Here is a 115,343-nt window from a genome sequence, read left to right as displayed (position 1 = left end):
TCAAATATGGCCATCTTCTCGATCTCAGCTTTCTTTTATTATAAATCATTATCTATAAACATATTAATCATCTTGTCCTATCTATATTCTAAGGCTCTTCTTATTTGTTTAAGCCCGGGGAGTTATAGCATACATTTTCCCATTGATATTTGAAATTTTTACTTTTAAAAAAGAATATATTCTAGTATAATGCCCTACTGTAAATGGAAAATCTGGTTGATCCTATGTCTTAGGCAACAACCTTAGCATTGCAGGGAAAGACCTCCAGCCCATTGCACTTATACTTTTTCTGCCTAAAAAAATGAGGGAGTGGTCAGTTTGTCAAATGACAATGCAGAAAACAAACAGCGTAAACGCCCTTATGTATTGTACATATCAGCTATTTTCATTTTTCTATTTGTATTGTGGGGAGCGATATTTCCAGGCCATTTAGGAGAGTCGGCAAATGCAGCATTGGACTGGGTAATTGATACCTTTGGCTGGTTTTACTTACTTATTGCCAGTGGATTTGTCCTTTTTGGAATTGTTATAGCCATTTCCCCTTTCGGTAAACTCCGGCTTGGAAAAGATAATGACCGGCCGGAACATTCCTATATATCCTGGATAGGTATGCTTTTTGCAGCAGGTTTGGGAGCAGGTTTCGTCTTCTTCGGAGTTGCGGAACCAGTTTTATATTACCTTGATACACCACCCGGGGTAACACCCGGCACAATTGAAGCGGCTGAAGTTGGCTTGCGATATGGTATTTTTCATTGGGGATTACACGCCTGGGGAGCTTTTTCTGTTGTCGGCCTCACCTTAGCTTACGTTCAATACCGAAAAAATCAGCCGGCATTAGTCAGCTCAGCGTTTTATCCATTGATTGGGGACAGAGCAAAAGGATGGATAGGCAATCTGATAGATATACTGGCTGTCATTTCAACAGCTGCCGGGGTTGCCACAACTTTTGGAATCAGTGCACTGCAAATGTCGGGAGGAATATCTTACCTCACGCCGCTTGAAAATAACATACCTTTGCAGCTTTCCATCATTGCCATTGTTACTGCTTTGTTTCTTTTTTCTGCAGTCAGAGGAATTAACAAAGGGATTAAAAGGTTAACCAATTTCAATTTGGTTTTGGCAGGTCTCTTAATGATGTTTGTTCTCTTTACAGGACCAACCTTATCCCTATTGGAAAGCATGGTGACTTCCATAGGCGGTTATGCTTCCAACATTATATCCATGTCTCTTACCATGAGCCCTTTTGAAGAAAATGAATGGCTGGGAGCAAATACAATATTTTTCTGGGCCTGGCACATGTCCTGGTCCCCGTTTGTTGGATTGTTTATAGCACGCATATCCAGAGGAAGAACGATCCGTGAGTTTATTTCGGGTGTTTTGCTCGTTCCTGCATTGTTGGCCGTATTATGGTTTTCTACTTTTGGCGGAACTGCGTTAAGTATTGAATTGGAAGGTATCTTTCCTCTTTCAGAACTAGCTGCCACTGAGGTAGAATTGACTTTATTTGCTATGCTGGAACAACTGCCCATAAGTCTGATAACAAGTATACTGGCTGTAGCTGTTATTGGCCTTTTCTTTATTACTTCTGCCGATTCGGCTGCATTTGTACTTGGATCCATGACATCCGGCGGTTCGCTTAATCCCAGCTTCCGCTCAAAAATACTTTGGGGTTTATTAATGGCAGGGACAGCTTCCGTACTGTTAATAAGCGGAGGCGGTGGTTTGGAAGCACTTCAAACTGCAGCACTTATTGCAGCATTGCCATTTGCATTTGTCCTCATTCTGATGATTATATCTGTCAGTATTATGATGAGCAGAGACTTGCGTTCAGCAGAAAAAAAGAAACAAAGGAAAAGAGATGACACGCTTAAACAATCTTTTCGGGAAGAAACATATGAGGATTTAAAGCAGGAATTGCAGGAGGAATGGCGCGAAGAATTAAGGAGAGAGCTGACGGCTATGGGAAAAAATAATGCAGAGATGATTCATTTTCAAACAACAGACCAGACTCCCATTGTAGGAAAACAGCTCCGGGATATCGACTTTCCCACCCATGTCAGCATCAGTGCGATCGAACGCGGGAATGATATTATTTCCCCTTCAGGAAGCACAGTAATAGAGCCTGGCGACTTTTTATATATTTTAACTGAATCAGCACAGAAAGAAGCATTACAGAATATTTTGCTTGATAACTGAATATGAATATGGAAAAGAAAGAGGAACAGGGTTTGTTTTACCTGTTCCTTTTATATTGTACTTTAATTGCTGTAATTGATTTGGGGCAACCTGATGATATAATAAAAATAACATGAACAATGAGGTGATCAAATTGCCATTTCCTGAAGAAAAACAGTCTTATACTTATGCAGATTATTTATCGTGGCCGGAGGATGTCAGGGCAGAAATTATAGAGGGTTCACTATATATGAAGGCTGCTCCTTCCAGAATTCATCAAAAAATATCAATTGAGTTAAGCCGGCAAATTGCAAATTATTTAGTCGGAAAAGATTGTGAAGTTTATCCTGCACCTTTTCATGTAGTTTTAAATCTTGATGATGAAAATAACCGGGAACAGGAAAGCAAAAATGTAGTTGAACCGGACATTTCGATTATTTGTGATAGTTCCCTGCTGGATGATACAGGCTGTAAAGGAACCCTGATATGATTATTGAAATCATTTCCCCTTCTGCAGGGAGAAAGGACAAATTAGAAAAATTCAACAAGTATGAACAGGCCGGGCTAAGAGAATATTGGATTGTGGAACCTCAGGAGAAAATGGTAAGTATATTCACCCTTCAGGAAAATATGAGATTTGGAAGACCTGACCTGTATTCCAGTGAAGACCGGGTAAAGGTGTCCATATTCAAGGATTTATTTATTGAGCTTGATAAAGTATTAGATTATTAACTCATAAAATTGCAAAGCAGGGGAGCCGCCCCCCGCCTCTGCTATTCTTCATAAATTTATTTGCTTTTCACTTCCTCTTTCAAACGCTTCAACGCCTCATCCAAATCCTTCATCATGATTTCCATCGCTTCTTTTTTCTTTACTTCTTCATTTAAATAAATAGGTTCCCCGTATATAAGCTTTGGCTTTACACGGGTGAATAAATCTTTGAAATTATTTGGTCCTACATAAGCTACAGGAAGAATTGGGGCTTTGGAATACCCTGCAATGGTAACAGCTCCCCTTTTTAATGGAACCTCTTCATCTGTTCTTGTACCGCTTGGAAAAATCCCGACCATTTTCCCTTCTCTCAGCAGCTTTCTTGGTATTTTAATCGTGCTGGGCCCAGGGTTTTCGCGGTCTACCGGGAAGGCATTCAATCCGTTCATTAACGTTTTTAAAAAAGCATTTTTAAATAACTCTTTTTTAGCCATATAATGAATTTGTTTTGGAAGCATCGCCACCCCCAGCCATAATATATCAACCCATCCGGTATGGGTACATGCAATAATATAGGAGCCTGATTCTGGTTTATTTTCTGTCTGATATTCTCTGACTCTGCCAAATATGCTTAAAATAATTTTGACAACATTTCCTGCAAAATTGTAAAACATGTTTTACTCTCTCCCATAACTATTAAATTCATTCTTTAGTTATTATTTTATCATAATGTGTTAATACCTGGTACTAGGGCGTCATGTGAATCATTGGATGATACCGAAATTATTTTACTACAGCGTGAACATAGAATCTACCGGAAATTAGAATAAGAAGCAGCATTTAATGTATAAATTTTTTCCTCTGATGCGGAAGCAATTTATTTTAAAGACGAGCAAATAAAACTTTTCCAAAAATACCAGTAACATTTTCTTTGTTAAGACAGACTAATTGATAAAGGAAGGTGAGAATAACTCATGAAAACCGTATTTATTTCCGTATTGAGCGTGCTGACGGCTTTCCTGTTGGCAAGCTGTGCAGGAGGGGAGGAAAAGGAAGAACCCGGCAGCTCCGTAAATGCCGATATACATGAAGGAGACTCTGAAGGGGTGGTCTCTGCCAACAATGAACTGGGCTTTCGTTTGTTTAACGAAATAGAAGAAGAGGAAAATGCCAACATCTTCATTTCCCCGACAAGTTTATCCATGGCCTTATCAATGATTTATAACGGAGCAGAAGGAAAGACAAAAGAGGAAATAGCAACCGTGCTGCAGGCTGAAAATATCGACTTGGAAACATGGAACGAGGAAAAGGCTGCATTATTTTCCGCACTTCAGCGTGAAACAGCTCAAACGCAGCTGCATATCGCCAATTCCATTTGGCTGCAGGATCAATATCGTTTTCAGCAGGAATTTGCACAAAATACGAGTGATTACTATGCAGCCCAACAGGAAGAAATTAATTTTCAAAGTGGCGATGCAGCAAGGAGAATTAATGATTGGGTTGCAGCTACAACGAATGAGAAAATCACGGATATGGTGGAAGAACCATTAAACCCTGATCTTGTTGCTATCCTTATTAATGCGATTTACTTTAAAGGGCAATGGAAACATGAATTTGATAACAAGCAGACAGAGGATGGACTATTCCACTTACATGACGGTACAACGAAAGATACCCCGCTCATGATGCTGCAGGCTGATTTGGAGTACTTCGAAAATAAAGATTTCCAGGCTGCAGTTCTTCCGTATGGCGATGAGGAATTTATGAGTATGCGTGTGTTCCTGCCAAAAGAAAATTCAAGCCTGGAGGCATTGAAACAAAAACTTACAAATGAAACATGGCGTGACTGGCAATCCCAATTCCAGGAAAGAAAAGGAACAATTTTATTACCTAAATTCGAACTGGAGTTTGAAGTGGTTTTAAATGATACTTTAAAAAAGCTCGGCATGGAATCTGCTTTCAGCCGCAGCGGTGCTGACTTTTCAACTATGATAGAAGAAGATGACCCACTCTGGATTGATCAGGTGAAGCAAAAAACATTTATAGAAGTAAATGAAGAAGGAACAGAAGCTGCAGCTGCCACATCGATAGAAATGGAAACCACTGCTGCTCCTGTGGATGAACCATTTCATATGGAAGTGAATCGCCCATTCTTCTTTACCATCACGGATGACGAAACTGGAACCATTTTATTTATGGGACAAATCACTGACCCATAAATCCAGCGGGACTGCTCCTGAAAATGGGAGTCAGTCCTTTTTTTCAATTTATCCTTCCATATCACGTCTGTTGTAACCAATAAACCCTGCAATAATTAATACCGCAGCAATGATGGATAGAATCACAATCGGCATCCATTCCATGTCTTCCACCGGCAGTTGTGGAATGTAACCGTATGGCGACATCCTTCCCAGCCATTCCGGCAAATCCAGCATTCCCCCAAGATATAAAACGATAAAAGAGTAAAAGAGATAGAGCCAAACAAAACTTGAAAACTTTGGCAGATACCCAATTAATAATACAGCTAACCCAATTAGCACAAGTGTGGCAGGATAATATACGATTCCCGCACCATATACCTTATCAAAGTAAAACGGTTCATCCATAACTGCTGTACCTGCAGCCCATAACCCAATTGCCGACAGCGAAACCATAATAAATCCATTTACGACTGCTATCAGAAAGTAACTTGCCAGCAATTTTGTACGTGAGACGGAAGAAGCCAGTATTTGTTCCAGCCGGTTCTTTTTTTCCTCTCCGTAAATCTTAAGCATTGCCATAACAGGAGGCACTGCACCAAGAATGCCCATCACCATCATCAGCATAGGGATAAATTGTTCTGTCAGCGTAAAGCCTTCCTCCTGCACGAGTATTTCTGCAATCATGTCGTTATCCGAGAAGAAAACTTCCAGATCCCCCATCACAGATCCATAGGAAAGACCCAGAACCAGCATCGCTATTGCCCAGGCGATGATGCCTCCTCTCTGTAATCTCAATGCATGGCCTAACGGGCTTTGCAAAAAAGCTGAGGCATTTGTTCTGCCCAGTCTTGCCGGAAAAAACCCAGCTCCCAGATCACGAATGGAATTTAAATAACCGGCAAATATAAATATAATGACAGACACACCAAGCATGAGTAAAACCGGCCACCAATTATTATTCCAGTAAGCTTCCGTTTTTGAGACCCATCCCAATGGGGAGATCATCGATAATGTTTCATTACTTACATCACCAACTGCCCGAATTAGATAAGCAATAAGAAGAACTGCAATAGAATAGCCTGCCGCCCCGCGGGAGCTTTCAGAAAGCTGGGCAAATACAGCTGTAATACCGGCAAATACTATTCCGGCACCTCCCAGTGCAGCACCGTATAATAAGGAGCCTTCCAGGTTCATGCTTTCTATCCCCAGTGCATATAAACCAAATCCGTTAATAAGTGCCAGCAGTATATTTGTTATTGCCAATATGAGCATTGTTGCATTTACATTGGCCATCCGGCCCACTGGCAAAGAACGAATTAACTCAATCCTCCCTTCTTCTTCATCCACTCTTGTATGACGGTTTACCAGAAGAATATTCATCAACCCGACAACTACTGCTGTCAAGAGCAGCATCTGGTGTGAAGTCATCGCACCAACCGTGTAGTTTTCCAGATTCCCCGGTCCAACCATTGCAGTCATTGCCGGATTTCCCATCGTCTCAGCCATTCCCTGCCTCTCCTGGTCAGAGCCATACATTTCTTCATAAGCAACAGGAACAATTAAAGTAAAAAAAGTAATTCCAATAAGCCATAAAGGGATGCGAATACGATCCCTTCTCATAATCAGCCTTGTCAGTTGCAGCGTATTTCTGGAAGTGGAGAGCAAACTCATCAGGATTCACCTCCTGCTCCTGTTTCTGCTTTATGTTCATAATGCCGCATAAATAAATCCTCCAGCGTCGGCGGAGCACTCTCCAGCTTTAAGATGCCGGATTCGCTAATATGCTTCATTACGGCATCCATTTCTTCGGTATCCACCTGCATGGAGATTCCCTGCTCTGTCCTTTCTACTTCGTGCACTCCCTGATAGTTTTCCAATGATGGAATAGAATTTTTTGTCTTCACCAGTATATGGGTACGTGTCAGGTGACGCATTGCTTCCAATGATCCGGATTCGATTATTTTTCCCTCCCGGATAATACCGACACTGTCGCACAGTTTTTCCACTTCGGACAAAATATGACTGGAAAGGAGTACACTTTTTCCTTCCTTTTTAACATCCTTAACCATTTCCTGAAAAACCTGCTCCATCAGCGGATCAAGCCCGGAAGTTGGTTCATCCAGTATATAAAGATCAGCATCTGAAGAAAATGCGGAAACAAGTGCAACCTTCTGCCTGTTCCCTTTTGAATAGGTCCTGCATTTCTTGGTCGGATCCAGCTTAAATTTTTCAATTAATTCTTCCCGTTTATTTTTATTATTACCGCCGCGTAACTTTGTAAATAAATCAATTACCTCTCCGCCTGTCAGATTGGGCCATAAATTAACATCCCCCGGCACATAAGCAATACGCTTGTGGAGCTCCACAGCCTGTTTCCACACATCTTCTCCAAATATTTCAGCACGCCCATCCGTTGCTTTTAAAATGCCAAGCAGAATTCGGATAGTAGTTGACTTCCCTGCGCCGTTAGGGCCGATAAAACCATAGACTTCGCCTGGCTTAACCTCAATATTAATGCCATCCAAGGCAGTAAACTTGCCAAACTTTTTTGTTAACCCCTCCGTTTTTAAAATGCTCATTTCGTAACCTCCTTTAAATAATTATGAAATATTTTAACCTATATAGTTCATAATATATGAGAATAAGTTATTTATCAATAGCTTATGAACTATTTATATTGTTTTATTACAAAACTTTTATTACACTTATAATGAGGTGAGTAAGAAATGAATGGCTTCGAACGTCGTAAAGAGTTAAAGAAAAATAACATTTTGGAAGCTTCCCTTGATTTGTTTTTGAAGTACGGTATACAGAAAGTTTCCGTTGCTGAAGTGGCCAAAGAAGCTCAGGTTTCCCAGGTCACCATTTATAATTATTTTGGGAGTAAAGACAAATTAATTCAGGAAGTCATTATCTATTATGTAGACAAAATATGGGAGGAATATGAGGAATTATTGGATAGCGATATTCCTTTCCCTGAAAAAATAAAACAGATTACATTTGAAAAAGGGGATGTAGCAGGTAAAATAAATGAAGACTTTTTCACTTATTTTATGAAGGAATATACGAACAGCAACAGCTATATTGAAAAATTTTATCAGGAAAAAGCTTTTCCCAGACTCATTGAGTTTTTTAATGAAGGCAGAGAAAAAGGTTATATTGACCCGAAAATTTCAAACGAAGCTATTTTAGTATTTATTCAGATGTTTACGGAATATATGCAGCAAGGGGGAGCTGCTCAGTCTATTCTTCCATTAACAGAGGATTTGACGAAATTGTTCTTTTACGGAATTGCAGGGAGAAGCAGAGACTAATTTTAAAATAACAGATGTAATTGCTTATTGGAAAGGGATAGGAAAATGAATTATTTTCTTGGGTTTGTTTTATCTATTGTTCTTACTTCTTCTGCTTATTTTTTTGGCAGCTTATTCATTGGACACGGCATTGCATTTGGGCAGGCTCTTATCATTGGTGCCACCGTGGTTTCGTTTGGTGCCACAGCTGAAGGATTGGGTGCACCCATTAGGTTAATTGTGTTAATTCCATTTCCGGTCGGGATGTTTTTGCTTTATTTATTTTTAAATGCGTCAATAATTATTTGGTTCTTTACTTATATTACTGTACTGGCTCTGTACACAGCCATTCACGTTATAATGAGTTACTTCTTTCATTTCCATTCTCTTATACCTGCGTGGAAATTATCCTCATGACATACAATAAATATATTTAGAGGGGTACCTCGTGTCCACCATTACATGATATAACAGACATAAATGAAAGGACATAACATACGAATTATGCTATGTCCTCTTCCTAACAATGACTTCCCCTGCATTTTTAATCAATATTTATTTTGACAGCTCTTGCAGCAATTAAACTTTTTATATATTTATCTAATGGCCTGCTTCCGCCAAAATCATCTTCAAAAAATCCATGCATCATAAATCCCGTGTCAAACTTTCCTTGAATCTGATCTTCTAACGTATGTCCAAATTCAATGGTTTGATTGGATTTAATATATTCTGCTATCCCCTCTTCTGTAAGATGATCAATGGATGAGCTGGGAATAGAATTTTTAACAAGCAAATTTCCCTTCCTGTCTTCTTCATCATCAAATATAAATAGAAGCGGATTTACAAAACCGGAAATAAGCACACCTTTATATTTTAAAACGCGGTATATTTCCTTCCATACAGGGCGAACATCTTGTACAAATAGATTGGAAACAGGATTTACGACCATATCAAATGCTTCATCTGCAAAGCGGGACAGATCAGCCATATCGCATTGTATCGTTTTTAAATCCAACTCATCCCGCTTAGCGACAAATTCATCCTGTTCCAATTGTTTTTTGGAAATATCAGTAACGGTAACCTCAGCTCCTGCTGCAGCTAATACCGGTCCTTGCTGTCCTCCGCCGGAAGCCAAACATAAGATTCTCAGCCCTTCCAACGAGGTTGGAAACCAACTTTCCGGTACTGGTTTTCCAGCCGTTACGGTAATCTTCCAATCTCCTGATTTAGCTTTTTCAATAACTTCTTTAGAAACTGACTTTGTATAGGTTACTTGTTCATCAACTTTTTTATCCCATGCAATTCTATTATAATTAACAATGTCCATGTAACCCCCCCTTTTTTTGATTTTAAAAACCACTTTGGATCCTGGACCGGCCCTGCTTCACAAAATAATGCAATTTATGTTCCACTTGAAACCCGACTGCCTTATACAACCCTAATGCATTATTATTATCCAATGCCACAGTTAATTTAAATTCTTTTATGGAATCAAAGGAAAAAAGCCAATGGACTGCCATGAACAGGAGTTTTTTTCCGTACCCCTTCCCTTGAAATAGGGGATCCACTGCAATAAATTCGATGGAGCCACTGCCAAAATCCGGTTCTGCTTCCACGTATACATAGCCTGCCAGCTGTTCCTGATCTTTTAGCACAAAAACCTTTTTCGTCTGATTGAGCCGCCCGATAATTTCCCGGCCGGAATAATACGTTCCGGAAAAGGCTTTATCATGTAAGCGAATAAATGCGGAATGGTCTGGCTGCTGTAATTCTTCCCCTTGGGGATTTGGCAGTGTTTTCAATTGGCTACGGGTAAATCTCAGCACAGCCTGATCCGTTTTTTGCTCAAATTGCAGTTTTCCCGCAAAATTTCTTACAAGTTTATTTTCTCTATTGGAAAATAATATGAAATTATTTACAGATGCCGGGAATTGATTCATTAGATTTTCCCACAGGTCAAATGCAATTTTAATGTCGTACCCGGCAGCAACAAATGGTCCCCACACTTCTGCTGTGTCATCCTCTGTATCGGCACCAATCCAGCCAATAAGTTTCCCATTTTCTATTGCAGCTGCCATTTCACTGACGTCTTCTAACAACGCCTTTTCAACTTCCTCTCTGTCCACCCCGCAAAACCCGATGTGATGTGATTTTTGCCGATTTAATTTGGAAACAAAGATGGCGATATCTTTTATTGGTATATTTCTTCCGTCTATTATTTCGACCATAGTAAATCCTCGCTCTCTATTTTTTAATTCACGTGGCAAGGGAGTCTCCCCTGCCCTCGCTGTTCAAGGTCTTTTCTCCCTTGCATACGTATAATTTCCTTCATACCTTGTCAAATTCCCATCAGCCAGCCAATACGTTATCGGAAAAATTTTATCCAGGAAGTAGCGGTCATGTGAGACGGCTATTACTGTTCCGTTATATTGCTTCAGAGCATCCTCCAGTACTTCCTTCGATTCAATATCCAGATGGTTTGTCGGCTCATCCAGTATTAGCAGATTATGATTCTGATGAACAAGCTGGGCCAGACGCAACCGCATCTTCTCCCCGCCGCTCATACTGCTCACTTTTTGAAAGACCGTTTTACCGTAAAAAAGAAATTTGGCTAAAATATGCCGTGCCTCTCCCACTGTCACAGGCACTTCCTCACGCAGTGCTTCGAGTATGGAGTATTCATCATTGATCTCTGCCATATGCTGTGTAAGAAACCCAACCGACAGGTTACTGCCAAGTTGGATTTCACCGCTATCCGCCTCCTCGGTTCCCAGCAGCATATTCAACAATGTTGACTTCCCGGTACCATTCTCCCCCACAATAGCTATCCGTTGCTGGAATTGAACATGCATGTCGAGTCCGGTAAATAATAGCCTGTCACCGAATGATTTGTTCACCGCTTCCATGATAACTACATCATTCCCGCTGCGTTTATTTACGTGGAAGTCCAAACCAATTCTTTTTTGATCCATGATTGGCCGTTTTTTCACTTCGATCCGCGCAAGTGCTTTTTCCATACTTTTGGCACGGCGGTGCAGCCCGTCATTTGGCGGGTTTGCCTGGTTTGCCCATTCTTTCAGACGTTTAATCGTTTCCTTCATTTTTTTAATTTTTTTCTGCTGATCCTCATATTGCTGAAATTCACGGAGCAGTCTTTCCTCACGTTCTTTTACATAACCCGTATAATTGGTGTGATATTTAATTAGCTCCCCCTGATCCATTTCCAAAATAGAGGTTGCTGTTTCATCCAAAAAGTAACGGTCATGCGAGACTATAATTACGGTTCCATCATATTGCCGAATAAAATTGGTCAGCCACTCAATTGCAGGCAAATCCAAGTGGTTTGTCGGCTCATCCAAAAGCAGTAAATCCGGTTTTGCGAGCAGCAGCTTTGCCAGCCCAATCTTTGTCCGTTCTCCGCCGCTCAACTGCTGCCATTCTTTTTTTGCCAGATTTTCAATGTGTAAACCACTTATAATCCGCTTTACCTGTGCGTCTATTTCATAGCCGCCCTCCCGCTGGAATTTTTCCTGCAGGATACCATATTTTTCTATAATACGTGTCAATTTATCAGAATCTGTTTCCTCGGTCATTTTCTTTTCAAGTTCAGACATTTTCATTCTTAATTTTTCAATAGAAGCAAATACTTCATAAAGAATGGATTCCACTCTTCTTCCAGCTTCCACACTGGGCTGCTGCGCCAGAAGTTCAACTCTTAATTCTTTTTTCCATGTAATCATCCCACTGGAGGGCGCTGTTTTTCCTGCGATCAGGTCAAGTAAGGTGGTTTTCCCTTCCCCGTTCCTGCCAATCAGCCCTGTTCTGTCACCCTGTTTTATTTCCGTTGTTATCCCGCTGAATATCGTATTTGCTCCCATAGTCTGTGTCACATTTTGTATACTGCATACGATCATTATTCTCTTCCTTTCCGTCAGAAGAGACATTTTACAAACAAAAAAAGACCGCAGAGAACCATTCTCCACCGCCTTTAATTAAAGATATGCCGTTTGTGGTCAGATGTCTCTTACTGGTTTTTTCCAATTAAGTTGTCTTAAAAAAGGACATACGTATACCCTGGAAAGAAACATTGGAAAAAAGCGCATAACAAATCCAAAGATATTCCGTGAATTTTGAAATGCCGCTGCCAGTAATATTCACCTGATCCACCTCCTTTTTCATTATGATCATAGTTTATGGGAAATATTGCGGAAAGTCAATAAGTGAGGTTAAAATTAATTTTAACAGCAATTACATTATTCCCCGGCTTCTACTGAAATCCTTTTGAGAAAATGATAAGCTTGACTTTTTCCGGCCCGATACCGTGGCTGAATTAATCTCGTGCATACTCTTTAGATCATTATAAGTCGTTGTGTGGATTCGTTAATTTTTCACCTTTCCACCCATTTTTCTCACAATTTATCAATCAGAGTATACCTTGATTATATACTACTTTCACTCATCCTTACTATATGAATTTCACATACGCACGTGAAAAGCACTTCTCCGAGAAAGAAAAATTGATGATAATCCCGTTTTCCAATATACTAAGAAGACGGAAGTGAAAGGAGTCGACAAAATGGGACATCTCAACCTTGAATCACATGTGTTTTCCGTGTTAAAAGATAAAATTCAATTAATCAAAAATAATGGAAGTGCAATATATTTGGTCGGGCCCATTCAATTGCCCGTTAATCTGTATGGAGAAACCGTCATATTTCAATGGTATTGCTGGCTGAATTATGATGAAGTAACCGAGGATTATGAGAAGATCATCGATAATCTGGCTTCGGAAAACCTTGCCGAATACCAGCAGTCCAGTGTGCTCGTATACGGAGATTTTGAAAATGAAGATGACGCATTGATCAGACTGCACTCTATCTGTCACACAGGGGATATTTTTGGCAGCAAGCGCTGTGACTGCGGCTTTCAGCTGAAGGAATCCATGAAAAAAATCAAAGAACACGGAACAGGTGCTTTATTTTACCTGGCCAATCATGAGGGACGGGGCATTGGTCTCTTTAGTAAAGCAATGGCCTATGTGCTCCAGGAAAATGGATATGATACAGTGGAAGCAAACGAAAGCCTCGGCTTTGAAAATGATTTACGGAAATACGACGATGCTATAACGGTTTTAAAAACACTGCGCAAAAAGCCTGTTACATTGATTACAAATAATCCGAATAAGCTGGAAGCTCTAAGGGATTCCGGTATGTCTGTTGCAGGCAGGACACCGCTCTGGGGTGATGTTTCCGAGTACAACAAAAAATATTTGGAGACGAAGATTACCAAATCCGGTCACATTGAATCAGAAAGGACATGCCCGAATGACTAGTCATGAATTTTATATGGAGTTGGCTTTAAAAAATGCACAGGCCATGAAAGGCCAGACAGATCCGAATCCGCTCGTTGGATCAGTCATTGTAAATGAAAAACGCATAGTTGGTGTAGGAACGCATTTAAAAGCCGGGGAACCCCATGCAGAAATTCATGCCCTGAGGATGGCAGGGGACTTGGCTCGCGGCGGCACCATTTATGTCACATTGGAACCGTGCTCACATCACGGGCGAACAGGTCCATGTGCTGAGGCCATTGTTCAGGCAGGAATTAAAAAAGCAGTAATTGCCACGCTGGATCCGAACCCGAAAGTTTCCGGAAACGGCGTGAAAATTTTGCAGGATGCCGGCATTGAAGTCATTACGGGTGTACTGGAAGAAGAATCACGAAAAATGAATGAAGTGTTCAACAAATACATTGTGGAACAAAAGCCATTTATTACGTTAAAATCAGGTATCACACTTGATGGCAAGGTAGCCAGCCATACATTCAACAGCAAATGGATTACTTCGGAAGATTCCAGACATGATGTCCATCAAATGCGCCATGAAAACATGGCCATTCTTGTGGGGATCAATACTGCATTAAAAGACAACCCTGCCCTGACTGCACGCATTCCTAACGGAAAAAATCCGCTCCGGGTTGTGCTTGACTCTTCCTTAAAAATTCCGCTCGATTTTCAGTTAATAACAGATAACCAGGCTGAAACATGGATTTTCACCAGTCAAAATTACGATACTGAAAAACGAAAAAAGCTGGAAAAACTGGACGTCAGGGTGTTTGAAACCTCTTCTGCAGAAAGTGTGAATATTCCGGATGCAGTAGAGCGATTAGGCAGAGAAGGCATCTCCTCCTTAATGATTGAAGGCGGGGGCAATATAAATGCGTCCTTTCTGGAAAATCAGCTCATTGATAAAGTAGTGCTGTATTTCGCCCCAAAACTGATCGGCGGAAAAGATGCGCCAACTTTTCTGGAAGGAACCGGCATCGAGCTGATGAAAAACGCAGTAGAACTGACAGATACAAATATTGAGAAAATCGGGAAGGATTTTAAATTTACTGGGTATCCAATGTACCTGAATGATAATTATTCGAGGGATAAAAAATGAAATTTGGTTTTGACATTGACGATACATTAATAAACTTGAGGGAACATGCTTTCCACATTTACAAAAAAAAACTGAACAAACAGGTTCCCATGGAGATTTTCCAGGGACTCAGCAGGGTGGAGATTCATGAACCATTCGGTTTGACCGATGAACAGGGACAGGATATGTGGGACAGTACGCTGGAGGAAATTTATTATACAGATTGCCCTCCCTTTCCCGGCGCAGTAGAAACACTGCAAAAGCTGGAAGAAGACGGGAATGAAATCTACTATATTACCGCCAGACCGGAAAAACACGGAGAGCGCACAAAAGAATGGATGAAAGAGCGCGGTTTTCCCATTCAGGATGATCGATTCTATTACGGAATGAAGGATGAGGAAAAAATATATATTATCAGGGAGTTGAGCCTTGATTACTATGTGGATGATAAACCGGCGGTACTGGAAACGCTGAAAGATAAGAACTTGCGTGTTTTTGTCAAGGATCAATCTTATAATAAGGATGCAGCATTTGACCGGATTATGGACTGGAAGGAATTTCATACATTTTTATAGGGTACGCTGACATATCATCATTTAATCCATTTTCCAACACTTACAGGAAAGTATCAGTATTCTTAAAAATATGAAGCGCTGGCAATTGGCCTTACACTAAAGTTTCCATTTAAATAAGCTGCTGGGACGAGGTACCTGTCCCCGCGTCCCATTATAATAAATTTTCTTCCAGTTTGCGCATCTCATAAAAGTAGCCTTTTTGCGCCATTAATTCTGCATAAGTGCCTGATTCCTTTATGCTTCCCTGTTCCATTACAATAATCTGATCCATTTTCTCCAGTCCGGCTAATTTATGACTGATTAAAATGATCGTATCCTCAGTATTCTCATCAAACAGCTGTTTAAAAATTTCACTTTCCGTTACTGCATCTACCGAAGATGTCGGTTCGTCCAATAACCAGAGACGCTTTCCTTTCAACATGGCGCGTGCCATAGCCAGCCGCTGCCGTTCCCCTCCGGAAAGGTTCTCGGCTTTTTCATAGACTGGATCATCCAGGGAAAAATGGCCGAGACGTACACGGGCAAGCACTTTTTCCATCGCTTCCGCTGTTGCAGCTGCGTCGCCCAACTGTAAATTGTCCCTTACCGTCCCATAGAAGAAATGATTTTCCTGAAGGACTGCATTAGCTGAACGCCAAATACTTTCCTGCTCTATCTTTTCCAGCGTCATCCCGTTCCACCTTATCTTTCCTTCATCTGGCTGGTACAAATTTAATAGAAGCTGAAGGACTGCAGATTTCCCTGAACCGCTCGGACCAACGATGGCAGTTCTGGAACCTGCAGGAATGGAGATGGAAACCTGATCCAGTGTTTTTCTCCATTCACCGGGGAAAGTAAAAGTCACATTTTCCATTTCCAAGGATGCAATTTGTTCATCCGCCAGTTCTATAAGATTTCCACCGGGTTCTTCTTCACCTTCTGTCTCACTTACTGAAAGCAGCCTCGTCATCGCTTGCTTCGTTTCATTTAAATATACCGGAACACCTGCCATAGCGGGCGTATCTTCAAATATCGTAATGGAAATCATCACCAGCATGGCAAGGAAAACCCCTTCCAATTGTCCGGCTGCAACCAGGTAGGCCCCCATGACAACGACCACCCATGTAATAAAAAATCCCGTCATCGTCATGATCGTTTCATTCCATTGCAGACTTTTTCCCTCCGCTTTCTGTCTGTTCAAATAAGATGCTGAAGCTGTTGTGAGCAGTTCTCTTTTTTCCTCAAGCTTTTGATATATTTTCAAATCACGGAATCCGGACAGAAACTCCGCCACTTCTGAAGAGAGATTTCCCCTCTCTTTTCTCACCTGATTGTCCAGCTTCCTCTGTTTCATTGTAAAAAGAACAGGAAAAACAAGTCCCGTTAAAATGAATCCTATCCATAACACCAAAGCCGTATAAAAAGAGAAAAATGTCGTGAACAAGATCGTACTTAAAAATACAATTGCCAAAACAATAGGCGGATAGAATACACGCAAAAAGTAGTCCTGCAGCCTTTCTACATCCCCCACCACTCTGGAAAGCAAATCACCACTTTGATATTTTTGAAAAATACCCGGCACGACACGCTCGAGCTTTTCAAAAAAAGTTACTCTCATATTACTCAGAATGGTAAAGGTGGCACGATGGGAAAAATATCTCTCTGCATAACGGGATATCGCCCTTGTGAAGCCAAGCAGCTTCACCATAGATATCACGAGAATCAGCGCGTATAAAGGGGTTTCCAATGCAGCTTTTGATATCAGATAGCCGCTGGCAGAAAACAAACCTACTGCAGCAAGCCCTCCCACGATACCAAGTACAATGGATAATAAAATATCCTTTTTTTCCATAAGCACCAGCCTGGTCACTGCTGCGACTTCTTTCATCAAACTCTCACTCCTTTTTGAACGGAAACCATCTTCCTGTACTCGGGAACAGATCGCAATAGTTCTTCATGTGTCCCTGCAGCCATTTGCTTTCCATCTTCCAGAAAGAGTATTTGGTCTGCATCCTTAATCGTATGCAGACGATGTGCCACCGTAATGACAGTGGCACCCTCCGATAATTTCTTGATGGATGCCTGTAAAACCTTTTCCGTTTTCAGATCCAGCCCTGTCGTTGGCTCATCAAACAGAATAATCGATGGCTTTTTTATAAAGGCTCTGGCCAGCGCCACCCGCTGTTTCTCCCCGCCTGACAATCCACGCCCAGCTTCTCCCACCAGTGTTTCATAGCCATTTTCAAGGGAGGCGATCATCTCCGTCAGGCCTGCCTTTTCTGCCGCTTCTTCCACTTCTTTTCGTGTCACTTCCCCAGTTTTGCCAATAGCGATATTTTCTGCTATCGTACCGGAAAACAAATAAGGGTTTTGCGAGATATAACTTAATTGATCAAACCATTCCTGCTCCCGGTAATCGGACAAATCCTTCCCATCCACTACCACACTGCCATCCCGGGGCGGCAGTAAACCGGCAAGCAAATGAAGCAGGGTCGATTTGCCGGAACCGCTTTTCCCCGCAATCGCCACTTTTGAAAATGGTTTAAGATGCGCATTGATTTTTGATAATGCAAACTGCGCTTCTCCATATTGAAAGGTCAGATTTACCAGTTTTATTTCCGGCGGCTGACCAGATGCGAGCTTTTCCTGCCCCCATGTAACAGGCTGGTCTTCCTTTTCCAATTCCTCTGTTATCTTGCTCACGGCTCCCATACTGCTTCGCCCATTATGGAAAGCAGTGCCAAGTTCTTTAAAAGAACTGTAAAATTCCGGCGCCAATAATAAAACAAAAAATGCGGTAAAGAAAGAGATGCCATCAAAAATGATAAGCTGAAGGGCTATCTCGAGCGCAACAATACCAATTGCCAGCATGGAGATTAACTCAAGCATGAAAGAAGAAGCAAAGGCAACCTTTAATATCTCCATCGTCGCATCGCGAAATTGCAGACTGCTATCCCTGATCGACTCTTTTTTCTTTTTTGCCTGTCCAAATAATTTCAGTGTCACAAGTCCTTGCACAACATCTAAAAATTGACCCGAGAAAGCAGACAGCTTATCCAGCTGCTCCTCCGATTTTTTCTTTGTTTGCATTCCGATAATAACCATGAAAAGAGGGATAAAAGGAGCGGTAATTAATATGATAATACCTGTATTAACATGCTGGGTGAAAATAACAATCAGCAAAGCGAGCGGAATGATGGATGATTGAATAATCTGGGGAATATACCCGCTGAAATAACTATCCACTTCATCTACTATATCCAGCAGAAGACTAGTCTTTTTTCCTGATTGGGAGTGCAGGGAGGCCTGAATGGGATTTTCGGAAAGCTTTTTTAAAAGGGTATGACGGAATTCTCTTTTTGCATTTACCCCCATTGCAACACCTGTTACACCAATGCCATAACCGCTGAGTGCTCTTATCAGAAACACAATAAGAAGGCCTGCCAGCAGGGGTATAAGTGCTTCAAACGATTTCCCCTGCAAAAACACACCATCAATCACAGCTGCCAGGAAGTACGCCTGAGCTGCAATCGCCGCCGCTGTCAGAACGGCAAACAATAACAGAAAGACGAGACTTTTTTTCTGCTTTTTTATCATCTGTTTTACATGACTCATCGAACGTACTCCCTTTCTTTATTTTTTACCTTTTACATAATCTGCATCAAACAAGAACAATTTCATCAGAAGGATCAGTGAAGGGATAAGCAGAAACAGCCCGGCAATAAAAGCAATGATCAGCGCAATTCCCATGGATTCATGGGTGGCATGCTCAAAAATGTTAATATAAGGATCCAATATATACGGCAAATGGCTTATTCCATACCCAAAAAAGGCAAAAAAGAATTGCAGCATTACACTGATAAATGCCAAACCATAGTGTTTGCCTATATACAGCAGCCACATGGCAATCATAAAGAATCCGACCGACAATCCAAACATCCACCATAAGTCCATCATATTTTCATAATGTCTTTCATTATGCTGTCCCAACGCAATAAATGTGGTTAATGCCATGACAATAGTCGGCATCCCCCAGAACAGCGCATATTTCCGGACTAATTTTAACGCCTCTGTGTCATTGGCTCTTGCCGCATAGAAAGTTAAAAAACTGGCACTGATAAACAGCACGGAAACAATTGCCAGAAATACGACACTCCAGGAGTACGGACTTGTCAATAGTTCCATATACTGGAGGGATACCTGCCCGTTCTCCTCAACAATAAATCCTCCCTCCGACATGGTTAGCGCTGTGGACAGTGAAGCAGGGATCAGCAGTCCGGTCGCTCCGTACAAGAACATATAAACATTGCTTTGTTTCGAACCGTAATTTTCAAATGCATAAAAAGAACCACGAATTGCCAGCAATATGATCGCAATACTCCCAGGAACGAGCAGAGCTGTTCCATAGTAATAAGCCGAATCAGGGAAAAATCCGACAATGCCTACGAAGAAGAAAACAAAAAATACATTCGTTACTTCCCAGACCGGCGATAAATATCTGGAAATTAATTGGTTAATAATATGATCCTTTTTCGTCACTTTGGCATAATAAGCGAAGAAGCCCGCTCCAAAATCGACAGAGGCCACAATTAAATAGCCATAAAGGAACAACCACAGTACGGTAATCCCAATTATTTCATAACCCATCACTTATCCCCCGTTTCTATTGTTGGATATTTCTTCTCCAACTCTTCCTCGGCAGGGTTATTGCGGAATAACTTTCGCAGGACAATAATGCAAATTGTACCCAGAACCGCATATAAAGCTAAAAACAGCAGGAACATCAGACCTACATGAGGCGAAGATGTAGCAGCTTCTTCCACGGTCATTACCCCGCGCAGTATCCACGGCTGTCTTCCTTCTTCCGCGTAAATCCAGCCAAATTCAATGGCCAGCATTGCCAGCGGACCACTCAATACAAGCAGCCACAACATCCATTTATTATGCTCATTAACGCTTTTTATTTTTATAAACAGCAAGTACAGTAATGAAACACCAACCAGGAACATTCCAATTGTCACCATTAAATCAAACATATAATGGACCCATAGCGGCGGTGTTACCTCTTCCGGGAATTCTTCCAGCCCAATTACTTCACTGTTAAAGTCCCCGTGGGCCAGAAAACTTAATAACCCGGGGAAACGCAGAACACCAACAGGCTCATTATCCGCATTCAGCCAGCCGAACAATATTAAATCTGCATTTTCTTCTGTTTCAAAATGCCATTCCGCTGCTGCCAATTTTTCCGGCTGATGTTCTGCAAGGAATTTTGCGGACACATCCCCTGCCAGGGCTGTCAGCAGAGAAAAAACAAACATGATGGATACCGTCAGCTTCAAACCCTTTTTATGATATACAGATGCACCTTCGGCAGATGTTTTTTTGCGTTTTTGCCTCAGTAAATGAAAAGCGGCAATCGCGGCAAGAATCGCCGCAACCGTCAAGTAAGAAGAAGCCAGCACATGGAATACCTTCGTCGGTGTTGCCGGGTTGAACATTGCCTCAATCGGATTGATTGCAGCAACCCCTTCTTCACCAAGGAAGAATCCTTCCGGTGTATTCATAAATGCATTCACTGTAGTAATGAAAAATGCAGATAGGGCTCCCCCTATTACGACAGGAATGGAAAGTGCCCAATGAACATAAGGATTTTTAAATCGATCCCACGTATATAAATAAATGCCAAGAAATATTGCTTCAAAGAAAAAAGCAAACACTTCCATAAATAATGGCAAACTAATCACATGTCCGGCTATTTGCATAAAATTAGGCCATAACAATGACAGCTGCAAACCAATGGCTGTCCCTGTCACCACACCAATAGCCACCGTTATAACAAACCCGCGCGCCCATCTTCTTGCAAGCAAGAGATAGTGCGGGTCATTTTTTCTAATACCAATAAATTCGGCTATACAAATCATTAAAGGAACACCGACACCCAGCGTAGCAAAAATAATATGAAAACCAAGCGTCAGTGCAGTCAACAACCTGCTCATTAAAACCGGATCCATCTCCAGCACTAGCCAAACTCCTCTCCCGGGACATAGGGACAGGTTACGTGTCCCACTATTCAAGGACCAAGAAATCTATCCCTATCCCCTTTTAGTTTTCACTATACCCAAGGACCAAGAAATCTATCCCTATCCCCTTTTAGTTTTCACTATACCCATAGTATAAATGATATTAATCACTTATAACGGAGCTTGCGATGACAATTGGGTGGCGTTCCTATAACAATTTGATGAACATTGGTGTTCCCAATCCAAAAAGCAGCAGAGAAACCAATATATGGTTGACCCTGCTGCTGCCTTTTACCATTCAAAGCTGGAACGTGTCTTTGGAAAGTTTGTTTAAAAGGGAGGACTGGTAAAACTAAATCGGGAGGATAGGTGGAGCCTTCTTTCGGATTATCCTCTTCTCTAGCAGCAGGAATAAAATGATAGTTCCATGTTAAATCTAAAAAACGAGGTGAAAATAATGACTAAAAAACAAAAGAAGAAATTCCCCCTTCCAACTGAAGCAAACCAGGGCGGAAAATTAAGTGTAAATCACGGACTGGAATTTAACCACCCGTTTCAGGCTGAGGACGTACAAGCCGGCGATTCAGTTGATGAACATAAAAAGCTGGAATCCGCCAACGAAGAAATTGCTGAAAAAGAGATTTCCCAAGTTTATAATAACTCATAATAAACCAGGCCGCACTTGCCTAAAACAAATGCGGCCCTTTCACCTTACATCCTATGTGGTATTCCATTTTGTCCGTCCGGGACAATGAAGCAAATTAATCGTTTCCCTATCCGCAGTATTTCAAAATCGCCGGATGCTGAAACAAGGAAGTGATTCTCTATACCTCATATTTATCCTCCGCAGCCTCTCCAATAAATCTGCAAGGTTCACCGGCGCTAAGCATGACCAATTGATGCATAGCTCTTGTACAAGCAGTATAGAAAAGTGTTCTGTCCGTCTCTTTTTCATAGCTTTGTTCTGAAGCATCAGGTATAATTACCGCATCAAATTCAATTCCTTTCGCCAAATATACAGGAAGAACCACCAAACCCTTTTCAAATTCAAATGTTTCTTCATCCAATTTTTTCACAGCGGTTTCATCATTTATCAGTTCAAAAAGCATATTGCTTTCCTGATTCGTTTTACAAATAATCGCGACACTTTCATACCCGCTTTCCCGCAGGGCTTCCACATTTTTAAGCAGCACTTCTTTGTAATCTGATTTTCCAATCGGCAACAGCTTTGGTTTTTTTCCTTCCCGGTTAAATGGTTCAATCGGCTCCTCACCAGGGGCAAAGCTTTTTGTAAACTCCACGATTTGCTTTGTGGATCGGTAGCTTTTTGTCAGAGTAATTCGTTCCTGATGGCCTGCAGCAGAAGATGGGTTCAGCGGATTTTGCCCGGCTGCATAGGAATAGATTCCCTGATTAACATCTCCAAGCAGTGTCATGCGTGTGTATGGAAATACTTCTTTTATATAAGCAAATTGAAATGCGGAATAGTCCTGTGCTTCGTCAATCACTAATTGCCGGACAGCCCGGTCCGCCTTATGTCCCAATAATCGTCCTTTAAAATAAGCATATGGTGCAGCATCTTCCCACAACACATGCTTTCCTGATAAATGAGAAGCCGTAATTGCACTGATTTCCTTCCAATCTGCCGGCGGATTTTCCGGATCCCATGAAGTAAACATTGTTCGGTACGTTGCCGCCACATTTACAAACTGAAAATCCTCGATGCGCTTCTTTATTTTTTCGTATACATTTTTTACTACTGCCGTTCTTAAGAAATTTTCCTCGGTCTCCGCATCATTCACTTCATCCTTATCCTGTGTCCGGTAATATGCTTTTAAATAGGCTTCCTTATCGAGCAGTTCCACCTTTTCTATTACCCAATCGTCATCCTTTTCCTTCATCACCTTTTTATAAAGTTCCTTTAGCAGCCATCCGGAAAGCAGCTCTATTTTATTCGGAATCTCTATATGATTCTCCAGTTGATAAAAATAGTCATACTGTTCTTCCTTGGAAATCAGCACCCGGTTCCGGAAAGTAATATTCTTAAATTGCATGCCCTCATGTTTCAAATGAGAAACAAAAGCCTCAATTAACTGTTTAAATTCCAAACCTGATTTAAAATTAATGTTTTTCATCCGGGTCCTATATTCCCCGCTTTCTTCCTCCGTCAACACATATTCCATTTGTTCAAATGGAGATTCCACAGTAAGTTCGCTGCCAATACTCTCTCTCAGAAAGTCAAGGAAGGTTATTTGTTTAATATTTTCCTCTCCCAATTCCGGAAGTACATTTGCAATATAACTTGTAAATAAGGGGTTTGGAGAAAAAAGCACCATATTCTCGGCATTTAACGTATCTCTGTACCTGTACATTAAATAGGCAATACGCTGCAGCGCAGCAGAGGTCTTTCCGCTTCCCGCTGCTCCCTGGACAATTAAAAGACGGCTTTTTTCATTTCGGATAATTTTATTCTGTTCGGCTTGAATAGTGGCAACAATACTTTTCATCACAGTACTGGCATTGCTTCCAAGCACCTCCTGCAGCAGACGGTCACCAATGGTAACCCCGGTGTCAAACATCCCCTTGAGCTTGCCCTGCCTTATTATAAATTGCCGTTTTAACGTCATTTCACCCTCAATCGTTCCTTCCACCGTTTCATACTTCGCTTTGCCCGGGGAGAAATCATAATAAATACTGCTGATGGGTGCACGCCAGTCAAAAACCAAAAAGTTTTCTTCTTTATGATCCATCAGCGATGCAGTGCCTATATAAATTTGATCTGCTTCTTTTTCGTTTGCTTCCCTGAAATCCACACGGCCAAAGTAAGGAGAGTCCTTTAAACGTTTCAGGATTTTGAGTTCTTTCGCAAATTGGCCATGGGTTCTTTCTCTTTCAGAAAGAAATTCTGCCTGCTGTTTCATGCTGGCATGTGTTTCAATTACATCATCCGGTTCATCCAAATTAACAGTAACATCCTCCCAAAAGTTCCTGCGGAGCTCAATTACACTCTCTTTCAAACCGGCAGATTTACCATGTATTTCTTCTTCCTTTTTGCTGATTTCATGTATTACATCTCTGATCCTTTGCTGTTCCGCGGCACGGCTTTTCTTTTCATCGCCCATCCCATTTCACCCCGTTTAAAAATTTTTTGCTATTATGTTGACTGCAAAACAAATCAATGATATAATTATAATGGATAAATATATGAATTAATAATATTAAACGCTCACTAAATTAGTATATCATTTTTCCTGTACTCCATCAATGCATTTGCAGGCTTATTTTTCGCCTGAATACTCCCTTTATATTATATGGAAAATCCCTATTATAAGCAGCAGAAACAGCTGTGAAATAATAGGGATTTTTTCTTTTTCTTACAAACCGCCGGAACGCTTTCCAAATAGCGGCTTTGCAGCACTTGTCTGCACTATTTCGATATTAATGCCTCTTTCTATCCTGCGTGCACTGAACACTGCAAACAAATAGGCAATACCAAAGGATCCGATCAGCGCAAACAGCGTACCAGCTATTATCACCATTGTTGCGCTGGCTTGTTTCCAAACAAGGGCTGTATAAATGAAACCGGCCGCAGTTCCAATAAAACCGTCCATATTGCCAACCTCACCGACTAATTCCGCCGCATCTGCGGGGATCAGCGATATAGCAAATGGTATTAAAACGGCAAAAAAATAGACAAACGATGCGATCATCATGAGGAGGGCCGGGGCGAACCGCAGACGATTCTGCGGATTTTCCGGATTATATTTTGCCCCAATTGCCCCGAACCACATTCCTATTCCGCTCATTCCGACTGAGAGTATTGCTTTCATTACAATGCCCCCAATAAACTGAACCGGTGTCCAGCCGAGGTAAACACCTGCAGCTAATTCAATGACTGTAAAAAGAACAAAAGGAACGAGCCAGCTGATCCATAGCTTTCCAAAAACAATCTCTTTTCCGGTCAAAGGCAGTATTTCCAAAATCCAAGTGGACTTTGCTTCCCGGGCAACCGAAAAACTTGCGAATTGCGCGTTGGTTATTGCATACACAAATAATAAAATAACTTGTGCGATTGGCCAAGTTATTTCAGGAAATCCCCGCAGATCATTAACATTTCCATCTCCTGAAAAAAATGCCGAGAAGACAAACACAAACATAAAAATAAAAATAGGAATAAATGAAAGCCATTCCCGCATATCACGCTTCAAGGAAAACCATTCTTTTTTCCCCACAGCAATAATAGGATGATTCAGTTTGGAACGCGATTTTTTTGCTGTGCGTTTTTTTCTCTTTTTTCCGCTCCCTTCATTCAGCTTCACCCAGCCAGTCCGGAATCCCCTGTCTACAAGCATGGAAGTTACCAAAACAAAAACAGAAGCCAAAACAAACATCAAAAGAAAAGGCATAATAAAGCTGAGCGAACCTGTACTGGCTGCTGTAATGGCATTACTGGCCCAGGTTAAGGGGAACCAATCCGGAAACAAAGGCAATCCGGACAAAATCACTTCCGGCAGCGGCGCCTCATTCGTTCTCCCCGGAAACAAAAAGATAACATACACAAGCAGTCCCGCCAGCGCCCCCATGACAGACATAAATTCATTTGCTCTTGATGCCGGGATGATTTGTACCAGGATCAGGTTCAATAAATAGGCAATCGATAATCCAATGAGGATGACAAACAGCAGCGTGAACAGTACGACAGGGTAATACAATATATGCGCACCGGCAAATAATCCGTAAACAAACAGCGGTACTATGTACAGCACAAACATGATTAATGGCACCCCAACAAAACTCTGTATATATTTAATCCAAAATATATAGTTTGTCGGGATTGGCATCGTAAACAGCAGGTTCAAATCGGTCGCTGAATACAAATGCTTAAACACCTGAGGCAGGCCAAGCAAAATGATAAAACCGATCATCATTAAAAAAGAATAGGACAATAGACCGGCCAATACAGCTTCTGTGATGGCGTCCCCCATAAACCAGATCCCGCGGATCACCCAATTTAACAGGATTAAAAAAACAATAAAGAGTACAAGATAGCTTATGTAATTCACCTTGGGCTGGGTTCTTGCCGTGTTCCAAAAAATTTTCCATTGGTTCTTCAAGAGAGCTTTCATCATTTGGAATCACCATTTTCGGACATGCCAGCGATGATATCCTGCTGTTCTTCCCCGCCTGTCAGTTCCAGAAAAATATCCTCCAGACTTTTATCTGCATTCCCGCCTTGTGTTTTTAGCTCTTCCATTGTTCCAAGTGCAATAATATCCCCGGAAAAAATAATGCCAATCCGATCACACATTTGTTCGGCAATTTCCAATATGTGTGTGGACATAAACACTGTCATCCCTTTGTCACACTCTTCCCGCAAAAGGTTTTTCAGACTGCGTGCGCTTTTGGGATCCAAACCAACAGTCGGCTCATCCAGAAAAAATACATCCGGGCCGGAAACAAGCGCACCGCATATGGCTATCTTTTGCTTCATTCCATGGGAATAGCTTTCAATTAAATCATCCGCATCTTGTGTTAAACTAAATGTCTCCAGCAGTTCTGCTGCCTTTGTTCGAAACTGCTTCCTGGGAATGCGAAAAACAGAAGCAATAAATTCCAAATAATCCCACCCGGTGAGTTTCGGATAAAGATTCGGCTGATCCGGAACGTAAGCAATTTTCTTTTTCGCTTCCAGCGGATTTTTCCAGATATCAATTCCGTCAATTTCCGCTGAACCTTCCGTGGGCTTCAATAATCCGGTCATCATTTTAATTGTTGTAGTTTTTCCTGCACCGTTTGGACCAAGAAAACCAAATAGTTCCCCTTTTTCCACTTCCAGTGACACACGCTTCACTGCAGCAGTTTTCCTGTATGATTTTGTAAGACCTGATAACTTTATCGCTGTCTCTCCCATAGTACCACCTTTATTTAATACTTCTTTATCAATTAAGAAGGGTCAATCCCTTCCGCATATTTCAATAAAACCTCTTCACATTTAAGTACAGCTTTTTCAAGATCATCATTTACTACGATCTCATCGAATAAAGGTTTCTTCGATAATTCATAATCCACCCGTTTCAGCCTTCTGATAATATCATCAGAATTATCGCCGCGGGTTAACAGGCGATGTTTTAACGCTTCGATGCTTGGGGGCTCGATATAGACAAGTACAGTATGATCCCCAAACTCTTCCTTCATGGCTACGGCCCCGTTTACATCAATATCCTTCACGACAACAAAATTATTTTCAATTGCTTCATAATATTTATCCTTTGGCGTTCCGTACCAGTTGCCGTGCACTTCCTCATACTCAATAAAATAATCATTCGCAATGCGGCTTTTAAATTCATCCCTGTCCACAAAAAAATAAGGAGAGCCTTCCGTTTCCCCCACCCGCATTTTCCTTGTCGTCATGGACGGTATGTATAATAGTGATGGATATTTTGTTTTTAACTCATTAATAATCGTATTTTTTCCTACACCGCTAAATCCGGAAAAAACGATGATTTTTCCATTCATGCAGTCTTCTCTCCTCCTAAAACAATATACCCAAAGTATAGACACCATCATGACTCAAGTCAATAAAGCGGACAGGGTATTGCCATTAAAGTTGTTATTTAACTGTACTGAGAAAAGCCCGCCCTGACGTCCTTTCGTATAAATTGACAAACCTTTCATTGTATGAGATTATATAATACTGAAGTAGCAAATAAGTCATTCTGGCATTCTACGCAATGTTTTTGCAGATGCTTATTCACACTGGCGCAACTAAAGGGTTGCAAGGACGCAAGAGCAGGTTAGGGCTTGCGTTGCTTAAGTTAGAGAACTTGAAGTGGAACATGTACCGCGGTTTAATTGAAATAAAACAGATTTCCAGGCACGATGTGTATGGTAAATAAAAATAAATCTTATGTGTTACTTTAGAAATCAAAGGGATACTCTTTTAATACAAGGGTGTCCCTTTTCCATTTCATGCATTAAAAGTAAAATTAACATAACTACTTCAATAAATTTGCTCAAAAGCCTCGGAGCCATAACTCTTTAAGCCTTCTAAAAATACAAAAGGAATCCACTTGATAACTTTTCAAAATGGATTCCCTGCTTTTTTAATGTGAAGCAAGCTGAAACGCTTCTGCCAGTAATTCGTACGAACGGTGGCGGGCACTTTTTTCAGTCAGCATATCAACAATCATAATCTCATCTGCCTTGGCTTCCTCTGCCAGTTCCCTCAGGCGTTTTTCTACAGTTTCTGCACTGCCTATAACGAATTTATCCTTATTTTCTTCCCTTACCGCTTCTTCTTCCTTTGTATAAACATAATTGTTGGCCTCTTCCAGTGTTGGAGGCGCTAAATGCAGCTCACCTGTCGTCCATCTTACCCACTGAAGCTCAGCAGGTTCTGCAAGATACTGCGCTTCTTCATCTGTTTCCGCTGCAACAACAATCACCGACATAATACTTTTTGGCACAGATAAAAAGGAAGAGGGCTTAAAGTTCTCCCGATACGTGCGTAATACCGGAGCAGCAAGATCAGGAGAAATATGTTTTGCGAATACAAAACCAAGACCATGCTCTGCAGCGTATTTCATCCCCCCATCACTGGACCCAAGCATATAAATATCCGGCACCAGGCTTTTATCCGGGGAAGCTATCACGGAGCGATATGGATGGTCTTCCGAAAAATCACGGTTAAAGAAAGACAGAAGATCTTCCAGCTGCTCCGAAAAAGACTCATCACTATTTCTTCTTAGGGCAGAGGCAGTAAGGACATCCGTGCCGGGAGCCCGTCCGATCCCCAAGTCGATGCGGCCGGGATACAGGGCTTCCAGAAAGGAAAAGTTCTCTGCCACTTTTAGTGAACTATGATTGGGCAGCATGGTTCCTCCCGTACCAATACGGATATTTTTGGATAAGGCAGCTGTATGGGCGCTCATGATATCCGGCGAGGTGCTCATCAGGTGCTTTTGATTATGGTGTTCGGCAAACCAATAGCGTGTATAGCCTAGCCGGTCAGCTAATTGTACCAGCTCAGCCGAATTCTGAAGTGATTCCCTCGCTGACTCTCCATTGTACATCGTAACAATATCTAAAATGGATAACTTCAAGTTCTCTGCCATAATAACACCTATCCTTTTATCTTGTATATATTTACTCTCTTTTTCGTCCATTTAGTATTTGAGTATTACCCAAAAATATTTTACTTACATATAGGGATACTTCTGCTAAAAACTCCATAATATATTGATAAATTAATTATAACATAGGAGCAGGGGACTTTATTAATTAAAACATGCTGGTCCGTTTTCAAAGGCAAACGAAAAAAAGCTCTTCTGTGACAGAAGAGCTTTTTTACTGTGAATTATTTATTTAACAACGTTAGTTGCCTGTGGTCCGCGGTTGCCTTCTTCGATATCAAAAGTAACTTGCTGACCTTCTTCCAACGTTTTAAAACCTTCGCCTTGAATTGCTGAGAAGTGTACAAATACATCGTCTCCGCCTTCAACCTCGATAAACCCAAAACCTTTGTCTGCGTTAAACCATTTTACTGAACCTGTGTTCATTGAAAAATTCCTCCATTGTGCATAGTGCACGTTTATTACTTTGGTTGTTCTGATAATAATTCAAGACGATGATATACATTGAAAAGTAATGACATTGATCTTGTATTGCTAGCACGAACAATTAAGTTATTTTAAGTATACCACGTACCTGTCAAAAAAGATACCCTCTTCTTTCATCTTCTTTTATTAACAAATACAGCACGGTAACTATACTGTTAAACAATACAACATTATTACGTCCGAACAAGCTTTACTCCCATCATTTCAAAGTGGTAATCAAAAGCAAAGATTTTTTGAACTCCTTGTTCCTTCATTATTGCCACATTTAACGCATCACAATATGATATTTTGTGATCACTATATTTATTTAAAAGCCGCAAAGTAGTTTCTCTGACTGCAGGTGTAACTTCAGCTATTATAAATTCATCTTCTTTCATTACCGATTCCAAAAAATGACGGGCAACAGGAAACCCAGAGCGATATCTGAGAAGCGTATAAGTTTCGGTTATCACTGAGTCGGAAAGTATTAGATCGTTGCCTTTCAGCACGGATGCAATTTCACGGGCCTTTTTATGGTACTGGTCTTTCACATGATATAATGCAATGAATGCACTTGTGTCCAGAAAACATTTAGCCTTTCCCATTTTCAAATATCCCCATTAAATAATCATCATGATTAACGGACAAATCCCGCGCAGAATCAACATCGTACTTTTCCGCACTATCTGCCATTTTGAGCAGTGGGTTAGTTTTTTGGCGCTCTTTTGAAGCATACTCCCTGATCGCTTCCCGGACAACTTCAGCTTCTGACCATCCTTTACTGGAAGCAAGATACTTTAAGGTTTCATCGTCTTTATCTGTTATATGAAATTGTTTTCGTTTCATTGGATCCTCCATCTAAAACTCCCCCTACACACTAATTATAATTTAAGTGTGTAGGTTAGTCAATGGTTACTCAGGCGGATTAAGTTTTGAAGGATTTTCTGTATGAATAGAAATTCATTATGAATTTTACGGGCGCATGATCTTCAGTAACCAGACGTTCATCCCTGACTTATTACATAATGCTGGAGGGGGTGTAATATACCAATTTTTCATTTTTATTTTCTTATGTCCAATGAATACCTTATAATACATGTAATCTACATTCTTTCATCCACTAACACTGGCATTATAAAATGTAAGCCGAAACTTCCCCTATTCAAACCCGCCAGTCAACCGGAGAGCGCCCTTCTTTTTCCAGAAATTTATTCGTCCTTGAAAATGGCTTACTGCCAAAAAACCCTCTGTTTGCAGAAAATGGACTTGGATGCGGTGACTTTATAATGAAGTGATGGTTCGCTGTGATCAATTCCTCTTTTGACTGCGCATGCCTGCCCCAAAGTATAAAAACAACAGGGTCTTTTTTTGCATTAATCTGCCTGATGACTTCATTTGTAAATTGCTCCCAACCCTTGCCTTTATGGGAATTCGGTTGTTTCCTCCTTACGGTCAGTACTGTATTCAGCAACAGGACTCCCTGCTTTGCCCAATTGACCAGAGAACCATGATTGGGAATAGAAATACCGAGGTCTTCCTGCAGTTCCTTATAAATATTCATTAATGATGGCGGTATGCTGACTTCCGGTTTTACAGAAAAACTTAAACCATGCGCCTGATTCGGGCCATGATAGGGATCCTGGCCAAGAATGACTACCCTGGTATTTTTATAGCTTGTATAATGGAGCGCATTAAAAATATCATACATATCCGGGTAAACAGTGTAATTACTATACTCCTGCTTCAAAAAGTCACGCAGCTGTATGTAGTAATCCTTTTTAAATTCGTTCTCCATGATTGGTGACCAATCATTTGTTAAAACGGCCATGTTTTCAGCTCCTCGAAAAAATAGTATGATATGAATTATCATATCACGCCATTTCATTCATGTAATTAAATTTAATTCTCCGGTTAAACCTCTGCAAACATTTACATTAAAATATCCTTCTGTTCCCAACAAAGAACCAAAATGGGAAGCACTTTGTTATATTATGTGTTTAATAAGAAGGTTAAAAAAGGAACGATTGGCTAAAGCAGATACATCCTACCGCAATATTGACACTGCACATACTGTATGTCGAAAATGCCTCCACAATTTTGAGCACTAGAGTTACTTCTCTATATTTATGTCAAAAGTACAAAAAGTCCCTTATAATTAATAAAAGAATGGACGTTATAGGTAACAGATAATACTAAGAAAAAATATGAATACCATTCTCGGGATTCTGGCTTCAGCAATGGAAGACAGCATATCCGAACAAATCGTTGCGCTTATTAATAAGCTGAAACAATAGAACCGGTTTTCGAAGCATGCGTCCGCATTCTCCGGAATAATATTATTCTGGAAGCAGAAGGGGAAAGGAAAACATGACTACAAATCAAACAGATTTATTACATACTGAGCCGGTCGGCCGCATTTTTATGAAATATTTGGTCCCCTCCCTGATCGGGATGATGATTATGGCATTGAATATCGTCATAGACGGGGTGATGGTAGGCAATCGACTTGGATCCACAGCGTTGGCAGGTGTAGGAATTGCATCACCGGTCTATACGATCTTCGTCGCTATGTCACTTTGGATTGGCATGGGAGGGGCTACCCTGTTCTCTCAAGCTATGGGGGCGAGGGATGTAAAAAGAGCGCAGTTTATTTTTACACATTCCATTGTTTTAATCGCCGGTTTTACTATTGTTATTGGAATAACAGCTTTGATTTTTAACGAGCCTCTTACCTATATGCTTGGGGCAAATGAAGAAACCTTTCCTTTTGCCAATGATTATTTACGAATAATGCTGCTTTTTGGATTTATCCTTACAGCAGAAAATGCTATAAGCACCTTTATACGGAATGACCAAAATCCAACTTTAGCGATGATTGCTCTAGTTGTTACAGCAGTTTTCAATATCGCCATTAACTATTATATTTTATATGTATTAAACCTGGGTGTAGCTGAGGTAGCCATCGGAACAATTATTGCCGCTTTCATTGGTGTATTTGTAATGGGTGCCCACTTTTTTAAGAAATCAAACCATTTACGCTTCGTTCCCTTTCATTTTCATCGTGCCTTGTTTAAAAATACAATGACGGTTGGCTTTCCAAGTTTCTTATCCGAAATAGGTATTTCCGTTTTCACTGTCGCTTATAATGTTACTTTGGCACGTTTGGCAGGTACAATCGGTGTTGCCGCATTTTCTGTACTGAATTATGTGCATAGTGTGATGCTCATGTTATTTCTTGGAATGGGCGCAGCTGTGCAGCCTCTTGTAAGTTATTTTCATGGGGCGAAGATGCCGGACAGAATAAGGCAGACAATGAAATTAGCTATAGGTACAGCCATTTTTTCAGGTATCGCAGCTTTTCTGATTGGTCAGTTTGGAGCCAAACAGATTGTTGCTGTTTTTGGTGATTTCGAGGCAGAAGTAGTCGATATGGCAACCACTGGAATACGACTGTTTTTCATTGCTTATCTCTTTATGGGTATCAACTTTGTGATGATGAGTTATTTTCAGTCCATTGCCCAAATTCGGATGGCAACCTGGATTACTGCAGGAAGGGAGATTATTTTCATGATGATCTTCATTCTTGTACTCCCGCTATTTATTGGTGTACATGGCGTATGGCTGTCCATACCGCTTGCAGAACTTGTTGTTATGGCTACAGTTATTCTTTATGTATGGAGAAATCAGGAATTTGCTCGACCGGGGAATTGATGCCGCCTATTCTTATCTGGATAGGTGAAGCATACAATTGCCCGTGTTCGAGCTGCAGAAAATATTTCAGTGAGCCTGATAAGCTTTATATGATTGAAAACCATACCCGCTGCCGGCAATCGCTCCCCCGTTGGATAAAGAGCAATAAACCCACCCAGGATTTAATTGTTCGTGTTTTACTTGTATTTCCACACTATAATTGAATGTATGATAGATTACAAAGAAATAAATTGAATGTTAATAGATTATATGTTAATATTGTTCGTGTATTAGTAAATATAAGCCTCGTATAATCCCGATAATATGGATCGGGAGTCTCTACAGAGTAACCGTAAATTACTCTACTATGGACGGTGCTTCTTTTAAAAAGCCGTTCTGATGAATGGCTTTTTTTGTTTTTTTAAGCACTTTTCATTTTTCGGGGGAAAAGGGAGCAGTCAGATGGAGATCATAAAAGACTTACTTGCAGCAATTAGCGGTGTGCTCAATGGTTTGCCGCAGGGACTGCTGGCCATGACATTCGGTTTTGCCTCTGTTCCTACCGCACTTGCCTTTATCATCGGAGCATTCGGGAATACCCTGACAAGCAATGTGGCTGTCATTTCATACCAGGCAGAAACCATTACCGTTGCCGGAACCATGGGAAAAAATCTTCGCGAACGATTATCCATGATTTTCTTCGGTGCGCTAATTATGCTTGTTATCGGATTATTTGGTTTAATGGAAGGGATTATTGCATGGATCGGGCCGGTAATTACCAACGGAATGATGGCGGGCGTTGGTATTATGCTGGCAAAAGTGGCTTGGGACATGTCAAAAAATGACCGTGTTGTTGGAATATCTTCTTTCATCAGTGCACTGATTGTTTACATGGCAACAAGCGATCTCGTTTACACGATCACCATTTCAGTTATTTTCTCCAGTATTATTTACGCTTTTATGAAAAAAGACAAAACAGGTGTTGCCGAAAATGTAAAAGAGGATAAATTCAAACTGCAAAAATTAACGTTAACCCCCATGGTTATTCGAGGCGCATTGGCTTTGGCGTGTTTAAATATTGGAGCCAATATAGCTTTTGGCAAAATCAATGCAGATATTGCCAAAGCGGATGTAAATGTGGACACCATTACGATTATTAGCAGTTTGGCTGATATGGCTTCTGCTTTGTTCGGAGGGGGACCGGTAGAGGTAGTTATCTCCGCCACCGCCAGTGCTCCACATGCTGTATTGTCCGGTGTCATCATGATGGTGATCATGGCAGTCATTTTATTTCTGAAACTTTTGCCCAAAATTGGCAAATACGTGCCCAGTGCTTCTATCGTCGGTTTTCTGTTTGTTTTGGGGGCTATTGTGACATTGCCGGGAAATGCAGAAGCTGCACTGACAGGAGACACGCCGGGTTCCAGTCTGGTAGGCGGTATAACAATGGTTGTAACAGCGATAGCCGATCCATTTTTAGGAATGCTTGCTGGTGTCATGATGCAATTTTTACTGGGGATATTTGGTGTTTAAAGATATCGGAGGTATGTTGAATGGAAAACTATGAACTGAAGGTTGCAGGCGTTACACGGCAATTACCGGTGATACCTGTAAATAAAGATATAAACATAGCAAGTTTTGTTCTCCTGGGTGACACGGAACTGGTTACTGCTGCGGCCCCGCTGTTAAGCGAAAAGCTGCCTGAAGCGGATATCCTTGTTACAGCTGAGGCAAAAGGAATTCCTTTTGTCCATGAGCTTTCCAAAATATTAAATATGCAACGCTATATCGTTGCCAGAAAAAGTGTAAAGCCTTATATGAAGAACCCTTTAACATATGAGGTTCATTCCATTACAACACAGTCATCACAAATTCTCTGCCTGGATGAGGCAGATGTGGAACGCATACAGGGTAAACGGGTAGCATTAATTGATGACGTTATCAGCACAGGAGAATCCATCAGGGCATTGGAGGAATTGGTCCAAAAAGCCGGAGGGAACGTTGTTGCAAAAGCAGCTATACTGGCTGAAGGAGATGCAGCTGAAAGAGAGGATATTATATTTCTGGAAAAACTGCCGATATTTAATCGAAGCTGATTAATGCTATACAAAGAAAGCGCATCAGATCAAGACTTATTAACTTATGGAATATGTGTAAATCACTTACTGCGATGAGTGGAACACCAAATCGCGATAATTCTTCCGTTTGGTTTTTGGGTTTGTAACAGTATAGGATATTAACCCTTTTCCCTTTACAAACAGGAACATTCATGTTTATACTGAAGTCAAATAACTGCATATCTGAATTTGGCACTAGGGGAGCTGCATCGAGCGGCTGAGAAGATGGAAAATCTGACCCTTATAACCCGAACTGGATAATACCAGCGTGGGGAAGTGCGGTCTGCTGTATGAATAAATATACATGGAAATATTACAGGCAAACTGCATTCCCTAAAGCGGAGTGCAGTTTTTTATTTTAATAATAATCAACAGGAGGAGTTTATGTATGGAAAACTATTGTGGAACTAGCAGAATTGCAGGTTGCCAGTTCAGCTTGCATCCTATGAGCAGGGACTTTGAAAATATTATTCTATCATCTTTGGAGAAAACGGATACTTCTAAAGTATGGAAGGAAACAGATGATGTAACCACCTTAATCCGCGGGAAGATGATCCATGTCTTTGATATTACAAAAGCCATCTTTCTGCATGCTGCTTCAACAGGGGAGCATGTTGCCATGAACGGAACCTTCTCGATTGGATGTCCGGGTGACACCGACGCAGATGCCTATATGGACGAGTCAGACACCACTTTAAATAAAGAAATGGTCAGCTCCATAAGCCAGAAAGCGGGATGCAAGTTTTCTCTCTACCCATTGGGAGAGAAAGATTATATGGATAAGATCTATGAACAGATTGACCTGTCAAAATCACGGGGTGTCCAGGTCAGCTCCACTCATTATGCAACCAGGCTGGATGGGGATGTAAAAGATATCTTCCGGACACTGGAGGAATCTTTTTATCTCGTGCAGGAGAAGGTATCCCATGTCACCATGACATTCAGCATATCAGCCAACAGTCCTTCCAATAAAGCTTAAGGAGTTGTGTGCAGATGACAAACCAATGGAAATTAAAGGAAATCGTGCTCATGGCAGTTTTAGGGGTAGTATTCGGTATAATCTACCTCGGTTTTTTCCTGATTGGCCAGGGGTTCAGAAATGTGCTTGCCCCTTTTGGCCTCGGCCAGTTTGGATATGAGATTATCTTCGGCATATGGTTTATCGTATCCATTATTGCTGCCTATATTATCCGAAAACCCGGCGTCGCCTTTACTTCTGAATTAATAGCAGGGGTAGTGCAAGTGCTTCTCGGAACGACTGCAGGTCCTCAATTGATCCTCAGTGCAGCTATACAGGGAGCAGGAGCAGAACTTGCTTTTGCTTTAACCAGGTGGAAGGATTACCGGCTGCGGATCCTTGTTTTTGCCGGAATGGGAGCTGCTATATTCAGCTTTGTCTGGAACCTGTACTCTGCCGGGAATATCGCATTGGCACCATGGTTACTTACATCCATGCTAGTTGTCAGACTGATCAGTGGTGCATTGCTGGCCGGTGTGCTAGGAAAGTGGATGAGTGACCAACTGGCAAAAACAGGCGTGCTCCGCGGGTATGCTTTAGGAAAGGAGCGGCGTAAACAACGTGAAAAAGGAGCCATTTAATCGCATCCTTGACGTAAATAACTTCTCTTTCAGCTATGAAAATCCGGAAGCTCCTTTATTAAATAATCTGCTTTTTTCCCTGTATGAAAATGAAACGGTGCTTCTAATTGGTGCCAGCGGATCAGGGAAAAGCAGTCTTGCCCTATGTTTAAATGGGTTATACCCGGAAGCAGTGGAAGGAGTTTCTTCCGGCAACATTTATTATCGCGGAAAAAACATCCGGGAATTTCAAAAGGGGGAATTGAACCAGCGAATCGGTATTGTCTTTCAGGATCCGGAAAGCCAATTTTGCATGATTAAAGTGGAAGATGAGCTTGCATTTACATTGGAAAACCGTAAAATCCCTTCCTTGGAAATGCCGCAGCGTATATCTCAAGTGCTGCATGATGTCGGGATGGAAGGAGTTGAAAAAAAGAAAATCCACGAGCTTTCGGGAGGGCAAAAACAGAAAGTTGCATTGGCATCCGTGCTTTTGCTGGAACCGGAACTTTTAATTCTTGATGAACCAACTGCCAATCTGGACCCTTTGTCCCGGGTCGAGTTTATTGACCTGTTAAACTCGCTTCGGCAAAAAAGGGATTTAGCGCTCCTCATTATCGAACATGAGCCTGATGATTGGCTGGATATGACAGACAGGGTGCTTGCTTTAGGAAGCAGCGGGAAACTTATTGCACAAGGACCTGCTAACACCATCTTTACAAAACATGCAGCACGGTTAAAAAAGGAAGGGGTTTTTTTTCCTAAGTGCTATATGCCCGAAAATAAAAATTTTGGGGTTCGTGCTCCCCTTCCGTCATCTGAAGAAATTATATCCGTAAAAGACCTTACGTTTAAAAGGAAAAGACACACAGTTCTCCAAAACGTCAATTTGAATATACACTGCGGCGAATTCGTATCGATTGCAGGAGAAAACGGCGCTGGAAAATCTACACTCCTGCAACTGATGGCAGGATTGCTGCCTTATAAGAAAGGCAAAATTTTATTTTTTGACAGAGAGCTGCAGCAGTGGAACCAGAAAGAACTGAGAAAGCAAATAGGGTATGTTTTTCAAAATCCGGAACATCAGTTTATTACTGATACCGTTATCGATGAACTGACATATGGAATGAAACTGAACGGATATACAGAGGAAAAACAGGAAGATGCTGCGACAAGACTGATGAAACAATTTCACCTGATGCATCACCGTTTCAGCAATCCCTTTTCTTTAAGCGGCGGTCAAAAAAGGCGGCTGAGTGTAGCTGCAATGCTGGATCAAACGCCGGATATTTTATTTTTTGATGAACCAACTTTTGGGCAAGACGCCTCCACGACGGGGGAACTCATGCATATCGTAAGACAATTACAGGCCGAATATGATGTAACAATTGTTTTTGTTACCCATGATATGGATATTGTGGACAGCACGGACCGGGCCATCGTACTGCATGACAGGAATATTATTTTTAATGGAAATCCGGAAGATTTATGGGAACGGGAGGATGTTATCAATCAGGCAAGGCTGCGCCTGCCTTATCGCATCAGAGGGATTCAACAGGAAGGTGTTATCCATGATCTCATCCATTAACCCGGCAATGAAGGCCGTTACAATAATGGTGCCCGGCCTGCTGCTCAGCTTTACATTTGATGTGTTTACCCCACTGGTCTATTTTATCTTTATTTTGATTATAACGTTTACGTTAGCGGATATCCGCCCGATGACATGGCTGAAAATTTTCAGTCCATTTGTATTGGTGGCACTGACATCTGCCTGGATGGCGACACTTTATGCCAATCAGACCTTTTCATATGGCAACGTCCTTTTTACCATTTGGGGAGTGGATATAACAGAAGGCAGTCTGATGACAGGAATCAGTCTGGGGCTCCGTTCTTTATGCTTTGTCGCCTTATCTCTTTTATTTGCTCTGACAACTGATTCAACAAAATTCATGCTGAGTCTCATGCAGCAGTTCAAGCTCCCGCCCAAAATTACCTTTGGCATCCTGGCAGGCTATCGTTTTCTGCCGGTTTTCCGTTCCGAGTACCAGATATTGAAACAGGCTCATCGTATTCGCGGCGCGGATAGAGAGCCCGGCATAAAAGGAAGAATAAAACAATTCCGGAGATATGCCATCCCGCTGTTGGCAAATGGTCTCCGCAAATCAGAACGTGTTGCTATTGCGATGGAATCCAAAGGGTTCACAGGAGACAAAGAGCGTACCCACTACCACCAAATGAGCATTCAGACAAAAGACTGGCTCTTTTTCATCTTATTTGCAGGTATGCTCGCAATTACCATAGCTGTTTCTTATTCCCTTGGCTACCTGAATATATTTGGAAGACAATTTTAATCAGCATAATCAAAGAGAGCCATTTGAAAAATCAAATGGCTCTCTTATCTTATAAAAACCTTAACTTGCAAATTGCAGTATAAAGGTCAGTAAAAACAGACCGGCTATAATATATAGTGTCAACGAAACGGTTCTTTCTTTTCCCGTGGTCAGCTTCAGCAGCGCATACAATATAAATCCCATCGCAATGCCGTCAGCGATACTGTACGTGAAAGGAATCATAATAATGATAAAAATAGCGGGAAATGATTCCGTTAAATCCTGAAAGTTCAAATTCCGGATGTTTTGCACCATCAGCGCCCCTATAATAATCAATATGGGAGCAATCGCGTTGGAAGGAATGATATTTATATACGGGATAAGAAAAACAGTTCCGAGGAACAGCGTACCTGCAGTGATTGCCGTAAGTCCCGTTCTTCCTCCGGCAGCAATAGCAGCCGCGCTTTCTGCAGTAGATACCGTTGGACTCGATCCAAAAACACCGGAAAGCATAGAAGAAATGCCATTTGCCTGATAAGCCTTCTTAAACTTTTCAGGTCTATTTGTCATATTCAGCTGTCCGGAAATCAAGCCGATACTTTCAAAAACGATCACCATCGTAATGGAGAATACAGCAATGATAAAAGGGAGTGATGTCCAATTTTCTAATGTAAAAGCACCGAACACCTCACTATAACCCCGCAGGGAAAAAGTATCGTTCGTACGTGCAGGCAAAATATTTAACATAAAAGCAATGCCTATACCAATAAGAATGGTCCATAGAAAATGCCCTTTCACATTGCGGATATACAAAATCAAAGCAATGGCGAGCGTCAGGATTGTTGCCAGTACGTGCGGATCACTCAAATCCCCCAACGCAATAATGGACTGATCTCCCCGCTCCACGAGACGTCCGTTTTCCAGACCAATCAGCATGAGAAAAAGCCCGATTCCGATAGTAATGGCTTCTTTCAGTGAACCCGGTATCGCACTATTGATGATTGTTGTTAACCTGGTAAAAGCAATAATGGTAAATATCAAACCGGATATGACCGTGACACCAAGCGCTTCCTGCCAGGAAAGCCCCATGGACTGCACCAATGTATAGGTAAACATCGCATTGATTCCCATACCCGGTACGACAAGAATCGGCGCATTGGCCCAAAAACCCATCAGGAGGCATCCGGCAAATGAAGTTATAATCGTAGCCATGATGGCACCTTCCAGCGGTATACCAGCCTCCGATAAAATCAGCGAATTCACAGCAATAATATAGACAATCGTAAAAAAGCCGATGAATCCTGCTGACACTTCCTGTTTTACTGTGGTGTTGTGCTGTTGTAATTGAAACAGGTTTTTTTTCATTCCTATTCCTTCTATTCAGTTATCCCTCTCCCAACCCGCTCTAAAAAAGAGCCACATTTTATTGTAATGGTTTAACGCAATTTGTCAATCAAATGGATGAACTTGCCGTCAGCGAAGACTTTTTCTTTTCCCGCACAGATATTACTGACGTTTTCTCACCATATGCTTTGCGGATCGTTTTTCTGACTTCTGCCGGTGTTCTTGCATTCACGGCCTTGGTCAGTTTTTTTCCATCCAGTTCCGCTTCCACATAAAAACATTTTGCACCGCATCTCATGCTTTTCACCTCTATCTGTTATTTTAATTAGCCCCATGGTAAGAATGGATACAGTGTAATTCAAATAAATATATTTCCATCCATCTTATAATAGCAAATATCTCTTTGAAAGCCTCTGTGTTTCCCTGCAGGCAAAAATCGCACATAAAAATAACGTAATGTGATACTTTATAATGTTTTACCGATACATGCAAGAAGCAATTTGTAAACTTTCGGTAAAAGGGTACAGATGGGAAAGATAGCAGTCCGTACACTGCAATATTATAATATATTTGGCTATTAAAACGTATATAAAAAATAAAGACCAGCTAAACACGAATCTATATATCCTTCTATATTAGATACTGTTTCCCCCATTTTATAATACTATGTCCCGAATGAAATTTTTCCTACAATTTCCATCGTCGCTTTTTGCGTCCTGCAATTGGCGTAACAAAATATGTTAGATCGTTCGTAGATAGAATCATTAAACGAATCAGGTATATTATTTAGATCTTATTGCCACTGCAATTTCATTTTTCCAAATCCATTATACATGATAAACATAAAATGCCAGCAATGGAGAGTTTTAAATATATGATTAATGTTTTTCCAGCTTTTACAGGCTGTATTTTATAAACTAAAGAGTGCTTCATGTTTCTATTAAATCAAACGTTTAACTTATTTTTAAAGCACCAATGGCTTGCATTGGGGTTATCCTCAATCAAATTTAAACCGTCTTTTTCTCCGTGTAGAAGAATTGAAACTTGGGTAATCAGAAATAGTGTGAAATTGTTTTCGATCAGATAATTTCAAGCCCAATTGCTTAACGGCATTTCACTTTATAATCAATTTTTATAAGTCAAATAACGCATATATTTTTCTAAAGGCCCTTCTATTTGCCGAATTTCCATGAAGTATGCGAATGATAAAGTCACAATCCACATCAAGATGCCGAGCAGTACGGAAGATGTGACAGTTAATATTGCACCCAAATTGAAAGCGATTGGAGAAAGCAGTATAACAATCAAAACTTCGTGTATGACGAAAAATGTTAACGAACGTTTTCCCATTGCTGTGATTGCTTTAACAATTACGCCACGGTATTTAATGCCGACTCCCAATAATCCAAATAACGCTGCATAACTTGCACCGGCTGCAAAGCCTGTAATAACATGAATACCATATGCAGTTCCTGCGGTAAAGAAACCAGGAAACCAAATATCATTAATCAATACTAGTGGTATGGCACCCGCCAATGAAATTGTTAAACAACCAATTGTTATTTTTTTCAGCTGTTTTATATGATTATACGGTTTAGTTAAGACATTTAACTTACCTAACCAAATCCCCATTAGTACTGTAGGGATGACAGGCATGAGGATATGAGTAAACAATGGATTAACAGGGACTGCAATCAGTCGGTCAACTATTGTACTGAAGTATGTTTCCTGACCAGTTAAAGCATTTGAGAAGCCATAGGACTGGATCGTAAAAAAGAAACCTCCCCAAAGGGCTGGTACATATATAAGACAAATGATTGTAGAAATAATTACATATTTTTTAATCCTATTGCTGTCCTTTTTCAAGCTGGAAACTAATAGGAGTCCGGCTATACCATATGTCATTAGTATGTCCTGTCCTCCTGCGACACCAGCAAGGATCGAACCAAACAATATTAAATACCAGCAACGTCTTTTAATTATGCGTTTTGCCTCTTCAGCACCCTGTCTTTCCAATTGCTTTCGGTAAATCATAACAAGGCCATATCCAAAGAGTATTGCGAATAAAGGACGCGCCCGATTATCTACTAACATTTCCATTAAAAAATTCAAAAATTGGTCTAAAGGTGTACTGCTGCCAACTTTTGTTGCTACACCTGGTTCTGTCATATATAAGAGCAACGGAAAATGTGAAAGTATAATTAATAAGAGCATGGAACCCCGTGCGATATCTAAGGATATTGCACGGTTCTTTTGGGCTACTTTATCAGTATATAAATCATTCATTATAATTTTCCTCTCTTACACAATCTTTATCTTAAAGATTCATATTCTCCATACCATGCACATAAGGCAGTACTGAAACAATAATTAAATAATGCCTTTTTCCGAAAAGGTACTCAACTTTTCAAATAAGGTTCTCACTATTATTGCGGGATAATTATTTGTTTCTCAAATATTCATTTTGAAGAATTCCCATATGAATGATGTCATGCCATTCACCATTTCTAAAGAGACTCTGTCTGCTACTTCCTTCCTCCTGAAAACCGATTTTCGTGTACAACCGAATAGCTCTTTCATTAAATGAATACACTCTCAGGAAAACCCGATGCAGGTTCATTTCGTAAAAAGCATAATTCAATAGCAATTTCAAACCCTCCAAACCATAGCCTTTTCCCCAATAATTCTTTTCCCCGATATCAATAATACACTCCGCATTTCTATTCTTATAATCTAAGTTAATTAATCCTACAATGCCAATTGGTATCTCCTTACTCTTTTTAACCATAATATAGTTTTTTGCTGCAGATGATCCCAAAATAACTTGGCTGACAAATTCTTTAGTATCTTCCATAGAGTAGAGTAAACATCCAAAGATAGGTTGGTGGAATGCATAACTTCCGGATCATTTCTCCACTTGTTATAAACTTCAGTATCTTCCATTGTCATCTTTCTTAGTCTCACTCTTGATGATTCAAACAACATAGCAATTACTCCTCGTATAAGCGGTTCGTAGTGCGTATATAGGAAAATGGCTGTTCGGAAGTTTCACAGTACAGCACGTTTTTTAAAGAAACGATTACTTTTCGGCCGAGATGATTAAAAACATAGGCCTTCGATGTTCATCTATCATTCCGGAATCACGCTTTGCTATTTTTTCAGTCGGCATAGGCTCTTTAACCGCACTTATGGTAAAACCGGCATGAATCAGATCATTGATATACGTTGAAAATGTACGATGATATTTAATTACATTTTCTGCTAAAAAAGATGTGTTTCTCACTCCATTTTTTTATATTCAGAAAAAAATATCTCTTCATCATATATATTTTGTTTCATTACTTTCACATCTCCAATCCATTAAAGTTAAGTTATTCAAGCAGCATTTTCATTTCTAACCTATAGCTACCAAAATATTTATTACGTTCTCATGCTTACGCGGGACAAAAGAGAATAGGGCAACAATCGGTTTATTATCACGAAACATCAAAATTTCCTGCTTTAGTTTGAACCTGAAGGTATTTGGATGCCTAGGGCTGGCGGAGGTCAAGCTGATCAGCAAATTCCCCTACTGAGAAAGAGACTATTCCTCAAAAGCTCAACTATGTTTAAACGGATCGATTCAGCTAGCGTGTTACAACGTTAAATTCATGGTTATTTGTTTTTTCCTCCCGGATGCTAAATTCCTCCATGTTTTTGCTACCCTTATTTGTCTTTTTTCCAGGACACCACATTAAGATGATGGAAGATGATTCACTATTAGATCAAACGTTTATTTAACTTCAAAAAATACTGCAGGGACTTCGTTCGCTTCTGCTTTTATATTCAATCCTTCCTTCTCTCCACCAAATTCACACCAACTCCCATGGAGATCACACCAATCAGCAGCATTAATACAAGAGGCAGCGTAATCTCACTCCATCCTGCATCAAATAGTGCTATATCCATCAAGGCCTCCATCGCATGAGCCAGCGGGAATAAGTCTGCGACAAACAAAAGAATTGGATTACTAATCAGACCGGGAGGCATATAAACACCGCTGATGATCGGTATAATCGGTATAACAGACGTGTATATCATATTGAACTGCTCCGGCGTTTTCACAAATCCGGTAATCAACATGGATACACTTACCATGCTGATTGCAAAAACAGCTGCAACTGTCAGTATCATGCCAAAATGATACCCGAGATCGTAATCCAGCACATAATGAAATAACACCAGCACAATAAAAATTTGCGTAAACCCTATAAAAAAGCTGTAAAACAAGTGACCGGTATACATACCGGTTTTACTCGTAGGAGAGAGAATCATTCTATCCCATACACCACTTACTTTATCCGAAGTTACCCCGTTTACTTTAAAACCAATCGTAAACATGGATAAGAATAAAGTAATACCAAACAGCAATTGAAGGATCATATTATGTTCGGGCACTTCTCCACCCTCGATGGATTCAATTTGCATTTGTAAAGGAGCATTTTCCAAATAGACGTCCACTTCATTCCTGGTAGCTTCCACATTCTCTGAACCAGCAGCCGCCCTTAACTGTGCCTCTTGTGTAAACACAGTATGAACATAGTCTTCCAATAATTGGACAGCCCGTGAATCGGCAGCTGCAATTACTTGGTAATCATTATCAAACAGCTGAAGGGCAGCCTCACTATCTCCTTCTTCTACCTCCGCCCTCGCCTCTTTTTCATCAGTAACAACAAACGAATAACCCTGATTATTATTCAGCAGTAACTCCCATTTTTCTTCTACTTCTTCCTTATTTGACTCACTGCTAAAAATAGGTACATCTATTTTTGATTGTTGATCAGTATCCGCAAAAATAAACGTTAAAAGCATACTTCCAACAATCATTAAAATCACAGTCCAAGGGCTTCTTATGTCCTTTTTTAATTGTGCTTTAAATACTGGCAGCATTATGCTCTCCTCCTTTCGGGAAACAAGAGAACCCCGAAGAGAAGAAACCCTATAAAAAATCCGGCTAGTTTCATTAACGGAGCAGCAAAAGAAACAATATCATCTGTTTGGAGAAATTCCGTAAATAAAGATATCGTTATCCCGGTCGGTGTCCATCCACTAAGTGCTTCCAGCCATTCCGGAAGCTGTTCCATCGGAAAAAAGTTCCCGCCTAAAGCAGCCATGACCATAATTACAATCGTAAACAGTCCATTAGCTGCATTGAGATTTTTCATTCTTAACATCAATGACGTAAAACTTGCAGATAACCCAGCAACAACGAATGAAAAAAATGTGACAATCACAATAATACCCAGCCAATAATTCACTGACTTTTCGGGAAAAATACCCAGCAGAAGGTCACTTACAAAAAATACAAGCATTAACTGTATCCAGGTCATAGCAAAAGTGGAAAAAGTTTTACCCATTAAATAAGAAACTGGGCGGCTGTTCGTTAATAAAATCCGATTGAAAACACGTTCCCTTTTTTCCGTTTCCGTCTTTACAGCAACCGTAGCGGCAATAAATAATGCAAAGAGCGTACTCATCGCAACTGCGTAATATTGGGCAAGGTCCCATTCAACTGCACTTTCGTTAATAACCTCTCTTCCTCCCTCCGGCAATACCGCATCTCCGGCTTCTCCTTCTGCGACTGCACCAAGTGCAAATTGATAGTTGAAAGTCTTCAAATAATTATCGATGATATCTGTTAAAATATCTGTCTCAATGGAATGTTCTTCGATCTGCAAGTGAAGGGACGTATCTGCAGTCTCACCAAGCACCATCTGTCCTACAACATCAAACGTAAAGTCATTTGGGATCTTTATGACGGCATCCAAATCGCCATTTTCAACCTGTTCTATCGCTTCTTCTTCATTCATCTCCTCTGTATGAATCCAGGAACTTAATTCGGGGTCATCAAAAAGCGATACAATTAAACCAATAGGTGACAAATCCTGAGCCTGTTCCATCATTACCTCTATTTTCCTCTCAGGTAAATCGATGTTCTGCAGTCTTTTTTCAAATTGCTGAAGACCTGCTGCTTCATCATCTTCTACTACAAGCCCTGCATGTATATCCATGTCACCAGCATCATCAAACGTTATACCGGAGAAGACAAAATTTACTACAATGATGATGAAGATAGGCGCCAGCAAAGAAATCAATACTTCTTTACGGTCCCGCCAAAATACGAGTAAATCTTTTTTTATGAATGCAATCATATATTATCCCCCCTAGTCTCTTAATGTCCGGCCGGTTAAATGCAGGAAAACATCTTCAAGACTCGGCGTTTCCATCTGAAAATTGGTTAAATGAATACCTTCACTTTCTACTGCGTGTACCAAATCACTTAAAATATTACTTCCTTTTTTGGAAATAATCCGTATGCCATTTTTAGTTTCATCCACACGGCGTATGTTTTTAATAGACTTTATTTTCTCAACTACTTCATCATTTGTATCACTCAAATTTATCTGGATCGTGTCCTCGCTGGATAAAATACTTAACAGTTCTTCTTTGCTGCCCGCAGCTACTACTCTTCCGTGATCCATAATATAGACGCGTTCGCATAATTGCTCTACTTCCTCCATATAATGACTCGTATAAAGCACTGTTGTTCCATTTTCTCGATTCAGCTTTTTGACGGTTTCCAGGATATGACTCCTTGATTGGGGGTCGATTCCAACAGTCGGTTCATCCAGGATAAGGATTTCAGGATTATGCAATAGGGCAGCAGCAATATTAACCCGGCGCTTCATCCCGCCGGAAAAGGTCTTTACCAGCTCTTTTTGGCGTTTTTTCAACCCGACCATGTCAAGCACATTCTGAATACGCTGTTCCAGCACATTTCTTTTGACTCCGTAAATTTCACCAAAGAACTTTAGATTTTCGTGAGCCGACAATTCTTCATATAGCGCAATTTCCTGCGGCACGACGCCAAGAATTCTTCTAATTTCAGCCGGATTTTTTATCGTGCTTTTTCCATTTAATTTCACATCCCCGGAAGTGGGCTTTAATAAAGAAGAAATCATGGAAATTGTAGTGGATTTACCCGCTCCGTTTGGACCAAGCAAACCGATCGATTCGCCTTCATCCATATAGATATCAACGTCCTCCACCACTTTTTTTCCTTTAAATGACTTCGTTAATTTGTTTATTTCTATCATATTTACACACACTCCTGTATGAGGCTCAGGTTTAGAGAAAAACAGGTCTTCGTAATGTTATCTTTAATTGGTTTATACTCACCTGACTGTGTAAAATATACATGAAAAAAGACAGTGTCACCACTGTCTTTAGTCATTCTCAAGGTTAACTGGAATTACTTTAGTCATTTTATTTTTAGTCATATCATTTCCTGTGTCCCTGTCCATCAGACAAGGTTATGGCATATAGAGTGTAAATCGCCAATTGGACCAGTCTCTCAGATCCAATTTCTGCAGGATCTTACCCGTATTATTTTTCAACGTGCGCGTGCCATTTCCAAACAGCACAGGATCCTCATGCCTCATACAGATACCTCGGAAGCAAGGCACCTTTTGATCAGAAGAACCGTTCCGCTAATAACTTCCTTAAACGGTCTTCAGAATAAAGCGGATATATTTTCTCGTCATCAGTGACATAGTACATCAGCCTAATCCCTTATGTATTCGCATCTGCTTCAACAGTCTGCCAGTCACTTTCCGTTTTCCTCCATTTGGACAACATTCTCAGTTGTATAAGCCTCGGTATTCCTCATAACACTTTCTCCATTAAATTGACCTTTTTCATCAATGACAATAGTATTCATCTCAGCTTTTCCGTCCAATGAGCCGGTATCATATATATGAATTTTATTCGCGACTTTGACATCGCCTTGTATTTTGCCTGCCAAAAATAAATTTCTGGCTGTCACGGTTTTTTCAACATAGCCTTCCTGCCCAATGGTGACGTCACCCGAGCAATTCAGCTCTCCATAGATATTCCCATCAATTCTAATACTGGAATGAACCTCAAGTGAACCGGTAAATGTTGTTTCTTCACCAACAATTGTTGACGTCTCATCCAGCTTCTTTTTATTTTTTTTACTGGAAAACACGTTTCTTCTCACCTCCACAGCTAATTATTCTTCTTCATCCCGATCATGAAAAGTCATATATAAATACGGATTAACATGTTCGCCATTTCGTATAATTTCATAATGTAAATGAACACCAGTACTCCTACCAGTCGTACCCATACCTCCGATTTCTTCCCCTTTTTCCACCCGATCACCGACAGATACATCTATCGAATTTAAATGCGCATACAATGTTTCGTAAGTTTCACCGTGATCAATGACAACGGTTTCACCATAACCGCCATTTCTTCCGGCAAGAATTACTTCCCCTTCTGCTGCAGCATAAATAGGTGTTTCAAGCGGGGCTGCAATATCTGCTCCTGAATGAAAGCGACTCTGTCCAGTAAATGGGTCACTTCTATTTCCGAACTCGGATGATATCCGTCCTTCCTCAGCAGGAAAATATGTTGGTATAAATTTTAACTGTTCTTCATACTCCGCAAGTGCACTGACTGTCTGTTCAAAGTTATCTACCATTTCCGGCAGCTGCTTTTTCATTTCAGACAAGTTATTAGATACTTCTTCCGTGTGTTCGAGATAACTCTCATTGCTCGGAAGCTCCAGTCCTCCACTTCCATCCGTATCCTGCAAGTCTTCAGGCAAATCCAATTCCAGTTCACTCAATCGAGCCTCAAAGTCTTTAAACTCTTCAATTGTTTGTTGAACTTCCAACGCTTCTTCGTATAAAGCAGTATTTGCACTTTGAACCTGCACCAGCTCAGCTTCCTGTTCCTCTATTTGGCCATATAATTGTGATTGTTTGTTATTTAAATCAAGGATAATATATGTAAGACTGCCAACCACCATGATTAAGGCAAATACAAAAACAAAACTGCTGTAAAAAAGTTTTTTGGACAGATTAAATTTCTTTACTGGTTTTTGGGGTCCCGACGATAGAAAAATAGTCCATGTTTTTGATTTCTCTTTCTTAGTTTGCAAGATAATCCCCTTACTGCTTTTCGCTCAGGGCCCTCCCCCTTTCCTGAATTTTATTTACGTCAAGCTGCTGCGATGCTACGATATTTCTCTCTGCCAAGCAATATTCTACCACTTTTTTGCTATTTGCAAAACAAAAGTCTGCAAATTTCTTTATTTTCTACTATTTTTCTGTGCAGTTGAGGTAATTTTGGGTTTAGGGGAGTGACCTTGAAATATAGTGGTGACCAAAATATTGTTTAGCGATGAACTAAAGTAGGGAAAAGAGATAACTTTATAACTATAAGTGGGTCCATTTATTTATTTTCGCCATATCATTTCCTCTATCTTTGTACCTCACACAAGGTTATGGCGTATAGCGTAAATCGCCAATTGTGTCCTGTCTCTCAGATCCAGTTTCTGCAGAATCTGACTCGTATTATTTTTCACTGTCCCTACGGATAAACCAAGCCGGTCTGCAATTTCGTGATTACTGAGCCCTTCCCCGATACATGTTAAAATAGCCCGTTCCCGCGGAGTCAGCGATGGATCAGGTTTCTCACCCCCCTGCCGGTTAAGAAGCAATGGCATCACCTTGGCAGCAACCTGATCTTCCACAGTCAGACCTCCTTTTAATGCACTGCGAATGGATCGGATCAGCAAACCGGTATCCCCATCTTTTAAAATATATCCGCTAACCCCTATTTTTAGTGCATCCATCACGTATTCACTATCATCAAATGTAGTTAAAATGAGTATTTTTAATTCCTTAAAGCGGGATTGTAGCACCTTTGCAGCTTCAATACCATTCATCACAGGCATCCGAATATCTAAAATCACCACATCAAATAACTGCTTTTCACAGAGGGAAATTGCTTCCTTTCCGTTGCTTGCTTCCCCGGTAACCTTCATTTCCTCATCTGTTTCTATCATCATCTTTAACCCCTGCCGCACCATCATCTGATCTTCAGCGAGTAGTATCCGGATCATTATGTTCCCCCTGCTCTCCAATTTTTATAAAACCCCTGACAATAAATTGCTCTTCTGTTTTGAGTATTTCCAGCTCTCCGCCGATTTTCTCAAGCCTTTCCCGCATGGAAGTAAGTCCGAATCCTTCTTTTAATCTATGATTATTCTTTACGGGGTTGCTGATCTCAAAACGAAACACACTGCCCCCCGGCGTTTCAAACGAGACCTCAGCCTCTCTGGCATGGCTGTGTTTCATAATATTCGTTAGCGCTTCCTGTACAGAACGAAAAATGACAAAAGATTGCTCACCGGTCAACGGCACTGTGAAAGCTCCATGCTTAACGGAAAAATGAATGCGGATAAAGCTCTCTGTTTCCAGTTTTCTGATTAACCTTATAACGCCCTGAAGCCCTCCAACATCATGCTGTTTTAGCATTTTTACTGCACTTCTTGTTTCCTCAAGACTCTCATTGGCAAGTGTCTTCAGAGATTGAATCTGCGTTTTGTCTTTTTCATCTGCTTTCAATCTGAATACTTCCATTTGCATGAGGAGTGCAGTAAGCTTGTGGCCGACAGAATCATGAATTTCATGCCCAATCAGTACCCTTTCCTCCTGCCTTGCTGTTTCTTCCTCCGAGGCAAGCCGTCTTTTTAACCCCTTGTATTCGCTAAGGAGCGCATCATATCTTGCATGTAGATCATCATGTTTATTTTTAGTCTGTTTATATAGAATTAATGCAGAAAAGTAAAGCAGAAAGTATATTGAAATAAAACTAATGAGAGGTAAAGAAAGGTCCGTATTCAAAATAGTAATCAATATTCCCGCAGCGGCAACCGCAGTAACAATGGCAGCCAGAGCGTCGGACAGCCGATAATATGCTTCCCCGATCAACAAGGATAAAATCAGCAGCAGAAACGGATTAAAGCCTTGCTCCTGTTGTGGGTATAAAGTAATTACGGAAATAACAGCATTAGCTGCCAGCAAAATCATGGCAGTAATCTGATGGTGTTTAACAAGCGGCATGATAAAGAACAGAATAAAGAACACCGATAAACCCAGCAGTCTCCAGGTTATTCCAGACATGTCCCCTGCAAAGTAAAGAAAAGCAAACACCCAGGGTACAACATTAAACAAGAGCCATATCCAATATAATTTCATGCGCCATTTCCCTTTCCTATTTCTGAATATATCGTACCAAATAGGGTTTTAGTTAACAATATGGAAAATGTATGCACAAACCCGCTCACCAAATCGATTTATTTAATGCGCTTGATGCAAGGATGCCCTGGGTGCTTTTGACCGGTACCAATGCAAACAGATAATATAAATTATAATGACATCAACAATATTTCCGCCATAATACATGAGCATACCGCCAGCCTCAGCCTGTTCACGCGCTACTCCCAAAGGAGGGTATGCATAAATGCGCTTGGAGAGAATCTGGTGTGCTGCCAGCGCCAGGATAAAGACCACTGATCTATAAAAATAACTATACCGACGGGGAACAGGATCTATGTATATCATCGCAGCAGTAAAAACATACCCGGCAAGAAAAACATGAAAATGGACTAGAAAGTACAGCCAGGTGTATTTGTGCATTAGCTGAAATAAAGTGGTCGTGTATAGCATCCACAAACCACCGATGTTTAAAATGGAAGCTGTCACAGGGTGGGTAACAAACTGCACATACCCGCTTCTCATTACACTTGTGAATTGACGCGCCCTCCTCACAGGCAGCGCTCTGAGAATCAGCCGTATTGGTGATGATAAAACAAGCAGCAAGGGGGATAACATACCCAGCAGTAAATGACCAAGCATATGCAAGGTGAAGTCCATATGAACAGCTTTTGCAAGCGGGCCGCCCATCACGACAAATGCTGAAAGAATTCCCGCAATCCACAGAACGGTGCGGTACCGTGGCCATTTACTGAGATGATCTTTTTTATTGGAGACAATTACTGCTGCGATATAACCACCGACAGCAATTACAGACAGGACAATAAAAAAGGCATTCCAAAAGGGCGCAATAGTTAAGGCGTGATGCATATTTTCCAAAAAATCACCCCTTCATCCTGCGGCGTGCCTGACGAATTATGATTAACCCGGTAATCAAAAGCAGTACGGCTGCAGTGTTCCATACCAAATCATAAACCCAGAGATTTTCTATATATCTTACTTGATGCACCCGCAGGACTTTATGCTGGATTATTCCATCATATAACTGAAAAAGCCCCGCTCCAGTCAGCACCGAGCCCCACCAGTATAACCAATTCAAAGATTGGCGTCTTTTTAGATCTGCAAGCATAAATAATCCGCCAATAGTCGCAAACCAGCTAAAAGCATGAAATAAGCCGTCCGAAATTAATCCTAATTCAGTAGTTGACCTATCATAAAAGTGGTGCCACTGCAATAATTGATGGAAAACAGTTTCATCTATAAAGGTAACCATTCCAAGCCCGAATAAAAATCCCGACCACCAATTATGTTTTATGTAGGAATAATGATTTTTCGTAGATGTTTTAACAATCCTGCTATTATCAGCCATTTTTTTACCGCCGCATCCATAGATGATATTTTAAGTTACCCATTAGATTACCCATATAAACAGTAAGTATTAGAAATTATGTATAACTAGGGATAGTCTGTCCGGTGACATTGATCTAAACATGATAACAAAGAAGCTGTCCATTAGCGGAACAGCTTCTTTGTTATTTATCATTAATGGGAAGTGCCATAGCGCCTGTGGCCTACGGGGCCATTACGCATAATATAATGGTGGAAAAAATACTCTCCAACTGCAAGGATCACAGCGGAAATAAGTGCTGCTCCAGCCATCGTCACCATATCTATACCGGACAGTATTATTCCCATGATCCAAACAACGACCAACACGAGACCAAGTTCCGAAATAGTAGCTATCATGTTCCCATTTTTAGGAAGCACCCCAAGGTCTCCAACAAAGTAGGAAATAACACCAAGCACCAAAGTGGTGATTAGTACGTTTACAAAAGACATTCCGAATCCAAGGCCAAGGACTAAATAAAGGACGATAAAAGTAAACAAACCTTTCATCAACAATGCTTTTCCGTGCTGCATTTTAGTCTCCCTCCTGTTGTTTTGTCAGAAAAACATTTGACTGATGTGTATTTAAACACCTGAATTGCCTTTACTTAACCAAATGTCCTTTAGCTATAAACCCAAAATCCCACTTTGTACCGGGAATAATATAAAACAACCTTCAGTAAATTACTGTGCCTGCATGCACATTTTCTGACCCAAATGCCGATTGTATTTATCAGCGCCTTTGTAACCGGCCGCTTAATTAATGTCTCCAGGCATATCTTGCCTTCTTCCTTTTCCAACCGGCTCACTGCATAACCTGAAACACTCAAAGATGATCCCATCAGCAGTACCTGGAACACTAAAAACACTCGTGATCAGATCATATTTTAAGGATGGTGCACATATTTATAAATGATTTGACTTTATCTGGAATTCACATAGAAATTCATAGGGTTATCACCCAATCTCATTAATTGTGTTTATATTATGAAGAGAGAACAGATTTGACATGGATGTAAAACCTCTTGATCCATAAACACTTATGAGATCGTCCAAGACTGGCCTTTCGTTCAATTTATTGACTTTGGCTCATATAATAAAGGCGGTGAAAAGATGAATAATTTTAAGAAATTTATTGGGAAAGCAAGCGGCAGATACGGGATTTTATACAACCGTTTTACATCGAAGGAATTCTAAATTGAAGAGTGATGGAACATGAGGGTTGAGTAACAAAACGTCTAGCAGTGTTTGGCAGCATCTTATTCCAATTCTAAAATTAGGAAGTGATTAAATGGCGAGGTTTTATAAACCTATGGTTGTAGCTGTACTTCTTTTGTTTCTGACTACGGAAATGACTTCTCCTGTTCAAGCAAAGTCCGATAATGAGGGCGGAGGTTATTGGATTCCGGAGGGGAAGATTGAAAAGGCAACTGAACTGATGCAGGAAGGGATGTCCCTTAAAGAACTTGGAATTAAGCAAGATCAAACCGAGAAAAGAGCAGGTCTCCAGACACTGGATGATTTGATAAAAGAAGACCAGGAAAGTAATGCAACATATAGAGCTGACATGGAGCCCCCGATCAAAACAGCGGACGGATGGGCACCGCCTGAATTTGACTATGATCATATTCTGACTACGGAAGAATGCCAGGTACATCCTGACAGCGATTCAGAAACAGGATATATTAAGAACCGGTATTCCTTCTGCTGGTCCCACTTGGCAGCATATCAAGTACCCATAAGATGTATAGGCGGTTTTTGCTTTAATGCCGGTATTCAATTTCAATTTACCCAAATAGGCTATGGTTCCAATCAAAGCCGGAATACGAGGGTCTATTATACAATTGAAGATATCATGGTTACCCACCCATCTTTGAATGGAGCTAAGCTGGAAGTCGATATGGAATGTGAATCATTGCTTAATGAAAGAGACTGTCAAAACCATCCCGACTATCCAGAAGCTACCGAACGAACCATCGCCCAATGGAAAAACAGTAACTATGGCAATGAAGCATTCACCTCAGAGGCACCGCCAGCAACTGACGCCAACCCTGACCGATTAGGATACATGGAATTTTGGCCAAAACTTACCCTTACACATGCAGCAAATAATTTTGAAGAAAGCATTGATGGAATTAAACAGACCGTTCGTACAGATTCTGCAGGATATATGTTTGCTTTCCCTGATCAATATTTCCGGCAAGGTGCTGTATTCAGTAATGCCACACCGATTTTCAATGTTCCGATTACTCAACCGGATTTTTCTATGTTGGAAGAAGCCGGACAGCATTGGAAGTTTGCGATGGAAAATCCTGAACAGACAAGGCCTGAAATGAACGGAAAATATATACCTGGTGAAGCAGGGGACAGTACGTTGACACGGATGTATACGAGACGCCACCAGGAAGAATACGATAGAAACAGATCAAAAACAAGAAGTACTTGTAACCGGGAATTCGCGGATGAAGATAGGACCGGAAAAGATTGCGATGAGTATCCGTTCGCTTCCACCTGGGAAGGCTCCTCGACGAATGGATTAGACAATTTTTCCGTGAGGCTTATTTCATCAGACTCTAACCAGGCGGCAGGGAGATGGCTGGGTGCCTGGTACGCATATGACCGCATATTAGACGGTGATCAATTCCACGTCGAGGTAGAAGCTCCCGAGAAGATTGCAGAGATTCGTTCTGAGGGCCAGCCGCAAGACGGTCAGCAAAACCGTTCCAGCGATAACTTCTCTATTCAGAACATACCACCATATGCAACAAAATTAGAATGGAGAATCGTAGATGGTCCAACTGATGCCACGTTCGATGTTATGAGAGACATCAGTTTCGGCATCGATGAAACTATTTTCACCGCTCTCCAGGACGGATCAAAAACAGATATCGAAACCGGGAATGATGATCTGTATATCGCCAGACCGGAAAATACGAATGGAGAGAGCTTTACTGTAGAAGTTTATGCAATTCCATAATATAACTTTAGAGGCTGTCCTTTAGTATTCAACTCTTAAAGGACAGCCTCTTTATTGAAAGTGAAGCTGGTCTATTTCTATTTTGCAAATTACTAGCGCAAATTTTGGAAATTTCGTATTTCTTTTCGCTAAAATTATTTGACTCAGCCACACTTGAATTTAGATTTCTATTATTCTGTAAAAGATTTAGCTCCAAGATAATGATCTTGCCAATAGCCGGTGCTGATATCTGCTGCACTTACACCATCATTTCCTGCATGAATCATTTGATTATCCCCAATATAGATGCCGCTATGGGATGCACCTTTCGTTTCATAAGTACCCTCGAAAAATACGACATCCCCAATGCTAGGAGAATCTACATGGACACCATCATTTACCCACATTTCACTATGTGTACGGGAAACGTCAATACCTGCTTGGTCAAACACATAATTAATCAATCCACTGCTGTCCATTCCTTCTGCGGTTGTTCCACCCCATACATAAGGTGTTCCTACGACACTTTCTGCAGCAGAAACGATATCAGATTGAACAGTAGATACATCCCCGGACTCAGTTATTGTTAAATCACCTTCAGAAGAATCACTTGTTATTAGCGCCAGCTCTTCAGAAGTATTTGGACCTACTATACCATCAACATGTAAATTTTGGTCTGATTGAAAATCTCTTACCGCCTGTTCCGTTATTGGACCAAAAATACCGTCAATTGAATATGTATAATAACCTCGTTCCTGAAGTTCCTGTTGAATACTCTCTACCTCTGCACTCACTTCTCCATGCTGAATGAGTGCCGTATCTGATGAGACTTCCCCTTGATCCAGTTCATTAGAAAGATTGCTCTCACTAATGGATATATCTCCTTCTGAACCGCCATCTCCAGCATTGGCAGATACACTCTCGCTAAAAACAGGAGTAAAAGCCAAGGAAGCTGCAAATGCTGTAGAAAGTATATACTTTCTCACTCGTTGATTAGACTGCGTCAACGTCATTCCTCCTTTTATTTGTTTTAGCAGTTAAAAATCGGAATATCATTCGACTTATTTCGACATAATTTTAACTGCCTTTTGTAAGGTATCATATGAAAATATCAATGAGATAACATAGCAATTAAGAGAGATTAACAAATTATTTCATGAATGACATCTTATTCAAGTTCAAAAACAAGAATATATTCATGGAGAATCAGAGTTTGACGCAACTAAAGTAATGCTGAATGAGCGACTAACTGAGATTAAAGGGGGGACTGACTTCGATAGATTTTAAAGGAGCACAATAAGAAGACCTTCCTTTCAGCGTTGCTGCTTACAAAGAAGGTTCCTAGAAAAAAACTTAACATCATCCCGGTTCTGGAAACCGCACGCATACTATAAACTTTAGTATCCGTTTCGCCTTGCCCTCAAGACTTCATTATACTTATGCTTATGAGAAAGTATTATTTTTTCTTACCTGCCAGAAAAACACAATATCCTGATTCAGGTATTGTGCTCTGTTGATTTCAAAATCAAACTTGTACGGTTATCGATTTCTTTCTATTTAACTAATAAACTCCTCATTAAAAAAACTCAACATTCATCGCTGCTTCTGCAGGTTTCGTTTCAACCATCACTTTCCGTTTCGAATGGAATAGAGAACTGGTGCCTTTGTGCATATTGACTCGTATTCCGACTCAGAATCAAAAACAATCAAGTTTGCCCTATTTCCTTCTTTGATGCCATAGCCTTCTCCTATCCCTAATGCCTTGTCTCCGTTTGTTATTATCAATCCAATGCTTTTACAATATGATCATAGTCTGTCATATGGCAGGCATGCAGTCCTGTATCAACAACAGAAATTAGGTCGCCATTGCCAAGAGGATAACAGGGGTCCATGATAGAATCGAGACATCCGGCTTCGTGTAAAGCCCTTCTTGAGGCAGCGCTACAATTTGCAGATCCATCCAGGGTTTTACTTCCTCTTTTACAATAGAAACATGAACACCAAAATGTGCAGCTCCTTGTGCCAGCGATTCGCTAAACCCTTCTAAAGCAAATTTACTCGCACTATAAATTCCAGTCATCGGGCCTGTAATTAACCCTCCAATGCTAGATATTTGTATAAATGTGACTTGACTCTTGTGATCTCAATTGTGCATTACTGTCTGACTCACCCATAGGGCACCGTAAAAGTTTGTTTCAATTTGACGCTGACTTCATATTCATTAAACTCTTCAATTATTCCCATTACCATATTTCCAGCACTGTTAATGACAATATCAAGTGTTCCAAAATGAGTAATTGCTTTATTACTACTTTAAAAACAGAATCTCTATCCGTAACATCCAGTTTCTTTATATTGATGGTTAAAATCATTTAGTGTTTCAGGATTTCTGGCAACACCAACTACTTTATCTCTGAATCTAAAGCTTTTTTTGTAAATTCATATCCCAGTCGGCTGCTCGCACCCGTTATAAACCATACTTTTGGCTTTTTAATAGTGTTTGTCAAAATATACTTCCTCCTTTTAAATTGTATTCATTAACGATTTTTACAAAGAAGAACAATGACTCCTAAATGATCAAAGAAAAAGGGGAGATTTTATAAAAATGCATAAAAAAAGAAAGGCAGATAAAATCCACCTTTCCCTTATTATAAATTGCCGTAAAGAGATATATTGGATAAACTTATCCCGTTTAACTCTGATACTTTCAGAGCCACTGAACTATTCATTTAGCAGTTCAATGAACGGGTAATTACCAACATTATATATCCCTCCTTAATTTATTTTAAACGTATAGTATAAGAATTGAAGTTAGTCAAATGCTAATATTTAATTGATTCAAATAAAAACAATTGGGTTTTTCTGGAAACTTATTTTAAATTGCTTTTTAAGTATATCTAGTTCTTCTCAAAAACGTACATTGGAATTACTGTTTCATACCCAAGTTTCTTATATAAATGGAGTCCCATTTCACTTGAACCTAATATATTTCTTGTTACCCCGTGATCTTGACAGCTATCCAGCATGAAGGAGCATAGAGATGCCGCTAACCCAAGACCCCGATAGTTTTCATCCGTGTGGATTCGATCCAGGCAGGAGCTTCCCTCTATTGTAGAAATCACTCCTGTACAAACGGGTTTATTATCAGCACGAATAAAATAATAGTGAATATTGGGATCATCGATTCGATCTGGGTTAAACTTTTCAAATCCAAGATAATTATTTATCTCCTCTGATTGTTTCTTCGTATGCACTTTCTCTACAACATGATTCTTATATTGCCCCATATTCTTTATTGGGCATACCTTCATTAAATACTCATTTGCACGTAAGTTATAACCCAAACTTTTCATGTTTTCAACAACTTTCTCGGTATGTGCAAAAAGTGTTACCCAATGAGGTCCATCTATGTTAATAAATTCTAATGGCAAAGTATTTTCTTTATAATAATGAAAATATTCAAGTTCACGCCCATAGACAGAAGCTCCAAATTTCACTTTTTTTACAAGTCCTTTTGTATTTATTTCTGTATCAGGCAGCTTTCTGCAATACCCCCACCCTTTAATAAATCCGATTATATCATTTTCGATTTCTGCCTCATTTCGTACCAACACAAAGACCGTCTCCTTTATTGTTCGAATTTATCATATGTGGCACAACCGCCAATAACGCCACTTTCGTTCAATTTAAACTTCATACGATACTACTTTTTTATTAGAGTTGTTGACAACAATACCCACAAAATAAAAAAAGGCTGAATAAGTATTACTCGTATCCAATGATAATATGGCACATACTGTTCTACACCACCAGGAATATCTCCCGCATTTATTGCATTGTATATATTCGCCGGCCATATTAAAATGAAATATACCATAAGGATTTTGCCAGTCATTTTATATGTCTTGTCGAACAATAATAATATGCCAAATAATAATTCTAAAATACCCGTGATATAAACAATGGGAAGCGTAAATGGAAATGCCGGAGGGATCATTTCCATTAAGTTTTCTGGTATAAAAAAATGGCTAAACCCTATAAATACAAGCATTGCACTCATGGAAATGCGACCTATTTTTTGATATGAAACAGGCACTTTTAATTGTTTTAAAACACACAATACCAAAAAACATAATAATAAAACCAATGTTGCCATATTCTTACCCACCTTGTGTTGAATACTTATTGGCACATACCTATTTATTCTTGTTCAAGTAATCTTTTATGAACCCTGATAAAACATCCGTTTTGGTATTTCCTGAAATCATACTTCTCACTCGCCCATAAGTAAGCAGTAAACAATTCTGCTGTGAAATCAGCAATTATATCCTTTGAAATCACATAATTTTCTTGTCCCTCTTTAATCCAAGTCTTAGACATACCGTATGATTGTTCGTATAATTGCTTGAGAACCTCAGCGACTTCAGAATCATAAATCTGATTTAATAAAGAAAATTTGATTCGAAACTTCATCAGGGTCACTGAGCGAAGGAATATTAGCTGCTAATGCTGGTGGACGCCGTTTCTTCCATGCCAAATATCATAATTTATGAATGATAATGTTTCATTTAAACTTCCGGATATTTGTTCATGATCCTCACCTGTGAATTTTTCCTAAAGCTAATCTTTATCCCTTGGGTTGGCTGATAAATAGGCAGCATCTTCACTAATATACATTTCGAAAGTGATGTTTTCACCAAGCATTTCCGCCTCCACATTTACATGGCCTTCAAGGAGGCCAATTTTTAAAGCATTTGAAACATCGAGCCGGGATTCTAAATTGAATTCATCCCCTGTCATTTTCTGAGAGGCTGTTGTACTTGTCTATATACTATTAAATTCTTCCTCGGAAGCTTGAACTTTTTTCAGTAAATCCCTCCCTCCATCAGCATCCTCAATGACCGTATAATTAGCGTCCTGAGATTCATCTGCTTCAGGTTCTGGTGAACACGAAACAACAATGATAGAAAATAATATGTAAAAGATGGGTGGAAGTTTAATAATAATACCACCTATACTTAAAATTTTTTCCTTGTGGGACACAAATATAAGTCTCAATTTAAGTGATCTTTTTTCTACAATACTTCATCATTATGCAACGTCTCTTTTGTTTCTATAATTCAGTATTCAGATGATCATTTAAATAGTTATGCAGATTGGGTCCATTGGCGTTATTTAAAACGTTATAAATCCAAGAATCTTTTTCAAAATTTATGACCTGTAATTCCCATACACAACTTGCTGGGCCCGACGAAGAAATATTCGATATTTTATTAGGTGTTTCGGACGCAGATTTTAAGACACGCAGGTAGAGTTCATTCTCGTTCTCCCACCATCCCAAAAAGAAAAAATTGGACCCGTGACCTTCATGAATGCCTAGGAATCCTGCCCCGAATCTTCCATGATGAAAGGCCTCGCCTGGCAAGTATTCCTTTACCGCATTTTTTCCTATATTAATTAGAGTCAGGGGAGGGAATTCATTTTTATTAGAAATACCATAAACTTTTAAAGTCCAATCCTCACATTCCCACAACTCTATAAAGCGAATTGAACGCTTTTTATAAAGATGTTTCAAGTTATGATTTGAAATCTTGTTCATACTCTTATCCCTCGCTTTTCATTCTATATACGGAGATCGTTGACATTTTTTGCAGTTTCATTGTATTTTTTTCTGGATTATTATTAGTGAATAACCCATTTATTCATAATAAATTATAATAAAAGTGCTCTGAGTCCTTCTTATATCCAATTAATTCATATAATTGCTGTGCTTGATGATTGTCCTTAGCTGTTTCAAGTGTTAATTCTTTTGCACCTGTTTCTAAGGCGAACTCCTTAGCTTTTTGCATTAAACGTGTAGCTACTCCCCTCCGCCTCGCAGACTGTTCAACATACAAGTCATTCAGAATCCATATTTTTGCTAAATTAACTGATGAATAGGAAGGATAAAGCTGAACAAACCCTAATGGTCTTACTAAGTTTTCTTGTTTTTCGATTGCTAAAAATATCACAGATTGTTGATTTTCCATTCTTTCCCGAATAAACTTTTTTCCTTCCTCTACGTTTGAAGATTGTTTGTAAAAGACACGATACTTGTCGAAAAGGTCGGCAACTAATTCAATTTGATCCAGGTCTGCTTTCTGAAGAATAATATTTTCATTATTCATCATATTTCACCTCCAAAATTTTAAATATCTGATAATTCTTTCTATTAACATACTCCTTTTGAACTGCTTTATACACCGCCATCCACTGTCACATCTAAAAATTTATATATCTCTTCAAGAACCGCTTCCAGGTTATCTATCAGTAAAGCGTGACCCGCGTTTACAGGAGAATAACTGAAATTTACACCGGCGTTTTCCATATCTTCTATTATTTCCAAAGTCATTTCTTCAGTGGTTAATAAATCATTTTTCCCCCAGATGATAAGTACAGGCGCCTTGATATTCTTTATTTCTCCAGTACCTTCAGCAGCATCATTAGATACAGTGCTTATATTGAAAATATTAGCTGCATATGCTGCATCTATCATATTCCTTTGCTGCACTGCACTAACCAAATATTGTCGATAACGCTCTTCATCCGGCTGATTATTTGAATAAAGCAATTGATCCATCGCTGATTTGAAAAATTCCTGATTTTTCGATTTCTGTGCGTCCAGCATCGCACTAATGCCGGGTGTCGCAATTATTTGATCTCTTGAAAATATTCTTTTGCCATCTGTATTTAAAACTGGGAATCCGCGAGTAGACATAGAGGAAAGCAAAATTATATTTAACACATATTCCGGATAATCAGCCGCAAACTGCATGGCTACACCACCGCCATTTGACCAGCCGGCTAAATAAAACTTGTCCAGATTTAATTGATCCGCAAATTGCTTTATATCCTCAGAAAAATCCCTTATAGAATTTACTGGACTATAATAAGTTGAATTTCCATAACCACGCAAATCAACGGCATAAATGGTAAAAGCCGAATCCATTTTTTCAACTAACAAGTCCCATTGCACTGAAGACGCCATATTTCCATGAATCAGCAGTAAAGTTTGTTCTCCCCCTTGTCTTTTCACATAAGAAAGGGTTTCTTCATTATTTAAATTAATTTTCATAAGTAACCTCCGTTTTTGAATTTTTTCCTTAGTAACATAAGTGTCTGTAATACTATTACTCTATTAACTAGTAAGCGTAATATCGTGACGCTTATTCTAAATCAGAATATTAAGACTATAATTAATGTCTTGCCTTTTATAGAAATCAATATCCGCAGTGTGAAATATAAGCTAAATTCACAGTTCTCAATGTAAAGGAACTTCGTTTAATAATCTGCCAATTCCTCCATATTATAAATGGTAAGCATACCCTTACACATAGTCTGAGGAAGGATTTTTAATCAGCCTGGAGACTGAGGCCCCTGAATGGCATTGAATGGATAAGTCGGCCGGTTAGAAAACGAAAGGTTGTCGTTTGATGAAATACTATCATTTCCTGTGCACTTTCTTATAAAAGAACCAGTCAATGATTACCTTTAAAAAAATTAATCAGTTTAGGAGTAGTTAAGGAAACAACATAAAACGTTAGCGCTCCAAAAGCACTATGAAGCAAAACTGAATTAGAAACCTCTCCAATCAGTCCAAAAGTGTATAACGACCCGGCAAGTAAACCAGCAAGAATATAAAGGGTTACATGAAGGACATACTTGTATACCCTCCACGAGAAATTCATCTTTTCTATAATTTTATCAATCATGATTGAAATTGGAACTCCTCCAATAACAAAAATTACGATGGAGAATAAGAAAAACAGCAAAAATATATCAGAAATCGAGAAATATAGCACGTTATCTTTTTGTTGACTTATCGGTGTGTGATGAAAAAGAGCCATTGCTAAGCTATAGGCAGAACAGGACAAGATGGTCAATGCCAACTTTTTCAATAAGATCATCGATTCACTCCACTCATTTTAAAGTTTTATTTTTTCTTAACACTTTAAATAATATGCTGTATCATATAGGATCCCATTTTTAGCGTAACTTGAATTTATTCAAATGATATCAATGTTTCAGAGAATCTGTTTTACTTCCCTTGACCATTTCCCTTCCACGGCAAAAAATAAGTGTTTTTCAAAAGCCTCTTTTCTCCACAGTTCATTTGTGAAAAAATGAAACTTCCAATAAAAGTGATATATATTTTTGCTGGAAAAATCCGTCCTTAGGTTAATCAAGTCTGGGATGTTTATCTATAGGGTGGGGTGGTAAATCTAACTAGATGTATAGTTTCCTATGAAGAAGATATTTTGAATAACAATGATGTCATTTGTCGATTCAGGAGATGGGCATCGATATAATTTATCGTTCAGAAAGTTCAGGTGACATCCAATTTGATTGTTAATTCCTAATTAATTAGACTTAGCTTTCTTGCGCTTCTCAATAGCAATATAAAAAACACGAATTAAGTATAACTCATGAAACAAAGCTTTAAAATAGCTTTTTATAAATGAAATGGTTTTGTAAAGTTTGTGATTTAATTGTAACTAAACAAGATGTTCACAGTTCAATTACAGGATAATACCTATTAACAGAGTTCACATTTTTGGAAGCCTCGAGCCATACACCTTTGGACTTAATTTGAGCAATAGTATGCCCTTATCAATAATATTATGGAAGATTAATGGGATTTAAAATTTACTCTGATTCATGTAACACACAGACGGTTTATCAAAAATTTTTACAGTTTACTAACGCCGGTCTATTCATGGTTCACAACCATACTTCCATCGTAGAAGATTTTCAATGTCCTCAGCGGAATTGCCTTCAATTACAAGAAGTTCAGATGCTTTTCCAGGTGCAATAGTACCTCTATTGTCTTCTATTAAGACACTGACAAATTCACTTCTTGCAGCCGTAAAGTTTCTCTCGGATTGAGACCGTTCTCAACGGTGAACCCACCTTGTTATGTTCACTCATCCCCATGAAAAATACCCTGGATGCCTGCGTCAGCTTCCAATACTACTTGCTTCATGCAGTTCTCTTGCATGCCTGCGTGCCCGTCTTCTGACCCGAAAAAGCTGATCGGAAGTGTCTGCGTCACCGTAACTTCCGCCCAATGATCGCTTCAAGCATTTCTTGCCTTCGTTCTTCTCCATCCGAATCACTCCCTGTCCTTAAATAACCAAAGAAGTTTCCAGCAGCTCGTCTTGAATCAGTACCTGTAACCTAAATACACGCTCAATAAGATCATATTTCAAGCATGGTGCACATATTTATAAAAGATTTGACCTTTACCCTGAATTTATACAGAAATTCAGAGGATAAATAACCCAATTCCATAAGTTGTGTTAATATTATGAAGGGTAAACCGATTTGACACGGATGAACCCCCTTGTATCCATACGTAATCATGTGATCGTGCACAAATCGGCTTTCTTTCAATATATTGACTGTGTCAGTCTAAAAAACAACATATCCATTTGGGGAGGTATTTATTTATCTTGAAAAGAGTATGTTTCATTTTGTTATTTGTTGTTATTGCTGCATCCTGTTCTGAAAAAGAAGAAACTGAAGACCATAACACAGTATCTATAGAGGACCCTGATGAAAAACAAGCCATTATAGAAAAAGCTCAGGCAGCCGAGAAGGAAATACAAAGCATGTGGACAATAACGAATTTACATCAACACTATACAGGCGATTCAATCAATCAGGAAATCACTATGCAAATTCACAATAAGCTAATGCTTGACCCGCTTTCATCTAGTACACACAGCTCAATGCCCGCATTAGACTATGAATTTGCCATGTATTCTAATGAAGATGCTACATATTTTACAGAAAATCCAAACACTGAAAATGAGGATTGGCAAAAGCTTCCCAACGCTGATCACAAAGAAATTATCGCAGATTATAAAAATACTTCTTTCATCAATTATCCTGTATTACTTGAACATATAGACGAATTAATTGTAAACGATATTGAAGACGAAATAAATGACAAACCGTATTATGAATTGATTTTAAAAGGGGACGCTGACACGATCTATCATAAATTACTTCCTCAAAATGATATGGGTGGCCTGGCCCAGACCGATATGGATGATGACCCGGGCGAAACTTCTGTCGATGAGTTTTCACTTTCGGTAAAGCTTGAGAAGGATACGGGTCATCTCATCGAATTCGAGACAAAGATGAATGGTACAGCAATTTTTGAGGGGGAAGATATAAGCATTTCCGAAGATATGACTTTTTATGTCGAAGGTATTAACATATATGAAGGTGAAGATGATTACTATCTAGTTCCAAGCGAACTTCAACGTTATATGGATGGGAAAGATTAGTTTTGTTTAGTTCGATGGTTTTAGCTCCAGCCGGTTATCTTCATCGAAAAGATAACCGGCTACTGTTTGTTTGCAATTAAATTACTTACCGACTTATGTTCGTTAACATGCATACCGTGTTACATTATTTCTTCCTTTGGATTAACCCTCAGAATCGTTCCACAGGGATCCGAAATCCAATAACCAGCTGAATTTTCGTGCAATTCGATTTCATCTCTTCTATTAATATAATTATCATCCAGATACACGGCCGCATTCTTTACATTATCTGCCTGGATCTCCAGCCATACATCAGATTGAGAATAATTGTCCATACAATCCAGCCACAATGTTATATCACCAAACTGAAAGGCATGGGATTCTGAGATGAACCCTAAATAGGGCAGCTTTAATACTTCCTGATAAAAATGCACAGTCTCCCTGTACTTGAATTTAGGAATCTTTAAAGCTATGTTTTTTCCCCCTTTAAATTCTCTATTTGCCTTTTCCATACAGCGTACCTCCCTCTTATTATTTTTACAGTGCCAAAGCCTCTCTTGCATATATATTTTGTAAAAAACGAAATCCATTTGGAAAAGGATCAAAATAACATATTCTTATGATAGTACCTTTTAACCGAAAGATCACTTTTCTCAGACTCTGATACTCCTTACACTGGTTGGTATGTATGAAGAACAGCTCCTTTTTTAAATACCTTCGTACTTAATAGCTTAAGACTTAACGGAGCAGATAAGTCTTTAAATAATGGTACCCCCCTCCCAAACGCAATAGGATTGACAATTAATCGATATTCATCGATAAGGCCAAGTCTGGAAAGTGACTGTGCAAACCTCATACCTCCATGTGCCAGGATATCCTTGCCGGGTTGTTGTTTCAAACGGTAAATCTCTTCCTCAATATCACCATTCACCACCTGTGAATTATTCCATTCTGTTTTCTTCAGTGTTTTAGAGAAGATGATTTTCGGAATTTCATTCATAGGTGGAGCTAATTTAGCGGTCGAGGATGGCCAATGTGCTGCCATCTCGTGGTAAGTGACACTTCCCATAATGTGCACCCCAACTTGCCAAAACTGATCGGCCGTATACTTTTCCAACTCATCGTTAAAGCTGCGGAACACCCAGTCATGGTCTCCACTTGGTGGAGCGACAAATCCATCAAGAGAGACGTTCATTCTTAGAATGACTTTTCTCATACATTATTTCCTCCTTTATAATTGGCCAAATGGCTGAAAATACTATGGTGTAAAACTTAGATTTTCAGATTTTTTTCATTTAGGTTTTGGCAATATTATAATATCAGCTTTATGCATGCTGCATTTCTTATATTTTGCTATTTTCGTATCTTTAGTAAAAATTAATTTAAACAGTCTGACTTTGTTACCGGCTCCTATTTCCAGAAGAAACGGTTTTGAGAAAATGGATCAAAATCCGGTTATTTCTCAAGGGAATCATAATGCAATTTTTATAAAGGCTCTGCTCAAACTAATTTTCCGTTCTTTTTCCTAAGAACAATCGCTGTCCAATACAGTATTTCCTGCAAAAGACCAAAGAGATCGAGAATGGAGTAAAGACATCAATATCAAGGCATTTGTAATAATTAATTCACAAATGAAGATGCAAATCGACAGCTTCGGGTTTTCCAAAGACCAATCAAGATTAAAATAGGGATTTTAACAATCATCTCTGGAATAGAAGGAACGGCATGCCAAAGAAAATTCCCTTCGGCAGAGAAAATACCGGAAATTGTGTAACTAAGACCAAAGATGCTAAGGAAAATTGTATCAATTCTGATTTTTCGGCCAAAATAGATGCTGCACGTTTATTAAATTTTTCACGGTCTGGTTAATGGTTTAATAAAATCGGGAACTTTCTTATCCAAAAAAAGCCCCCGATTTTAATATTTGTCAATCTGGATTGATTAGTGGCAGCAAGATCCCGAGCCAAAAGTGTGTTCATATTCATCATGACGACGCAGCCATATGCTGCCATTACCATCACGAAGAAAGGCACTTACGCCAGGCACTTCCATTGACTGTTCTGAATCAACAGGTACGCCTTTCTGAATCAGTTCCTCCTTGGTCAAATAGTTATATTCAATTGGAGCAACGGATTCGTCCAGCGTAACATGAAAATCATAGTTAAAAACACTATCGTATGATGAGTACCAGGGAATCTCCCACCCCATGCGTTCTTTATACTTTTTAAGCTTGGAAAACGGAGCGCGGGATACCAGAGCAAGCGACGTGTTACGTGCGTGCAAATGAGCAAGTTGGCCAATATTGTCCGCAGCAAGCGAGCAAGCCGGACAGCCTGCTTCCTAATCCGGATCAAACATAAAGTGGTGCACAATAAGTTGAGGACGTCCTTCAAACAAATCAAGCAAAGGCACCTTGCCATGCGGACCCTCAAAGACATAATCCTTGTCAACTTCCACCATTGGAAGTCGGCGGCGTTCGGCATTCAGCGAATCCCGCGCCTTAGTAAATTCCTTTTCTTTGGTCAGCAGCTCCTTACGAGCGATAAGCCATTCATCACGTGACACGACATTTGGCAATTGCAGACGATTTTGCTTTTTTTTCATAAGTCTACTCCTTTATTTCTAAAACTTACAAGTGATGAGTATCAATTGCTGAAGTATTTTTCTTTATTTACTTAGCACCACTTTGCAGTTTTGGAATATGATTAATTGAACAGTTTCATATTTTATAAATACTATTTAGTTATTATTTTAAAACAAACCCTTATTCCCCAAAAAACCATGACACCATGTTGAAAAGTACCCCTCAGGGATTAATCATACATTATCGCTTTTCCTTGTTCACGTAACTTTTTTAATGATGTCTGCATCTGATTTATTTCTTCATCGGAATGTCTATTCCATGAACCTAATTCAGCTATTATTTTCAAAGGGGATTTAGACCTGTACGAACGGGTTGGATTTCCGGGAAATCTTTGATCAGTTACGTTCGGATCATTTTCAAAATCACCCAAAGGTTCAATAATATAAATTCTTTCCTTTAATTTAGATGCTGCCAACTCAGCCCCCCATTTAGCAGCATCTAATGTTGCAGTAAAGTATATATGGTTCGATTTTTTATCTTGGTAATTTGATACGTGTTGCGGTTCCAATAAATCTCCAATTTTCAGTTCTGCTTTTGTACCATGGAAAAAAGGACCGTCATCTAAGATATCTTTTTTGTCAATCATACTGATACACTCCTTATATTTATTTTGGTATATACCCTTCTGTTCCCATTTATCCTGAGCCATTGTCCATCCTTAGTCATCGTGAGCACGAAACACAAGCACATATTGTTTCATTTCTACCCCTCCCATTTATCACTCCATATCAAGACAGAATTAATAATACCAATTTTAGTAAATTAAAAAAAGACTAAATTTTTTTGTTTTATTATGATATAATTAAGTTGAGAAAAGGAACAGTTACTGATTATACTGTTTCTTTTTGTAGCAAATTAGGCTTCTTTACCGAAGCAGCATTAAATCAGCCGGGTTATTGAGAGGCTTCAAAAATGTGGTTATTTCGCTAGTGCAATAACACAAGAGGTAAGTGAATAAACTTCTTGTAAAATCGAAATTCAAAATTCCTAATTAACTGAGCAGCCTTCTATAGGATTAGTCAAAAGGGATGAATTTTCTTAGGATAAACGGGCTTCGCTGCTCACTTTGCCTTATGCTGCTAAACATCGTCCGTTCAAACAGAGCTTCTTCCCTCCTCGTTCTAAATGTGCACAATCGATCCAATTAAATTATACATAGTGTATATTGTTAAAAAAGAAAAAAGACTGAATCATAATGAACCAGTCCAGGAATTTTATTGCTTTGGAATTGATTTTCTAATGAAAAAATATTGGATTACAGTTTTACTTCAATTTTCATCTAAAAAACCAACTGCAACCGAACATTATCAGGGTGCCTCATCCATAAATAATTTTTATTGTTTGTCTTCGGTAAAAATAGCAAGATTCTCAAGAGTAGACATTAATCCTTCGTCGTGATCCTCCTTTTGTATTCCCCAAGGCACGTTTTCACAAATAATAGTGACTTTTGTTCCTTCTGAAGTGGGTTCCAAAAGCCATTTCTGTACCATCTCACCCGAGAATGCCGGATCCTCGGAATCAAATTCAATTGATTGTACAATACGCTTGTCTGGAACCAGTTCCAAAAACTTTCCCCGGGCTACATCAGTGTTTTCGGAAGTCTTCCCAGGGTGATCCACTTCGTACGTGAGGGTAATCCTGTACGTTCCTCCCTCACAAGGTTCGAACTTATCTATGCATCCCGACATTCCTTTTGGCGGAAGCCATGAAACCAATGCTTCCGGGTTTATGAACGACTGATAAATGGTTTGAGGTGATGCCTTAATCATTTTTGAAGCAGTATCCGTTCTCCTATTATTTGGCGCATTTGCCATAATAAAATCCCACCTTTTTGACGTTTCGGTTTTCCACTAAGAGTTTAGCATATTAAAATGCTGGAAATTTCTTTTCGATTGCTCTTATTCACAGCTTTATTTAAGAATTGCACCTATGGACTAGCAACTCTATATTGATCTTTTCCACAGTAATAATACTTACTTTAATTGGTTAAGGCATCTTCCAAAGCATTAGTCCACTTATTAGAAGCGTCGAAATACGATAGATGATGACCCGGGAAAAAAGCCAACTCTGTCTGAAAATATCTTAATAGGATCAAGGATATGCGTGCAATGTATTTTTCTTTGTGGAGTGATAATTCGCCTGCCGCAAAAATTAAATTCACTTTATTGTTTTTTAGTTTTTGAATATCAGGCTGATATTGAATGAATTTTGAATAGGATTGGTATTTGAATATTTTATATGGCATGGATTCTCCATTGGGAGATAAAAATTAACAATGGTAACGTGAGACAGTGTGATAGCCCATCGAATAGCATGATAAGAAGGTTTGAATTCATTCTTTATTTATATGCGCCAATCTTTTTTTCTCTTGATCGAACAGTACTTCCACAAAGTTAAGCGCATGCTCTAATTATTTTTATCATGGCATTAAAAGCCGCACTATGTCCAAAACCGCTGCTTTGATTAACAGTACCTGTAAAGTATACGTCACGCTCAGGATTATAAAAGGCGAACGCACCGGACTGACCCCAAAAACCCAGTATTTCTTTAATCGGATTGGACGGTGAGAGAATTCGCGGCACCCACAGTTTTTCCAAACCGATGCCATAATAAAATTGTCCGGGAAAATAGATTCTATTCCATTGCTTCAGTTCTTCCAGTTGCTCTGTCGGAAAAAAATAGCCGTTGAAAAAAGCTTTTAAGAAAGTCATCGTATCTTTGGCGGTCGACACAATACCCCCTTCCGGAGCAATGGAAGACATATACAGCGGGACATGCACAGCATTGGATTTATAATATAATGGCACAGGCTTGGTATCATTTACATCTTCATATACATATGTTTTTGAAAGATTCAGCTTATCAAATATAAATGTCTGAAATATTTCTGTCATGCTCAGTCCTGTAACGTTTTCCATAATTCTTCCTAAAAGCTGATAGTTTGTATCCGAATAATTGACTTTCCCCTTTTGTCCCGGTTTAAATTTCGGTTTATTCCCTTTTATCAGATCTAATGTTTTTTCCAGTGGCCACTCCTCATCATTGCCTTGGAAAAGCTGTGATGCCACCGTTTTGCCATCAGAATGCTTACAGGCAAAATAATCCGGTATTCCTGATGTATTGGAAATCAAATGTTTAATTGTAATGTCATGGGAATAGTCAACTCCATCCAGAACATGAATGCCACGGACAATATCTTTGGATAAATAATTTGCTATGCAATCTTCCAATTGCAGCAAATTTTCCGATCTTAACTTCAAAGCAACAGCTGTAACATATAATTTCGTGACACTGGCAATAAAGTATTGGTCATCTGCTTCCATGTTGCCTGCTGCACCAGCCCAGGAAAAGGCATCGTCTCCTTGCTCCACACAGAGGACAGCTCCAAAATTGTTTCTTTTTTTTATCATTTGCCGGACAGTCTGATCGAGAAATGCTTCGTCCATTTTTTTGACCATTATGGCACCTCCTGAATTATGTAATTAATTTGATACGCACTTTATTGTTTTTAATCCTTTTCCTTGCGTAGGCGTGCAGCAATCACGACATCTTCCGCAACACTGTCCAGTATTTGTTTCATTTGTTCTATATCCAGTTCTTCAGGCAGCAATCCATTGGCCGCCATAATGGATAGCCCCATTTGAAATGCTCTCATTTTAAATAATATTGTTTTGAGTTCCTCATCCGTGAAACCTTCAAGCTCCGGATCCTTTTTCATTTTGACAAGAAGGTCATCACCCATTTCTTGATCATAATCCTGTAAATAATCGTTTTGTTTCATCACAAAATCTCTGAAAAGAACAGGGTGCTCCGTGGCAAACTGCAGACTGGCAGATCCTATATCGCCGAATGGGGTTCCGGTATTTTGTTCGTTTAACATACGCTGACTTACATTAACGACCTTTTTAACTACGGCACGTTTCAGTTCATCCACATTATTGAAATTTACGTAAATAGGGGCAATTGAACTTCCCAATTGATCTGCTACTCTTCTTATGGTCATACCGTCGATGCCTTCCGTATTGGCTATGTTAAAAGCTGCATCAACAATCTGTTCCCTGGAAAATTTTTTTTGGGGTGCCATGACAGTCACTCCTTCTTAAATTATAATTTCTCAAACATATATGTAGCGGACTATATATAACATTTGTTATATATCAGTTATTATACATCGTAATTTAAATTTGTAAAGCCCGATAATAGGAAACTTGTTACACAGTTCATGTTATTATCAATATTTTATAATACTTCACTTAATGGTCTTTTAATATTTATATAGATCATGTTAGTAAGAGGAAAGCCAGAAGAACAAAATCACTTAATCGAAGCCGTCATAATGCTAATTTCACTGCAACTGATAATTACATGTAAAACTACAGAGGGCCTATTATGGAAGCGACATTGGAAGATACTAAATATATTCTCTTGGGCAGGGAAAGGAGGGCAAACAAGTGTACTTTGGCAGGTTGGAGAAGAAAATTAAATCTAAAATTTTACAGGCCATATAATAAAAAAACAAATTAAAATAAGGTATTCCCTTGCATCTTAAAATACAGCGCAACACTTTTCATCATCTCCTGGAGTAAATTATCAGATGAAGCATGTAGAATTAGTGAAGATATAGAGTTCACAAAGCAGCAGCTTATAAAATCAAATATTTTTGTGCCGGCAGGGAAAATGTTCGAAGCGCATATGGATGACGAAGAAATTATTACTTATTAAGAATCGGTATTTCCCAGAGACTATTAATACAAAGTGATCTTTATTTTACTGCCTTCCATACAGTCCAGCGATCTTTCTCTGTGACAGCTTCCTCATCGCTTAACTTCCTGTCAATATATGACACCAGTTGTTGTAGTTCTGCATCAGTGAGCTCAAAAAGAATAGAACGGCCCTTCCTGAATGCAATATCTTTAAGCAAATCAGTTTTAGATCTGTATTTTTTTCTTGTTTCCCAAAATTTGATTGCTTTCACATCTTTAAATCCGGCAATTTCCAGATGCTTTTTTACTTTACGGCTCGAATGCCGTCTATTCAGTTCTATATTTTTAAGACGCGGAAATAATTCAAATATATATCCTCTAATATGATTTTTATTCCCCTCTAAAAAACAGTCACTTGCCGTTCTGTCTTGAATAATCAGCATCCCATTTTCATTTAAGATTCTATATGCTTCTTTCAAGCAAGCATGTAAATCATCTAAATGGTGAATGAGTGCCCTTTCCAGTACCAAATCAAAGCAGGCATCGGGCTGGCCGGTTTTATATGCATCCCCTTTTTTAAAGGAAATACCTCCATCGTATTTTGCCAGGTTTTGATTAGCCCCTCTTAACATTGGCACTGAAAAATCTACGCCAATTACATAGGGTATTCCCATATCTGATAACGCTTTGGTATAGATCCCTCCACCGCATCCAATGTCGGCAGCCTTATTTATGACCGTACCTTTTGTCAAACTTTTTATTGTTTCTTTCCAGCCTTTATCAGCATTTCTTGAATTATAGCTGTTTTCATTGTGCTCATCATGAAAATTAATTGGCATTTCATCACCCCATATCATTTAAATTTCTTCCTGATTTAATTGTATGAAAAGTAATGTAATAAATAAAATACCAATGTTTAATTATATGTGATAAGTAAAAGTTATATTTAAAAAGAAAAAAATACTCCCTTTAAAAAGCAAGATGGAGTAATTTAATAAATACCCGGATGTAATGGCAATCCGGAATCGTTTTTATATTTATTCACCATGCACCTCTGGATGCTCCAACTTAATAGAACCAGACTTATTATCTGAATGTTTAATTTTATTTAGACTTAATAATTCTGCTTATACTTTTAATCGTTCCCAAATGGTAACATTCATGACCAATTAAAAAACAAAATAATTCTTCGATTGTTCTTTCAAGAGGCAACGGCTGGGGTAAATCCTCCTGCAGCCTGTCTTCAAATTTTTTATGTATTTCATCCGGCTGTGCTTCCAATTTTTGAATAATAGCTTCTGCCCGCGGAAGATCCTCTGTCCAATCAACAGGGCTTGTTCCAGTGGAAAAGCTATGAAAATATTTTTTTTCCAGCTGTTTACTGCCATCATTCAGTGAACTGAGATATTCATCATAGGTAACAAGTACATGACCTGCATTCCACAACATATTGTTTGAAAAACCATCCGGAATAAGAAGAAGAGATTCCTCATCAGACTCCTTTAAAAACCCGATCATAAAATTACGCCAGAACTTCATTTGTCCAAATAAATTTTTCTCATTCATTTATTTCACCTCCTGTCATTACCCGGTTATATTTAAGCAGAATGCATGTTCCATTTTAACTTTATTCTAATTTTGTCTAAAAGTCACACCTTTTTCTTGAAACTAATATTCATTTCCTCCCAAGGTTGAATATCTTAATAAAGCTCAACCTAACTAGTGTGGTGAATACTAATATACCAAATGTTTTATTCCACCGTAATTTAAACCATTCTGGTTTTAACTGATTACGCATGTTCTTCACCTCCAACAAGCCTCGAGAGTAACTTTCGAGACTATCCCCATTTTGAGAGAGGTGTTCAATCACAAGGCCATTATCTGTTAAACAAAAGATACCTTTCTTACAGACCAGTATCACATTTCGGCCGTGGTAAAATGAACAGGAACGCGTACTTTATCTGCTTCCTTATTATGATAGAACATTAACTTCCCTTCATACACCAGCTGGATGCCATTAATATTGTAAATAAGCTTAAAAAATCTTGATGTCAGACTGCATTTTATGTGGAGGCCTCCATGTGTTGTTGTTACATCAAGTAAATAATAGTATATACATCCGTGTAGTATGAAAGATTCTTTAGTTACCATTTCGTGTGAAAATCAGCCTAGATTTAATGTCCCGCAATATCACGCTGCTTAAACACTCCCCAGGATGCTGCTAAAAACAAAACAAAATAAACAAGCAATACTGTTATGGAAAAGGATAATGACATCCCCTCAATTAATGGTTCGTTTCCATTTGTATATTGGCTTAAATCTGTATTCGCAAATAAAATATATTTAGCCCAGGCACGGTCAGAGAAAAAAGCAACAATAGATTTTCCTGCCATCATAAGAAAAATGGAGGTTCCAACGGCAAGTGCACTGTTGCGGAATACACTCGAAACCATGAATGCGAAGGTAGCCATCATGATTAAATTGACAAGCTGATACCCATAATCGGAAATAATCTCGCTTATAATAGATACATATTCCACACCGCTGCTCTTATTTAGTACCGTATATGGATTCCATCCTTCGATCCCAAAGAAAATGGCACCAATAATCCAGGACCAGATTAGCACAAATAACAATGTAAACAGGGCAAATAGAAGGACGGATATATATTTGGAAGCTAAAATCCTGGTTCTTGAAATAGGCCGGATCAGCAACAGCTTAATCGTTCCCCACCTGAATTCATTTGCCACAATTCCTGCTGCAACAATGATGGTAAACAGACTAACAAGGGATAAAAGCATACTGTTTTCCATTACAAAATTCCATGCCCCGTATCCTGCAGGCTGGATGTCATTTTCCAAGTAGTAATTATTTCTTTCAATTAATGGCGAGTTTATAGACTCCAGAAATTCCTCTCCTTCCATTTCTGTTGTCAGTTGTTCGTTTTCTTCCTGTAATTCAGCACGCCATGTATCTTCACCATAGGAAACTTTAATATCATCTGCTGTGTTAACGATAATTCCAGCACCGATAATAACCACTGCTAAAATGGTATACATCACCCAAGTTGCTTTTTGGATATAAATTTTGGTTAGTTCATTATGAATCAGGTTAAAAAAGTTACCCAATCGTATTCTCTCCAATCAAATCAAAGAATTTATCTTCTAATGAGCCTTTCGCTGCCCCAACCTGGTATATTGAAATACCATTGGCTGCCAGGGTTTGAATAAGTGCAGGGATGTTCTCTTTCTTGCTTTGAAAACGGAGAAACGCCTCTGTTTGAACAGCATCAATATGGTAATGAGTTTTTAATAGTTTTATAGCCTGATTGACAGGTGAAACCTCCATTTGCACTTGTTTTAGGTTCTTTTGGCCTGCCCTTTCATTTACTTGCTGGACCGTAACGAGTTCGCCATTTTTAATGACGCCAATTCGATCACACATTAATTCGATTTCCGATAAAAGGTGACTAGAGATAATAACAGCGACATTTTTCTCTGTTGCCAATTTGCGAATGTACATGCGAATTTCTCTTATCCCGGCCGGGTCCAGGCCATTCGTTGGTTCGTCAAGGATCAATACAGAAGGATTATGTAATAATGCTTGGGCTATCCCCAGACGCTGCCGCATCCCGAGGGAATATTTGCCGACTTTTTCTTTCATTGCCTTTTCAAGCCCAACAACGGAAATAACCTCTTGAATCCGCTCCTTTGTTATTCCTGGTATCATGCGGGCATAATGGGACAAGTTTTGCAGCCCGGTCATAAATGGGTACATTTCCGGGTTTTCCACAATGGCTCCTACTTCGCGAATTGCTTCTTTATAATCGGATTTAATACTTTTTTCTAAAATACGGACATCCCCGTCAGATAACTTCATCAGCCCTGCCATCATTCGAATGGTGGTCGTTTTACCGGCACCATTTGGTCCTATGAAACCAAATACTTCTCCTTTGTGAATGGCAAAAGATAATCCTTTTATAACTTCTTTGCTGCCAATTGTCTTTTTCACATTAATTAATTCCATTGCTGTTTCAGCCATGTTAGAATCCTCCCTGTATCAACTGTTTCTATTATATCGGTTATAAAAATTACGGTAAGGAGCCCGGGATATATATTGAACTAGGGCTGCAGACTTAATCACCGGCAAATTTTTTGCCGGAATATGAGGCAGTTTCAAGAAACCATACTTCTCACTCCACTTCCTCTTCTATATATTCCAGTAAATCCCCGGGCTGACAGTCTAGTGCCTTGCATAATGCATCCAAGGTGGTGAAGCGGATTGCTTTGCCTTTTTCATTTTTTAGAATGGACAGATTGGCTGGTGTAATATCAACTAATTCGGAAAGTTTATTTAACGACATTTTTCGTTTAGCCATCATAACATCCAGATTTATTCTAATCATTTTAATTCCCCTACTTCATCATATAGTTTTCTTATTTTCCTCTACAGCAAGAACCGCCTTTTTAAGGGCATAAGCAATAATTATCATCACGATTCCGCCAAAGATGAAATCAATATAAGCTATGTTGGAAAAGGCAATGGAAGCATTGGAAATTTCTAACTCCCTTATTGCTTTGGAAAGCAACAGACCATCCGTATACGTTGTGGCTGATCCCAGTACGGCAAAAGTGATGCCCATCCAAAAAAGAATGGAAACATTTTCATACATAAACAGACTGTCTTTATAAATGTTTTTCAGTAATTTGTAAAGCAGCCATAAAAACAAAAGTACAAACAGAAACAAGGTAATATCAGAAAATAAAGATAAAACCATAAAAGATGAGTCGGTATAAAGATCCGGCTGTCCATAAAACGCAAAAGTCATATAGGCGTATATTGGTTCAAATTCCCCCAAAGACTTTGTAAAGGAGCTATCAGGCCACCAAATATATGAAAAACCTGCCGCGATGGTAAATAAACCTGTCAAAAGGACAATAAAGAATAATATGAAACACAGAATGGATGAAATTTTAAATATAATATTAGCTCTCATTGGTATTCTCCTTAGAAGTGATATAAAAGTGGTTGTAATTTACTTCCCATGAATAAATATTACCATATGAACTTTACTTTAATCAATCTATTTTTATCGATTATCAATAAATTATTATTGAAAAAGGTTGTCCTCTCTGTTATATTAAATATAATTCAAACAGCAGAGGATATGAAAGGTGATTTATATTGATAAGAGAAGTTCCTTTACCAAAACAGCGATTATCCAAAGACAGTATGAAGGCTTGGCTGATCAATGAAATAATTTTAAATGTAATTGGGTTTCTTATTCTTGGTGTCTTACTCTATCTTGATTATTACTTCCTTTGGAAAGAATGGATAGGCTGGATACTCATTATACTGACAGCTTTAACGATTATTGATATGATATTTTCTCCTTTAAAAATGCGATTACATTATAAGCATTGGCGTTTTGACATTAGTGAGGAGTTTTTACAGCTAAAATCAGGTGCAATTAATGAAAAACAACAGCTTATCCCTATGACCAGAATTCAATCTGTTACCATTCATCAGGGGCCGGTTTTGCGCAGGTATAAGCTATATAACATAAAAGTGAACACGATCACCACGGAACATACAATCCCCGCTTTATATGAAACGGAAGCCATGGAACTGCGTAATCAAATTGCACATTATGCGAATGTAAAGGAGCCGGAAGCATGAATCAGGAAAAACGCTATCATCCGCTGATTATACTCCATGATATTTGGCGCCTGGTCAGTAATTCTATTTTCTTTTTTATTTTTTTATTTATAATTCAGGCAAATTCCGAGTTCTGGCTGTATAAATATGGCCGTTATGCATTTGTTTTACTATTTATTATTATCCTTCTGGATATTCCGGTTAAATGGTTTACAAGCAGGTATAAGATTGACGATAAAAGTCTGCAGCTGCAGCGACGCCTATTCGCAAACAGCAGCCGAACCATTCCCTATGAAAATATTCAACATGTACGGAGGAAAACAACATTATTTCACCGTATATTTAACATGACTTCACTTACGCTCGAAACAAACGTCACGGGGGATCATAGTTCAGTTACCTTTCAGGTGCTGACACCGGAGGAATCTATGGATATAGAAAAACAGATCCGCAGAAAGGGAAATATTACCGATAGAGAGGTTATATTTGAGGAAAATCAGGCCAAACCTGCAATCGAAATTAAATATGGAAATAATGCCGGGTATACAGTCCATTTCACACCGGCCAAGCGTGATATTTTTAAGGCTGCGCTTACCTCGTTTAGTTTTATAGCAGTTATTCCTATTGCCTGGTCACTTATATCCAATCTGGAACAGTTATTTCATATGGAAGGAAAAATAGAAGGAATGTTCTCTAATATGCTGCATTCCTGGTCCTGGTGGATGTTGCTGATTTTCCTGACCTTGCTAATGCTGGCGGCTGTCTTTGGCGGCGGTATTTTAACAGCGTTAAGGTATGGGAAATATGAAATTGCCTCAGATGTGGATCATATTTATATTTCCAAGGGAATTTTGGAGATGACCTCCTTTATGATTACCAAAGCAAATGTTCAAGCAGTCAGTGTACACCAATCATGGATGAAAAGAATACTCGGACTTGCTGAAGTCAAATTGATTTGCGCGGGCGGTACCAGCACTGAGGAACTGGAAGTGAATACACTTTATCCTTTTCTCCCGGTCCAGCGTGCATATTCGATGATCCGTGAAATATTGCCGGACTATCAGGTGGCTGCAAATATGGAACGCCTGCCCAAAAAGGCATTGTCACTCCGCATGTTAAGGCCAAGCTGGTTTTGGATGATAGCGACTGTTTTTCTATTTTATTTCAGGCCGGATTTTTTCGGAATAGAATTGGCATGGTGGGTGCCTTCGATTGTTATTCTGCTATTGGTAATTATGTCCAGAGTGCTTAGTTTCTTCCAAACCGGTTTTACGATGAGTGGTGAGTTTGTGCAGTTTAAAACCGGCGGATTTACCAATAAACTTTTCCTTTCAAAAAGAACTAAAATAGCCGAGTTACAATTGACACGCAATATCATCCAGCAAAAGTTAGGATTGGTTTCCATTATGATGAGTCATCGTGCCAGACCGGTGAAGCATACAAGAATAAATGATGTTCCGATTGAATGGTGTAAGGTATTTCGCAATTGGTATATTTCAAAGGAACAAGCGCCTGTTCAGCAACGTACAAACTGGAGCACTTCGCGATAAGATAAAGGAAACACGACGGAGTACGAGCCGATGTTGACTTACCGCAGTCGAGGAGTGTGAAGTTTGATAGTTGCTGGGCGCTGGATTCGAACGAGGCTATAGAACTTTGCTGCTTTATCCAAAGCCCAAAAATTTTATAATTCCCTGGACAATAAGAAGCACAAGTAAACCTTGATATGCTCAGCTCTCGTTGCAAAATTCACGAATCATTTGGGCTTTAATTTCCTCAATCGGGAATTGCTGGGGGTAGGTGGATATCATTAACATGATTCCCTGAAGAGCAGAAGAAAAATATAATGATCGTTTCCTCGGCTCATTTACCCCCATTTTTTCAAATATTTCACATTGCAATTCAAATTGCCTGGCATTTTCTTCAATAATGCGCTGACTGTATTTGATTAACTCTTTATCAGCTTCCGGCTGCGTCTGCAGGTGCAGATAAAAACGGTGAACTTCCGGCCGCTGATAAATATGATCAATGGCATTATTCACTATAAATGCAATCTGTTCACTGGGTGTATCCAAATTGATTGCCGATTCCATAACTACAAGCACTTCCCTGATTCTAGCTTCAACCATTTCAGCAATCAGTTCTTCTTTTCCCTTGTAATAGTTATAAAGTAATCCTTTCGAAATTCCTGCTTGTTTAGCTATATCACTGATAGAAGTGCTGTAATAACCTTGTTTCATAAATAGGTCCATCGCTGCAGCACGAATGTTTTCTTTGGATGCTTGGCGGATACGATCATTTTCTTCAGGTGTACGCGGCATGTTAATTTCATTCCTCCATAAAAGCAGTGATTTCCTGATTTAACGCTTCAGCATGTGTCAGCGTAAGCATATGATCAGCATTGGGTATTTTGGAAAACTTGATCTTAGGAACTTTTCTAAAATGTTCGGCAGCAACAAAATTTTCATTTAAATCTTTTTCTCCAATAATAAATAATGTTTTGATACTTAGTTCATTTAATCGGGCGATGGCTGGCGGATCCGGCCATACCATTTTAAATAAAGGTTCCTCAAGCCCTCGCTGGAATTGATCTCGAAGCATTTGGACAGCAAGATCTTTTTGCGGCCTGTCAATAACAACTTGATATAATGGAGAATGCAGCATTACCTCCATCATCTTATCCACTTCCGGGGCCGCTCCCATCACCTTTTCCATTATGTGCTCAAATTCCGTATAACCTTTAAATCCTGACAGAGCAGGAGCAATTAAAACAAGGTTTGCGACTCTTTCGGGATGAGCTAATGAGAATTCAGTTGCAACCTGGCCGCCGAGAGAATGACCAATAATGGTTGCCATATCAAATTTTAGCTCATCTATAAAGTAAAGTACATCTTCAACATAATTAACCTCATTTTTCGGAGTTGGTGATTGGCCGATCCCGCGGGCATCAACAGCCACTACTTTATAATGTTTAGCCAGAAGTGGAGCCAGAAAATTCCATTCCCGTAAATCAGCTCCTCCGCCATGAATCAAAACGACGGGATGACCCTTTCCTTGCATTTCGTAATGTAAATCCAATATAACCCCTCCATTTTATAATAAATTTTCATCGAACGAACATTTAGTCAATAGAAAATATTAATAAGCAACGCTGTGAAGGCCATTGGATTCTCTTCAGCTGCTGACGGTTATTCCTCCCTCAGGGCTTTATACGAATATCATTCCTCTATAAAGCTGGTAATATGGTGGCATATAGTATCAGGATGAGTAAGCGTTACCATATGATCCGAACCAGCGATCTCTATAACTTTGGCATTTGCGTGCTGATGGAAATATTCTGCAACTCGGAGGTTATCGGGGAACTCTTCGGTACCGATGATGATTAATGTTTTGGCAGTCAATTCTTCCAATCTTTCCGCAGCAGGCGGATCCGGCCAAATCATATTAAAAGCCGGCCATTTAAAAGCCCGGTTGATATGGTGGCGCAGCATCGTTTCAGTCAATTTCTTATGCGGACTGGATTGGACAACTTGATATAAAGGGGCACTTTGTGAAATCTCAATCATTTTGTCAATATCCGGTGCTGCTTCATTAATCTTATTCATATATGTTAAAAATTCCGTTGAATAGTTAAAGCCCGACAGAGACGGAGCTATCAAAATCAGTCCCGAAATACTTTCGGGATACTCCAATGCAAAATCTGCAGCAATCTGACCACCCATGGAGTGACCAACTATAGTTGGTTTGGAGATTTTCAAGTGATCCAGCAGGGCTTTCAGGTCTTCTACACAGTTGACATCCTCTGTGGGAGTAGGAGATTTCCCCGCACCACGCCCATCATAAGCAATGACCTTATAGTCATTGGCTAAAACCGGGAATACATATGTCCAGTCTCTGAGATCAGCACCGCCACTGTGAATAAGCACAACGGGGTGCCCCTCGCCCTTAACTTCATAGTATAAGTCCAATAATATCCCTCCAAAAAATTGAGTTATTTTATGTTATTTTACTATTGGTTGAACGGTTAGTCAATATAAAAATAAAAAAATAAGCCACATGATACCCTGGCAAAATGCAGCTGCTCAAACGTTTGCAGATTTATAGAAAGATTCTTTTTCAAAGTTTATTTGAATTGTTTCAAAAGCATTAGGAGTAGTAGTGGTTATTAACATTGCAGTTACCTTTTGCCAGATTTTTCATAAACATAATTCCAAGCTTTGCCGGCAACAATTCAATCAGGGCATAAGTCAAGCCCGAATTCGGCCATTTTCGGGAAGTGTTTTTGCCAAAATACGGGGCGGGTCATACGGCTGCATATCAGGTCCTTGATCCTGCAGGTGTAAAGTTACGCTTTCATTTTAATTACACGCATTATAATCCGTAGTATCGCTCGATTATGAATGCATATTCCTCTGCCACTATCGCAGCACCATTACTATTTAAATGAATACCGTCCAGGGTCAAATGGAGGCCACGTTTTTTTGATAATTTGTCGATTTGAATCGAATTCTTGCAGAAAAAGACATCTTTCATAACTTTTATAACACTTTTGCTAATATAGTCAGAACTATCAAGTTTACTCAATCTTTTTTGGAACACAGATTGCATATCCAGAAATCCTGCATTAGGGTATTTACTAATTATATTTTGAATGATTGAAGACAATTCCTTCAGCTCTTTATTCGAAGCATTCATTAAATTTTCCCCTACTAATCCTGGTGAGACTGCAATAACTTGGTTAGAAGAAGAAATTATATTTTCTAAAACGCCGGTGTAAATTTCCCGAAACTCCTCATGGTCTTTTGCAACAGGCTGAGCTTGAACTCTAAGCAATTTAGAATACATATCGTTGACCCCTATCCAAAGAAAGGTGAGATCATAATCTGCATCTAATTTCATTTTTTGTAAACGGGTGTGCAAACTTTTCACGGACTCTCCCGGTTTTCCCAAGTTGTCCAAAGTAAAGTTTGGATATTTATTCTTTAAAATATTTACAAAAGACACCCCAGGCCGGCCTTCAGTTAAACTATCCCCTATTAAGCCAATTTTCATTTTTATCTTCCCCTAAATATGCATCGATTTGATGGAGCACACGTCTTGCTGTGAAATAGATTTTGTAATTGTTAAACTGCCCCCTATACTACAATAAATTCGAAATAAAGAGCGATAATCCTTCTTGACTTATCGCACCAAACACTAAATTTTCCTCATAAACACTCCTGGATAATTAACTACAAGTCCATTTGCATCTACACATATAATAGTTTCATAGTCATAACAACGGTAATGAAAATACTTCAAGCCATTTTCACTGCGAATAAACCTGTAGGATTGAAGAACTTTTTTCAATTCTAAAGATGGCACTAAAATATAAACCATTTCAAAATGCTCTAGTTGATTTTCTTCCCAATTAACTCTATTAATGGGGAGGGAGTTAGAAAAGGGTGTTGCAGATATATCTATATCTATAGCCCCTTTTAGTTTGTCTACCGGCTCCCCGTCGGTATTAAACCAGTTCCCTTCCCCATCGGATATTAACTCCAAACTGGAAAAGTAATCGACTACTATATTTAGCCTTTTAGTAATCCAATGTTCATCAAATTCAACGGTATAGTTTATGTTATGAGCATCAGATTTCTCTCCATCTATAAAAATAATTGTTCCTTGTGCGGTGGTTAAATTACCATTTTTGGAAACAAGCTTCAGGTATTCACATCCAAACTGTTCTTCATTTGACCATACTACTTTCAACTCCACATTAAGACCTCTCTTTTGCAGTTTTTCCATGTAATACTTCCTAATGTTGCTGGCCCCTTTTTCTGGGGGCAGCCTATATTTCACTTATAACAGTGGCACACCATATTTAAAGGGTATTGTCTTCAAGATGCGTTTCGTATTTGTGTATCTCTGCCGAAGTTCACTTATATAATTTCAGTCGTAAGTTTTTACCAACAACTTTAATGATCTTCCACGCCCCCTCCCCTGAAATTGGGATACACATTCATGTACTTTGCAAAGGGAGGTTTTTCAAGTTGTTTCGCATCTCTGTCAAAGCCTGTCCCTGATTGGAATACGTAAATCCTTTCAGACGTTACTTTGGTTAGCAAATCATATTCTGCATAAATTGGAGCATTCCTAGCTCCGTCTAAAGTCAGTTGAATGGCAATCATCCCTTATTAAGCCGTATATATAATGGTCCACGTATTTATCATATAACCATTCAGCACCCCTGATGCAGCCTTCTTTTTGAAAGCTAAGCTTTTCGGGAATAGCTATACTCTTCATGTTTTCAGTTGCAACATGAATTTCTATTCTATATAAATTCAACTCATTAAAACAATAATCAATCACTGCTTTACAAGACTCAGTCATTAACCCTTTACCTTGATATCTTTCCCCTAACCAATAGCCAATTGATGTAGATTTATTTGACCAGTCTATTTTATGCAAACCAACAACTCCGGCAAGTTCCCCTTTATACCAAATTCCTGCCTGAAAACCATCATTATTACTGAATTGTTTTAAAGTGCTATTTATAAAGTCTTCTGAATTACTCACAGTTTGAGTAAAGTCAACCCATGAAAGCCATTCACGAAGTTTTTCCCTCGACTGTTCAGTCAGCAAAAAAAGTCTTTCAGCATGTCTTGGTTCTAGCAGTTTCAATTCGCAATCTTTATTAATAGTATATGTAAACATGATATAGCCCTCCTTAGATGGTAAAACTGTTAATTTTATGATTGTTAAATGAAACTATCCTATGGTAGTACAAATTTCATAACTTCCTCCATCAATGATTACTGTTACATGCTGCATGAATTTTTCATCCCCTTCATTTCGAGCGAATAAATGTCTTTGCCTCATTTTTTATCTGTCGGACTACAACCGGATCCTCATGATATCCAACCCTGTCCATAAGGTCCGACAGTTCAATCCAGCGCATTAAGTCGTTTGGATATCGCATCTCTACAGCAGCCACATTAAAAATTCTGTCCGTCAAGTTGATAAATTTGTTTATGGTCATCCGTTTCCAGGATTTTTGCCGCCAAAAAAGCAATGTAGGCTCTCGCCGTCTCTTCAAAGGCCGGCTGTTTGATCGCCAATTCCCTTACCTCCCGATTAAAGTAAGATTCTATTTCAAAGATATTGTCATGAGGGGAACAGGAGGAAAGGATATTCACAGAAGGTGATGAAATATCCTTGCTTAATAAGCCACGTGACCAATCGATATAGTCTTTGACGGTGACATTGCCTTTATGAATTTTATAGAATAGGTGATTTGTTTCCATAACTGTGTACGGTCTCCTTTTCCTCACACTTGGTAATATATAAAATAACTTGGGATAAGATTACAGTGGCTTTGGCTGCGAATGAATAAAGACGATAATACGCGGGATCGTCCAATTTGTTATTCAGGAAACAAGAAAGTATTTGGTGAACCAGCTAAAAAGACATAGCAGAAAAGCAAACTATCTTAAGGTAGTCAGGTGTTAAAATTGGTGCATTTCATTCACTGAAATCACTTGATTATACCACTTAACGCCAATGCATTTACTAATGGATAAGCTCCGAAATAGCACCATCTGCTAAGCCTAATTTTTGCATTTTCAACGAGTAGGAATAAGGCTTTCTGTTACCTCCAACTGCTGTGCCTGCTTTTGGAAGATTTATTTTTATATTGGTGTAAACCTTGAAGACGTTGTCACTGCTACTATACTATCATTTTCTTCTACTAATTGATCTCTCCTAATATGTTTAATTGCAGCAATTGCGGTGGCTGACGATAACTCTAAATGTATCCCTTTTCTGCTCATCACTGCTTGAGAATCTATGGCTTCTTCCTCCGTTACATTAATAGCATGTCCGTTACTCTCAATAACCGCCTGTAAAGCCTGCCATGTAACCGTTTCGCCAGCTATTGATTTCAAATTTGTATATTGGTCAAAGTGACTTGTATATTCTTCACCTTCTAAAACTTTCGTCATCCTTTCAAACGGTTCCACCGCAAATAATTTGGGGATTTTTCCTATGAGTTTTACTTGCTTTAGTTCAGAAAATCCTTCATATATTCCCCAGATTAAATCACCCCGGGACACAGGAACAGCCATTGCATTGGGAGTAAAACCCAACTGACGATAACATTCCCTGGCAATTAATTTATATGCCTGAACACCAATAGGCTGACTTCCTGCTGGAGGATTAATATAGTTTGTGGCAGAAAGAAATCCTTCTTCAACATACTTCTCGGTTAATTCCCACCTTTCCATAGAGGTTTTTGTTAATATTAACTCAGCACCCGTGCTCTTAATGTACGACGCTAACTGTTTATTCAGGTTTTCGGTAGATATAATAACACAAGGAATGTTTGCATAACTCGCATACGAAGCAATGGATAAACCTGCATTCCCGCTTGAAGCAGCTACAACACCCTGATATCCGTTTGCGATTGCCATTGATATTGTGAATGAACTCATCCGATCCTTATGAGAACCTGTAGGATTTAAGGCTTCATTTTTAATGTAGAATTTTCCATGTTTTGTTGTTACATCAAGTAATGGTGTTCCACCCTCGCCAAGAGTGACTGGCCTTTCAAATGGCAGCCAATTCTCACCGCTGAAGAGACTTTGGTAAATGGGCTTCACACTGGATGGCTTGCCGTCAGACTTACATCGGGGACACCCTTCGTACATATCTTCAAAAGGATATTCCCTTTTACATTTTATACATTGATAACCAATGATCTCATTACAAAACTTAGATTGATTCATGAGAAAACCTCGCTTTTATCCATATAAATTGGTCCAAAATGTTATACGTAACTTTGGATGGTCATCTATTCCTCATATCATGGTATTAACATCACATTCCCAACACTCCGCAAAAAGTCCAGGCCGGGATTTTAATAATCTACTCTATTTCTGGCTGATGCTTTTCTGCCTCAATAAAAAATTACTTCTTTATAGCTATACAAAACATCTCAGCAAAATCATTTACAATCGTTTTATCTGGATACTTATTTATATCGGACCGCATTCTTTCTAGTCCTTCTTCATATTCATCATCTGTAATTAGGGTAAGGACAGAAATATCTCTATTTTCGGCGTGATCCATGTAGTCCATTACACTTATGTTTTCCACCCTGTACTCCACCTTTATTTTACTTCTAGATCTCTTAAGGTAAGCTCTTTAAAAATAACATCATTATTCCAATATCTTTTTACATCTTCATAATAAGCGGATGGAAAGTAATGATAAACCCACCATTTAGGCATATCGTGCATTGCTATATTATGCATTTTATAAACGCCGCCCTTTATTAATACACGATAAATCTCATTTAACGCTTGTGCCTTGTCACTATAATGATGGAAGGCGTAGTTATTAGCAATAAAATCAAATTTCCCGGAGTCATACGGCATATTCACTACATCAGCTCTGACTAAATTTACATTTTTGACCTTTTGGTTTGCCCTGCTCAGCATTTTATCCGATAGGTCCAGTCCATGCCATCTTATGTTGTGCCCGTTAAAATAATTTATTTGTTTTTCCAGATACAGACCCGTTCCGCAAGATAAATCCAATACCTGATATTTAGATTTTTTATTGTTATGGATGTATTCTTTTAGATCGTTATCAAATCTAATCTCTCTAATTCTATATGGGTTGTTATCGTATTTATCAGCTATATTGGAGTAATCGGTTGTCTTCATAACCTTTGTCCTTTCCTTCAAATAAATGCAGCACCACTTGAATAACTATTCAGGAGCGACAAGTTCCACTTTTATTCTATCCGGATCTTCAAAATAAACGGCATAATGATCATCTCCCCCGGCAAAAGGATGCTTTTTCGGATAAAGAATATTTATTCCTTTTTCTCTTAACTTGTTTGTTATATCATCCACGTGCTGACGTGAACTTGCATGAAACGCCAAATGATTAAGACCTACGCGGCATCTATGGTACTTAATATCCAAAAACCTCTCTTCTGCTTGTACAAAAACAATGTACGCGCCACCTATTTTCCAGCTTCGTTCATTTCTCCAATCCTGAAAAGGGGTATACCCCAATTCTTCAAGAAACCAACCCCAAAAGTCTATTGTCCTTTTTATATCTGATACATATATTTCAATATGATGGAGTAACCCCTTTGACAAAAAAATCCCCCTATTAGGTTAATGCACCTTTACTTTAGATACCTTTTTCACAATCCCATACTCACTAAATGAATTAACTTTCACAAGATATTGACCAATTAAAACCTAATAAACCTATATCCTGTTCAGTAATTGTTCCATTGTTGGTCACACAAGCATTTTTGGCTTCTACAAAACCGTTAAAACTGAAAACAATACCAATATTAATCATAGCTAGTATGATTAGCCCTATTATCCAATTTATTCTTTTTCTAGTTTTCATTTGCACTCATACCTCCTCTGTATGTCTAATAATCTTTATTAAACTATTATCTTTATTTCAATAACCTGCCTTTATACTTCAATAAAAGGGTAAAATTGAAGAAAATTACGTGTTAATTCAATAGTTTTACCTCCCATGCCTCTAAGCCTGGAGGGTCTCTATGTAGTAAGGTTGATTTAAATTCAGCTTTGATTTTATTGCCTAATACCAAATCTCTATAATCTATTTGCTCACCATTTGCATTTATTATTCTGGCATTTTCTAAATCTAATGATGCTCGTTTATAAGTTGGATTTAATAATTTATTGCTTTCAATCCAAATAAACGTATCTGTATCCTTCTCAATAATAGTAAATGTCTCTTCCTTTATTAAATCCACAAATACAAATAAGATTCCTAGTACTAATATTATCGCTAACAAATGTTTCATGACCTTCTTCTTCATATCATTCTATCCTCCATTTGCGGAAAAAGAACGGCAGCAGCTTCTTTTGCTATGCACCAGTAACTTGAAGATTATTATTTATGACTATTTCACTAATTATGAAAATATATATCTAAAACAACTGCCATCCCAATTAACGCAAAGGTTATTTCCTCTTTATGATTACTATTTTCAATGTGATAAACATCATTATTAAAAAGATTTTCTTTAACGGTTTCATAAAATATCGAACGTTTTCTAATAGTGGAAATTTGTTTGTCTGTTCTACTGTTAAACAATGAAAAATCTGTTGCACCGTACCAGCTTTTGCCTTTATTAGATTATTTCCCTCTGGTCCGATAGCCGTCAATATAGGTGAGTTTAGTTTTCCTGTTGATTTAATCGTAGCAAGATGCTCCCCTTCTTCAGTGTATAAAATCAAATCGTTATGCCTTTTTCGGTGATCCCTGTCACATTGACGATCTCCTTGTTAAAGTGACTGACCCTTTAGCTCACAGCACTGACTCACTTATTTTGTAACTGTTAAAATTAACTCATCAATCGTTCCAATACATTTCTCCACTTGAGGCAAATGGTAAAATGTACTCGTCGTGTCAAAATTATCCACTTCTTCATTTTGTGAGTAAATATAAATTCTTTTTCCTTGTCCAAGTGCAATACCAAATTCAATATGACTGCCTTTTCCTGCCGGTAATAAAATAATAATAAAGTCTGCTTCCATTACAGCATTTCTTTCCAGGATTCCAATCTCTATTAACTCATTTAAAGTTGAAGCTCTTCCATTTTTTGTCCAATCATATGTATGTATAAAACCCTTGCTTATTAACTCATTAGCAACGTAACGAACCTTTTCTATATTATGAAAACTTGATGCAACATAAAACTTTTTCATATTTATATATCTCCTTTTTAAAACTAACCCTATAGTATAAACTCAACAAAAAAGGAGCTTCTCTTTCTTTAAGGATTATATCAGATAGTATATAAAATATTAATCTTTATTCTTTTTATAAACGGCTCCAAGCGAAACTAGAATAATAACTTCAATAAACATAATCCACCAAAAAACAGGCTGAATTTGTTCAATCGGAGAACCACCAACTCCCCCATTAGTAAACCTATACAGCCAAACATATTCTCCCCACATAATTAAAGCAATAATTTGTGTAGATACTGCGATAACTGATAATGTAATATACTTTGGTATTCTATTTGTTCTTCAAAATAACGGATTGAAAATGATGTTTTCCGAAAACTTTTGGTACCAGTTCAAAGTATTCTATTAAGAAGAACTCTGATAATAATTCTTTCAGGGATTCATCTTCATAAAAAGAAAAGAATCTTTTAGGTGTATAATGATCACCTTCCCAAACCCCCTCAGAATTTTCGCCACCATAAACTCCTAAGTAAAATAATCCAGACGGTTTTAATACTCTTTTTATTTCATTTAAAACTCTTTTAATGTCTTTTTTGGGAACGTGTAGTAGACAATTAAGGGCATAAATAGAGTCAAAGTGATTGTTGGGAAAATGAAGATTATAAAAGCTCATTACATCTGAATTTAACCCTTTTTCCTTGCACAGTTTAATCATTTCAGGTGAAAGGTCGATACTGAAGGTATTTAAGCCTTGTTCTTTAAAATAAAGACTGTCTTTCCCTGGTCCTGCTCCAATTTCCAGTAAGCTGCTAAAACTTTCACTATGTATGTAATTCAAAAAGTTTTCTCTTTCGTTAATCTTCCAATCCTGTATAACAGATGAATTTCTTTCAATTGCTTTTTTGTTATAGGACTCAATGATATTCTTTTCAAATAATTTTTCCATTATATATTCCCCTTTTTAATTTTTCACCTCTCTACTGAACTGCCCATTTAATATAGAACTCCACCGTCCCGACAAATCCTTGTTCCACTATTGTATCCGTTAGCATTTAAGAGTAAATTGAATCTATCTGAGGGAGTTTAAGTATAATGTTTCACATTAACTTGTTAAGAAACAATTACTTCAAATAAATTTGCATAGAAACATTATTATTGGCATAAGACCACACAGTATTTTCTATTTTTAAGTTACTATTAAATTTTTCAATCCAAACCTGTTTTGAATTTAATAATGCTGTTAATTGTGCTGGATTAAGTGTTACTTCTTCAACTTGTTCATTTTTTTGAAAAACAAATACTACTTTTACTGAATCTCCTTGATTGGTTATAACGCTCATTAGTTTCACTCCCTTTTATTTATTAGGATAATATACGATTCTCCTTCGAAAAATGTTTCAATCTTTCACTAATTTGCCCTTTAGTAAAAAAAGGCCGCCGTATTGACGATCTCCTTACTGTGTTAAAGCACCCGTTTGTTTAAATACATTTATTCACAATACCTAAACACTAATCAGTTTTTTGTACTTTTTATTTATTTCTTAACTCGTTTAAATCTGGAATACGTTTATAAATATTTGATACCTTATGCACAACCTCTAATTTTACTTTATCTCCACCATTACTCGTTATAGCAGTATTGACAAATCCATAGATTAATCTTAACAATGATTTTGCATCATCTTCTGTAAGACGATTAACAGCATCAATCGTATTCTCAAAATCTTTATTGTCAGTAGTTTCTTTCAACATAATCCCTCCCGCTAAATTTATTCCCACTTTCTTATTCAATGAAATAGGCGACTGCCACTTATTCACCAATCGAACCCTTTAGTTGAAGAATATATGTTCCAAATAAACCATTCCCATAAATGATAACCAAACAATACAAGGTATTGCTAAACTTTTTACTGATTGTAACCAATTAATTTTATCGTTACTTTTTTGTAGTAATCTATCTGTAATAAAAAATAAAATTGCTGCACCCAAACTATAAGGGAGCAAGACAAGACCAAAAAGAATGTGTAAAATACCTGAGATAATTACTTCAAATTTTCCATTATTAGTTTTTCTCGATATTAAATTGTTTGTTTTATCACTAATAATGGAGGTTAAAACACCGTAGATTAAAATGGCTGGGAAGCTGTACATCAAATAAACAGGTGTGGCTATTATAAAAGCGAATAAGTAATCTGTTATTGAACTTATATTTTCTCCAAACGGATTTGGAACAATTAAACCGAGAAATATAGCAAACAGTGCTCCAGAAACTGATGCAGAAATAATTTTCCTAAATATAACTGCACGCACTGGAAAGCCCCCCTTTCCATCTATACTTTACAAACCAAACCTACCCGTCAGCTTAAGTGGAACATTTCACAAACTACGTATATCATAAATTACTCTTATAAATTCAGTCTACACTGGACCATATAATTAAGTAAGTTTTTACAACGAAATACCCCTTTAGATAAGTATCTAAAGAGGTAAAAAAGTACAACTTTATTATAAAGGAGTGAATTTTTTACAAACAGTATTTTTTTATTTTACAAATTTAACATTTAATTTAACCACCTACTCCACCGTAACCGACTTTGCCAAATTTCTCGGCTTATCCACATCACATCCGCGATGCAATGCAGCATAATATGACAGCAATTGCAATGGAACTACACTAACAAGCGGTGTCAGAAATTCATGAACTGCCGGTATAACAAAAGCATCTGTATCCCGCTCCAGCCCCTGCATACTGATGATCAAATCATTCGCACCTCTTGCCACAACCTCCTGGACATTACCGCGAATAGCATAATTTACTTTTTCCTGTGTTGCCAGTGCGATGACCGGTGTGTCCTCTTCAATTAAAGCGATCGTTCCATGCTTTAATTCACCGCCGGCAAAGCCTTCTGCCTGGATGTAGGAGATTTCCTTTAACTTCAATGCACCTTCCAGGCATACATGATAATCTGTGCCCCGGCCGATAAAAAATGCATTACGCGAGGCTGATAAATAGTCTTTCGCTAATTCTTCCATAGTGTTCTTCTGGTCTGTTAATACTTCCATTGCATTTGCTGCGATCGCCAATTCCTGCATTGGGGCAAAATCCAGCTCCATCCCTTTTGCTTTCGCTGTATCCACTGCCAGAATAGCCAGCACGGCAATTTGTGCTGTATAAGCTTTCGTTGATGCTACCGCGATTTCCGGTCCTGCATATAAATTCAATGTGAAATCTGCTTCACGGGAAAGGGTGGATCCCGGCACATTGGTAATCGTCAGCGCCGGATATCCCATTTCCTTTATTTTTACTAAGACAGCACGGCTGTCTGCTGTTTCCCCGCTTTGGGAGATAAATATAAATAATGGTCTTTCGGACAATAATGGCATATGGTAGGAAAACTCACTGGCAATATGCACTTCTGTCGGGATGTTTGCCATTTTTTCCAGGAATCCTTTACCGATCAGGCCTGCATGATAACTGGTTCCGGCCGCAATAATATATATCCTGTCTGCATCCTTTATTGCATTTTGAATATCAGCTTCCAGCTTCAGTCCATTGTTTTCCGGCTGATACTCTTTGATAATCTTACGCATGACTAAAGGCTGCTCATCAATTTCCTTTAACATAAAATGAGGATAGGTCCCTTTTTCTGTATCTGCCCAATCAATCTGTGCAGTGAAAGGTTTACGATCTACTAAAGTACCATTAAGCTGCTGCACCTCAACAAAATTGCGGCTTACAGTCACGATTTCCCCATCATATATTTCAAGATACTGATCCGTCACTTTTAATGTTGCCATCGCATCGCTTGTGACAACATTAAAACCCTCTCCCAGTCCAACCAATAGCGGACTTTTATTTTTTGCCGCATATATATTATCCCGGTCTTCCCGATCTATTAAAGCAATCGCATAAGAACCCTGCAGTAAACGCATTGTTTGTCGAAAGGCCTCCACTGTATCCTGCGTTTTTTCTGCAAGTTTCTCCATAAGCTGCACAATTACTTCTGTATCTGTTTTACTTTTTAAATTCACATCATAAAGATATTCCCGGCATAATTCCTGATAATTTTCAATAACGCCATTATGGACCAAGGTGAATCTGCCTGATGCACTTTGATGCGGGTGTGCATTTTCTTCACTCGGTACACCATGTGTTGCCCAGCGGGTATGGCCGATTCCCACCGTCGATTGAACAGAATGATCAACGTGTTTCCTGAGTGCTGCGATCCGGCCTTTTACTTTGGAAAGATGCAGACCTTGATCATTCAGCACCGCGATTCCCGCTGAGTCATATCCTCGATATTCGAGCTTTTCCAGTCCATTTAATAATATATCCCTCGCATCATTTTGTCCGATAAACCCTACAATTCCACACATAACGTTGTGGCCTCCTTTTTCAAAAGGGGCAGCAAACGTCATCCTCATTTATTTAAGACAGGTTAAAAACACTGTCCGGGGCGTTGTACTGCCCCTTTCCCGTGATTTGTCTGCATTCTGCTCTAATCCTTTGTCCAACAAGTTACCTCATTGTTTTAAGAATGAGCGTCACGATTGGAATGTACAACCGGAAGGCATCCGCCGAAACCTCGATAACCTTCACCTCGTCAACTATTTCCCATACCGTCCGGAAAATAGTTCTGGCGCTTTTATTGCTGCTTCTGCTATGCTCCTTTCTATTTTTGAATGAAAAAGCACACTAATCTTAAACGATAACAGCCGCGCTGGTCAATCAATATCTTGTGTGCCAGTAATTATTGTATGTGAAATTACTGTAAAAGTTGCTTGGAGCATGTTTCAGATAATACACCCAATTACTTCTCATTATCAAAATTTAAAAGCAACCTGGTGAATCACCAGAATTGCTTATTTGTTTGATACAACTTTACAACAGCATATGGAGCAAGCAGCCAGATCATGAAGGCAGCCAGAAAAATGCCGAACCAGAAAATATTGCTGTCAAACGATAAGGTTCCCCCGGAAATAAATATAGTAACCCCGCTGAGAGTGAGAAAAAGCAGTGTCGTGAGTATGATATACACAGTCATTGCTGCAAATATATATAACATTATGCGATTGCGCTTTATAATGCCGTCCCGCACGGGAAACCTGAGAATATCAGCTGTTTTGTTTACATTGTAAATGACATGCCAGCGTGTCCCTTGATAAGCAGGCATCCATCCGGATTTTACCAGGTTCATTGGTAAAGAACTGCACGGTTCTTTATTATATTCAACATGAAATTGGATTTCCTTTTTATTTTCCATTTCTTCAAAATAAAACAACCTTGTCCCCGCATCCAGCTTTACAAATAAAAAACCTTCCAAAGCCATCTTATGCAGCCAGTCTTCCGTTTTCCTGATGTCAAAGCTCCAGAAAGGCCTGAATACTTTTTTCAAAGCAACCCTCTCCCTTCTGTTAAAATTCTACGTGCTGCTGCTTAACTCTATGACAAAATAAAAAGAAGCATACGGATTTTTTCCATACACTTCATTTTCCTGCTGGTGTTATCCAGCACAATATGTTTTTAATCCTGCACCTTGGGCAGGTGTCTATTCCTTCATTCCTAAAATACTTTCAATAATTTTAACTACACGATCCGCATATGTTTCGCAGTCTTCCTTTGTAGGTGCTTCCACCATTACACGAACAAGCGGTTCAGTACCCGACGGGCGGACAAGCACGCGCCCCCTATCCCCAAGTTCTTTTTCCACTTCGTTAATTTCATCTTGAATTTGTTGATTATTTAAAACGTTATGCTTATCAATCACTTTCACATTTTTTAATACTTGCGGGAAAATGGTCATTTCTCCTGCGAGTTCGGATAGCGGCTTTCCTGTTTCCTTCATAACATTTACAAGCTGTAATGCAGACAGCATGCCATCCCCTGTTGTATTGTAATCAAGGAAAATGATATGGCCCGATTGCTCTCCCCCAAGGTTAAAGCCATTTTTCAGCATTTCTTCCAGGACATAGCGGTCGCCTACCGCTGTTTTATTGCTGGTCATTCCGTTTTCCTCCAGCGCTTTATAAAAACCAATATTGCTCATGATCGTCGAAACGACCGTATTGTTACGGAGATAGCCTTTTTCATTCATGTATTTTGCACATATATACATGATCTGGTCACCATCCACAATTTTGCCTGTTTCATCTACTGCAATTAACCTGTCTCCATCTCCGTCAAAAGCCAGGCCAATATCCGCGTTATTTTCTTTCACAAGCGCCTGCAATTTTTCCGGATGTGTCGAGCCGACTCCATCATTGATATTCAAACCATCCGGAGAAGATCCGATAGAAACGATATCTGCCTCCAGGTCAGCAAATAAATGGGTGGCCAGACTGGAAGTAGAGCCATTAGCACAATCCAGGGCAATTTGCATTCCTTCAAAATCATTGTCGATGGAGTCCTTCAGGAAAGAAAGATATTTCTGCCCGCCTTCAAAATAATCATTGACAATGCCTATCTTTCCGCCGGTAGGACGAGGAAGCGTATCCTCCCCTTCCATTAAAGCTTCTATTTCCTTTTCCTGTTCATCGGTCAATTTAAAACCGTCAGTGCCAAAAAACTTAATTCCGTTATCTTCGACTGGGTTATGGGAGGCTGAAATCATCACGCCTGCCTGGGAACTCGTCGCTTTTGTTAAATAAGCAACCCCGGGAGTGGTAATAATGCCGCTGCGCATCACTTCTGCTCCGATAGACAAGAGTCCGGCTATTAATGCCCCTTCCAGCATATAACCGGAAATTCGGGGATCTCTTCCGATAATTACTTTTGGATTTTCTGTATCTTTTGTTAAAACATATCCTCCAAAACGGCCTAATCTAAAAGCCAGTTCCGGTGTCAGCTCTTCGTTTGCTACGCCTCTTACACCGTCAGTGCCAAAATATTTCCCCATTCATATCACTCCTTGATATACCAATTTTTGCTTCGAAGACTTGACCTATTGCAAAAGGGATTCTTAAAAGCTCTTATGCTGCGAAGTGCGTGTCTTGATGGTCAAAGCCTTCATATCCTAAAGGTAAGGTATAGGCTGCTTCATCTAAGCAGGGTAAGATGGTTTGGCTGCTTACCTGCCATAATAAGATGACTTTACTCATCACTTATTTCCACTGTCGCCTCTTCATATTCTCCATCAATCGTAATATCCTCTGGTCCTTCAATCGTAATTGGCACGGTATGCTCTCCTGCTTCCACATCCTCCAGGTTAATGAACAAGCGGATATCTTCTTCATCAAACTCGCTCATACTGGCTTGTTCCCCGATAGCCGTAATTCCCATCTCCGGCTCGTCCGGTTCAATAAAGGATAACTCTTGTCCATTACCTAAAGCCTCCACGTCGATTGGTATGTCGTCCATTGTTCTCGTTTCTTCCAATTCAATCGTCACTTCTACTGTTTCCATTTCAGGCGCCAGGACACCCTCAGGCAAGGCAAGCGGCACGTCCACTATGCCTGACTCGGTAATTTCCGATAAATCTATTTCCTCAGTCGCGATGCTTTCAATGCCTCCCAGCAATTCACTTGTTGCAAAAATTTCAACCTCGTCTACATTAGCAGAAATGGAGGTTAATGAAAAGCCATCCGGCAATTCTCCGGTTGTCTCCACTTCCAGAGGCACTGTTGCACTAGGATTATTTACATTCAGGGATACTGCAACGTTTTCCGGTTCAATATTTACACTTAGTTCATTTCCCTGGTTATCATACACATTTACCGGAACTTCCCTGTCTTCAATCGGCCGGTCCAGATTGGCCACATTCACATAAACTTTTACTATACCTATCTGATCAATAACACTCCGGGAACTGGTAATAGAGACTGAAGATGGATTCACTTCATAGTCACCAATCTCAAAACCATCCGGGAGATCATTTTCATTCATAAAATCTACATCCACAGTAAATTCAGCTGTAGCCCTTTCTTCTATCGTTACCTCAATGGCAGGAGGCTCTATATCTACGGATAAGTCAGGTGTTATGTCATGCTCCAGCTCAACTCGATGCTCCCCTTCCCCCAATCCTTCCAAATCCACAAATACATCAAAATTCCGCTGTCTGACAGTCGGGGTAAGCACACCGACAGATCCCTCCATCGTGACAGTAACATGCTCAGGTACTCCGCTGACAACATAATTTTCATCATCCATTCGTATATCTACAGGTACGTCATTTAATGTTTGGGTATCAGATGGACTTCCGGGTAAAAAGGTTAAATCCGTATTTTCAGTGTCATTTGATTCCACTGATACGAATACATACAGTAATACAGCAAATACCAATGACAAGGCACGTACAAACCATTTACTTTTAAACCAATTGTCCATTATTTCTCACCCCTCCATCTTCTCGGCTTTTTATCAGGGGTTTTCGCATTTAATGACAGGTTTTCCTGAAGTAATTCTTTTAAACTGTCTTCATTTAACTCTCTATGCAGCTCACCATTTTTAGCACATGAGATCCCTCCTGTTTCTTCTGACACCACAATCGTCAATGAATCGGTAACTTCACTTATTCCAACAGCAGCACGGTGTCTCGTACCAAGTTCTTTTGAAATAAATGGGCTCTCTGACAACGGAAGATAACAGGCTGCCGCAATTACTTTGTCTCTTTTTAATATAACTGCACCATCATGCAATGGTGTATTTGGCGTGAAGATGTTCGTCAGCAGCTGATGGGTTAGCTTTCCATTAATCTCGGTTCCGGTTTCTGCGTAATCTCCCAGCCCTGTTTCCCGTTCGATGGATATAAGTGCACCAATTCGCCGCTTCGCCATATACTTACAGGATTGAATAATAGCTTCTATATTCTGCCTTATGATTTCCTCCTCGGAACGGGCACTCCTTCCGAAGATGTTCCCTCTTCCCAATTGTTCCAAAGCTCTTCTTAATTCAGGCTGAAATAAAATAATAATAACTATAAGACCCCAGTCAATTGCCTGACTTGTAATCCATTGGATAGTTTGTAGATTAAAGGCAATGCTTAACAGCCAAACAGCCAGCACTACCGCGATTCCTTTAAGCAGCTGAATCGCCTTCGTGCCCCTGATCAACATAATTAATTTATATAAGACGTACCAGACAATGCCTATATCAATGAAGACCCGAAGGATTTGTAAAAGGTCAAAATCCCACCCCATCATGCTGCTTACACATCCTTTTAGACAAAAAATTTATGTCAATTAATTTTATCAATAGTCGTGCATTTCATTATAACATATTTTAGTACCATTCAAGCAGTGTAAACATCGTTTATAAACGTTTTTTATTATGTTTATTGTGGCTGGTTTTTGGAATATTTATGAGAGTTGGCACATATCCTTTCCGAGGTTATTTGCTTGGAGCATCCAAAATGGGATTTTTGAAAATTGCGAGGAAGGTTTTTTCAATTTATATTAGGATAATCCGCATTGGGTATTAGCTGGAATGACTGAACTTGGCGGATTTGTTGAGCTATCTTTGATGGGGACTAAATGCTGTTAGAGAAAGTTACACCTTCTGGGAACAGTGATGGGGAGTTATTGCCGTAAATATTTAAAATGGATTACCATAGCTGCTATGGGGGCTTTCCGGAAAAAATTAAAATGACATACCAGACAGAATTGCTCCGGTATGTCATTGCATTAGGGAATGGTTAAAATGTGAATAAGCTTCTGAAAAAGTTTTTTATCTGATACCACATCCATTCAAAAGCCCGGTCCACCTGTTTTATTTCCCCATTTATTTCTCCGACGGACGCCATTAAGGTTTCATTTTCAAGTGGATCATCAATAAGTTCTCCATTGATAATGGTTACATTTCCTTCTACGGTTCCACTAATGATTAAATCTCCATTCCTGACGACCAGATCGCCCTCGACGACCACATCCGGCGGGACGATGACCGTGTCTCCATCAATGACGAGATCTTCCTCCTTGGATACAACCAGTTCTGTATTCTGGTTCCACATTGAAAGCATGCCGCCCACCATTAAAATAAAAAAGATGGCAGCTGCGGTAATGACTGGATGTGCTTTAAACCAGCGCATGTACTTCATCCGCTTTTTCTCCGCCGGCAGGTTATTCATGACGTTTGCCGTAAAACCTTCCGGAGCCGTGACAGATTCTGCACTTTGAATTAAAGTTATCGTTCGTTTTAATTCATGAAAGTGCTGCTGGCAGGCTTCACAGTCTTCCAGATGAAGGCGCAGTTTATTTTCTTCCTCTGTTGGCAGCCCGCCATCCAAATATTGATGCATAAGCTCTCTAGCTTCCTTATTGTTACAACTCATATGTCACACTCCTTTACACGTGGCGCAGCTTTTTCCGTAAAGCTTCTCTTCCCCTGTGTATCCGGGTCTTTACGGTGCCTAATGGGATGTCCAGGATGTCGCTGATTTCCTTTAGTGAAAAATCCTCCAAATACCGTAATATGATAATGCTCCGATATTTTGGCGGGAGTTCTGAAATCTCTTGATGTATATAGCGCTGCAATTCCATATTTTCCACTTCTTCCCCAGGCAGCCGCTGTTCATCCGGCAATTGTGAATACATATTTAATCCTTCTGTACCTTTAATTTCTGCATCCAGATAGTAATCCGGCTTTCGCTTGCGAATCCGGTCGATCGTCAGATTCGTAGCGATTCGGTATAGCCAGGTTGAAAACTTTCTGCGTTCATCAAAAGAATCAATATTCACATAGGCACGAATAAAGGCTTCTTGTGCTATATCCTCCGCCTCTTGCCGGTTGCCAAGCATGCGGAAACAATGCTGGTAAATCTTATTCTGAAACAGGAAGACTACATCTTCAAATGCCGATTGATCACCTTTTTTAACATGCTTAATTTTCTCTCTAATTATTTCATCCATACGGGTACCTCCGCTATCATGCGGTATTTATATTACGAATACATCACATTAAAGGTTTCAAAAAATATTTGAATGAATGATGACATGTTTAGAATTCCAAAATCTTGGGTATTTTAAAAAACAAACTAGATTAGATAGGAGGACGTATCAATGAAAAACCCCCTGCTGCTTAAGAAGATAGAAAAATCGCGGGAAGAAATGATTTCCCTCAGTGATTCCAATGCGCTGACTTCTGAAAAAGTTATCTCATCTAGTAAAGAGCTCGACAAATTAATTAATGAATACTTGAAGGGTTCAAAGGCATCCTTAAAAATTCATGGTACATTCAGATAATCATCAAAAATAGTAGCCATGCTAAAAAGACATAAAATTTCTGCTACCCGAAATTTCATGTCTTTTTCATTATACACCAGAATCTTTTATTTGTGGGATAGATTATCTATTTTAATTTTTCTCCAAAAAGAGAGCCCATTAAAGCTACTGCAACGGTAGCTGTTTTATTTTTTTCATCCAGTATCGGATTTACCTCCACAAATTCGGCTGAACAAAGAATATCAGCTTCTTCAAGCATTTCCATGGCTAAATGGCTTTCCCGGTATGTGATCCCGCCTAAAACAGGTGTCCCGACGCCTGGTGCTTCAGAAGGGTCAAGGCCATCCAAGTCCAGACTAAGATGTACACCATCTGTGCGTTCTTTTAAGTAGTGGATGGTCTCTTCCATTACTAATGACATTCCCATCCGATCAATTTCATGCATCGTATATACTTTAATTCCTTTATCTCGGATTAATTCTCTTTCTCCGGGATCAAGGGAGCGTGCACCAACAATAACAATATTTTCAGGCTTAATTTTCGGTGCACTGCCAGATAAATTGGTCAGTTTCTCATGACCGATACCCAGACTTACGGCCAGCGGCATACCGTGAATATTTCCGGATGGGGACGTTTCACTGGAATTTAAATCACCATGTGCATCATACCAAATAACACCAAGGTTTTCATAGTACTTTGAAACTCCTGCCAATGATCCAATGGCAATACTGTGGTCCCCTCCCAAAACAAGCGGAAAGCGTTTTTTGGCCATCTCCTGATCGACCATTCCGGCCAGTTTTTCATTTGCTTCTATAACCTGTTCTAAATTCTTCAAATTCGTGCCATCATCCGGATTGCTCTGCCCTGGACGATTAATCGCTATATCTCCTAAATCATGTATGTTGTAATTTAATGCTTCCAGCCGCTCAATGGCCCCGGCATACCGGATTGCACTGGGACCCATGTCCACCCCGCGCCGGCTTTGCCCCAAATCCATCGGCACACCGATTATTGAAATATTTTTACTCATCACAGCACCTCCACTCCCTATTTTAGCCAAAAAGGGGGAAATGACTCAACTCGACATGAAAATGTATATATATGCAATGGAGTATGAATCCTTGAAATTAGCAGAATAAAAAAAAGCGGAAATATCCGCTGTAGTAGACAGCATACTTCCGCTTTTTTAGCGCAGCGGGGATTTTCCCCTATATGGTTTAATTGTCAACGGCTTAATGCCTTCCTGTTTCCATGCTTCCATCACTGCCTCCGCTGATTCTTTTGTTGGCATGAAGGCAATACCGCAGTCTCCTCCACCCGCACCGGATGGTTTTCCGGCCCCGCCGAATTGTTCTGCTGTATCACACAGTTTACTCAGCAACGGAGTTTCGATGTTTACACTGGCATGTTTTCCAACCGTTTTTAATGCAGCCCTGTTTTGTTTTACACCTTTCAATAGACGAGGTAAATCTTTCTCTCTCATTCCTGCGAGGAAAAGATCCACCGCTTCTTCACTGGCATTTAAAAACTGCCTGAACTGCTCCGGATTGGCATCTTTTAATTTTAAAACTTCATGAACAAGTTTCCCCGTAGAGGCAGGTTTTCCTGTCCAGCCTATGCAGACATATACATTCTCAGGTGGCTGAATCGCCTTTGATGTATAATAAATCCAATCTGTCTTTAGCATCTCTGTTATGGAGGCCGAATTATGATAAAGATCCAGCAGCCATTCTGCCTGGAAGGATGTATATTCCAAAAAACCGCCAAAAGAGGATGCGGCGATATCCGCGCCTGATCCATTCCCCTGTACCGTCACATGCGCAATGGATGCCAGTTTAAATAGTAATTCCTTATCTGTTTCCTCAGAAGCGAACTTTTTTAAAATGGCAGACACCACCGATGTAACGACTGCCGCGCTGGAGCCAAGGCCGTATTTTGCACCGGACGCATCGTCCAATTCACTTTTAATACCCAGCTTAAAAGGTCCAGGTATAATAGATCGCTCCCGTAAATATGCGAGGGTGATTTTCATGGCATGCTGAACAAACTTCAGACGCTTATCATCTGAAGCAATCTCTACCTCATTATTACGAAATTCCCAAGACATATCTTCCAGCTGAAAGTCATGTAGCGACAGTACGTTTGTCCTGTTTTGCTCTATGGTCGTATAAACAAAACGATCTACCGCCATCACCACTAATTGATGATGCGGCTCAAGTACTGCAAACTCCCCGGCAACCATCAGTTTACCAGGGACTTTTATCGTGATGGATGAATTGGACAAAGTAATTGCCCCCTTATAAATAACTTATGCCATGACCGGGTTTGCTTAACCTGACGTCCAGTACACCCGGAATACGTTGAAGTGATTCATGAATCTGCTTTTCATTTTCCGGCAAGTAGAGAACTTTGACGTTTGGCCCTGCATCAATCGTAAAATAAGCTGGAATTCCATTTTCCCTCAGCTCCCGGACCCTTTGCATTACTGTAAGCGTTGTGTCAATCCAATATGTAAAAGGCGGTTTGGCGCCTAATGTGGTGGCATGCATTTTCAAGCAATTTGCTTCTGCAATCTTTCCCACTTTTTCAAAATCCCGTGCTTCAATTCCTGATTTTATTTCCCGTAAATCAACAGAAATACTGTCGAGCCAGCCGGCAAAAAAAGGAGATGATTCGACAGTCCGCCGCATTCCGTCGCGACTCGACACTTTTTTCATTTTTGCATCCAAAACGACAGCGGCGACCCTTAGATCCCAATGTTCGACAGGGGCGACAGGAACCGCATAGGAATCAGATCCATCCTCCATGAAACCCATCCGCCATTCTGCAAATCCGCCATAGATGGATCGGCACGCCGAACCTGATCCCTGCCTTGTCAAACGTGAGAGCTCCTGATCGTTCAACTCCAGTCCAATTGCTTTCGCTCCGGCAGCCGCAAGCGCCGCAAAACCCGATGCCGAGGAGGCAAATCCTGCAGCAGTCGGTACTTCGTTCACGGACTCGACAGAGGCGTAAACTTTCTTTCCTGCCAGGTCACGGATTAAATCAAGAAATCCGCTTACCCGATCATACGGTACGCCGGTCACTTTTTTTCCGTCCAGAAAAAATTCATCTTCGGTGAAATCCTTATTAAATTTTACGGAAGTTGTTGTATAAAAACCATCCAGTGTAAGCGAAAGGCTGTTATTTGTCGGTAAAATAATCGATTCTTCCCGCTTACCCCAATATTTAATTAAGGCAATATTCGTGTGTGCTTTTGCTGTAGCCTTCATGCTGATTCCCCTTTAATACCCTTTATTTTTCTTTAATACAAACGGCCATACAGCATGTGCACCAATCTTCCTCAATGTATCTGCAAGCTGTTTGGAATGGACTTCATTTTGCGCAAGCGCGATAATGCAGCCGCCATTCCCGCCCCCTGTTAATTTTGCTCCTAAAGCACCTTCTTTTCTTGCAAAATAAATCAGTTTATTAAGACCTGCATCACTTACTCCCAATGCTTCCAGTTCTTTTTGGGCCTCATCAAGCATTTGTCCAAGAATATGCTTTCCCTTTCGTTCCAAAGCATGTTTAGCCTGATGGGTCAGTTCTCCTATTCTTTCAAGCTTGCGCTGAATTCGCTTCGGGGCTGCTTTCAATAAATTCGTCACAGATTCCACCGCTAAACGGGTATCCCCGGTTCTGCCGGAATCCGCAACAACAAAATGAAAGTCGTCACTTAAATCGATAAAATCTATCGGTTGTTCTTTTTCATACCATACCGGACATTCGGACGTAATCGTCAATGTATCAATTCCGCTGGGGGAGCCATGCGCAAATGTCTCGGCAATATTTGCAAGATTCAATAATTCTTTTTCTGTATAATCTCTATTAGCATAGGCAAATAAAGACCTGATCACTGAGATAGCGACAGATGCACTGGATCCAAGACCTTTGCCCGGAGGAATGGAGGAATTTATGCGGATCAGCATATCTTTGCATGGCATATCCAGATATTCCGCAGTACCTTTAATACAATTCACAATTCCTTTTAAGGACTCGGGCGTATGGTTTAGCGGTCCATGATAAAATGTGCTGTCAATCTGCACGTTTCCAGGCACATATTCCACAATGGATTCAACGCCGACTAATGGAAATGGAATAGCAATCGCAGGCTGTCCGTGTACAACTGCATGCTCTCCAATTAAAATTAATTTACTATGAGCTATACCTATAGCTGTTTTTTCTGTGGTTGTTGCTTTTTCTGCACTCATTTTGTATACTGTTCCACCAATTCTTTAGCTTTTCCAACACGGATCTCTTTTGTTTCAACTAACTTTTCTGCAATGATATCAATCATCTCCCCTGAAGCCCCTGCTGCAATTGCAACAGAGCGAGAATGTAATGCCATATGCCCTTTTTGAATGCCTTCCGTTGCCAATGCTTTTAATGCTCCAAGATTTTGTGCCAGTCCCACAGCTACAATAACTTGTGCCAGATCGGCCGCTGATTCTATACCAAGTATTTTATAGGCAAGTTTCGCGATAGGATGGACCCTGATTGACCCGCCAACTGTACCTACCGCCATGGGCAATTCAAGCTCGCCAACCAGATTCCCATTTTTATCTGCGGACCAGGTGGTCATGGAAGTGTATTGACCGCTTCTGGAAGCATAGGCATGAGCACCTGCCTCCACTGCCCGCCAGTCATTGCCGGTTGCAATAACTACCGGATCTATCCCGTTCATAATTCCTTTATTATGCGTAACAGCCCGATATGGGTCTGATGCTGCAAATTCAAATGCATGCACAACGCCATCACGTACTTCCTCCCCGGTAAAGTCACCAGTCTTTAATAATTCCGGCGGGATTACACATTTTGCTCTGGCCAGACACTTATCTGCATAATTGGATAAAATACGCAGGTATACCTTGCCTTCTGTTAATTCCTCCACCATGGGGGCCAGGGATTCAAGCATCGTATTAATAATATTTGCGCCCATCGCATCACATGTATTAATGTACAGATGCAAAATGAGCATCTGACTATAGGCGGAATTTGCTTCCTCATTCAGTATGCGTACTTCCAGATCCTCAGCTCCGCCACCCCGTGCCACAATGCTGGGATATGCAGCATTGGCAGCTTTCAGTAAAGCTTCTTTTTCACGGAGCAGTGTCTCTTTGGCTTTTTGGAAATCTTCACAGCCTACAACTTGGATTTGACCGATCATCACCCGTTCGGTTGCCTCTGTTTTAAACCCGCCGGCATCTCTGACAATTTTAGCAATATGGCTGGCCGAGGCTACGATGGATGGTTCCTCTACAGCCATGGGTACTGCATATTCTTTCCCGTTTATTAAAAAATTCAACCCTAACCCTAAAGGAAGCGGATAGGTGCTAATGACGTTTTCAATCATTTTATCAGCTGTATCCGTGGAAAGTGAGCCATCAGAAGATAAAGCATCCAGCTCCTCTTCCGTGAAATTATACATGTTATCCAATATATCCCTTCGCTCCTGGATACTCATATTGTAAAAACCAGGGATTCTGGAAGTATTCATAGTATCATCCTTTTGTCCACCAATATTATACTATAAACTGCACAGCAATGTGAGAATTTAGGTCTTTTGTTTTAGTGATAAGACAACATAAAACTTTCATGTCCGGGGTTCCGATTGCTCGCCCCACCGAAAAGAATTACCTAAATGCAAGGGCATTAGGTTATACCCTGTGGTGCTGATGCTGTCGCCATTAAAGTTTATACTCCCAGCGTAAGGGCTTCTAAGAAAGCAATATAGCTATCAAGGATCCCTTTAGCTGCAAGCCAAATTTTCTAATACATTTTATTATAACATGTTTGGACAAGTTATATTTCATAATTTTTTTCTGTAACTATTATGTTAAAAAACAGGGTAAAATGCAAATAAACAAGGCTGATTTATTTGCGGCAGGCCTTGTTTATTTTTGTTATTTCCATATGTTTTTTACAGTTTTGTAAATGGTGAGCCATGGAGGATTCGAACCTCCGACCCTCTGATTAAAAGTCAGATGCTCTGCCTGCTGAGCTAATGGCTCCTTATAATATAGCTTCCAGATGTTATAAGTGGTTTGACTATTGAATGATGACCCCTGCATCTGCTTGTTTATTCAATGATGGTTGGTGCTTCGGGGTTACTCGAGGCTTTCTCGGCGGATGTGCTGCTCGTTGCTCTGCCTGCTGAGCTAATGGCTCCTTTTCAATATAACTTCCAGATGTAATAAGTGGTTTGCCTTTTGAATGACCCCTGCATCTGATTGTTTATTCGATGATGGTTGGTGCTTCGGGGTTACTCGGTGGATGTGTTCCTCGTTGCTATTATATTTCATGAAGCAGCCATTCCTCGGAATCCTTGAACCCGATATATTGCTTCAGGGTTTATATTTATGTATATAAATTTTTAGTTGTATGGCCTTTACTACCTATTTACCTGAATGAGTGAATTTGAAACGTAAATATTAAAGTTCTTTTCATGGAATAAAAGGAGAAGGAATCGATGTACAGGAGAGTTATCAATAAGAAGTCCCAAAAATAAAAAAAGTGGCTGGGCTACTAGGATTCGAACCTAGGATACACGGGATCAAAACCCGATGCCTTACCGCTTGGCTATAGCCCAACAATATTAGTGGTGGAGGGGGGCAGATTCGAACTGCCGAACCCTGAGGGAGCGGATTTACAGTCCGCCGCGTTTAGCCACTTCGCTACCCCTCCATATTGTTAACCTATAAAATATTTTTTATTCAATTAAATTCAAATGGTGCCGGCCAGAGGACTTGAACCCCCAACCTACTGATTACAAGTCAGTTGCTCTACCAATTGAGCTAGGCCGGCATACTGAAATAAATTAAGTTTTTAGAAGAAATTTGCTCTTAGTATGACCCCTGCATCTTCATGATTATTCAAGGAAGTTTGCTGCTTCGGGGTTACTCGCAGCCTATTCGGCAGAAGCTTTGCTCGGTGCTCTACCAATTGAGCTAGGCCGGCATGCTGAAATAAATAAAGTTCTTAAAAGAAATTTGCTCTTAGTATGACCCCTGCATCTTCATGATTATTCAAGGAAGTTTGCTGCTTCGGGGTTACTCGCAGCCTATTCGGCAGAAGCTTTGCTCGGTGCTCTGCCAATCGAGCCAGGCCGGCAGTTTACCAGTGCTGCACGTGTCCGTTGCGGCATGGTGGAGGATGCAGGGCTCGAACCTGCGACCCCTTGCTTGTAAGGCAAGTGCTCTCCCAGCTGAGCTAATCCTCCATATTGGTGACCCGTACGGGATTCGAACCCGTGTTACCGCCGTGAAAGGGCGGTGTCTTAACCGCTTGACCAACGGGCCGTAAACATAGCAGCTGAGAATAAGCTATTTACTATTTAGACACATATTTACATAACCTGTCTCAAACCGACGAATTTTATTATACCTAGTTCCCAGCGTTTTGTAAAGAGTAATTTTCATTTTCATCAGGGAATTTTTTATCCATCCAGAATCCTGTAACAGACCATCTCCCGGGGTATTTACCATATATATATGAAGATATTCCCTTCACCCAAAAAGCATCTTCCATGAAACTTTAGTTTTGTGAAATACCTTGTTAGGTTATAATGGGAAAAAGAGATTGCCTGGAAAGGGGACTGGATCAATGGAGAATTTATTAAAAGGGAAAAATATTGTTGTGATGGGTGTTGCGAGTGACCGAAGCATCGCATGGGGGGTAACAAAATCTTTACATAAAGCCGGGGCTAACCTGATTTTCACTAATAGGCAGGAACGGTCCTACCAAAAACTAGTCAAACTGCTGGAGAAAAATAACATCGAGGCAAAATTGATTGTTTCCTGTGATGTGGCAAGTGATGAAAGCATCCAAAATGCTTTTGCTGAAATCAAAGAAAAAGTGGGCATCATTCACGGGGTCGTCCATTCGGTGGCCTTCGCAAAACGGGAGGAACTTCAAGGAGAATACGCAGATACTTCAAGGGACGGCTTCCTGCTTGCCCAGGAGATCAGCGCCTTCTCGCTTGTCGCAGTAACGAAGGCAGCAAAGGAACTGATGACAGAAGGCGGCAGTATTATCACGCAAACATACCTTGGCTCTGAGCGAGTAGTACCAAACTACAATGTAATGGGCGTAGCGAAAGCTTCTCTGGAAGCCAGCATGAGATACCTGGCAGAGGATATGGGTAAATACAATATTCGGGTAAATGCTATTTCGGCAGGTCCGATCCGCACGCTTTCTGCAAAAGGCGTATCCGGTTTTAATGAAAAGACAAAAGCAATCGAAGAAAAAGCACCGCTAAGACGGAATATTGATCAGGACCAGGTGGGAGATGCGACATTATTCTTTATTAGCGACCTATCCCGCGGCGTAACAGGGGAAATACTCCACGTAGATTCCGGGTACCATATTATCGGAGGATAAAAGGCAATGCCAGCATTAGAAAAAAGTTCTATTGCTGGCATTTTTCATGCGTTATTTCCTCCTGTATATTTTCATTTAACTTGCAGAAAATAAGTTTTACCTTTATGTAAGGAGAACTTTTGATGCAGGAAAAACAAAGGGAACAGCTTGATAATATCCGTTCCATAAGACAACAATTAACAGAATTGGAAATAGAATACTGGCAATCTTTTTCTGATTTTGCTGCCTGGCAGTCTTGGCTAGTTATAGCCATGATTGTAGTTCCTTTATTAATATTATTTTTTACAATAGACAAACGCAAAGCACTCCTCATAGGTTTTTTCGGCTTTAATTACCATGTATGGTTCATGTACACCAATACACTTGGAGAAAAACTTGGTTTGTGGGAATACCCTTATCAAATCCTCCCCTTTCTGCCAAGCTTTGCATTAGATGCTTCGCTCGTTCCGATAGTGTTCATGCTGTTTTATCAATGGACATTAAATCACAGTAAAAACGTGTATGTGTATGCGATTGTGCTATCGGCTATCCTGGCATTCGTTTTTAAACCCATTTTGGTTGCGATTGATTTTTTCCAGATGTACGAATGGGTAGACTATTTCTTTTTATTCATCACTTATTATGGATTTTTTCTTATATCTATCCTAATTACAAATCTATTTAGATGGCTGAAGAAAAAAGCATAACCATATACCTGATCAAAACACCGTATAACTATGGTGTTTTTTTGTGATTCCATGCTACTATTTAAAGCACAGGCAAATTGGAACAATGAGAGGATGCTACTTATGGAAAATTGGTTTGGCAGTATAATAAATGATCGTTTTACACTTTTTAGCACAAGTCATACTCTTATGATCATTCTTTACTTTATTGTGTTAATGGTTCTGTTCTTCCATTATAAGAAAATCACAGCAAGCTCTCACTTTTCAAACGTCCTCAGATGGACGTTAGCCGGGTTTCTCCTATTATCGGAAACTACCTATCAAGTATGGATGGCTGTCAATGATATATGGCGCCTTGAATACAGCATGCCGCTTCATATATGCAGCCTTGCGGGTATGCTTGCTATCATTGCCTTGACCACAAGAAATAAAAATATAATCATCTTTACATATTTTCTTGGCTTTCTCCCGGCAGGACTGACTATCATTACCCCTGAACTGGCTTTTGATTATCCGCATTACAGGTATTGGCAATTTTTCCTGCACCATATTGTTTTATCCTGTTCCAGCTTTTATTTAGTACTGACAAGCAGGGTAAACATTACATTAAAAACTGCGCTGTCAGCATTTGGGGTGTTGCTGTTTTATGCATTAGTGGTCGGCGCGTTTATCAACCCGGTGCTCGGCGGAAATTATTTATTCCTGTCTGCCTCCCCTGCAAATGATACAATCATTAATTTTCTGGGAAGCGGGATTTTTTATATCGTTAATTTAGTTATCGTTGGATTTTTTGTATTTTTACTTTCTTTTGGCGTGTTTAAGTTGGCAGCCCGCCGTTAATGAGAAATAAGGGGGAACAATATTGCGCTTATTAAGATAACTTCTGGCTGGATTGTGGGTATAATTGCTTTTGAACTTTTTATTAGTCCATCGCAAAACAGAGGAATGGATTGGGGAAACATTGTTAATTTTACCCTGTTTGGTTTTATAGGAATAGTAGTTGGATCACAAATAAGAAATGCTTTCAAAAAAGAGAGCATTAATATATTAGCCTGGTTCAAAATCTAACTATTGACCAGTAGTACTTTTCAATAGTTAGATTTTGAGAAATATTCATCTTATCTCCTCTTGCCACAAACAATAGAAGTTCGAGCTGTTATTTCACATTTCTCAACTAATAGCCGAAATCCTGAAGAACCATCAAGATAACGACTTTTAACTTCATTTCCGCACAATATTTCCCCTATTAAACACCCCCAAAAATTAGTTTTTTATTGTAACTTTTGGGGGTTGCCCTGCGTATTCACCAGTAGTATTTAAATCTGTTTTAAAACATTGCACATTTCAATAGCTGCTGCTGCTGATTCTGCACCTTTATTACCTGCTTTTGTCCCGGCCCGCTCCATCGCTTGCTCGATCGTTTCTGTGGTAAGCACCCCAAAAACAACCGGTTTCCCGGCTTTTAAGGAGGCATTCGTCACTCCTTTTGATACCTCACTGCAAACATAATCGTAATGGGTGGTAGAGCCTCTTATAACTGCTCCCAGTGCAATTACAGCATCATATCGTTCCTTCAGTGCGAGCGTCTGGGCTGCCACCGGTATTTCAAAGGCGCCGGGAACCCAGACAACATCGATATGATCTTCTGTTGCTCCATGCCGTTTTAATGTATCAACTGCACCTGTTAGTAAGTTCTTTGTAATAAACTCATTAAATCTACTGATAACTATACCTATTTTCAGTTCTGTTCCTACTAAACATCCTTGAATTACTTTCCCCATTTCTGTCATCTCCTTTAATTCTTTGTGCGGTTTACTTTCACTATGCATACTGTCCATGTTTTTCCCGGTATTTAACCAGCCCTTCAATAGTAATTATCTTTAAATCAAACACTTTAGCCATGTTCTTTAAATCCGGCACTCTTGCCATTGTTCCATCATCCTTGATAATTTCGCATATTACGCCTGAAGGAATAGAACCGGAAAGGATGGCCAAATCTACTGCTGCTTCTGTATGGCCGCGCCGAGCCAGCACACCATCTTCCTCTGCAATCAGAGGAAAAACATGGCCGGGCCGCTTAAAGTCTTCAGGTCTTGCGGTTTTATCTATGATTGCTCTTATTGTGTCAGCTCTCTCCCAGGCACTAATTCCGGTAGTTGTATTCTTGTGGTCAACACTTACCGTAAAAGCAGTACCCAGCGGATCGGTATTTTTCTTTTCCATCAACGGAAGATTCAGTTCCATAGCCAGCTTCTTTGTGATTGGCATACAAACAAGCCCTTTTCCATGCGTTATCATAAAGTTAATTACTTCTGGGGTAGCTTTTTCGGATAAAGCAACCAGATCTCCCTCATTCTCCCTGTCTTCGTCATCAACTGCAATGATCGGTTTACCCTTTTTTAAATCGATGATTGCTTCCTGAATTGTATGAAACATAACTATTACACTCCTTCCATACTCGTGCTTTCTAATAACCAGCTGATTTTACAGTTTGATGATCCAGTATATTTCGAACATATTTGCCAAGCATGTCATATTCCAAATTTACAATATCCCCCATCTTTTTGTTTCCCAGCGTTGTAACGGCGGTCGTATGCGGTATCAATGAAACAGTAAACGTTTCTTCCTGCACATCAAATACAGTCAGACTGATTCCATCCACAGCTATGGAACCTTTCTTCATCAATAAAGCTGAAGCATTTTTCTCAGCTTTAATATTGTAATAAACAGCATTTTCCTCTTTTTCTTTTTTCGTAATGGCCCCGATTCCATCTACATGTCCGGATATGAAATGACCGCCAAACCTGTCATTTACCTGCATGGCACGTTCCAAATTTACCCCGGATCCTGCATGCAGCCTATTTAAGGATGTTGCTTTTACTGTTTCCGGCATCACATCCACTTGAAAATCTTCTGAGGTAAATCGTGTTACTGTCAGGCAGATCCCGTTTACTGCGATGCTGTCACCAGTTTTTACATCTTCCAATATGGTTGCTGCACTAATTGTTAATGTGACAGATTGTTCATCCGTTTTTTCGATTCTTTTAACCGTTCCCTGCTCCTCGATAATTCCTGTAAACATGAATTTCCCTCCCTGTTATTCATTTTGTGCATTCCTTCTAACCTGCTCGGCCCCCTTGTTTTATAAATTAAAAAAACCTCTGAATTCACTTCAGAGGCAGTTGGTTAGAATTTAAGATAATAAGCATAGGCAAATATACATACATAAAAACAGACAGGGTACTTGGGTACACTTAACCATTAAAAAACATTAAAAGGATACAAAAATGCTCCTTTTGTAAATTTACAAAAAGTGTATCTGTCAGCACCTGCATTATGCTTACACATCTAAATTCCTTCTCCCATCCAGACTTTAACTGTCGGTCCCGGATTTTCACCGGGTCCACCGCTCGGTTTGAACAACCTTACGGGTCACGGACTTAAAAGCAGCATTTTGCTTCATCACCGCCGGTTCGGAATTTCACCTGACCCCGAAGGAAATATGATTATGAACTTATATATTAGTTATAACTTAAATGTGATTGTA

At 39.5% G+C, this 115,343-nt stretch carries 117 protein-coding genes, 6 tRNA genes, 4 pseudogenes and 3 riboswitches; of the genes and pseudogenes, 27 read left to right on the top strand and 100 right to left on the bottom strand.

Going from position 1 to position 115,343, the window contains the following annotated elements; genetic code table 11:
* Window positions 1-318: 318 nt before the first annotated feature.
* The 3 genes from GHD25_RS00610 (at window position 319) to GHD25_RS20100 (ending at window position 2,907) form a co-directional block, all read left to right on the top strand.
* Window positions 319-2,196, top strand: a complete 1,878-nt coding sequence (locus GHD25_RS00610) for a BCCT family transporter (RefSeq protein WP_164214405.1) — start codon at window positions 319-321, stop codon at window positions 2,194-2,196.
* A gap of 112 nt (window positions 2,197-2,308) precedes the next feature.
* Window positions 2,309-2,665, top strand: a complete 357-nt coding sequence (locus GHD25_RS20105) for a Uma2 family endonuclease (RefSeq protein WP_205601308.1) — start codon at window positions 2,309-2,311, stop codon at window positions 2,663-2,665.
* Window positions 2,662-2,907 (top strand): Uma2 family endonuclease, encoded by a 246-nt coding sequence (locus GHD25_RS20100; RefSeq protein ID WP_205601307.1) that lies wholly within the window; start codon window positions 2,662-2,664, stop codon window positions 2,905-2,907. The genes GHD25_RS20105 and GHD25_RS20100 overlap by 4 nt, the downstream gene beginning before the upstream one ends.
* Window positions 2,908-2,963: 56 nt before the next feature.
* Here the strand turns inward: GHD25_RS20100 and GHD25_RS00600 are convergent, their stop codons facing one another.
* A complete protein-coding gene (locus tag GHD25_RS00600; protein ID WP_164214404.1) occupies window positions 2,964-3,560 on the bottom strand; it encodes a lysophospholipid acyltransferase family protein in 597 nt (198 codons plus the stop codon).
* Window positions 3,561-3,860: 300 nt separating this feature from the next.
* Between GHD25_RS00600 and GHD25_RS00595 the strand changes: the two genes are divergently transcribed.
* A complete protein-coding gene (locus GHD25_RS00595) occupies window positions 3,861-5,105 on the top strand; it encodes a serpin family protein (protein WP_164214403.1) in 1,245 nt (414 codons plus the stop codon).
* A 48-nt stretch (window positions 5,106-5,153) separates the two neighbouring features.
* Here GHD25_RS00595 and GHD25_RS00590 read toward each other — a convergent pair whose 3' ends face one another.
* Both GHD25_RS00590 and GHD25_RS00585 read right to left on the bottom strand, forming a co-directional pair.
* Window positions 5,154-6,758: an ABC transporter permease gene (locus GHD25_RS00590; protein ID WP_164214402.1), complete on the bottom strand. Its 1,605-nt coding sequence runs from the start codon at window positions 6,756-6,758 to the stop codon at window positions 5,154-5,156.
* A complete protein-coding gene (locus GHD25_RS00585) occupies window positions 6,758-7,666 on the bottom strand; it encodes an ABC transporter ATP-binding protein (protein ID WP_164214401.1) in 909 nt (302 codons plus the stop codon). Before GHD25_RS00585 ends, GHD25_RS00590 begins: the two co-directional genes overlap by 1 nt.
* A 147-nt stretch (window positions 7,667-7,813) precedes the next feature.
* Here GHD25_RS00585 and GHD25_RS00580 point away from each other — a divergent pair, with 147 nt between their 5' ends.
* Complete coding sequence (locus GHD25_RS00580) at window positions 7,814-8,401, top strand: TetR/AcrR family transcriptional regulator (RefSeq protein ID WP_164214400.1); 588 nt, start codon at window positions 7,814-7,816, stop codon at window positions 8,399-8,401.
* A 45-nt stretch (window positions 8,402-8,446) separates the two neighbouring features.
* Window positions 8,447-8,797, top strand: coding sequence for a hypothetical protein (locus GHD25_RS00575; RefSeq protein WP_164214399.1), 351 nt, complete (start codon window positions 8,447-8,449; stop codon window positions 8,795-8,797).
* 127 nt (window positions 8,798-8,924) lie between these two features.
* Here GHD25_RS00575 and GHD25_RS00570 read toward each other — a convergent pair whose 3' ends face one another.
* The 4 genes from GHD25_RS00570 to GHD25_RS20310 form a co-directional block, all read right to left on the bottom strand.
* On the bottom strand, window positions 8,925-9,707 hold the full coding sequence (locus GHD25_RS00570) for a class I SAM-dependent methyltransferase (RefSeq protein ID WP_164214398.1): 783 nt from the start codon (window positions 9,705-9,707) through the stop codon (window positions 8,925-8,927).
* A gap of 22 nt (window positions 9,708-9,729) precedes the next feature.
* Window positions 9,730-10,647, bottom strand: a complete 918-nt coding sequence (locus GHD25_RS00565; protein ID WP_164214397.1) for a GNAT family N-acetyltransferase — start codon at window positions 10,645-10,647, stop codon at window positions 9,730-9,732.
* A gap of 24 nt (window positions 10,648-10,671) precedes the next feature.
* Entirely contained in the window at window positions 10,672-12,294 is a 1,623-nt protein-coding gene (abc-f, locus tag GHD25_RS00560) for a ribosomal protection-like ABC-F family protein (RefSeq protein ID WP_164214396.1), read from the bottom strand.
* 127 nt (window positions 12,295-12,421) lie between these two features.
* Complete coding sequence (locus GHD25_RS20310; protein WP_346426759.1) at window positions 12,422-12,559, bottom strand: RAxF-45 family protein; 138 nt, start codon at window positions 12,557-12,559, stop codon at window positions 12,422-12,424.
* Window positions 12,560-12,956: 397 nt separating this feature from the next.
* Between GHD25_RS20310 and GHD25_RS00555 the strand changes: the two genes are divergently transcribed.
* From GHD25_RS00555 to GHD25_RS00545, 3 genes are read left to right on the top strand one after another with little or no spacing between them, the layout of a single operon-like run.
* A complete protein-coding gene (locus GHD25_RS00555) occupies window positions 12,957-13,712 on the top strand; it encodes a GTP cyclohydrolase II (RefSeq protein WP_164214395.1) in 756 nt (251 codons plus the stop codon).
* Window positions 13,705-14,823, top strand: a complete 1,119-nt coding sequence (gene ribD / locus GHD25_RS00550) for a bifunctional diaminohydroxyphosphoribosylaminopyrimidine deaminase/5-amino-6-(5-phosphoribosylamino)uracil reductase RibD (RefSeq protein ID WP_164214394.1) — start codon at window positions 13,705-13,707, stop codon at window positions 14,821-14,823. Before GHD25_RS00555 ends, ribD begins: the two co-directional genes overlap by 8 nt.
* Window positions 14,820-15,377 carry a 5' nucleotidase, NT5C type gene (locus GHD25_RS00545; RefSeq protein ID WP_164214393.1) on the top strand — a complete coding sequence of 186 codons (558 nt, stop codon included), beginning with the start codon at window positions 14,820-14,822 and terminating at the stop codon, window positions 15,375-15,377. The genes ribD and GHD25_RS00545 overlap by 4 nt, the downstream gene beginning before the upstream one ends.
* Before the next feature lie 151 nt (window positions 15,378-15,528).
* Here the strand turns inward: GHD25_RS00545 and cydC are convergent, their stop codons facing one another.
* Genes cydC through GHD25_RS00525 form a run of 4 tightly spaced genes read right to left on the bottom strand, consistent with a single transcriptional unit; the run spans window position 15,529 to window position 21,373 of the window.
* Window positions 15,529-17,244, bottom strand: coding sequence for a thiol reductant ABC exporter subunit CydC (gene cydC / locus GHD25_RS00540; protein ID WP_164214392.1), 1,716 nt, complete (start codon window positions 17,242-17,244; stop codon window positions 15,529-15,531).
* A complete protein-coding gene (gene cydD, locus GHD25_RS00535) occupies window positions 17,244-18,971 on the bottom strand; it encodes a thiol reductant ABC exporter subunit CydD (protein WP_164214391.1) in 1,728 nt (575 codons plus the stop codon). The genes cydC and cydD overlap by 1 nt, the downstream gene beginning before the upstream one ends.
* Window positions 18,972-18,989: 18 nt before the next feature.
* Window positions 18,990-20,003, bottom strand: coding sequence for a cytochrome d ubiquinol oxidase subunit II (locus tag GHD25_RS00530; RefSeq protein ID WP_205601306.1), 1,014 nt, complete (start codon window positions 20,001-20,003; stop codon window positions 18,990-18,992).
* Window positions 20,003-21,373, bottom strand: coding sequence for a cytochrome ubiquinol oxidase subunit I (locus GHD25_RS00525; RefSeq protein WP_164214646.1), 1,371 nt, complete (start codon window positions 21,371-21,373; stop codon window positions 20,003-20,005). Before GHD25_RS00525 ends, GHD25_RS00530 begins: the two co-directional genes overlap by 1 nt.
* A gap of 460 nt (window positions 21,374-21,833) precedes the next feature.
* Here GHD25_RS00525 and GHD25_RS00520 point away from each other — a divergent pair, with 460 nt between their 5' ends.
* Window positions 21,834-22,043, top strand: a complete 210-nt coding sequence (locus GHD25_RS00520) for a hypothetical protein (protein WP_164214389.1) — start codon at window positions 21,834-21,836, stop codon at window positions 22,041-22,043.
* Between the two features lie 157 nt (window positions 22,044-22,200).
* On the opposite strand, the gene helD is transcribed toward GHD25_RS00520, so the two are convergent.
* From helD to GHD25_RS00475, 9 genes are all read right to left on the bottom strand, one after another.
* Complete coding sequence (gene helD, locus GHD25_RS00515) at window positions 22,201-24,498, bottom strand: RNA polymerase recycling motor HelD (protein ID WP_164214388.1); 2,298 nt, start codon at window positions 24,496-24,498, stop codon at window positions 22,201-22,203.
* 252 nt (window positions 24,499-24,750) lie between these two features.
* Complete coding sequence (locus GHD25_RS00510; protein ID WP_164214387.1) at window positions 24,751-26,490, bottom strand: putative ABC transporter permease subunit; 1,740 nt, start codon at window positions 26,488-26,490, stop codon at window positions 24,751-24,753.
* Between the two features lie 11 nt (window positions 26,491-26,501).
* On the bottom strand, window positions 26,502-27,287 hold the full coding sequence (locus GHD25_RS00505; protein ID WP_164214386.1) for an ABC transporter ATP-binding protein: 786 nt from the start codon (window positions 27,285-27,287) through the stop codon (window positions 26,502-26,504).
* A gap of 32 nt (window positions 27,288-27,319) precedes the next feature.
* Window positions 27,320-27,892, bottom strand: coding sequence for a guanylate kinase (gene gmk / locus GHD25_RS00500; RefSeq protein ID WP_164214385.1), 573 nt, complete (start codon window positions 27,890-27,892; stop codon window positions 27,320-27,322).
* A gap of 587 nt (window positions 27,893-28,479) precedes the next feature.
* Window positions 28,480-29,490, bottom strand: a complete 1,011-nt coding sequence (locus GHD25_RS00495; protein WP_164214384.1) for an LLM class flavin-dependent oxidoreductase — start codon at window positions 29,488-29,490, stop codon at window positions 28,480-28,482.
* Window positions 29,491-29,736: 246 nt separating this feature from the next.
* Window positions 29,737-29,934 (bottom strand): cold-shock protein, encoded by a 198-nt coding sequence (locus GHD25_RS00490; protein ID WP_144089640.1) that lies wholly within the window; start codon window positions 29,932-29,934, stop codon window positions 29,737-29,739.
* A gap of 233 nt (window positions 29,935-30,167) precedes the next feature.
* Window positions 30,168-30,578 (bottom strand): type II toxin-antitoxin system VapC family toxin, encoded by a 411-nt coding sequence (locus GHD25_RS00485; protein WP_164214383.1) that lies wholly within the window; start codon window positions 30,576-30,578, stop codon window positions 30,168-30,170.
* Window positions 30,565-30,831 (bottom strand): ribbon-helix-helix domain-containing protein, encoded by a 267-nt coding sequence (locus GHD25_RS00480; RefSeq protein ID WP_164214382.1) that lies wholly within the window; start codon window positions 30,829-30,831, stop codon window positions 30,565-30,567. Before GHD25_RS00480 ends, GHD25_RS00485 begins: the two co-directional genes overlap by 14 nt.
* A gap of 304 nt (window positions 30,832-31,135) precedes the next feature.
* Window positions 31,136-31,801 (bottom strand): uracil-DNA glycosylase, encoded by a 666-nt coding sequence (locus GHD25_RS00475; protein ID WP_164214381.1) that lies wholly within the window; start codon window positions 31,799-31,801, stop codon window positions 31,136-31,138.
* 539 nt (window positions 31,802-32,340) lie between these two features.
* Here GHD25_RS00475 and GHD25_RS00470 point away from each other — a divergent pair.
* From GHD25_RS00470 to GHD25_RS00440, 7 genes are all read left to right on the top strand, one after another.
* On the top strand, window positions 32,341-33,684 hold the full coding sequence (locus GHD25_RS00470; RefSeq protein WP_164214380.1) for an MATE family efflux transporter: 1,344 nt from the start codon (window positions 32,341-32,343) through the stop codon (window positions 33,682-33,684).
* A gap of 265 nt (window positions 33,685-33,949) precedes the next feature.
* Window positions 33,950-34,051: riboswitch (purine riboswitch) on the top strand.
* Window positions 34,052-34,125: 74 nt separating this feature from the next.
* On the top strand, window positions 34,126-35,196 hold the full coding sequence (locus GHD25_RS00465) for an NCS2 family permease (protein WP_164214379.1): 1,071 nt from the start codon (window positions 34,126-34,128) through the stop codon (window positions 35,194-35,196).
* A gap of 20 nt (window positions 35,197-35,216) precedes the next feature.
* Entirely contained in the window at window positions 35,217-35,759 is a 543-nt protein-coding gene (locus GHD25_RS00460) for a phosphoribosyltransferase family protein (protein ID WP_164214378.1), read from the top strand.
* Window positions 35,760-35,967: 208 nt separating this feature from the next.
* Window positions 35,968-36,072, top strand: a riboswitch (TPP riboswitch).
* A 96-nt stretch (window positions 36,073-36,168) separates the two neighbouring features.
* The gene (locus GHD25_RS00455) at window positions 36,169-36,759 is read left to right on the top strand and encodes a YkoF family thiamine/hydroxymethylpyrimidine-binding protein (protein ID WP_164214377.1); all 591 of its coding nucleotides are present in this window, start codon (window positions 36,169-36,171) and stop codon (window positions 36,757-36,759) included.
* A gap of 14 nt (window positions 36,760-36,773) precedes the next feature.
* The gene (locus tag GHD25_RS00450) at window positions 36,774-37,379 is read left to right on the top strand and encodes an ECF transporter S component (protein WP_164214376.1); all 606 of its coding nucleotides are present in this window, start codon (window positions 36,774-36,776) and stop codon (window positions 37,377-37,379) included.
* The gene (locus tag GHD25_RS00445) at window positions 37,360-38,946 is read left to right on the top strand and encodes an ABC transporter ATP-binding protein (RefSeq protein ID WP_164214375.1); all 1,587 of its coding nucleotides are present in this window, start codon (window positions 37,360-37,362) and stop codon (window positions 38,944-38,946) included. Before GHD25_RS00450 ends, GHD25_RS00445 begins: the two co-directional genes overlap by 20 nt.
* Before the next feature lie 7 nt (window positions 38,947-38,953).
* Complete coding sequence (locus tag GHD25_RS00440; protein WP_240452163.1) at window positions 38,954-39,709, top strand: energy-coupling factor transporter transmembrane component T family protein; 756 nt, start codon at window positions 38,954-38,956, stop codon at window positions 39,707-39,709.
* A 60-nt stretch (window positions 39,710-39,769) separates the two neighbouring features.
* Here GHD25_RS00440 and GHD25_RS00435 read toward each other — a convergent pair whose 3' ends face one another.
* The 15 genes and pseudogenes from GHD25_RS00435 to GHD25_RS00365 form a co-directional block, all read right to left on the bottom strand.
* Entirely contained in the window at window positions 39,770-41,053 is a 1,284-nt protein-coding gene (locus tag GHD25_RS00435; RefSeq protein ID WP_164214373.1) for an NCS2 family permease, read from the bottom strand.
* Between the two features lie 88 nt (window positions 41,054-41,141).
* Window positions 41,142-41,330 carry a hypothetical protein gene (locus GHD25_RS00430; RefSeq protein WP_164214372.1) on the bottom strand — a complete coding sequence of 63 codons (189 nt, stop codon included), beginning with the start codon at window positions 41,328-41,330 and terminating at the stop codon, window positions 41,142-41,144.
* Window positions 41,331-42,157: 827 nt separating this feature from the next.
* Window positions 42,158-43,318, bottom strand: coding sequence for a DUF418 domain-containing protein (locus GHD25_RS00425; protein WP_164214371.1), 1,161 nt, complete (start codon window positions 43,316-43,318; stop codon window positions 42,158-42,160).
* Between the two features lie 154 nt (window positions 43,319-43,472).
* Window positions 43,473-44,017: pseudogene (locus tag GHD25_RS00420) on the bottom strand (GNAT family N-acetyltransferase).
* Window positions 44,018-44,111: 94 nt separating this feature from the next.
* A pseudogene (locus GHD25_RS00415) lies at window positions 44,112-44,318 on the bottom strand (class I SAM-dependent methyltransferase); the annotation flags it as partial.
* Window positions 44,319-44,857: 539 nt separating this feature from the next.
* Window positions 44,858-45,961 (bottom strand): ABC transporter permease, encoded by a 1,104-nt coding sequence (locus tag GHD25_RS00410; protein ID WP_164214370.1) that lies wholly within the window; start codon window positions 45,959-45,961, stop codon window positions 44,858-44,860.
* Entirely contained in the window at window positions 45,961-47,223 is a 1,263-nt protein-coding gene (locus GHD25_RS00405) for an ABC transporter permease (RefSeq protein WP_164214369.1), read from the bottom strand. The genes GHD25_RS00410 and GHD25_RS00405 overlap by 1 nt, the downstream gene beginning before the upstream one ends.
* 12 nt (window positions 47,224-47,235) lie before the next feature.
* Window positions 47,236-48,168: an ABC transporter ATP-binding protein gene (locus tag GHD25_RS00400; protein WP_164214368.1), complete on the bottom strand. Its 933-nt coding sequence runs from the start codon at window positions 48,166-48,168 to the stop codon at window positions 47,236-47,238.
* Between the two features lie 509 nt (window positions 48,169-48,677).
* Window positions 48,678-49,091: a bactofilin family protein gene (locus GHD25_RS00395; RefSeq protein WP_240452162.1), complete on the bottom strand. Its 414-nt coding sequence runs from the start codon at window positions 49,089-49,091 to the stop codon at window positions 48,678-48,680.
* 12 nt (window positions 49,092-49,103) lie between these two features.
* Window positions 49,104-50,039 (bottom strand): M23 family metallopeptidase, encoded by a 936-nt coding sequence (locus GHD25_RS00390; RefSeq protein ID WP_164214367.1) that lies wholly within the window; start codon window positions 50,037-50,039, stop codon window positions 49,104-49,106.
* Between the two features lie 333 nt (window positions 50,040-50,372).
* Window positions 50,373-51,005 (bottom strand): response regulator, encoded by a 633-nt coding sequence (locus GHD25_RS00385; RefSeq protein WP_164214366.1) that lies wholly within the window; start codon window positions 51,003-51,005, stop codon window positions 50,373-50,375.
* Window positions 50,983-52,143 carry a sensor histidine kinase gene (locus GHD25_RS00380; protein ID WP_164214365.1) on the bottom strand — a complete coding sequence of 387 codons (1,161 nt, stop codon included), beginning with the start codon at window positions 52,141-52,143 and terminating at the stop codon, window positions 50,983-50,985. Before GHD25_RS00380 ends, GHD25_RS00385 begins: the two co-directional genes overlap by 23 nt.
* A gap of 102 nt (window positions 52,144-52,245) precedes the next feature.
* Window positions 52,246-53,031, bottom strand: a complete 786-nt coding sequence (locus GHD25_RS00375) for a cytochrome c oxidase assembly protein (protein ID WP_164214644.1) — start codon at window positions 53,029-53,031, stop codon at window positions 52,246-52,248.
* Window positions 53,032-53,044: 13 nt separating this feature from the next.
* A complete protein-coding gene (locus tag GHD25_RS00370; protein ID WP_164214364.1) occupies window positions 53,045-53,530 on the bottom strand; it encodes a DUF2243 domain-containing protein in 486 nt (161 codons plus the stop codon).
* A 173-nt stretch (window positions 53,531-53,703) separates the two neighbouring features.
* A complete protein-coding gene (locus tag GHD25_RS00365; RefSeq protein WP_164214363.1) occupies window positions 53,704-54,081 on the bottom strand; it encodes a YndM family protein in 378 nt (125 codons plus the stop codon).
* A gap of 757 nt (window positions 54,082-54,838) precedes the next feature.
* Between GHD25_RS00365 and GHD25_RS00360 the strand changes: the two genes are divergently transcribed.
* Window positions 54,839-56,524, top strand: coding sequence for a NucA/NucB deoxyribonuclease domain-containing protein (locus tag GHD25_RS00360; RefSeq protein ID WP_164214362.1), 1,686 nt, complete (start codon window positions 54,839-54,841; stop codon window positions 56,522-56,524).
* A 170-nt stretch (window positions 56,525-56,694) separates the two neighbouring features.
* Here the strand turns inward: GHD25_RS00360 and GHD25_RS00355 are convergent, their stop codons facing one another.
* The 12 genes from GHD25_RS00355 to GHD25_RS00305 form a co-directional block, all read right to left on the bottom strand.
* Window positions 56,695-57,516: a C40 family peptidase gene (locus tag GHD25_RS00355; RefSeq protein WP_164214361.1), complete on the bottom strand. Its 822-nt coding sequence runs from the start codon at window positions 57,514-57,516 to the stop codon at window positions 56,695-56,697.
* An 842-nt stretch (window positions 57,517-58,358) separates the two neighbouring features.
* Entirely contained in the window at window positions 58,359-58,616 is a 258-nt protein-coding gene (locus GHD25_RS00350; protein ID WP_276207782.1) for an SDR family NAD(P)-dependent oxidoreductase, read from the bottom strand.
* Window positions 58,617-58,746: 130 nt separating this feature from the next.
* Window positions 58,747-58,875 (bottom strand): hypothetical protein, encoded by a 129-nt coding sequence (locus tag GHD25_RS20095; RefSeq protein WP_276207777.1) that lies wholly within the window; start codon window positions 58,873-58,875, stop codon window positions 58,747-58,749.
* A 525-nt stretch (window positions 58,876-59,400) separates the two neighbouring features.
* Entirely contained in the window at window positions 59,401-60,117 is a 717-nt protein-coding gene (locus GHD25_RS00345) for a GNAT family N-acetyltransferase (protein WP_164214360.1), read from the bottom strand.
* 89 nt (window positions 60,118-60,206) lie between these two features.
* Window positions 60,207-60,659: a DoxX family protein gene (locus GHD25_RS00340; protein WP_164214359.1), complete on the bottom strand. Its 453-nt coding sequence runs from the start codon at window positions 60,657-60,659 to the stop codon at window positions 60,207-60,209.
* Window positions 60,660-60,703: 44 nt separating this feature from the next.
* Complete coding sequence (locus GHD25_RS00335) at window positions 60,704-60,976, bottom strand: hypothetical protein (RefSeq protein WP_164214358.1); 273 nt, start codon at window positions 60,974-60,976, stop codon at window positions 60,704-60,706.
* 147 nt (window positions 60,977-61,123) lie between these two features.
* The gene (locus tag GHD25_RS00330) at window positions 61,124-61,303 is read right to left on the bottom strand and encodes a hypothetical protein (protein ID WP_164214357.1); all 180 of its coding nucleotides are present in this window, start codon (window positions 61,301-61,303) and stop codon (window positions 61,124-61,126) included.
* Window positions 61,304-61,616: 313 nt separating this feature from the next.
* Window positions 61,617-62,102 (bottom strand): isochorismatase, encoded by a 486-nt coding sequence (locus GHD25_RS00325; protein WP_164214356.1) that lies wholly within the window; start codon window positions 62,100-62,102, stop codon window positions 61,617-61,619.
* A 103-nt stretch (window positions 62,103-62,205) separates the two neighbouring features.
* Entirely contained in the window at window positions 62,206-62,673 is a 468-nt protein-coding gene (locus tag GHD25_RS00320; RefSeq protein ID WP_164214355.1) for a GNAT family N-acetyltransferase, read from the bottom strand.
* A gap of 65 nt (window positions 62,674-62,738) precedes the next feature.
* Entirely contained in the window at window positions 62,739-63,617 is an 879-nt protein-coding gene (gene phaZ, locus GHD25_RS00315; protein WP_164214354.1) for an intracellular short-chain-length polyhydroxyalkanoate depolymerase, read from the bottom strand.
* Between the two features lie 403 nt (window positions 63,618-64,020).
* Entirely contained in the window at window positions 64,021-64,449 is a 429-nt protein-coding gene (locus tag GHD25_RS00310) for a hypothetical protein (protein ID WP_164214353.1), read from the bottom strand.
* A 1,050-nt stretch (window positions 64,450-65,499) separates the two neighbouring features.
* Window positions 65,500-65,649, bottom strand: a complete 150-nt coding sequence (locus tag GHD25_RS00305; protein ID WP_164214352.1) for a hypothetical protein — start codon at window positions 65,647-65,649, stop codon at window positions 65,500-65,502.
* A gap of 366 nt (window positions 65,650-66,015) precedes the next feature.
* Here GHD25_RS00305 and GHD25_RS00300 point away from each other — a divergent pair, with 366 nt between their 5' ends.
* Window positions 66,016-66,837: a DUF6612 family protein gene (locus tag GHD25_RS00300; protein ID WP_164214351.1), complete on the top strand. Its 822-nt coding sequence runs from the start codon at window positions 66,016-66,018 to the stop codon at window positions 66,835-66,837.
* Between the two features lie 119 nt (window positions 66,838-66,956).
* Here GHD25_RS00300 and GHD25_RS00295 read toward each other — a convergent pair whose 3' ends face one another.
* Complete coding sequence (locus tag GHD25_RS00295) at window positions 66,957-67,328, bottom strand: hypothetical protein (protein WP_164214350.1); 372 nt, start codon at window positions 67,326-67,328, stop codon at window positions 66,957-66,959.
* 158 nt (window positions 67,329-67,486) lie between these two features.
* Window positions 67,487-68,032, bottom strand: coding sequence for a dihydrofolate reductase family protein (locus tag GHD25_RS00290; protein WP_164214349.1), 546 nt, complete (start codon window positions 68,030-68,032; stop codon window positions 67,487-67,489).
* Between the two features lie 509 nt (window positions 68,033-68,541).
* On the opposite strand from GHD25_RS00290, the gene GHD25_RS00285 reads away from it, so the two are divergent.
* Window positions 68,542-68,685: a hypothetical protein gene (locus GHD25_RS00285; RefSeq protein ID WP_164214348.1), complete on the top strand. Its 144-nt coding sequence runs from the start codon at window positions 68,542-68,544 to the stop codon at window positions 68,683-68,685.
* A gap of 72 nt (window positions 68,686-68,757) precedes the next feature.
* On the opposite strand, the pseudogene GHD25_RS00280 reads toward GHD25_RS00285, so the two are convergent.
* The 5 genes and pseudogenes from GHD25_RS00280 to GHD25_RS00260 all read right to left on the bottom strand — a co-directional run bounded on the left by GHD25_RS00280 (window position 68,758) and on the right by GHD25_RS00260 (window position 73,544).
* Window positions 68,758-69,420, bottom strand: a pseudogene (locus GHD25_RS00280) (DUF899 domain-containing protein).
* 209 nt (window positions 69,421-69,629) lie between these two features.
* Window positions 69,630-70,046, bottom strand: a complete 417-nt coding sequence (gene arr / locus GHD25_RS00275; RefSeq protein WP_164214347.1) for an NAD(+)--rifampin ADP-ribosyltransferase — start codon at window positions 70,044-70,046, stop codon at window positions 69,630-69,632.
* A gap of 748 nt (window positions 70,047-70,794) precedes the next feature.
* Window positions 70,795-71,274 (bottom strand): SRPBCC domain-containing protein, encoded by a 480-nt coding sequence (locus tag GHD25_RS00270; RefSeq protein WP_164214346.1) that lies wholly within the window; start codon window positions 71,272-71,274, stop codon window positions 70,795-70,797.
* A gap of 579 nt (window positions 71,275-71,853) precedes the next feature.
* Complete coding sequence (locus GHD25_RS00265) at window positions 71,854-72,918, bottom strand: serine hydrolase domain-containing protein (protein WP_164214345.1); 1,065 nt, start codon at window positions 72,916-72,918, stop codon at window positions 71,854-71,856.
* Between the two features lie 50 nt (window positions 72,919-72,968).
* Window positions 72,969-73,544 (bottom strand): TetR/AcrR family transcriptional regulator, encoded by a 576-nt coding sequence (locus GHD25_RS00260; protein WP_164214344.1) that lies wholly within the window; start codon window positions 73,542-73,544, stop codon window positions 72,969-72,971.
* Between the two features lie 305 nt (window positions 73,545-73,849).
* Here GHD25_RS00260 and GHD25_RS20090 point away from each other — a divergent pair, with 305 nt between their 5' ends.
* Window positions 73,850-73,984: a hypothetical protein gene (locus GHD25_RS20090; RefSeq protein WP_276207776.1), complete on the top strand. Its 135-nt coding sequence runs from the start codon at window positions 73,850-73,852 to the stop codon at window positions 73,982-73,984.
* 238 nt (window positions 73,985-74,222) lie between these two features.
* On the opposite strand, the gene GHD25_RS00255 is transcribed toward GHD25_RS20090, so the two are convergent.
* The 6 genes from GHD25_RS00255 to GHD25_RS00230 all read right to left on the bottom strand — a co-directional run bounded on the left by GHD25_RS00255 (window position 74,223) and on the right by GHD25_RS00230 (window position 79,159).
* Window positions 74,223-75,002, bottom strand: a complete 780-nt coding sequence (locus GHD25_RS00255; RefSeq protein ID WP_164214642.1) for a class I SAM-dependent methyltransferase — start codon at window positions 75,000-75,002, stop codon at window positions 74,223-74,225.
* A 265-nt stretch (window positions 75,003-75,267) separates the two neighbouring features.
* Window positions 75,268-75,729, bottom strand: a complete 462-nt coding sequence (locus GHD25_RS00250; RefSeq protein ID WP_164214343.1) for a DinB family protein — start codon at window positions 75,727-75,729, stop codon at window positions 75,268-75,270.
* A gap of 608 nt (window positions 75,730-76,337) precedes the next feature.
* Entirely contained in the window at window positions 76,338-77,291 is a 954-nt protein-coding gene (locus GHD25_RS00245; RefSeq protein ID WP_164214342.1) for an ABC transporter permease, read from the bottom strand.
* Window positions 77,284-78,204 (bottom strand): ABC transporter ATP-binding protein, encoded by a 921-nt coding sequence (locus tag GHD25_RS00240; RefSeq protein ID WP_164214341.1) that lies wholly within the window; start codon window positions 78,202-78,204, stop codon window positions 77,284-77,286. Before GHD25_RS00240 ends, GHD25_RS00245 begins: the two co-directional genes overlap by 8 nt.
* Before the next feature lie 151 nt (window positions 78,205-78,355).
* Window positions 78,356-78,568 carry a helix-turn-helix domain-containing protein gene (locus GHD25_RS00235; RefSeq protein ID WP_164214340.1) on the bottom strand — a complete coding sequence of 71 codons (213 nt, stop codon included), beginning with the start codon at window positions 78,566-78,568 and terminating at the stop codon, window positions 78,356-78,358.
* A gap of 18 nt (window positions 78,569-78,586) precedes the next feature.
* Window positions 78,587-79,159, bottom strand: coding sequence for a DUF2975 domain-containing protein (locus tag GHD25_RS00230; RefSeq protein WP_164214339.1), 573 nt, complete (start codon window positions 79,157-79,159; stop codon window positions 78,587-78,589).
* A gap of 188 nt (window positions 79,160-79,347) precedes the next feature.
* Here GHD25_RS00230 and GHD25_RS00225 point away from each other — a divergent pair, with 188 nt between their 5' ends.
* Both GHD25_RS00225 and GHD25_RS00220 read left to right on the top strand, forming a co-directional pair.
* Window positions 79,348-79,842 carry a PH domain-containing protein gene (locus GHD25_RS00225; protein WP_240452161.1) on the top strand — a complete coding sequence of 165 codons (495 nt, stop codon included), beginning with the start codon at window positions 79,348-79,350 and terminating at the stop codon, window positions 79,840-79,842.
* Window positions 79,839-81,371 (top strand): PH domain-containing protein, encoded by a 1,533-nt coding sequence (locus GHD25_RS00220; protein ID WP_164214338.1) that lies wholly within the window; start codon window positions 79,839-79,841, stop codon window positions 81,369-81,371. Before GHD25_RS00225 ends, GHD25_RS00220 begins: the two co-directional genes overlap by 4 nt.
* Window positions 81,372-81,551: 180 nt before the next feature.
* On the opposite strand, the gene GHD25_RS00215 is transcribed toward GHD25_RS00220, so the two are convergent.
* From GHD25_RS00215 to sigW, 26 genes are all read right to left on the bottom strand, one after another.
* Window positions 81,552-82,142: a TetR/AcrR family transcriptional regulator gene (locus tag GHD25_RS00215; protein ID WP_164214337.1), complete on the bottom strand. Its 591-nt coding sequence runs from the start codon at window positions 82,140-82,142 to the stop codon at window positions 81,552-81,554.
* Between the two features lie 7 nt (window positions 82,143-82,149).
* A complete protein-coding gene (locus tag GHD25_RS00210) occupies window positions 82,150-82,899 on the bottom strand; it encodes an alpha/beta fold hydrolase (RefSeq protein WP_164214336.1) in 750 nt (249 codons plus the stop codon).
* A gap of 140 nt (window positions 82,900-83,039) precedes the next feature.
* Entirely contained in the window at window positions 83,040-83,789 is a 750-nt protein-coding gene (locus tag GHD25_RS00205; RefSeq protein ID WP_164214335.1) for an alpha/beta fold hydrolase, read from the bottom strand.
* A gap of 403 nt (window positions 83,790-84,192) precedes the next feature.
* Window positions 84,193-84,873 (bottom strand): SGNH/GDSL hydrolase family protein, encoded by a 681-nt coding sequence (locus GHD25_RS00200; protein WP_164214334.1) that lies wholly within the window; start codon window positions 84,871-84,873, stop codon window positions 84,193-84,195.
* Window positions 84,874-85,017: 144 nt separating this feature from the next.
* Window positions 85,018-85,608, bottom strand: coding sequence for a putative glycolipid-binding domain-containing protein (locus GHD25_RS00195; protein WP_164214333.1), 591 nt, complete (start codon window positions 85,606-85,608; stop codon window positions 85,018-85,020).
* Between the two features lie 348 nt (window positions 85,609-85,956).
* Window positions 85,957-86,517 carry a GNAT family N-acetyltransferase gene (locus tag GHD25_RS00190; RefSeq protein WP_164214332.1) on the bottom strand — a complete coding sequence of 187 codons (561 nt, stop codon included), beginning with the start codon at window positions 86,515-86,517 and terminating at the stop codon, window positions 85,957-85,959.
* Between the two features lie 133 nt (window positions 86,518-86,650).
* Entirely contained in the window at window positions 86,651-86,818 is a 168-nt protein-coding gene (locus GHD25_RS00185; protein WP_164214331.1) for a hypothetical protein, read from the bottom strand.
* Window positions 86,799-87,107, bottom strand: a complete 309-nt coding sequence (locus tag GHD25_RS00180) for a hypothetical protein (RefSeq protein WP_164214330.1) — start codon at window positions 87,105-87,107, stop codon at window positions 86,799-86,801. The genes GHD25_RS00185 and GHD25_RS00180 overlap by 20 nt, the downstream gene beginning before the upstream one ends.
* Before the next feature lie 384 nt (window positions 87,108-87,491).
* The gene (locus GHD25_RS00175) at window positions 87,492-88,586 is read right to left on the bottom strand and encodes a pyridoxal-phosphate dependent enzyme (RefSeq protein ID WP_164214329.1); all 1,095 of its coding nucleotides are present in this window, start codon (window positions 88,584-88,586) and stop codon (window positions 87,492-87,494) included.
* Window positions 88,587-88,767: 181 nt separating this feature from the next.
* Window positions 88,768-88,956 (bottom strand): hypothetical protein, encoded by a 189-nt coding sequence (locus GHD25_RS19845; protein ID WP_240452160.1) that lies wholly within the window; start codon window positions 88,954-88,956, stop codon window positions 88,768-88,770.
* 14 nt (window positions 88,957-88,970) lie between these two features.
* A complete protein-coding gene (locus tag GHD25_RS00170; RefSeq protein ID WP_240452159.1) occupies window positions 88,971-89,528 on the bottom strand; it encodes a class I SAM-dependent methyltransferase in 558 nt (185 codons plus the stop codon).
* A 45-nt stretch (window positions 89,529-89,573) separates the two neighbouring features.
* Window positions 89,574-89,972, bottom strand: coding sequence for a VOC family protein (locus GHD25_RS00165; protein WP_164214328.1), 399 nt, complete (start codon window positions 89,970-89,972; stop codon window positions 89,574-89,576).
* Between the two features lie 73 nt (window positions 89,973-90,045).
* Complete coding sequence (locus GHD25_RS00160) at window positions 90,046-90,234, bottom strand: hypothetical protein (protein WP_164214327.1); 189 nt, start codon at window positions 90,232-90,234, stop codon at window positions 90,046-90,048.
* Between the two features lie 112 nt (window positions 90,235-90,346).
* Window positions 90,347-90,679 (bottom strand): hypothetical protein, encoded by a 333-nt coding sequence (locus GHD25_RS00155; protein WP_164214326.1) that lies wholly within the window; start codon window positions 90,677-90,679, stop codon window positions 90,347-90,349.
* Window positions 90,680-91,187: 508 nt separating this feature from the next.
* The gene (locus tag GHD25_RS00150) at window positions 91,188-91,571 is read right to left on the bottom strand and encodes a group-specific protein (RefSeq protein ID WP_164214325.1); all 384 of its coding nucleotides are present in this window, start codon (window positions 91,569-91,571) and stop codon (window positions 91,188-91,190) included.
* 316 nt (window positions 91,572-91,887) lie between these two features.
* Window positions 91,888-92,502 carry a class I SAM-dependent methyltransferase gene (locus GHD25_RS00145; protein ID WP_164214324.1) on the bottom strand — a complete coding sequence of 205 codons (615 nt, stop codon included), beginning with the start codon at window positions 92,500-92,502 and terminating at the stop codon, window positions 91,888-91,890.
* Window positions 92,503-92,677: 175 nt separating this feature from the next.
* Complete coding sequence (locus GHD25_RS00140) at window positions 92,678-92,896, bottom strand: hypothetical protein (RefSeq protein WP_164214323.1); 219 nt, start codon at window positions 92,894-92,896, stop codon at window positions 92,678-92,680.
* 190 nt (window positions 92,897-93,086) lie between these two features.
* Entirely contained in the window at window positions 93,087-93,374 is a 288-nt protein-coding gene (locus tag GHD25_RS00135) for a hypothetical protein (RefSeq protein WP_164214322.1), read from the bottom strand.
* Window positions 93,375-93,386: 12 nt separating this feature from the next.
* Window positions 93,387-93,866: a hypothetical protein gene (locus tag GHD25_RS00130; RefSeq protein WP_164214321.1), complete on the bottom strand. Its 480-nt coding sequence runs from the start codon at window positions 93,864-93,866 to the stop codon at window positions 93,387-93,389.
* A gap of 264 nt (window positions 93,867-94,130) precedes the next feature.
* Window positions 94,131-95,933: a glutamine--fructose-6-phosphate transaminase (isomerizing) gene (gene glmS / locus GHD25_RS00125; protein ID WP_164214320.1), complete on the bottom strand. Its 1,803-nt coding sequence runs from the start codon at window positions 95,931-95,933 to the stop codon at window positions 94,131-94,133.
* 473 nt (window positions 95,934-96,406) lie between these two features.
* Window positions 96,407-96,952, bottom strand: coding sequence for a DUF2812 domain-containing protein (locus GHD25_RS00120; RefSeq protein WP_164214319.1), 546 nt, complete (start codon window positions 96,950-96,952; stop codon window positions 96,407-96,409).
* 153 nt (window positions 96,953-97,105) lie between these two features.
* Window positions 97,106-98,452, bottom strand: coding sequence for a phosphoglucosamine mutase (gene glmM, locus GHD25_RS00115; protein WP_164214318.1), 1,347 nt, complete (start codon window positions 98,450-98,452; stop codon window positions 97,106-97,108).
* Window positions 98,453-98,646: 194 nt separating this feature from the next.
* Complete coding sequence (locus GHD25_RS00110; RefSeq protein WP_164214317.1) at window positions 98,647-99,879, bottom strand: CdaR family protein; 1,233 nt, start codon at window positions 99,877-99,879, stop codon at window positions 98,647-98,649.
* On the bottom strand, window positions 99,879-100,694 hold the full coding sequence (gene cdaA, locus GHD25_RS00105) for a diadenylate cyclase CdaA (RefSeq protein WP_164214316.1): 816 nt from the start codon (window positions 100,692-100,694) through the stop codon (window positions 99,879-99,881). Before cdaA ends, GHD25_RS00110 begins: the two co-directional genes overlap by 1 nt.
* Window positions 100,695-101,185: 491 nt before the next feature.
* A complete protein-coding gene (gene rsiW, locus GHD25_RS00100; RefSeq protein WP_164214315.1) occupies window positions 101,186-101,821 on the bottom strand; it encodes an anti-sigma-W factor RsiW in 636 nt (211 codons plus the stop codon).
* A gap of 13 nt (window positions 101,822-101,834) precedes the next feature.
* Window positions 101,835-102,398: an RNA polymerase sigma factor SigW gene (gene sigW, locus GHD25_RS00095; RefSeq protein ID WP_164214314.1), complete on the bottom strand. Its 564-nt coding sequence runs from the start codon at window positions 102,396-102,398 to the stop codon at window positions 101,835-101,837.
* Window positions 102,399-102,548: 150 nt separating this feature from the next.
* Between sigW and GHD25_RS00090 the strand changes: the two genes are divergently transcribed.
* Window positions 102,549-102,731, top strand: a complete 183-nt coding sequence (locus GHD25_RS00090) for an aspartyl-phosphate phosphatase Spo0E family protein (protein ID WP_164214313.1) — start codon at window positions 102,549-102,551, stop codon at window positions 102,729-102,731.
* 106 nt (window positions 102,732-102,837) lie between these two features.
* Here GHD25_RS00090 and rocF read toward each other — a convergent pair whose 3' ends face one another.
* The 11 genes from rocF to GHD25_RS00035 form a co-directional block, all read right to left on the bottom strand.
* Window positions 102,838-103,740, bottom strand: a complete 903-nt coding sequence (gene rocF, locus GHD25_RS00085; protein ID WP_164214312.1) for an arginase — start codon at window positions 103,738-103,740, stop codon at window positions 102,838-102,840.
* A gap of 156 nt (window positions 103,741-103,896) precedes the next feature.
* Entirely contained in the window at window positions 103,897-104,994 is a 1,098-nt protein-coding gene (locus GHD25_RS00080) for a phosphomevalonate kinase (protein WP_164214311.1), read from the bottom strand.
* A gap of 13 nt (window positions 104,995-105,007) precedes the next feature.
* Window positions 105,008-105,982: a diphosphomevalonate decarboxylase gene (mvaD, locus tag GHD25_RS00075; RefSeq protein WP_164214310.1), complete on the bottom strand. Its 975-nt coding sequence runs from the start codon at window positions 105,980-105,982 to the stop codon at window positions 105,008-105,010.
* Window positions 105,983-105,994: 12 nt separating this feature from the next.
* Window positions 105,995-106,963, bottom strand: a complete 969-nt coding sequence (mvk, locus tag GHD25_RS00070) for a mevalonate kinase (RefSeq protein WP_164214309.1) — start codon at window positions 106,961-106,963, stop codon at window positions 105,995-105,997.
* Window positions 106,960-108,249: a hydroxymethylglutaryl-CoA reductase, degradative gene (locus tag GHD25_RS00065; protein WP_164214308.1), complete on the bottom strand. Its 1,290-nt coding sequence runs from the start codon at window positions 108,247-108,249 to the stop codon at window positions 106,960-106,962. Before GHD25_RS00065 ends, mvk begins: the two co-directional genes overlap by 4 nt.
* A 438-nt stretch (window positions 108,250-108,687) precedes the next feature.
* Window positions 108,688-108,763 (bottom strand) — tRNA-Lys (locus tag GHD25_RS00060).
* Between the two features lie 503 nt (window positions 108,764-109,266).
* Window positions 109,267-109,341: transfer RNA gene (locus GHD25_RS00055), tRNA-Gln, on the bottom strand.
* A 10-nt stretch (window positions 109,342-109,351) separates the two neighbouring features.
* Window positions 109,352-109,436, bottom strand: a tRNA-Tyr gene (locus GHD25_RS00050).
* 44 nt (window positions 109,437-109,480) lie between these two features.
* A tRNA-Thr gene (locus tag GHD25_RS00045) sits at window positions 109,481-109,556 on the bottom strand.
* Window positions 109,557-109,895: 339 nt separating this feature from the next.
* Window positions 109,896-109,971 (bottom strand) — tRNA-Val (locus GHD25_RS00040).
* Window positions 109,972-109,975: 4 nt separating this feature from the next.
* A tRNA-Glu gene (locus tag GHD25_RS00035) sits at window positions 109,976-110,050 on the bottom strand.
* A gap of 304 nt (window positions 110,051-110,354) precedes the next feature.
* Between GHD25_RS00035 and fabI the strand changes: the two genes are divergently transcribed.
* The 3 genes from fabI (at window position 110,355) to GHD25_RS00020 (ending at window position 112,636) form a co-directional block, all read left to right on the top strand.
* Window positions 110,355-111,131, top strand: a complete 777-nt coding sequence (fabI, locus tag GHD25_RS00030; protein WP_164214307.1) for an enoyl-ACP reductase FabI — start codon at window positions 110,355-110,357, stop codon at window positions 111,129-111,131.
* 122 nt (window positions 111,132-111,253) lie between these two features.
* Window positions 111,254-111,817 carry a CBO0543 family protein gene (locus GHD25_RS00025; protein WP_164214306.1) on the top strand — a complete coding sequence of 188 codons (564 nt, stop codon included), beginning with the start codon at window positions 111,254-111,256 and terminating at the stop codon, window positions 111,815-111,817.
* Between the two features lie 102 nt (window positions 111,818-111,919).
* The gene (locus tag GHD25_RS00020; protein WP_164214305.1) at window positions 111,920-112,636 is read left to right on the top strand and encodes a YwaF family protein; all 717 of its coding nucleotides are present in this window, start codon (window positions 111,920-111,922) and stop codon (window positions 112,634-112,636) included.
* A gap of 476 nt (window positions 112,637-113,112) precedes the next feature.
* Here the strand turns inward: GHD25_RS00020 and ribH are convergent, their stop codons facing one another.
* The 3 genes and pseudogenes from ribH to ribE form a co-directional block, all read right to left on the bottom strand.
* Window positions 113,113-113,577, bottom strand: coding sequence for a 6,7-dimethyl-8-ribityllumazine synthase (gene ribH / locus GHD25_RS00015; RefSeq protein ID WP_164214304.1), 465 nt, complete (start codon window positions 113,575-113,577; stop codon window positions 113,113-113,115).
* A 58-nt stretch (window positions 113,578-113,635) separates the two neighbouring features.
* Window positions 113,636-114,232: pseudogene (gene ribB, locus GHD25_RS00010) on the bottom strand (3,4-dihydroxy-2-butanone-4-phosphate synthase); the annotation flags it as partial.
* Window positions 114,233-114,263: 31 nt separating this feature from the next.
* Window positions 114,264-114,878 carry a riboflavin synthase gene (gene ribE / locus GHD25_RS00005; RefSeq protein ID WP_164214302.1) on the bottom strand — a complete coding sequence of 205 codons (615 nt, stop codon included), beginning with the start codon at window positions 114,876-114,878 and terminating at the stop codon, window positions 114,264-114,266.
* Window positions 114,879-115,146: 268 nt separating this feature from the next.
* Window positions 115,147-115,299: riboswitch (FMN riboswitch) on the bottom strand.
* Window positions 115,300-115,343 lie beyond the last annotated feature (44 nt).

The organism is Virgibacillus aidingensis, assembly GCF_010994035.1.
In the GTDB taxonomy this organism is placed as follows: Bacteria; Bacillota; Bacilli; order Bacillales; family Amphibacillaceae; genus Virgibacillus_N.
The sequence above is the reverse complement of the archived record's forward strand: the minus strand, read 5'-3'. Positions and strand labels throughout refer to the sequence as shown.

Excerpts from the sequence above, each read along its gene's own strand:
- GHD25_RS00435 (WP_164214373.1), bottom strand. The coding sequence starts at position 41,053 with ATGAAAAAAAACCTGTTTCAATTACAACAGCACAACACCACAGTAAAA.
- GHD25_RS00600 (WP_164214404.1), bottom strand. The coding sequence starts at position 3,560 with ATGTTTTACAATTTTGCAGGAAATGTTGTCAAAATTATTTTAAGCATA.
- GHD25_RS00455 (WP_164214377.1), top strand. The coding sequence starts at position 36,169 with ATGGAAAACTATTGTGGAACTAGCAGAATTGCAGGTTGCCAGTTCAGC.
- GHD25_RS00145 (WP_164214324.1), bottom strand. The coding sequence starts at position 92,502 with ATGGAAAAATTATTTGAAAAGAATATCATTGAGTCCTATAACAAAAAA.
- ribH (WP_164214304.1), bottom strand. The coding sequence starts at position 113,577 with ATGGGGAAAGTAATTCAAGGATGTTTAGTAGGAACAGAACTGAAAATA.
- GHD25_RS00255 (WP_164214642.1), bottom strand. The coding sequence starts at position 75,002 with ATGCCAATTAATTTTCATGATGAGCACAATGAAAACAGCTATAATTCA.
- GHD25_RS00295 (WP_164214350.1), bottom strand. The coding sequence starts at position 67,328 with ATGGAAAAGGCAAATAGAGAATTTAAAGGGGGAAAAAACATAGCTTTA.
- GHD25_RS00595 (WP_164214403.1), top strand. The coding sequence starts at position 3,861 with ATGAAAACCGTATTTATTTCCGTATTGAGCGTGCTGACGGCTTTCCTG.
- rsiW (WP_164214315.1), bottom strand. The coding sequence starts at position 101,821 with ATGAGTTGTAACAATAAGGAAGCTAGAGAGCTTATGCATCAATATTTG.
- GHD25_RS00065 (WP_164214308.1), bottom strand. The coding sequence starts at position 108,249 with ATGAATACTTCCAGAATCCCTGGTTTTTACAATATGAGTATCCAGGAG.
- GHD25_RS00330 (WP_164214357.1), bottom strand. The coding sequence starts at position 61,303 with ATGACAGGGGATGAATTCAATTTAGAATCCCGGCTCGATGTTTCAAAT.
- GHD25_RS00585 (WP_164214401.1), bottom strand. The coding sequence starts at position 7,666 with ATGAGCATTTTAAAAACGGAGGGGTTAACAAAAAAGTTTGGCAAGTTT.
- GHD25_RS00480 (WP_164214382.1), bottom strand. The coding sequence starts at position 30,831 with ATGGAGGATCCAATGAAACGAAAACAATTTCATATAACAGATAAAGAC.
- GHD25_RS00400 (WP_164214368.1), bottom strand. The coding sequence starts at position 48,168 with ATGATAGAAATAAACAAATTAACGAAGTCATTTAAAGGAAAAAAAGTG.
- GHD25_RS00470 (WP_164214380.1), top strand. The coding sequence starts at position 32,341 with ATGACTACAAATCAAACAGATTTATTACATACTGAGCCGGTCGGCCGC.
- GHD25_RS00505 (WP_164214386.1), bottom strand. The coding sequence starts at position 27,287 with ATGGGAGAGACAGCGATAAAGTTATCAGGTCTTACAAAATCATACAGG.
- GHD25_RS00440 (WP_240452163.1), top strand. The coding sequence starts at position 38,954 with ATGAAGGCCGTTACAATAATGGTGCCCGGCCTGCTGCTCAGCTTTACA.
- GHD25_RS00285 (WP_164214348.1), top strand. The coding sequence starts at position 68,542 with ATGCCAAAGAAAATTCCCTTCGGCAGAGAAAATACCGGAAATTGTGTA.
- ribE (WP_164214302.1), bottom strand. The coding sequence starts at position 114,878 with ATGTTTACAGGAATTATCGAGGAGCAGGGAACGGTTAAAAGAATCGAA.
- GHD25_RS00160 (WP_164214327.1), bottom strand. The coding sequence starts at position 90,234 with ATGAAAACTAGAAAAAGAATAAATTGGATAATAGGGCTAATCATACTA.
- GHD25_RS00530 (WP_205601306.1), bottom strand. The coding sequence starts at position 20,003 with ATGGGTTATGAAATAATTGGGATTACCGTACTGTGGTTGTTCCTTTAT.
- GHD25_RS00215 (WP_164214337.1), bottom strand. The coding sequence starts at position 82,142 with ATGCCGCGTACACCTGAAGAAAATGATCGTATCCGCCAAGCATCCAAA.
- GHD25_RS00305 (WP_164214352.1), bottom strand. The coding sequence starts at position 65,649 with ATGGAGAAGAACGAAGGCAAGAAATGCTTGAAGCGATCATTGGGCGGA.
- GHD25_RS00260 (WP_164214344.1), bottom strand. The coding sequence starts at position 73,544 with ATGGCACCCCAAAAAAAATTTTCCAGGGAACAGATTGTTGATGCAGCT.
- arr (WP_164214347.1), bottom strand. The coding sequence starts at position 70,046 with ATGATTGACAAAAAAGATATCTTAGATGACGGTCCTTTTTTCCATGGT.
- GHD25_RS00570 (WP_164214398.1), bottom strand. The coding sequence starts at position 9,707 with ATGGACATTGTTAATTATAATAGAATTGCATGGGATAAAAAAGTTGAT.
- GHD25_RS00190 (WP_164214332.1), bottom strand. The coding sequence starts at position 86,517 with ATGTTTACATATACTATTAATAAAGATTGCGAATTGAAACTGCTAGAA.
- GHD25_RS00090 (WP_164214313.1), top strand. The coding sequence starts at position 102,549 with ATGAAAAACCCCCTGCTGCTTAAGAAGATAGAAAAATCGCGGGAAGAA.
- GHD25_RS00195 (WP_164214333.1), bottom strand. The coding sequence starts at position 85,608 with ATGGAAAAACTGCAAAAGAGAGGTCTTAATGTGGAGTTGAAAGTAGTA.
- GHD25_RS00180 (WP_164214330.1), bottom strand. The coding sequence starts at position 87,107 with ATGGAAACAAATCACCTATTCTATAAAATTCATAAAGGCAATGTCACC.
- GHD25_RS00425 (WP_164214371.1), bottom strand. The coding sequence starts at position 43,318 with ATGAATGATTTATATACTGATAAAGTAGCCCAAAAGAACCGTGCAATA.
- GHD25_RS00290 (WP_164214349.1), bottom strand. The coding sequence starts at position 68,032 with ATGAGAAAAGTCATTCTAAGAATGAACGTCTCTCTTGATGGATTTGTC.
- GHD25_RS00555 (WP_164214395.1), top strand. The coding sequence starts at position 12,957 with ATGGGACATCTCAACCTTGAATCACATGTGTTTTCCGTGTTAAAAGAT.
- GHD25_RS00495 (WP_164214384.1), bottom strand. The coding sequence starts at position 29,490 with ATGGCAGAGAACTTGAAGTTATCCATTTTAGATATTGTTACGATGTAC.
- GHD25_RS00460 (WP_164214378.1), top strand. The coding sequence starts at position 35,217 with ATGGAAAACTATGAACTGAAGGTTGCAGGCGTTACACGGCAATTACCG.
- GHD25_RS00325 (WP_164214356.1), bottom strand. The coding sequence starts at position 62,102 with ATGAACAAGATTTCAAATCATAACTTGAAACATCTTTATAAAAAGCGT.
- GHD25_RS00580 (WP_164214400.1), top strand. The coding sequence starts at position 7,814 with ATGAATGGCTTCGAACGTCGTAAAGAGTTAAAGAAAAATAACATTTTG.
- GHD25_RS00340 (WP_164214359.1), bottom strand. The coding sequence starts at position 60,659 with ATGGCAACATTGGTTTTATTATTATGTTTTTTGGTATTGTGTGTTTTA.
- cdaA (WP_164214316.1), bottom strand. The coding sequence starts at position 100,694 with ATGATGGGGTGGGATTTTGACCTTTTACAAATCCTTCGGGTCTTCATT.
- GHD25_RS00020 (WP_164214305.1), top strand. The coding sequence starts at position 111,920 with ATGGAAAATTGGTTTGGCAGTATAATAAATGATCGTTTTACACTTTTT.
- GHD25_RS00140 (WP_164214323.1), bottom strand. The coding sequence starts at position 92,896 with ATGAGCGTTATAACCAATCAAGGAGATTCAGTAAAAGTAGTATTTGTT.
- GHD25_RS20095 (WP_276207777.1), bottom strand. The coding sequence starts at position 58,875 with ATGATTTTAACCATCAATATAAAGAAACTGGATGTTACGGATAGAGAT.
- GHD25_RS00335 (WP_164214358.1), bottom strand. The coding sequence starts at position 60,976 with ATGAAGTTTCGAATCAAATTTTCTTTATTAAATCAGATTTATGATTCT.
- GHD25_RS00575 (WP_164214399.1), top strand. The coding sequence starts at position 8,447 with ATGAATTATTTTCTTGGGTTTGTTTTATCTATTGTTCTTACTTCTTCT.
- GHD25_RS00320 (WP_164214355.1), bottom strand. The coding sequence starts at position 62,673 with ATGATGAATAATGAAAATATTATTCTTCAGAAAGCAGACCTGGATCAA.
- GHD25_RS00450 (WP_164214376.1), top strand. The coding sequence starts at position 36,774 with ATGACAAACCAATGGAAATTAAAGGAAATCGTGCTCATGGCAGTTTTA.
- GHD25_RS00430 (WP_164214372.1), bottom strand. The coding sequence starts at position 41,330 with ATGAGATGCGGTGCAAAATGTTTTTATGTGGAAGCGGAACTGGATGGA.
- cydD (WP_164214391.1), bottom strand. The coding sequence starts at position 18,971 with ATGAGTCATGTAAAACAGATGATAAAAAAGCAGAAAAAAAGTCTCGTC.
- GHD25_RS00490 (WP_144089640.1), bottom strand. The coding sequence starts at position 29,934 with ATGAACACAGGTTCAGTAAAATGGTTTAACGCAGACAAAGGTTTTGGG.
- glmS (WP_164214320.1), bottom strand. The coding sequence starts at position 95,933 with ATGTGTGGAATTGTAGGGTTTATCGGACAAAATGATGCGAGGGATATA.
- sigW (WP_164214314.1), bottom strand. The coding sequence starts at position 102,398 with ATGGATGAAATAATTAGAGAGAAAATTAAGCATGTTAAAAAAGGTGAT.
- mvk (WP_164214309.1), bottom strand. The coding sequence starts at position 106,963 with ATGAGTGCAGAAAAAGCAACAACCACAGAAAAAACAGCTATAGGTATA.
- GHD25_RS20310 (WP_346426759.1), bottom strand. The coding sequence starts at position 12,559 with ATGAAAAAGGAGGTGGATCAGGTGAATATTACTGGCAGCGGCATTTCA.
- GHD25_RS00025 (WP_164214306.1), top strand. The coding sequence starts at position 111,254 with ATGCAGGAAAAACAAAGGGAACAGCTTGATAATATCCGTTCCATAAGA.
- GHD25_RS00370 (WP_164214364.1), bottom strand. The coding sequence starts at position 53,530 with ATGGCTGATAATAGCAGGATTGTTAAAACATCTACGAAAAATCATTAT.
- GHD25_RS00175 (WP_164214329.1), bottom strand. The coding sequence starts at position 88,586 with ATGAATCAATCTAAGTTTTGTAATGAGATCATTGGTTATCAATGTATA.
- phaZ (WP_164214354.1), bottom strand. The coding sequence starts at position 63,617 with ATGAAAATTAATTTAAATAATGAAGAAACCCTTTCTTATGTGAAAAGA.
- GHD25_RS00355 (WP_164214361.1), bottom strand. The coding sequence starts at position 57,516 with ATGACGTTGACGCAGTCTAATCAACGAGTGAGAAAGTATATACTTTCT.
- abc-f (WP_164214396.1), bottom strand. The coding sequence starts at position 12,294 with ATGATCGTATGCAGTATACAAAATGTGACACAGACTATGGGAGCAAAT.
- fabI (WP_164214307.1), top strand. The coding sequence starts at position 110,355 with ATGGAGAATTTATTAAAAGGGAAAAATATTGTTGTGATGGGTGTTGCG.
- GHD25_RS00220 (WP_164214338.1), top strand. The coding sequence starts at position 79,839 with ATGAATCAGGAAAAACGCTATCATCCGCTGATTATACTCCATGATATT.
- GHD25_RS00590 (WP_164214402.1), bottom strand. The coding sequence starts at position 6,758 with ATGAGTTTGCTCTCCACTTCCAGAAATACGCTGCAACTGACAAGGCTG.
- GHD25_RS00250 (WP_164214343.1), bottom strand. The coding sequence starts at position 75,729 with ATGAATGAGAAAAATTTATTTGGACAAATGAAGTTCTGGCGTAATTTT.
- GHD25_RS00520 (WP_164214389.1), top strand. The coding sequence starts at position 21,834 with ATGACTAAAAAACAAAAGAAGAAATTCCCCCTTCCAACTGAAGCAAAC.
- GHD25_RS00380 (WP_164214365.1), bottom strand. The coding sequence starts at position 52,143 with ATGAAATTATATTGGATATGGCTCTTGTTTAATGTTGTACCCTGGGTG.
- GHD25_RS00365 (WP_164214363.1), bottom strand. The coding sequence starts at position 54,081 with ATGCAGCACGGAAAAGCATTGTTGATGAAAGGTTTGTTTACTTTTATC.
- GHD25_RS00545 (WP_164214393.1), top strand. The coding sequence starts at position 14,820 with ATGAAATTTGGTTTTGACATTGACGATACATTAATAAACTTGAGGGAA.
- GHD25_RS00200 (WP_164214334.1), bottom strand. The coding sequence starts at position 84,873 with ATGAAAATTGGCTTAATAGGGGATAGTTTAACTGAAGGCCGGCCTGGG.
- GHD25_RS00385 (WP_164214366.1), bottom strand. The coding sequence starts at position 51,005 with ATGATCCGGATACTACTCGCTGAAGATCAGATGATGGTGCGGCAGGGG.
- GHD25_RS20090 (WP_276207776.1), top strand. The coding sequence starts at position 73,850 with ATGGAAGCGACATTGGAAGATACTAAATATATTCTCTTGGGCAGGGAA.
- GHD25_RS00360 (WP_164214362.1), top strand. The coding sequence starts at position 54,839 with ATGGCGAGGTTTTATAAACCTATGGTTGTAGCTGTACTTCTTTTGTTT.
- helD (WP_164214388.1), bottom strand. The coding sequence starts at position 24,498 with ATGGGCGATGAAAAGAAAAGCCGTGCCGCGGAACAGCAAAGGATCAGA.
- GHD25_RS00465 (WP_164214379.1), top strand. The coding sequence starts at position 34,126 with ATGGAGATCATAAAAGACTTACTTGCAGCAATTAGCGGTGTGCTCAAT.
- GHD25_RS00475 (WP_164214381.1), bottom strand. The coding sequence starts at position 31,801 with ATGGCCGTTTTAACAAATGATTGGTCACCAATCATGGAGAACGAATTT.
- GHD25_RS00410 (WP_164214370.1), bottom strand. The coding sequence starts at position 45,961 with ATGCTGCCAGTATTTAAAGCACAATTAAAAAAGGACATAAGAAGCCCT.
- GHD25_RS00230 (WP_164214339.1), bottom strand. The coding sequence starts at position 79,159 with ATGAGAGCTAATATTATATTTAAAATTTCATCCATTCTGTGTTTCATA.
- GHD25_RS00270 (WP_164214346.1), bottom strand. The coding sequence starts at position 71,274 with ATGGCAAATGCGCCAAATAATAGGAGAACGGATACTGCTTCAAAAATG.
- gmk (WP_164214385.1), bottom strand. The coding sequence starts at position 27,892 with ATGAATGGAAAAATCATCGTTTTTTCCGGATTTAGCGGTGTAGGAAAA.
- cydC (WP_164214392.1), bottom strand. The coding sequence starts at position 17,244 with ATGAAAGAAGTCGCAGCAGTGACCAGGCTGGTGCTTATGGAAAAAAAG.
- rocF (WP_164214312.1), bottom strand. The coding sequence starts at position 103,740 with ATGAGTAAAAATATTTCAATAATCGGTGTGCCGATGGATTTGGGGCAA.
- GHD25_RS00155 (WP_164214326.1), bottom strand. The coding sequence starts at position 90,679 with ATGAAGAAGAAGGTCATGAAACATTTGTTAGCGATAATATTAGTACTA.
- mvaD (WP_164214310.1), bottom strand. The coding sequence starts at position 105,982 with ATGAAGGCTACAGCAAAAGCACACACGAATATTGCCTTAATTAAATAT.
- GHD25_RS00110 (WP_164214317.1), bottom strand. The coding sequence starts at position 99,879 with ATGGACAATTGGTTTAAAAGTAAATGGTTTGTACGTGCCTTGTCATTG.
- GHD25_RS20105 (WP_205601308.1), top strand. The coding sequence starts at position 2,309 with ATGAACAATGAGGTGATCAAATTGCCATTTCCTGAAGAAAAACAGTCT.
- GHD25_RS00170 (WP_240452159.1), bottom strand. The coding sequence starts at position 89,528 with ATGAAGACAACCGATTACTCCAATATAGCTGATAAATACGATAACAAC.
- GHD25_RS00405 (WP_164214369.1), bottom strand. The coding sequence starts at position 47,223 with ATGATTGCATTCATAAAAAAAGATTTACTCGTATTTTGGCGGGACCGT.
- GHD25_RS00235 (WP_164214340.1), bottom strand. The coding sequence starts at position 78,568 with ATGATTAGAATAAATCTGGATGTTATGATGGCTAAACGAAAAATGTCG.
- glmM (WP_164214318.1), bottom strand. The coding sequence starts at position 98,452 with ATGGGGAAATATTTTGGCACTGACGGTGTAAGAGGCGTAGCAAACGAA.
- ribD (WP_164214394.1), top strand. The coding sequence starts at position 13,705 with ATGACTAGTCATGAATTTTATATGGAGTTGGCTTTAAAAAATGCACAG.
- GHD25_RS00150 (WP_164214325.1), bottom strand. The coding sequence starts at position 91,571 with ATGAAAAAGTTTTATGTTGCATCAAGTTTTCATAATATAGAAAAGGTT.
- GHD25_RS00310 (WP_164214353.1), bottom strand. The coding sequence starts at position 64,449 with ATGATCTTATTGAAAAAGTTGGCATTGACCATCTTGTCCTGTTCTGCC.
- GHD25_RS00265 (WP_164214345.1), bottom strand. The coding sequence starts at position 72,918 with ATGGTCAAAAAAATGGACGAAGCATTTCTCGATCAGACTGTCCGGCAA.
- GHD25_RS00485 (WP_164214383.1), bottom strand. The coding sequence starts at position 30,578 with ATGGGAAAGGCTAAATGTTTTCTGGACACAAGTGCATTCATTGCATTA.
- GHD25_RS20100 (WP_205601307.1), top strand. The coding sequence starts at position 2,662 with ATGATTATTGAAATCATTTCCCCTTCTGCAGGGAGAAAGGACAAATTA.
- GHD25_RS00375 (WP_164214644.1), bottom strand. The coding sequence starts at position 53,031 with ATGCATCACGCCTTAACTATTGCGCCCTTTTGGAATGCCTTTTTTATT.
- GHD25_RS00240 (WP_164214341.1), bottom strand. The coding sequence starts at position 78,204 with ATGGCTGAAACAGCAATGGAATTAATTAATGTGAAAAAGACAATTGGC.